The sequence below is a fragment of the Streptomyces sp. NRRL F-5630 genome, assembly GCF_000719475.1.
Taxonomy (GTDB): domain Bacteria; phylum Actinomycetota; class Actinomycetes; order Streptomycetales; family Streptomycetaceae; genus Streptomyces.
Window position 1 is genome coordinate 1 of sequence record NZ_JOGO01000018.1, and the last position, 95,623, is coordinate 95,623.

At 73.6% G+C, this 95,623-nt stretch carries 89 protein-coding genes and 1 riboswitch; of the genes, 44 read left to right on the forward strand and 45 right to left on the reverse strand.

The window, feature by feature from the left end:
- Positions 1-233: 233 nt before the first annotated feature.
- Positions 234-1,700 carry a hypothetical protein gene (locus IF99_RS0111240; protein ID WP_030996260.1) on the forward strand — a complete coding sequence of 489 codons (1,467 nt, stop codon included), beginning with the start codon at positions 234-236 and terminating at the stop codon, positions 1,698-1,700.
- 225 nt (positions 1,701-1,925) lie between these two features.
- Here the strand turns inward: IF99_RS0111240 and IF99_RS0111245 are convergent, their stop codons facing one another.
- Genes IF99_RS0111245 through IF99_RS0111260 form a run of 4 tightly spaced genes read right to left on the reverse strand, consistent with a single transcriptional unit; the run spans position 1,926 to position 7,473 of the window.
- Complete coding sequence (locus tag IF99_RS0111245) at positions 1,926-4,325, reverse strand: beta-glucosidase (protein ID WP_420705664.1); 2,400 nt, start codon at positions 4,323-4,325, stop codon at positions 1,926-1,928.
- Complete coding sequence (locus IF99_RS0111250) at positions 4,322-5,227, reverse strand: carbohydrate ABC transporter permease (RefSeq protein WP_078655057.1); 906 nt, start codon at positions 5,225-5,227, stop codon at positions 4,322-4,324. The genes IF99_RS0111245 and IF99_RS0111250 overlap by 4 nt, the downstream gene beginning before the upstream one ends.
- Positions 5,224-6,126, reverse strand: coding sequence for a carbohydrate ABC transporter permease (locus IF99_RS0111255; RefSeq protein WP_030996263.1), 903 nt, complete (start codon positions 6,124-6,126; stop codon positions 5,224-5,226). Before IF99_RS0111255 ends, IF99_RS0111250 begins: the two co-directional genes overlap by 4 nt.
- A gap of 15 nt (positions 6,127-6,141) precedes the next feature.
- On the reverse strand, positions 6,142-7,473 hold the full coding sequence (locus tag IF99_RS0111260) for an ABC transporter substrate-binding protein (RefSeq protein WP_037826769.1): 1,332 nt from the start codon (positions 7,471-7,473) through the stop codon (positions 6,142-6,144).
- A 149-nt stretch (positions 7,474-7,622) separates the two neighbouring features.
- Here IF99_RS0111260 and IF99_RS0111265 point away from each other — a divergent pair, with 149 nt between their 5' ends.
- A complete protein-coding gene (locus tag IF99_RS0111265) occupies positions 7,623-8,675 on the forward strand; it encodes a LacI family DNA-binding transcriptional regulator (RefSeq protein WP_199806485.1) in 1,053 nt (350 codons plus the stop codon).
- 316 nt (positions 8,676-8,991) lie between these two features.
- Here the strand turns inward: IF99_RS0111265 and IF99_RS0111270 are convergent, their stop codons facing one another.
- Positions 8,992-9,786 (reverse strand): SDR family NAD(P)-dependent oxidoreductase, encoded by a 795-nt coding sequence (locus IF99_RS0111270; RefSeq protein ID WP_030996266.1) that lies wholly within the window; start codon positions 9,784-9,786, stop codon positions 8,992-8,994.
- 124 nt (positions 9,787-9,910) lie between these two features.
- Here IF99_RS0111270 and IF99_RS0111275 point away from each other — a divergent pair, with 124 nt between their 5' ends.
- A complete protein-coding gene (locus IF99_RS0111275) occupies positions 9,911-10,120 on the forward strand; it encodes a CsbD family protein (RefSeq protein WP_030996267.1) in 210 nt (69 codons plus the stop codon).
- 148 nt (positions 10,121-10,268) lie between these two features.
- Here IF99_RS0111275 and IF99_RS0111280 read toward each other — a convergent pair whose 3' ends face one another.
- The 8 genes from IF99_RS0111280 to IF99_RS33945 all read right to left on the reverse strand — a co-directional run bounded on the left by IF99_RS0111280 (position 10,269) and on the right by IF99_RS33945 (position 19,421).
- Positions 10,269-11,489 carry a TerD family protein gene (locus IF99_RS0111280; RefSeq protein WP_030996268.1) on the reverse strand — a complete coding sequence of 407 codons (1,221 nt, stop codon included), beginning with the start codon at positions 11,487-11,489 and terminating at the stop codon, positions 10,269-10,271.
- A gap of 281 nt (positions 11,490-11,770) precedes the next feature.
- Positions 11,771-12,769: a zinc-dependent alcohol dehydrogenase family protein gene (locus IF99_RS0111285; RefSeq protein ID WP_030996269.1), complete on the reverse strand. Its 999-nt coding sequence runs from the start codon at positions 12,767-12,769 to the stop codon at positions 11,771-11,773.
- Positions 12,766-13,656 carry a carbohydrate ABC transporter permease gene (locus IF99_RS0111290; RefSeq protein WP_037826772.1) on the reverse strand — a complete coding sequence of 297 codons (891 nt, stop codon included), beginning with the start codon at positions 13,654-13,656 and terminating at the stop codon, positions 12,766-12,768. Before IF99_RS0111290 ends, IF99_RS0111285 begins: the two co-directional genes overlap by 4 nt.
- On the reverse strand, positions 13,653-14,603 hold the full coding sequence (locus tag IF99_RS0111295; RefSeq protein WP_030996271.1) for a carbohydrate ABC transporter permease: 951 nt from the start codon (positions 14,601-14,603) through the stop codon (positions 13,653-13,655). Before IF99_RS0111295 ends, IF99_RS0111290 begins: the two co-directional genes overlap by 4 nt.
- A complete protein-coding gene (locus tag IF99_RS0111300) occupies positions 14,600-15,985 on the reverse strand; it encodes an ABC transporter substrate-binding protein (protein ID WP_030996272.1) in 1,386 nt (461 codons plus the stop codon). The genes IF99_RS0111295 and IF99_RS0111300 overlap by 4 nt, the downstream gene beginning before the upstream one ends.
- Before the next feature lie 66 nt (positions 15,986-16,051).
- Entirely contained in the window at positions 16,052-16,948 is an 897-nt protein-coding gene (locus IF99_RS0111305; protein WP_234340669.1) for a DeoR/GlpR family DNA-binding transcription regulator, read from the reverse strand.
- 546 nt (positions 16,949-17,494) lie between these two features.
- Positions 17,495-18,958 (reverse strand): peptidoglycan D,D-transpeptidase FtsI family protein, encoded by a 1,464-nt coding sequence (locus tag IF99_RS0111310; protein ID WP_030996274.1) that lies wholly within the window; start codon positions 18,956-18,958, stop codon positions 17,495-17,497.
- A gap of 247 nt (positions 18,959-19,205) precedes the next feature.
- Complete coding sequence (locus IF99_RS33945; protein WP_158716594.1) at positions 19,206-19,421, reverse strand: hypothetical protein; 216 nt, start codon at positions 19,419-19,421, stop codon at positions 19,206-19,208.
- Between the two features lie 107 nt (positions 19,422-19,528).
- Here IF99_RS33945 and IF99_RS0111320 point away from each other — a divergent pair, with 107 nt between their 5' ends.
- The 3 genes from IF99_RS0111320 (at position 19,529) to IF99_RS0111330 (ending at position 21,780) form a co-directional block, all read left to right on the forward strand.
- Complete coding sequence (locus IF99_RS0111320; protein WP_030996275.1) at positions 19,529-19,756, forward strand: hypothetical protein; 228 nt, start codon at positions 19,529-19,531, stop codon at positions 19,754-19,756.
- Positions 19,757-19,947: 191 nt separating this feature from the next.
- Positions 19,948-20,682 carry a DsbA family oxidoreductase gene (locus IF99_RS0111325; RefSeq protein ID WP_030996276.1) on the forward strand — a complete coding sequence of 245 codons (735 nt, stop codon included), beginning with the start codon at positions 19,948-19,950 and terminating at the stop codon, positions 20,680-20,682.
- A 60-nt stretch (positions 20,683-20,742) separates the two neighbouring features.
- Positions 20,743-21,780 carry an aminotransferase class V-fold PLP-dependent enzyme gene (locus IF99_RS0111330; RefSeq protein WP_030996277.1) on the forward strand — a complete coding sequence of 346 codons (1,038 nt, stop codon included), beginning with the start codon at positions 20,743-20,745 and terminating at the stop codon, positions 21,778-21,780.
- Positions 21,781-21,885: 105 nt separating this feature from the next.
- Here IF99_RS0111330 and thpD read toward each other — a convergent pair whose 3' ends face one another.
- The 5 genes from thpD to IF99_RS0111355 form a co-directional block, all read right to left on the reverse strand.
- Complete coding sequence (gene thpD, locus IF99_RS0111335) at positions 21,886-22,785, reverse strand: ectoine hydroxylase (RefSeq protein WP_030996278.1); 900 nt, start codon at positions 22,783-22,785, stop codon at positions 21,886-21,888.
- A 5-nt stretch (positions 22,786-22,790) separates the two neighbouring features.
- Complete coding sequence (locus IF99_RS0111340) at positions 22,791-23,189, reverse strand: ectoine synthase (RefSeq protein WP_030996279.1); 399 nt, start codon at positions 23,187-23,189, stop codon at positions 22,791-22,793.
- A 115-nt stretch (positions 23,190-23,304) separates the two neighbouring features.
- A complete protein-coding gene (gene ectB / locus IF99_RS0111345) occupies positions 23,305-24,573 on the reverse strand; it encodes a diaminobutyrate--2-oxoglutarate transaminase (protein ID WP_030996280.1) in 1,269 nt (422 codons plus the stop codon).
- Between the two features lie 157 nt (positions 24,574-24,730).
- Positions 24,731-25,312 (reverse strand): diaminobutyrate acetyltransferase, encoded by a 582-nt coding sequence (gene ectA / locus IF99_RS0111350; protein ID WP_199806486.1) that lies wholly within the window; start codon positions 25,310-25,312, stop codon positions 24,731-24,733.
- A gap of 454 nt (positions 25,313-25,766) precedes the next feature.
- Positions 25,767-26,909, reverse strand: coding sequence for an aminotransferase class V-fold PLP-dependent enzyme (locus IF99_RS0111355; RefSeq protein WP_030996282.1), 1,143 nt, complete (start codon positions 26,907-26,909; stop codon positions 25,767-25,769).
- Positions 26,910-27,217: 308 nt separating this feature from the next.
- On the opposite strand from IF99_RS0111355, the gene IF99_RS0111360 reads away from it, so the two are divergent.
- Complete coding sequence (locus tag IF99_RS0111360) at positions 27,218-28,321, forward strand: amidohydrolase family protein (RefSeq protein ID WP_030996283.1); 1,104 nt, start codon at positions 27,218-27,220, stop codon at positions 28,319-28,321.
- 293 nt (positions 28,322-28,614) lie between these two features.
- A complete protein-coding gene (locus tag IF99_RS0111365; protein ID WP_030996284.1) occupies positions 28,615-29,595 on the forward strand; it encodes an SCO1860 family LAETG-anchored protein in 981 nt (326 codons plus the stop codon).
- A 97-nt stretch (positions 29,596-29,692) separates the two neighbouring features.
- Here the strand turns inward: IF99_RS0111365 and cobC are convergent, their stop codons facing one another.
- On the reverse strand, positions 29,693-31,141 hold the full coding sequence (gene cobC / locus IF99_RS0111370; protein WP_234340666.1) for an Rv2231c family pyridoxal phosphate-dependent protein CobC: 1,449 nt from the start codon (positions 31,139-31,141) through the stop codon (positions 29,693-29,695).
- A gap of 6 nt (positions 31,142-31,147) precedes the next feature.
- On the opposite strand from cobC, the gene IF99_RS0111375 reads away from it, so the two are divergent.
- Entirely contained in the window at positions 31,148-31,876 is a 729-nt protein-coding gene (locus IF99_RS0111375; RefSeq protein ID WP_030996286.1) for a ZIP family metal transporter, read from the forward strand.
- Positions 31,877-32,043: 167 nt separating this feature from the next.
- On the opposite strand, the gene IF99_RS0111380 is transcribed toward IF99_RS0111375, so the two are convergent.
- The 8 genes from IF99_RS0111380 to IF99_RS0111415 all read right to left on the reverse strand — a co-directional run bounded on the left by IF99_RS0111380 (position 32,044) and on the right by IF99_RS0111415 (position 41,919).
- Positions 32,044-33,438, reverse strand: a complete 1,395-nt coding sequence (locus tag IF99_RS0111380) for a cobyrinate a,c-diamide synthase (protein ID WP_030996287.1) — start codon at positions 33,436-33,438, stop codon at positions 32,044-32,046.
- Positions 33,439-33,613: 175 nt separating this feature from the next.
- Positions 33,614-34,213 carry a cob(I)yrinic acid a,c-diamide adenosyltransferase gene (cobO, locus tag IF99_RS0111385; RefSeq protein ID WP_030996288.1) on the reverse strand — a complete coding sequence of 200 codons (600 nt, stop codon included), beginning with the start codon at positions 34,211-34,213 and terminating at the stop codon, positions 33,614-33,616.
- Positions 34,213-36,312 carry a putative cobaltochelatase gene (locus IF99_RS0111390; protein WP_051703449.1) on the reverse strand — a complete coding sequence of 700 codons (2,100 nt, stop codon included), beginning with the start codon at positions 36,310-36,312 and terminating at the stop codon, positions 34,213-34,215. Before IF99_RS0111390 ends, cobO begins: the two co-directional genes overlap by 1 nt.
- A gap of 106 nt (positions 36,313-36,418) precedes the next feature.
- Positions 36,419-37,933 carry a cobyric acid synthase gene (locus IF99_RS0111395; protein WP_030996290.1) on the reverse strand — a complete coding sequence of 505 codons (1,515 nt, stop codon included), beginning with the start codon at positions 37,931-37,933 and terminating at the stop codon, positions 36,419-36,421.
- Positions 37,930-38,877 (reverse strand): cobalamin biosynthesis protein, encoded by a 948-nt coding sequence (locus tag IF99_RS0111400; protein ID WP_030996291.1) that lies wholly within the window; start codon positions 38,875-38,877, stop codon positions 37,930-37,932. The genes IF99_RS0111395 and IF99_RS0111400 overlap by 4 nt, the downstream gene beginning before the upstream one ends.
- A gap of 110 nt (positions 38,878-38,987) precedes the next feature.
- Positions 38,988-39,120: riboswitch (cobalamin riboswitch) on the reverse strand.
- A gap of 209 nt (positions 39,121-39,329) precedes the next feature.
- A complete protein-coding gene (locus IF99_RS0111405) occupies positions 39,330-39,605 on the reverse strand; it encodes a hypothetical protein (RefSeq protein ID WP_030996292.1) in 276 nt (91 codons plus the stop codon).
- Positions 39,606-39,616: 11 nt separating this feature from the next.
- Positions 39,617-40,909 (reverse strand): inorganic phosphate transporter, encoded by a 1,293-nt coding sequence (locus tag IF99_RS0111410; protein ID WP_030996293.1) that lies wholly within the window; start codon positions 40,907-40,909, stop codon positions 39,617-39,619.
- A 281-nt stretch (positions 40,910-41,190) separates the two neighbouring features.
- Positions 41,191-41,919 (reverse strand): lysozyme, encoded by a 729-nt coding sequence (locus IF99_RS0111415; protein ID WP_030996294.1) that lies wholly within the window; start codon positions 41,917-41,919, stop codon positions 41,191-41,193.
- A gap of 139 nt (positions 41,920-42,058) precedes the next feature.
- Between IF99_RS0111415 and IF99_RS0111420 the strand changes: the two genes are divergently transcribed.
- The 6 genes from IF99_RS0111420 to IF99_RS0111445 all read left to right on the forward strand — a co-directional run bounded on the left by IF99_RS0111420 (position 42,059) and on the right by IF99_RS0111445 (position 49,588).
- The gene (locus IF99_RS0111420; protein WP_030996295.1) at positions 42,059-42,739 is read left to right on the forward strand and encodes a class II aldolase/adducin family protein; all 681 of its coding nucleotides are present in this window, start codon (positions 42,059-42,061) and stop codon (positions 42,737-42,739) included.
- 652 nt (positions 42,740-43,391) lie between these two features.
- A complete protein-coding gene (locus tag IF99_RS0111425; RefSeq protein ID WP_030996296.1) occupies positions 43,392-44,531 on the forward strand; it encodes an alpha/beta fold hydrolase in 1,140 nt (379 codons plus the stop codon).
- 229 nt (positions 44,532-44,760) lie between these two features.
- Positions 44,761-46,182, forward strand: a complete 1,422-nt coding sequence (locus IF99_RS0111430) for a hypothetical protein (protein ID WP_030996297.1) — start codon at positions 44,761-44,763, stop codon at positions 46,180-46,182.
- Between the two features lie 216 nt (positions 46,183-46,398).
- Entirely contained in the window at positions 46,399-47,997 is a 1,599-nt protein-coding gene (locus IF99_RS0111435) for an ABC-F family ATP-binding cassette domain-containing protein (RefSeq protein ID WP_030996298.1), read from the forward strand.
- 408 nt (positions 47,998-48,405) lie between these two features.
- Entirely contained in the window at positions 48,406-48,630 is a 225-nt protein-coding gene (locus tag IF99_RS0111440) for a helix-turn-helix domain-containing protein (RefSeq protein ID WP_009064022.1), read from the forward strand.
- A gap of 139 nt (positions 48,631-48,769) precedes the next feature.
- Positions 48,770-49,588, forward strand: a complete 819-nt coding sequence (locus IF99_RS0111445; protein ID WP_030996299.1) for an enoyl-CoA hydratase/isomerase family protein — start codon at positions 48,770-48,772, stop codon at positions 49,586-49,588.
- 79 nt (positions 49,589-49,667) lie between these two features.
- Here IF99_RS0111445 and IF99_RS0111450 read toward each other — a convergent pair whose 3' ends face one another.
- Positions 49,668-50,393, reverse strand: coding sequence for a hypothetical protein (locus IF99_RS0111450; RefSeq protein ID WP_030996300.1), 726 nt, complete (start codon positions 50,391-50,393; stop codon positions 49,668-49,670).
- A gap of 103 nt (positions 50,394-50,496) precedes the next feature.
- Here IF99_RS0111450 and IF99_RS0111455 point away from each other — a divergent pair, with 103 nt between their 5' ends.
- The 5 genes from IF99_RS0111455 to amaP are packed head-to-tail and all read left to right on the forward strand — an operon-like array spanning position 50,497 to position 52,778.
- On the forward strand, positions 50,497-50,934 hold the full coding sequence (locus IF99_RS0111455; RefSeq protein ID WP_030996301.1) for an Asp23/Gls24 family envelope stress response protein: 438 nt from the start codon (positions 50,497-50,499) through the stop codon (positions 50,932-50,934).
- Positions 50,935-50,965: 31 nt separating this feature from the next.
- A complete protein-coding gene (locus tag IF99_RS0111460; protein ID WP_030996302.1) occupies positions 50,966-51,154 on the forward strand; it encodes a hypothetical protein in 189 nt (62 codons plus the stop codon).
- 6 nt (positions 51,155-51,160) lie between these two features.
- A complete protein-coding gene (locus tag IF99_RS0111465; RefSeq protein ID WP_030996303.1) occupies positions 51,161-51,556 on the forward strand; it encodes a hypothetical protein in 396 nt (131 codons plus the stop codon).
- Positions 51,553-52,191, forward strand: coding sequence for a DUF6286 domain-containing protein (locus tag IF99_RS0111470; RefSeq protein ID WP_030996304.1), 639 nt, complete (start codon positions 51,553-51,555; stop codon positions 52,189-52,191). Before IF99_RS0111465 ends, IF99_RS0111470 begins: the two co-directional genes overlap by 4 nt.
- A 5-nt stretch (positions 52,192-52,196) precedes the next feature.
- Positions 52,197-52,778: an alkaline shock response membrane anchor protein AmaP gene (gene amaP, locus IF99_RS0111475; protein WP_030996305.1), complete on the forward strand. Its 582-nt coding sequence runs from the start codon at positions 52,197-52,199 to the stop codon at positions 52,776-52,778.
- Between the two features lie 96 nt (positions 52,779-52,874).
- Here amaP and IF99_RS0111480 read toward each other — a convergent pair whose 3' ends face one another.
- The 4 genes from IF99_RS0111480 to IF99_RS0111495 form a co-directional block, all read right to left on the reverse strand.
- Positions 52,875-53,606, reverse strand: coding sequence for an SDR family oxidoreductase (locus IF99_RS0111480; RefSeq protein WP_030996306.1), 732 nt, complete (start codon positions 53,604-53,606; stop codon positions 52,875-52,877).
- 42 nt (positions 53,607-53,648) lie between these two features.
- Complete coding sequence (locus IF99_RS0111485) at positions 53,649-55,472, reverse strand: glycoside hydrolase family 15 protein (RefSeq protein WP_030996307.1); 1,824 nt, start codon at positions 55,470-55,472, stop codon at positions 53,649-53,651.
- A gap of 224 nt (positions 55,473-55,696) precedes the next feature.
- Positions 55,697-56,497 carry an SURF1 family protein gene (locus tag IF99_RS0111490; protein WP_030996308.1) on the reverse strand — a complete coding sequence of 267 codons (801 nt, stop codon included), beginning with the start codon at positions 56,495-56,497 and terminating at the stop codon, positions 55,697-55,699.
- Between the two features lie 64 nt (positions 56,498-56,561).
- Positions 56,562-57,557 (reverse strand): DEDDh family exonuclease, encoded by a 996-nt coding sequence (locus IF99_RS0111495; RefSeq protein ID WP_030996309.1) that lies wholly within the window; start codon positions 57,555-57,557, stop codon positions 56,562-56,564.
- Between the two features lie 287 nt (positions 57,558-57,844).
- Between IF99_RS0111495 and IF99_RS0111500 the strand changes: the two genes are divergently transcribed.
- From IF99_RS0111500 to IF99_RS0111520, 5 genes are all read left to right on the forward strand, one after another.
- A complete protein-coding gene (locus IF99_RS0111500) occupies positions 57,845-58,567 on the forward strand; it encodes a VIT1/CCC1 transporter family protein (RefSeq protein ID WP_030996310.1) in 723 nt (240 codons plus the stop codon).
- Positions 58,568-58,730: 163 nt separating this feature from the next.
- Entirely contained in the window at positions 58,731-59,651 is a 921-nt protein-coding gene (locus IF99_RS0111505) for a sterol desaturase family protein (RefSeq protein ID WP_030996311.1), read from the forward strand.
- Positions 59,652-59,841: 190 nt separating this feature from the next.
- Complete coding sequence (locus IF99_RS0111510; RefSeq protein ID WP_030996312.1) at positions 59,842-60,036, forward strand: hypothetical protein; 195 nt, start codon at positions 59,842-59,844, stop codon at positions 60,034-60,036.
- 104 nt (positions 60,037-60,140) lie between these two features.
- Positions 60,141-60,695 carry a hypothetical protein gene (locus IF99_RS0111515; protein ID WP_030996313.1) on the forward strand — a complete coding sequence of 185 codons (555 nt, stop codon included), beginning with the start codon at positions 60,141-60,143 and terminating at the stop codon, positions 60,693-60,695.
- A 133-nt stretch (positions 60,696-60,828) separates the two neighbouring features.
- A complete protein-coding gene (locus IF99_RS0111520) occupies positions 60,829-62,625 on the forward strand; it encodes an FG-GAP repeat domain-containing protein (RefSeq protein WP_234340667.1) in 1,797 nt (598 codons plus the stop codon).
- A gap of 143 nt (positions 62,626-62,768) precedes the next feature.
- On the opposite strand, the gene IF99_RS0111525 is transcribed toward IF99_RS0111520, so the two are convergent.
- The 3 genes from IF99_RS0111525 to IF99_RS0111535 form a co-directional block, all read right to left on the reverse strand.
- Positions 62,769-63,719, reverse strand: coding sequence for a CopD family protein (locus IF99_RS0111525; RefSeq protein ID WP_030996315.1), 951 nt, complete (start codon positions 63,717-63,719; stop codon positions 62,769-62,771).
- 329 nt (positions 63,720-64,048) lie between these two features.
- Entirely contained in the window at positions 64,049-65,431 is a 1,383-nt protein-coding gene (locus IF99_RS0111530) for a CoA transferase (protein ID WP_030996316.1), read from the reverse strand.
- A 173-nt stretch (positions 65,432-65,604) separates the two neighbouring features.
- Positions 65,605-67,125: a S8 family peptidase gene (locus IF99_RS0111535; RefSeq protein WP_030996317.1), complete on the reverse strand. Its 1,521-nt coding sequence runs from the start codon at positions 67,123-67,125 to the stop codon at positions 65,605-65,607.
- A 400-nt stretch (positions 67,126-67,525) separates the two neighbouring features.
- On the opposite strand from IF99_RS0111535, the gene IF99_RS0111540 reads away from it, so the two are divergent.
- From IF99_RS0111540 to moaA, 3 genes are all read left to right on the forward strand, one after another.
- The gene (locus tag IF99_RS0111540; protein ID WP_030996318.1) at positions 67,526-67,891 is read left to right on the forward strand and encodes a DUF485 domain-containing protein; all 366 of its coding nucleotides are present in this window, start codon (positions 67,526-67,528) and stop codon (positions 67,889-67,891) included.
- The gene (locus tag IF99_RS0111545) at positions 67,888-69,528 is read left to right on the forward strand and encodes a cation acetate symporter (RefSeq protein WP_030996319.1); all 1,641 of its coding nucleotides are present in this window, start codon (positions 67,888-67,890) and stop codon (positions 69,526-69,528) included. Before IF99_RS0111540 ends, IF99_RS0111545 begins: the two co-directional genes overlap by 4 nt.
- 195 nt (positions 69,529-69,723) lie before the next feature.
- The gene (gene moaA / locus IF99_RS0111550) at positions 69,724-70,713 is read left to right on the forward strand and encodes a GTP 3',8-cyclase MoaA (protein WP_030996320.1); all 990 of its coding nucleotides are present in this window, start codon (positions 69,724-69,726) and stop codon (positions 70,711-70,713) included.
- Positions 70,714-70,906: 193 nt separating this feature from the next.
- On the opposite strand, the gene IF99_RS0111555 is transcribed toward moaA, so the two are convergent.
- Together IF99_RS0111555 and IF99_RS0111560 are read right to left on the reverse strand one after the other, a co-directional pair.
- Complete coding sequence (locus IF99_RS0111555) at positions 70,907-71,128, reverse strand: hypothetical protein (RefSeq protein ID WP_030996321.1); 222 nt, start codon at positions 71,126-71,128, stop codon at positions 70,907-70,909.
- 252 nt (positions 71,129-71,380) lie between these two features.
- A complete protein-coding gene (locus IF99_RS0111560) occupies positions 71,381-71,731 on the reverse strand; it encodes a DUF3099 domain-containing protein (protein WP_030996322.1) in 351 nt (116 codons plus the stop codon).
- A 187-nt stretch (positions 71,732-71,918) separates the two neighbouring features.
- Between IF99_RS0111560 and IF99_RS0111565 the strand changes: the two genes are divergently transcribed.
- Entirely contained in the window at positions 71,919-72,194 is a 276-nt protein-coding gene (locus IF99_RS0111565) for a GlsB/YeaQ/YmgE family stress response membrane protein (RefSeq protein ID WP_030996323.1), read from the forward strand.
- 139 nt (positions 72,195-72,333) lie between these two features.
- Here the strand turns inward: IF99_RS0111565 and tyrS are convergent, their stop codons facing one another.
- Positions 72,334-73,602, reverse strand: coding sequence for a tyrosine--tRNA ligase (gene tyrS, locus IF99_RS0111570; protein WP_030996324.1), 1,269 nt, complete (start codon positions 73,600-73,602; stop codon positions 72,334-72,336).
- Between the two features lie 332 nt (positions 73,603-73,934).
- On the opposite strand from tyrS, the gene fabG reads away from it, so the two are divergent.
- Both fabG and fabI read left to right on the forward strand, forming a co-directional pair.
- Positions 73,935-74,639 (forward strand): 3-oxoacyl-[acyl-carrier-protein] reductase, encoded by a 705-nt coding sequence (fabG, locus tag IF99_RS0111575; protein ID WP_030996325.1) that lies wholly within the window; start codon positions 73,935-73,937, stop codon positions 74,637-74,639.
- Between the two features lie 4 nt (positions 74,640-74,643).
- Complete coding sequence (fabI, locus tag IF99_RS0111580) at positions 74,644-75,414, forward strand: enoyl-ACP reductase FabI (RefSeq protein WP_030996326.1); 771 nt, start codon at positions 74,644-74,646, stop codon at positions 75,412-75,414.
- A gap of 226 nt (positions 75,415-75,640) precedes the next feature.
- Here the strand turns inward: fabI and IF99_RS0111585 are convergent, their stop codons facing one another.
- Positions 75,641-76,363: a FadR/GntR family transcriptional regulator gene (locus IF99_RS0111585; protein WP_030996327.1), complete on the reverse strand. Its 723-nt coding sequence runs from the start codon at positions 76,361-76,363 to the stop codon at positions 75,641-75,643.
- 113 nt (positions 76,364-76,476) lie between these two features.
- Here IF99_RS0111585 and IF99_RS0111590 point away from each other — a divergent pair, with 113 nt between their 5' ends.
- The 4 genes from IF99_RS0111590 (at position 76,477) to IF99_RS0111605 (ending at position 79,823) form a co-directional block, all read left to right on the forward strand.
- Positions 76,477-77,775 (forward strand): CynX/NimT family MFS transporter, encoded by a 1,299-nt coding sequence (locus IF99_RS0111590; RefSeq protein ID WP_030996328.1) that lies wholly within the window; start codon positions 76,477-76,479, stop codon positions 77,773-77,775.
- An 80-nt stretch (positions 77,776-77,855) separates the two neighbouring features.
- Entirely contained in the window at positions 77,856-77,969 is a 114-nt protein-coding gene (locus IF99_RS35460) for an SGM_5486 family transporter-associated protein (protein ID WP_007828714.1), read from the forward strand.
- A gap of 996 nt (positions 77,970-78,965) precedes the next feature.
- Positions 78,966-79,181, forward strand: a complete 216-nt coding sequence (locus IF99_RS0111600) for a hypothetical protein (protein ID WP_030996329.1) — start codon at positions 78,966-78,968, stop codon at positions 79,179-79,181.
- A gap of 84 nt (positions 79,182-79,265) precedes the next feature.
- Complete coding sequence (locus IF99_RS0111605) at positions 79,266-79,823, forward strand: SixA phosphatase family protein (protein ID WP_037826783.1); 558 nt, start codon at positions 79,266-79,268, stop codon at positions 79,821-79,823.
- A 322-nt stretch (positions 79,824-80,145) separates the two neighbouring features.
- On the opposite strand, the gene serB is transcribed toward IF99_RS0111605, so the two are convergent.
- Positions 80,146-81,369 (reverse strand): phosphoserine phosphatase SerB, encoded by a 1,224-nt coding sequence (gene serB, locus IF99_RS0111610; RefSeq protein WP_030996331.1) that lies wholly within the window; start codon positions 81,367-81,369, stop codon positions 80,146-80,148.
- A gap of 290 nt (positions 81,370-81,659) precedes the next feature.
- Between serB and IF99_RS0111615 the strand changes: the two genes are divergently transcribed.
- A complete protein-coding gene (locus IF99_RS0111615) occupies positions 81,660-84,251 on the forward strand; it encodes an FHA domain-containing protein (protein WP_030996332.1) in 2,592 nt (863 codons plus the stop codon).
- Positions 84,252-84,581: 330 nt separating this feature from the next.
- Here IF99_RS0111615 and IF99_RS0111620 read toward each other — a convergent pair whose 3' ends face one another.
- Positions 84,582-85,424, reverse strand: a complete 843-nt coding sequence (locus IF99_RS0111620; RefSeq protein ID WP_030996333.1) for a transglycosylase SLT domain-containing protein — start codon at positions 85,422-85,424, stop codon at positions 84,582-84,584.
- Positions 85,425-85,887: 463 nt separating this feature from the next.
- Here IF99_RS0111620 and IF99_RS0111625 point away from each other — a divergent pair, with 463 nt between their 5' ends.
- From IF99_RS0111625 to IF99_RS0111640, 4 genes are all read left to right on the forward strand, one after another.
- On the forward strand, positions 85,888-87,033 hold the full coding sequence (locus IF99_RS0111625; RefSeq protein ID WP_030996334.1) for a GAF domain-containing sensor histidine kinase: 1,146 nt from the start codon (positions 85,888-85,890) through the stop codon (positions 87,031-87,033).
- 151 nt (positions 87,034-87,184) lie between these two features.
- Positions 87,185-87,814 carry a response regulator gene (locus IF99_RS0111630; protein ID WP_030996335.1) on the forward strand — a complete coding sequence of 210 codons (630 nt, stop codon included), beginning with the start codon at positions 87,185-87,187 and terminating at the stop codon, positions 87,812-87,814.
- 160 nt (positions 87,815-87,974) lie between these two features.
- Positions 87,975-88,328, forward strand: coding sequence for a chaplin (locus IF99_RS35590; RefSeq protein ID WP_030996336.1), 354 nt, complete (start codon positions 87,975-87,977; stop codon positions 88,326-88,328).
- Between the two features lie 146 nt (positions 88,329-88,474).
- Positions 88,475-88,714 carry a chaplin gene (locus IF99_RS0111640; protein WP_030996337.1) on the forward strand — a complete coding sequence of 80 codons (240 nt, stop codon included), beginning with the start codon at positions 88,475-88,477 and terminating at the stop codon, positions 88,712-88,714.
- Positions 88,715-88,837: 123 nt separating this feature from the next.
- Here IF99_RS0111640 and IF99_RS0111645 read toward each other — a convergent pair whose 3' ends face one another.
- Positions 88,838-89,623: a hypothetical protein gene (locus IF99_RS0111645; protein WP_030996338.1), complete on the reverse strand. Its 786-nt coding sequence runs from the start codon at positions 89,621-89,623 to the stop codon at positions 88,838-88,840.
- Positions 89,624-89,761: 138 nt separating this feature from the next.
- Here IF99_RS0111645 and IF99_RS0111650 point away from each other — a divergent pair, with 138 nt between their 5' ends.
- The 3 genes from IF99_RS0111650 (at position 89,762) to IF99_RS0111660 (ending at position 92,249) form a co-directional block, all read left to right on the forward strand.
- Positions 89,762-90,553 carry an ABC transporter ATP-binding protein gene (locus IF99_RS0111650; RefSeq protein WP_030996339.1) on the forward strand — a complete coding sequence of 264 codons (792 nt, stop codon included), beginning with the start codon at positions 89,762-89,764 and terminating at the stop codon, positions 90,551-90,553.
- Between the two features lie 94 nt (positions 90,554-90,647).
- Positions 90,648-91,079 (forward strand): NfeD family protein, encoded by a 432-nt coding sequence (locus tag IF99_RS0111655; RefSeq protein ID WP_030996340.1) that lies wholly within the window; start codon positions 90,648-90,650, stop codon positions 91,077-91,079.
- Positions 91,080-91,265: 186 nt separating this feature from the next.
- A complete protein-coding gene (locus IF99_RS0111660) occupies positions 91,266-92,249 on the forward strand; it encodes an SPFH domain-containing protein (RefSeq protein ID WP_030996341.1) in 984 nt (327 codons plus the stop codon).
- Positions 92,250-92,333: 84 nt separating this feature from the next.
- Here the strand turns inward: IF99_RS0111660 and IF99_RS0111665 are convergent, their stop codons facing one another.
- From IF99_RS0111665 to IF99_RS0111675, 3 genes are all read right to left on the reverse strand, one after another.
- Positions 92,334-92,843 (reverse strand): HNH endonuclease, encoded by a 510-nt coding sequence (locus tag IF99_RS0111665; RefSeq protein ID WP_030996342.1) that lies wholly within the window; start codon positions 92,841-92,843, stop codon positions 92,334-92,336.
- Between the two features lie 163 nt (positions 92,844-93,006).
- Positions 93,007-93,540, reverse strand: coding sequence for a YbhB/YbcL family Raf kinase inhibitor-like protein (locus tag IF99_RS0111670; RefSeq protein ID WP_030996343.1), 534 nt, complete (start codon positions 93,538-93,540; stop codon positions 93,007-93,009).
- Positions 93,541-93,671: 131 nt separating this feature from the next.
- Positions 93,672-94,454 carry a sporulation protein gene (locus tag IF99_RS0111675; RefSeq protein ID WP_030996344.1) on the reverse strand — a complete coding sequence of 261 codons (783 nt, stop codon included), beginning with the start codon at positions 94,452-94,454 and terminating at the stop codon, positions 93,672-93,674.
- Positions 94,455-94,652: 198 nt separating this feature from the next.
- Here IF99_RS0111675 and IF99_RS0111680 point away from each other — a divergent pair, with 198 nt between their 5' ends.
- Positions 94,653-95,324 carry a DNA-3-methyladenine glycosylase gene (locus IF99_RS0111680; protein ID WP_030996345.1) on the forward strand — a complete coding sequence of 224 codons (672 nt, stop codon included), beginning with the start codon at positions 94,653-94,655 and terminating at the stop codon, positions 95,322-95,324.
- Positions 95,325-95,623 lie beyond the last annotated feature (299 nt).

Sequence of the window (95,623 nt, forward strand, 5' to 3'; positions counted from 1 at the left end):
GTGCGGCGAGGGGGCGCGGCGAGGGCGCGAACGGGGGCGCGCGAGAGGGCGCGGCGAGGGGATGGACGGGGGCGGGCCGGGGTGTGCGGGAGCGCGGGGCGCGTGGGCGTACGCGCGGGGGGCGCGCGTGTGTGTACGGGCCCGGTGGGCCGGGTGCGCGGGGCCGCCACCCCGGGGCGCCGGGCCGTCTAGGCTGAGGGGCGCTGTTCCGTACATCCGAGGAGAAACCGCCGATGCCCGCACTTCCCCCCGCGCTGCCCCCGGCCCGCCTGGAGTCCGAGCCGCGGCTCGCCCGGGCCGCGCTGGCCGCCCCGGTCCTCGCCCGCGCGGTCCGCCTGGCCCGCTGGGCGGGCCCGGACACCCGGGTCGGCGCGGGCGGTGAACTCGTCGAGGAGCAACTGCCCGGGGCCGCCGAGGAGCTGGGCCTGTCCGGGCCCGACGCGGAGGCCGAGGCGAGCGAGGCGTGGCGGGTCGCCGTCGACACCGGTCTCGTCGAGGTCAGCGACCCGGAGGAGGATGGCGAGGAGGAGGGGAGCGCCGCACCGGGCGAGGACCTCGCCCAGCTCACCTCCGGCAGCCCCCAGGACGCGCTGGGCCTGTGGCTCGGCGCCCTGGACACACTCCTCGCCGACGCCAGCATTCCCGACATCGAGGACCTGGAGGAGCTGACCGGCGCCCTGGAGGGCGGCGGCACCGTCGACTTCGACGCGCTCGGCTGGGATCCCGAGGAGGAGGCCGAGTTCGTCGACCAGGCGCTCTTGAGCCTCTACCTCCTCACCGTCTCCGAGGGCGGCTCCACGGACACCCCCGTGCCGCTGCCCGCGCTCGCCGCCGCGATGGTCGTGCCCGACGACATGCCGGAGCCGAGCGACGCGATCCTGGAGCAGGTCTCCGAGACGATGGTCCGCCTCGACGCCAAGTTCCGGCTCCTCGAACCCTCCGGGCTGCTCGTCTACGAGCCGCTCGACGAGGCGCTGCTCGTGGAGGCCGACGCGGGGGAGCCCGTCGAGATCGAGGAGGAGGACGTCTCGCGGTACGGGCTCGTGCACTACACGCCGCTCGGCCTGTACGGCATCCGCGAGCGCCTCGTCGAGGCCGGGCTCGAAGCCCCGGTCGTCGGGGATCTCGCCGAGGCGACGGCGGAAGTGCTGCTCGCCGGGGTCGCCGAGTACCCGGCGCCCTCCGCGCGCGCCGAACTGGAGGGCTGGCTCGCGCGCCGCGAGCCCGTCGCCGCGGCGGGGGAGCTGCTGGCGGCGGCGAAGGGCGAGGACGCGGAGGGCCCGGTGCGCAGGCTGCGCGCGCAGGAGGCGCTGGAACTGATCGGCGCGGGCGCCGAACCGGCCGTCCGGGCCGTGCTCGACGACCCCGAACTCGGCGGCCTCGCCCGCGTGTGGCTCTCCGAGCGGGGGCTGCCCGACGTCCCGCCGCCCCCGGCCGACCTCGTCTTCTGGCTCACCGTCGACACGGTCGCCGCGCAACTCGCCGTCGAGGGCGAGTCCGCGGAGCTCCAGGCCCTCGTGGCGGGCCTCGCCGCCCAGCACAGCGGCTTCTTCGAGGCGGCCTGGCGCGTCAAGCACCCCGCGACGGCGGAGGTCCTGGAGGCGATGGGCCGCCTCCACCCCGACAAGCGCACGGCGAAGGAGGCCCGCAAGGCGGCCTTCAAGGCGAGGTCGGCGGCGGGCCCGGACTCCGGCGAGTGACCGGGGTCCCGTACGGGGGCGGCTGCCACGCGGTGGCGGCCCGTCCGCACCCGTAGGGGAGACCCCTCGGCCCCCCGGTCCGCGAGGCGCCCGGAGCGGTCTCGGGCGGGAGGCCCGGTGGCGCCGGGGCGGTGGACGAGGAGCGCCGGGGTGCCGAGCGGGGCACGGGGCCCCGGCCCGGCACGCGGGGAGCGGCCGCGCGTGCCGGGCCGCCGGCCTTCTCGCTCAGCCCACCGTCAGCCGCGCCCCCAGCGCCCTGTCGTACCCCACCTCCCGCACGGGCCCCGTCAGCCGGACGCCGTACCGCAGGCGGTGGTCCGTGCTCGACGCGGACAGGCGGAACTCCAGCGCGCCCGGCTCGACGACGCGGCGTCCCGCCAGACCCGTGAACGAGGCCGTGTCGGCGGGGATCTCGACGTGCACGCGGGCCGAGGCGCCGGGGGCGAGCGGGACGCGCGCCGCGCCGATCAGGCGCTGTTCGGGCTGCACGACGGAGGCGACCGGGTCGTGGAGGTAGACCTGCACGACCTCCGTCCCGGCCCGCTCGCCCGTGTTCGTGACCGTCAAAGCGAGGCGGATCGTGCCGTCCGTGGACACCTCGTCGGGGGTCTGCGCGCTCAGGTCCGTCCAGGCGAAGGACGTGTACGCGAGGCCGTGCCCGAAGGGGTAGGCGGGGCTCGGGTCGAGCGCCGAGACGTCGCTCGGGCCCGCGAGGGGGGCGCGCAAGTACGTGCCGGGCTGGCCCTCGGGGGTGCGCGGCACGCTCACGGGGAGCCGCCCCGAGGGCGCCGCCCGTCCGCTGAGCAGCGCCGCGACGGCTCGCGTGCCCTCCTGCCCGGGGAAGAACGCCTGCACGAGCGCTCCCGCCTCGTCCACCGCCCGCCCCAGCGCGTAGGGACGGCCCGCGAGCAGCACACCGACCACCGGGGTTCCCGTGTCGAGCAGCGCGTCCAGCAACTCCTGCTGCACGCCGGGGAGCCGGAGCGAAGGGGCGTCGCAGCCCTCGCCGCTCGTGCCCCGGCCGAAGAGCCCGGCGCGGTCCCCGAGCGCGGCGATCACGACATCGGCCTCGCGCGCCGCGTCGAGCGCCGCGCCGAAGCCCTCCGTCCCGCCCGTGTCGATCCCGCACCCGGCCACGGCGACGACGTCGCTGTCCGAGAACTCCGCCGCCACCGCCTCGTGGAGCGTCGGAAGTTCGATGCCGGGGGCGAGGTCCGGGTGCGCGCCGCCGACGTGGACGGGGAAGGCGTAGCAGCCGAGCACCGCGAGCGGCGCCACGGCCTGCGGCCCGATGACGGCGATGCGGCGCGGCGCGGCGAGCGGCAGCACGGGGCTTCCGTCGGGTGCCGCGTTGCGCAGCAGGACCAGGGACTCGGCGGCGAGCCGCGCGGACAGCTCCCTGTGCTCCGGCGGATCGAGGTCCACCGTGCCCCGTACGGCCTCGGGGCTCAGCTCGGCGCGCTCGCGCAGCGACGGCGGTACGGGGTCGTAGTCCGCGTCGAGCAGGCCCAGTTCGGCCTTCTGCCGCAGCACCCTGCGCACCGCTTCGTCGACCGTGGCCTCGTCCACGAGCCCCGCGTCGAGCGCGGCGAGGAGCGGGCCCCCGTAGGCGTCCACGGTGGGCAGTTCGACGTCCACCCCGGCGCGCAGCGCGAGCGCGGCGGCCTCGGCGCGGTCGGCCGCGACGTGGTGGAGCGACTGGAGGAACGCGACGCCGAAGTAGTCGGCGACGACCGTGCCCTCGAAGCCCCACGTCTCGCGCAGCAGCCCGGTGAGCAGCGCCTGGTCGGCGGCGCTCGGCACGCCGTCGGTATCGGTGTACGCGTGCATGACGGAGCGGGCGCCGCCCTCGCGCAGCGCCGCCTCGAAAGGCGGCAGGACGACATCGGCGCGCTCGCGCGGGCCCATCGACACGGGGGCGAGGTTGCGCCCCGCGCGCGAGGCCGAGTAGCCGGCGAAGTGCTTGAGCGTCGCGACGATCCCGGCCGATTCGAGCCCGCGTACGTACGCGGCGCCGATCCGTCCCACGAGGCAGGGGTCCTCGCCGATCGTCTCCTCGACCCGCCCCCACCGCAGGTCCCGCACGACGTCGAGGACGGGCGCGAGCCCCTGGTGCACCCCGACCGCGCGCAGCGAGTCGCCGATCGCGGCCCCCACGTGTTCGACGAGTTCCGGGTCGAACGAGGCGCCCCACGCGAGCGGTACGGGGAAGGTCGTGGCGCGCCAGGCGGCGAAGCCCGCCAGGCACTCCTCGTGCGCGAGCGCGGGGATGCCGAAGCGGTTGCCCGCGATGACGCGGGCCTGCGTGCGCAGGAGCGAGAGCGCGCCGAGCCCGGGGTCGACCGGGGCGGTGCCGAAGGGGCGGGTGAGCTGGCCGAGGCCGTGCGGGAGCAGCTCGTCGAGCGCGGGCGGGGCCTGCATGTCGTGCTGGTGCGGGGCGACCTCGCCGCCTTCGGGCGAGGCTCCGACCCACAGGCCGTAGAGCTGTGCGGTCTTCTCCTCACGGGTCATCGCGGCGAGGAGCGACTCGACGCGCGCGGCGCGCTCGGGGGAGAGGCGCGGGGAGGTACGGGGGCCGTTCCCGGGCGCGGGGGCGGCGGTCTCGGGGATCACGCGGGTGGTCACTTTCCTCCCATGCCCATCAGCCCCTGGATGAGGGCCCGGCGGGCGAACAGGTACACGAGCAGGACGGGCAGGGTGGAGAGGACGACGGCGGCGAGCAGCCCGGGAATGTTCACGCCGTACTGGGTCTGGAAGTTGTAGAGGCCGAGCGTGACGACCTTCGTCTCCTCGGACTGGGTGAGCACGAGCGGGAAGAGGAAGCCGTTCCACGCCTGGAGCGCCGAGAACACCACGACGGTGGAGAGCCCGCTGCGCGAGAGCGGCAGGACGAGCCGCTGGAAGACGAGCCAGGTGCTCGCGCCGTCGAGCGTCATCGCCTCGTACAGCTCGTTGCCGATCTCGCGCATCGTGCCGGTCAGGATGAGCGTGCAGATCGGCAGGCAGAACGCGGCGGTCGGCAGGATCACCCCGATGAGGTTGTCGTACAGACCGGCCTTCGAGATCACGTAGAACATCGGGATGATGACGGCCTGCGCGGGCACGGCGAGCCCGAGGAGGAAGAGCCGGAAGACGCGCAGCGTCCCGGGGCGCGCGCCGCGCACGACCGCGAAGGCGAGCGGGGGCACGAGCAGCAGCACGAGGGCGACGACGCAGACGGTGACGACGGCGGTGTTGAGGAAGTAGCGGCCGAAGCCGTTGTCGAAGACGTCGAGGTAGTTGTCGAGGGTGAGGTGACGGGGGAGGCCGAGCGGCCCGCTCTTCTGGTAGTCGGGGCGCGACTGGAGCGTGGCCGCGAGCAGCGCGTACAGCGGCAGGCCGACGAGGACGAGCCAGACGAGGGAACCCAGACCGGCGAGGACGTTGGGACGCTCTCCGGGGCGGCGGGTCCGGGCGCGGGCCTTGGTGGTGCGCGGAGGGCGCGGGGCCGGGGGCGCGGGGGCCTGCCGGGAGGCGGTGAGGCTCATATCCCCTCCTGGGTGCCGGTCATCTTGTCGTAGCCCGAGAGGCGGACGACGGCGAGCGAGATGAGGGTCGCGACGAGGACGAGGAGCAGGGCGACCGCCGAGCCCGTCCCGTAGTCGAAGCTCTTGAACGCCTTGTCGTACATGTAGTACGCGGTGATCGTCGTATCCGTGCCGGGGCCGCCCTGCGTCAGGATGAGCACCGTGTCGAAGGTCGTGAGGCCGCCGACGATCATGAGGATCACCGAGGTGATGACCGAGTTGCGCAGTTGCGGCAGCGTCACGTGGAAGAACTGCCGCCAGCGGCCCGCGCCGTCGATCGCCGCCGCCTGGTAGAGGACTTCGGGGATCGCGCGGGCCGCGCCCTGGTAGATGAGGGTGTGCAGGGGGGTGAACTGCCAGGCGGCGACGAAGACGAGCACGCCGATCGCCGTGGACTGCTTGCCGAAGAGGTTCCCGTCGCCGAAGAGCCACCCCAGCTCGGAGGGGATGCCGAAGTTCGGGTCGAGCAGCGCGCGCCACAGGACAGAGACGGCCGTCGCCGAGAGCAGCAGCGGTACGAAGAAGATGGCGGACAGGACGGCCCGGTTGCGCTGTCTGCCCGCCGCCCACACGCCGAGCGCGATGCTGAGCGGGGTCTGCACGACGACGCCGAGCAGGGTGAGCAGGACGGAGAGCCAGACGCTGTGCAGGAGCACGGGGTCGTCGAAGAGCTTGTGCCAGTTGCTGAGCCCGTTGAAGTGCGGGGTGCCGAGCCCGCTCCAGTCGGTGAAGGCCAGGACGGCCACGAGCAGGAGCGGGACGAGCGCGAAGAGCGTGAAGAAGACGACGGCGGGGAGGGTCCAGGCGACGCCCGGGCGGGCGGTGGGCCTGCGGGGCCGGAGCGCGGATGACGAGGTCACGGTGCCTGCCGCCGTTCAGGAGGTGGTGAGGGCCTGCATGGCCTTGATGAAGCCGTCCGCGTCGAGCTGCCCGTTGGTGAACTGCTGGACGGCGCGGTGGATCGGGGTGCTGTTGGCCGGCGAGTACGCCTGGTCCCACGAGAGCTGGAAGGAGGGGGCCTTGCCGACGAGGTCGAGCTGGTACTTCGCGTAGGCGGGGTCGTCGGTCGTGTCGAGGAACTTCTCGGTGTTCGTCGTGGTCGGCAGGTTGCCGATCGCGAGCTGCTGCTTCACGAAGCTGTCGGAGTACATGAGCTTCAGGAAGTCGGCGATGGCGTCCGGGTGCTGGGCCTTCTTCGTGACCGAGTAGAAGTTGTTCGTGTTCCCGACGATGGCCGCCGGGTCGCCCTTGCCGCCCGCGACGCTCGGGAAGTTGCTCCAGCCGATGTTCTCGAGCCCGTCCGGGTTGATCTCCTTGACGGTCGAGTACTCCCAGGAGCCCATCAGCTCGAAGGCCGCCTTGCCGCTCGCGAGGAGCTGCGCCGTGCCCTGGTCGGTCTGCTTCACCGAGTCGTAGTTGGTCCCGAAGGCGCCCGCGTCGACCAGCTCGCGCAGCAGGGCCAGCGCCTTCCTGCTGTCGGGGCTGTCCCACGCGCTCTTGTCCCCCGAGAGTGCCTTCTCGAAGAGCCCCGGGCCCGCGACGCGGTCGTAGAGGTACTCGAACCACATGAGCGTCGGCCACTGGTCGCCGCCGCCGAGCGCGAACGGCGTGACCTTCTTCGCCTTGAGCGCCTTCACGACGTCGAGGAGCTGGTCCCAGTTCTCCGGCGGCTTCACGCCCGCCTCGTCGAGCACCTTCTTGTTGTGGAAGAGCAGCACGGGCTGCGTGCCGCGCATCGGGATGCCGTAGTGCTTCCCGTCCACCTTCGCGGTGTTGAGGACCGAGGGCAGGAAGTTGTCCTTGAGGCCCGCGTCCTTCGCCATCATGTCGTCGAGCGGGCGGAGCAGGCCGGCCTTCACGAAGGGCTGGATGCTGCCGCCGCCCCAGTTGAAGAAGACGTCGGGCGCCTGCTTGGTGTTGATGATGGTCTGGAGCTTCTGCTGGTAGTCGGCGCCGGGGATGGTGTCGAGCACCGCCTTGACCTTCGAGGTCTTGTTGAACTCGGCGACGATCTTCCTCTCGACCTTGTTGCCCGCGTCGCCGTAGACGAGCACGTGGAACTCCTGCTTCCCGCCCGAGGAACCGCTGTCCCCGCCACAGGCGGTCAGGCCCAGGCCGAGCGCGAGCACCGCGATCCCGGCGACCGCGCGGGGGAATCTCGTCTGCTTCGTCTGCTTCGTCGCGTGCGCGTACTGCGTCACCCTCATCGACAGCCCCTTCGAAAGTGTCGGCGTCTTTGCCGAAAGTCTCTGCGGCAGGACGGTAGAAGGGTGGGGGTGGGCGGTCAATGGAGGGGTACGAGCGCGACCAAACCGTTATGCGCGGGCGAGATTCGCCGTGTTCTATCCTTCGTCCCATGCGAGCTGAGAGCCCCGAGGGCACAGAGACCGCGCGCGCCGAGGAGCGCGGAGCGGGCCGGATCACGCTGGCCCAGGTGGGAGCGCAAGCGGGCGTCTCGCTTTCGACAGTTTCGAAAGTCCTCAACGGCCGCCCCGATGTGGCGGCCCCCACCCGGCGCAAGGTCGAGGAACTCCTGGAGGAGCACGGCTACCGCCGCCCCGCGCCGGCCCCGCCCGAGGCGCCGCTCCTGGAGATCGTCTTCCACGAACTCGACAGCACGTGGGCGATGGAGCTGATCAGGGGCGTGCAGAACGTCGCCAACGCGCACGGCATGAGCGTCGTGCTCACCGAGACGGGCACCCGTCACTCGCCGGGCGCGGACTGGGTCGAGGGTGTGCTGCGCCGCCGCCCGCTCGGCGTCGTCCTCGTCTTCTCGACGCTGCCCGCCGACCTCAAGAAGAAGCTGTGGTCGCGGGCGATCCCCTTCGTCATCGTCGACCCGGCCGGGGACCCCGAGCCCGACGTCCCCTCGGTCGGCTCGGCGAACTGGGCCGGAGGGCTCGCGGCCACCCGCCACCTGATCGAACTCGGCCACCGCAGGACCGCCGTCATCACCGGGCCCGAGGACATGCTCTGCGCCCTCGCCCGCCTCGACGGCTTCCGCTCCGCGCACAACATGGCCCGCATCACGCCCGAGCCGGACCTCATCCGCTTCGGCGACTTCCACGTCTCCTCGGGCCACCGGCACGCCCTGGACCTGCTCGACCGCCCCGACCGCCCCACCGCGATCTTCGCCGGCTCGGACCTCCAGGCCCTCGGCGTCCTCGAAGCGGCCCGGGTCCTCGGCCTCCGCGTCCCGCACGACCTCTCCGTCGTCGGCTACGACAACATCCCCCTCGCCCAGTGGTCGAGCCCCGCGCTCACGACGGTCGACCAGCCCCTCGAACAGATGGCGGAGGAGGCGGCCCGCATGTTGCTGCGCCTGCGCCGCGAGGAGGAGGGCGAGACCCGCATCGAACTGGGCACCCGGCTCGTGGTGCGGGGGAGCACGGGGGCGCCGGTGGCGTAGGGGGCAGGGCGGCGGCGTGGAGGTGCGGGGCGGGGGCCCGGTTTCGGAGGTAGGGGGCGCGGGCCGGGTGGCGCGGGCGCGGGGCGGGCGCCGGCTTCGGGGTACGGGGCGGGGCTTCGGCTGCGGACGTACGAGCCGAGGGCCGGGTCGCGCGGGCGACGGTCCATGGGAGCGATCCGGCGGCGGGAGGTGCGGATCACGGCCCGGGGTGCGTGTCGCCCCCGCGTGAGCGCGCGTCCCGCGCCTGAGCGCCGCGCGGCGCGTCGGCGCGGGCTCTCGGCGGCTGCGGTTGCCTGGCGTGGTGGCGGGCGCGGGTTCACGTCCGCAGGTACGAGGCCCCGTTCAGGTCCATGACCGTCCCGGAGGCCCACGTGGCGGCGGGGGAGGCGAGCCACAGCACCGCCTCGGCGATCTCCTCGGGCTCCGCGACCCGGCCGAAGGGGCTCTGGGCGCGGATCGCCTCGCCCTCCGCGCCGCTCAGCCGGTGCGCCACGCGGTCCGTCGCGAAGAAGCCGGGAGCGACGGAGGCGACCGCGATGCCGTGCGGGGCGAGCGCGACCGCGAGCGACTGGCCGAGCGCGTGCACGGCCGCCTTCGTGGCCCCGTACGCGGGATGGGCGGGCTCGCCCCGGAAGGCGCCGCGCGAGCCGATGTTCACGATCCGGCCGCCGCGCCCGCCCGCGACCATGTGCCGGGCCGCCCGGTGGCTCAGGTGCGCGGTGCCGAGCAGGTTGACGGAGACGTGCGCCTCCCAGGCGGCGACCCACTCCTCGTACGAGGTCTCCAGCGGGGGGTGCGGGGTGTTGACGGCGGCGTTGTTGACGAGCACGTCGAGTCCGCCGAGCCGGTCAGCCGCCGTGGCCACGACCGCCGCCGCGCCCTCGGGCGTCGCGAGGTCCCCCGGCACCACGATGTGCCCTTCCCCGGGCAGTCCGGCAGCCGTCGCCCGCGCCTCGCTCGCGTGCGTACGGCAGTGCAGTGCGACCGTGTCGCCCTGCCGGGCGAAGGCGCGGGCGAGCGCCGCGCCGAGACCGCTGCCCGCGCCGGTCACGAGGACGCGGCGGCCGGAGGCGGGAAAGGGAGGGGGGGTGGTACCCGGGTGTTCGCTCATCGCCCGACCGTACCGAGTCCCGGATGCGCGCTCGGCAAGGGCCCGAACGGACAAAAAGGGCATACGGGATTAGTCTGGATGTTCGTGTCGGCGAGAGCCGTCTCTGCGAAAGGAACGAGGAGCGATGAGCGACGAAAGCGCCATGGACAAGCTGAAGGGCAAGGCCAAGGAGGCCGTCGGCAAGCTCACCGGCGACCGGCGCAAGGAGACGGAGGGAAAGACCGACCAGGCCAAGGGCGGGGCCAAGGACACGATGGACCAGGTCAAGGGCCGGGCCCAGGGCGTCAGGGACTCGCTGAAGGGGGACGAGCGGGGCGGGGACGACAAGGGCTGAGCCCCGCGCGGCGCCCCCCTCTCACCGGCGCCGCGTGACCCGCGTTCGGCGAGAGCGCCGCGCGACCCGTGCGGCCACAGTGCACTCCGCCCGCGCTCGCTCCCGTACGGAGGCTCACAAAGACCCCGTACGGGAGCGAGCGCGCCGCTCACAGCGCCTTCGCGCCCGGCTTCACCATCTCGCGGACCGTGCGGCCCTTCACGAACTCGCCGATCGCCGTCATGTCCCACTCGCCGGAGAACTGGCGCACGAGCTTGGCCATCATGACGCCCGTGCGCGCCTCGGCGTTGGTGAGGTCGAAGCGGACGAGTTCCTCGTTCGTCGTGGCGTCCACGAGCCGGCAGTACGCCTTGGCGACCTCCGTGAACTTCTGGCCCGTGAACGAGTTGACCGTGAAGACCAGGCCCGTGACCTCCTGCGGGATGCGGCCGAGGTCCACGACGATCTCCTCGTCGTCCCCCGCGCCCTCGCCCGTCAGGTTGTCCCCGGAGTGGGTGACGGCGCCGCCGAGGATCGACAGCTTGCCGAAGTAGCAGGCGTCGACGAGGTCGCGCTGCGGCCCGTAGGCGATGACCGAGGCGTCCAGGTCGATGTCCCTGCCCCGGTAGGCGGGCTCCCAGCCGAGGCCCATCTTGACCTTGGCGAGCAGCGGGGCGCCCCCCTTGACGAGCGAGACCGTCTGGTTCTTCTGGAGGCTCACCCGGCCCTTGTCCAGGTTGATCTTCCCGGTGCCGGGGGCGGGCGGGGCCGGCGGCGCGGGCGGCGCGGCGGGGGCCGAAGGGGCCGGGGCCGCCACGGGGGCGGAAGGGGCGCTCGGCGCGGAAGGGGCGCTCGGCGGGGTGGGGGCCTGCGGCGCCGCCGGGGCCGCCTGCGGCTCCTCCTCCACGCTCACGCCGAAGTCCGTCGCGATCCCGGCCAGTCCGTCGGCGTAGCCCTGGCCCACGGCGCGGGCCTTCCACACACCGTTCCTGCGGTACACCTCGACGATGACGAGGGCCGTCTCGGCGCCGAGCCGGGGCGGCGTGAAGGTCGCGAGCACCGCGCCGCTGTCCGCGTCCCGCACGGTCGCGGTGGGCTCGATGCCCTGGAAGGTCTGGCCCGCCGCGTCGGGGCTCGCGGTGACGACGATCTTCTCGATCGCGGCCGGGACGGCGGCCGTGTCCACGGTGACCGCGTCGGGCGCCGTGCCTCCGCCGGAGGTGTACGTCACACCGGGGCCCGAGGGCTGGTTGTAGAAGATGAAGTCGTCGTCGGAGCGCACTTTGCCGTCGGCGGTGAGGAGCAGGCCCGAGACGTCGAGCCGCACCGGAGCGGTCACGTCGACCGCCACACGGGCGGCGCTGAGGGGGATGTTCGAGCCAGGGGTCATTGCGGTCATGCTCCCCCCAACGAACGACCGCACTTTGCCGTTCCCTTACCCGCGAATTTCTCACCGGACGGCCCAGCCACGCGCGCCCGGCACAGCGCCCACCCCGGCCCGCGCGCCCTCTCCCGTCCCGCCCGCGCGCTCCCGTCCCGCGCGCAGGGCGCCGTACTCCCGGTCGCCGTCGTGGCGGTGACGCACCGCCGGGCGCACGCGAGGGCGGTACGAGGAGGGGCCCGGGACCGCGCGCGGCGGTCCCGGGCCCCTCGTCCGTGCTCGCGGCCCGTTCAGCCGGCCGTCGGCTCCACCACGATCTTGCGGCCCACGCCCGAGGAGAACCGTTCCAGCGCCTGCGGGTACGCGCTCAGCGGGAGGCGGTCGCTGATGAAGACCTCCGGGTCGAGGATGCCTGTCGCGAAGAGTTCCGCCGCGCGCTCGTAGCTGTGCAGGACCGCCATCGAGCCGGTGATGGTGATCTCCTGGTTGTAGATGCGGTACGGCTCGATCGTCGCCGTCGTCGCGTAGTCGGCCACCCCGAACTGGAGGAAGGTGCCCGCCTTCGCGACGCGGCCCAGGCCGTCCTGGATCGCCGCCGCGTTGCCGGTCGCGTCGATCACGAGCTCCCAGCCGCCGGGCCGCTCCAGGGCGTCGGGCGTGGTCGCCGTGGCCGAGCAGCCGAGGTGCGCGGCGGTCTTGAGGCGCTCCTCGTTGAGGTCGACGACGTCCACCGAGACGGCCCCGGTCCGCTTGGCGAGTTCCAGCATCATCAGGCCCATCGTCCCCGAGCCGTAGATCAGGACGTGCGCGCCGAGCTGGGACTTGAGGACGTCGTAGCCGCGCACCGCGCAGGACAGCGGCTCGATGAGCGCGGCGTCCTGCGTGCGGACGTGGTCGGGGAGCTTGACGCAGTTGGCGACGGGCGCGACCGCGTACTGGGCGGCGCCGCCCGCGGTGGTGACGCCGAGCGCGGCCCAGCGCTCGCACATGTTGTTGTGGCCCGTACGGCAGTAGCGGCACTCGTAGCAGTACAGGGACGGGTCGACGGCGACCCGGTCGCCCGTGCGCAGCTCCGTGACCTCGGAGCCGAGCGCCACGACCGTGCCCGCGAACTCGTGGCCCGGCACGACCGGCAGCGTCGGAGCGAACTCGCCCTGGAGGATGTGCAGATCCGTCCCGCACAGGCCGCAGGCGGCGACCTCCACGACGACCTGGCGCGGTCCGGGCGTGGGGTCGGGGACCTCCGTGACGACGGCGTTCCCGACGGACTCGATGACGGCTGCCTTCACTTGACGGCTCCAAGCGACAGGCCCTGGACGAGTTTGTCCTGGGCGGCGAACCCCGCGGCGAGCACCGGCAGGGAGATGACGAGGGACGCGGCGCACACCTTCGCCAGGAACAGGCCCTGGCTCGTGATGAAGCCGGTCAGGAAGACGGGCGCGGTCTCGGCGACGACGCCGGAGAGCACCCGTGCGAAGAGGAGTTCGTTCCAGCTGAAGATGAAGCAGATGAGCGACGTCGCCGCGATCCCGGGGAGGGCGATCGGGGCGACGACGCGGCTCAGGATCGTCGGCAGGCGCGCTCCGTCGATCTGCGCGGCCTCGATGAGCGCGGGCGGGACCTCGGCGAGGAAGGACTGCATCATCCACACCGCGATCGGCAGGTTCATCGACGTGTAGAGGAGGACGAGCAGCCAGATGTTGTCGAGGAAGCCGGTGTTCTTCGCGAAGAGGTAGATGGGGAGCAGGCCCGCCACGACGGGGAGCATCTTCGTCGACAGGAAGAAGAACAGCACGTCCGTCCACTTGCGCACGGGCCGCAGCGACAGCGCGTACGCGGCGGGCACGGCGAGGACGAGGACGAGCAGCGTCGAGGCGAGCGAGGCGACCGCCGAGTTGATCAGGGCGGGCCAGGGGCTCGCGCCGCCGCCGCTGCCGAAGAAGTCGCGGTAGGCGTCGAGGGTGAGCGAGGCGCCGAGCGCGGGCGGGTTCTTCGCCGCGTCGGGCTCGGAGTGGAAGGAGGTCAGGACCATCCAGGCGATCGGCAGGAAGGCGAGGATGCCGAGGACCCAGGCGAGCAGTCCGAGTGCGGTGCCGCGGCGGCGCGGGCCGCGCGGGGGGCGTACGGGCGCCGCGGCCGGGCGCGTACGGGGCAGGTCAGCGGTGGCGGTGCTCATGACCGGCCCACCTCCTCACGGAAGAGCGACGAGACGACCCGCAGGACGAAGGTCGCGAGGATGAGCGAACCGATGACGACGAGGACGCCGGCGGCCGAGGCGAGCCCGTTCTCGTGCGCCTGGTAGAAGGTCTGGTAGACGGTGTACGGCAGATTCGCGGTGCCGAGGCCGCCGGACGTGATCGTGAACACGGCGTCGAAGTTCTGCACGATGTAGATCGAGCCGAGCAGCGCGCCGAGTTCGAGGTAGCGGCGCAGGTGCGGCAGCGTCAGGTGCCGGAAGATCTGCCAGGCCCCCGCCCCGTCCATGCGCGCGGCCTCGATGAGTTCGGGCGAACGGCTCTGGAGCCCGGCGAGCAGGATGAGCATCATGAACGGCGTCCACTGCCACACGAGGCTCGCCTCGACGGCGAGGAGCGGCGTGTTGGAGACCCAGTCGGGCTGCGGGGCGCTGTCGCCGCCGATCCAGTGCAGCAGGCCGTTGAAGAGCCCGTACTCCGGGTTGTACAGCACGTGCTTCCACAGCAGCGCGGCGGCGACGGGCACGAGCAGGAACGGCGCGATCAGGAGCGTGCGGACGAGACCGCGCCCCGGGAACTTCCGGTCCAGCAGCAGCGCGAGGCACATCCCGAGCACGAGGCTCACGAGGACGACGGAGGCCGTCAGGAGGATCGTCGTCAGGACGGACTTGCGCAGGTCGGGATCGCTCAGCACATCGCCGTAGTTGCTGAACCACGTGAAGCTGCGGGCGTCCGGGTAGAGCGCGTTCCAGTCGAAGAGCGAGATCACGAGCGTGGCGACGAACGGGAGTTGCGTCACGACGATCATGAAGATCAGGGCGGGCAGGAGCGGGGCGCGGGTGGCCCAGGCGCGCAGGCGGGAGCTCGTGGCGGCGTCTTTGCTCCGCTCCGGCGCGACGGACGGGGGTGTCGCGGTGGCGGTCGTCATCGTCCCTCGTACTCCTTCGACACCTCGGCGGCGAGTTTCTGCGACGCGTCGAGCGCGGCGTCCACGGACTTGCGGCCCGCTATCGCGGAGCTGATCTCCTGCGAGACCTTCGTGCCGAGGTCCGTGAACTCGGGGATGCCGACGAACTGGATGCCGGGCGCGGGGCGCGGCTGGACGCCCGGGTCACGGGGCTTCGCCGCCGCGATCGCGTCGCGCGTGACGTCCGCGAAGGCGCCGGCCTCCTTGCGGTACGCGGGCAGGTCGTACGTGGACGCGCGCTTGCCCGCCGGGACGTTCGCCCAGCCGTAGGTCTTGCCGACGAGCGACTCGTACTCCTTGCCCGTCGCCCACTCCATGAACTTCCAGCCCTTTTCGGCGTTCCTCGACGCCTTCTGGAGGCCGAAGGCCCACGTGTAGAGCCAGCCCGAGGACTTCGTCTTCACGACCGGGGCGGGCGCGTAGCCGATCTTGCCCTTGACCGGGGACTTCGCGGCTTCGAGCGAGCCCGCCCCCGAGGTCGCGTCGTACCACATCGCCGTCTTGCCCTGCGTCAGGTTGTTGAGGCACTCGGCGAAACCGGACTGCGCCGCGCCCGACTCACCGTGCTCGCGCACCAGGTCGACGTAGAACTTCGTCGCCTCGCGGAACTCCTTGTCGCCGAGCCGCGCCGACCAGTCCTTCGCGAACCACGTGCCGCCGAAGGTGTTGACGACCGTCGTCAGCGGAGCGGCCAGCTCGCCCCAGCCCGGGAGCCCGCGCAGGCAGATCCCGCGCATCCCCGGCTTCGCGCCGTCGACCTTCGCCGCGATCTCCGCGACCTGCTGCCACGTCGGGTGCGCGGGCATCTTCAGGCCCTTCGCCGCGAGCACGTCCTTGCGGTACATGAGCATCGACGACTCGCCGTAGAACGGCTCGCCGTACAGCTTCCCGTCGTCGCCCGTGAGCGAGTCGCGCATCGGCGCGAGGATGTCGTCCTGGTCGTACGAGGGCGACTTCGCGACGTAGTCGTCGAGGTCGTGGAGCCAGCCGTTGCGGGCGTAGATCGGTATCTCGTAGTTGGAGAGCGTCGCGACGTCGTACTGGCCCGCCTGGTTGGCGAAGTCCTGGCTGATCTTGTCGCGTACGTCGTTCTCCGGCAGCACGGTGAAGTTCACCTTGATGCCGGTCTCCTTGGTGAAGTGCGCCTTCGTGAGCTTCTGGAGCTCGACCATCTGCGGGTTGTTGACCATGAGGACGTTGATCGCGTCCCCGCCGGAACTCGCTCCGCCCGCGCCCGCCCAGCAACCGCTGAGGAGCAGGGTGCTCGTGGCGAGGAGGGCGAGGGCGCGGCGGGGGTGTTTCCCGGGGTTACCGGGTGGCCTGCGGCGGCTCGGAAGGCGCATGGCGACTCCGTACGTGGGTGGATGGGGATCGGGGACTTCGTTCAGGGACGTGGTGTGCGGGAGGTCTCAGACGCGGAGGACCTGGGGGCCGAGCTGGGCGTAGCGGTGGGCCTCGGCGGCGGGGAGGCGGGCGCCCGTGACGATCGTGTCGAGATCGGGGATCGCGGCGAAGCGGCAGAACCCGGCGGCGCCGAACTTCGTGTGCACGCCCGCGAAGACCCGCCGCCTGGCCGCCCGTACCGCCTGTCGCTTCACCTCGGCGACGGCCGGGTCCGGCGTCGTGAGGCCGTGCTCGCGCGAGATGCCGTTGGCGCCGATGAACGCGAGGTCGAGCACGAACCCGGAGAGCATCCGGGTCGCCCAGTGCTCCACCGTCGCCAGCGTCCCCGCGCGCACCCGGCCGCCGAGGAGCAGCACGGTCATGTGCGGGTCGGCGGCGAGCGCCCCGGCGGTCGAGAGCGAGGCCGTGACGACGGTGAGGGGGCGGTCGCGGGGGAGTGCCTCGGCGATGAGCTGGGGGGTGAAGCCCTCGTCGACGAAGACCGTCTCGGCGTCGTGCAGCAGCCCGGCGGCGGCGCGGGCGATGGCGCGCTTCTCCGGGACGTGCATCGTGGTGCGGTAGGCGAGCGTCGTCTCGAACCCCGAGCTCTCCACGGGGTAGGCGCCGCCGTGCGTCCGGCGGACGAGGCCGTGGTCCTCCAGCGCCTGGAGGTCCCTGCGGACCGTCTCCTTGGCCACACCCAAGCGCGTCGCCAGCGCGTTCACCTCGACCGAGCCGCCCTCGCGGGCCGCGCGCACGATCTCGCGCTGCCGCTCGGGGGCCCCGAGCCGGCCAGGAGCCTCGGTTCCGGACCGGGGGGCGTCGGCTCGGGGAGCGTCGGGCTGCCGGGCGCCGGCTCGGGGAGTGCCGGGCCGGTGGGGGTCCGGCTGTGGGGTGTCGGCCCCTTGGTGGAGCGCCGTCATCGCCGCCTCGCCTTTCCATGGGTCACCGGCCTGACCGGGGCTCGCCGCGCTCGCGCGCCGCCGCCCGTTCGGGCCGTACGCAGAGTTGTAGTGGCCGTGCCGGTGCCCGAACAGGCACGGCACCAGGAGAATCCTGCCCGCTTGAGACCGTTCGAGACGTCCCCGCCCGCGAGGCGAGGGTGCGGGGTGACCTGGTCTTTGGCCGTCCTCCCGGCCCGAATCGGGCGCGCGCGCTTGCCCGTTCGGTGGTGGACGGGGGCCCGGATCGTGCCCGTACGGTGTGACGGGTGGGACGGATGGGGGCTCTGCGCCCGGCGGTTTCGGTGCTCGGCACGCCGTGAGGGAGGCGTCCGGGCACTCCTCAACTCCCGGGCGGTCCGGTGCCCGAGGCGGCGGTGACGGCCGCTGTGGCCGCCGGCGGGAGACCTCGACCGGCCCGGCCCCGGCGGCCCCGCCGCCACAGCGCCTCACCGCCCGTTCAGGCGGCGCTCCTCCCGGCCCTCACCGCCCGTTCAGGCGGCGCTCCTCCCGGTCCTCACCGCCCGTTCAGGCGGCGCCGGCTCCCTTCCCCAGCGCCGCCCTCATCATCGCCTTCGCGACCGGCCCCGCCAGGCCGTTGCCGCTCACCTCCGCGCGCGCCGCGTCGGAGTCCTCGACCATGACGGCGACCGCGACCTGCTTGCCGTCCGCGCCCTTCGCGTAGGAGGTGAACCAGGCGTACGGCGTCGCGCTGTTGTTCTCGCCGTGCTGGGCCGTACCGGTCTTCGCGCCGACCGTTGCGCCGGGTATCGCCGCGTTGGTGCCCGTGCCCTTCGACACGACCGTCTCCATGGCCGAGCGCAACTGCCGCGCGGTGCCCTCGCTCACGACCCGGGTCGTCTTCGTGCCACCATGGGTGCTCAGCACGTCCCCGTCACCGTTGGTCGTGCGGTCGACGAGGTACGGCTTCGCGAGCACGCCGCCGTTGGCGAGCGCGGCCGAGACCTCCGCCATCTGGAGCGGCGTCGCGGTCACGTCGAACTGCCCGATCCCCGAGAGCGCCGTCTGCGCCTTGTCCATGTCCTTCGGATACACGCTGGGATACGCCCGTACGGGCACATCCTGGTCGTCCGTGTCGAAGCCGAACTTCTCGGCCATCGCGCGGACCTTGTCCTGCCCGAGGTCGACGGCCATCTTCCCGAAGACGGTGTTGCACGAGTACTGGAGCGCCACGCGTATCGAGGCGTTCTCGCAGGGTGCGGACGCCGACTCGTTGGTGAGGTCCTTCGTCGACAGCGGCAGGCGGTACGGATCGGGACTGTCCGTGCGCGCGTCCACCGAGTCGTACAGACCGTCCTCCAGGGCCGCCGCCGCGACGACGAGCTTGAACGTCGAGCCCGGTGGCAGCGGCTGGCGCAGCGCCCGGTTCACCTGCGGCTTGTCCGGGTCGGCGAGGAGCGCCTTCCACGCCGCGCCGTCGTCACTCCCGGTGATCTTCGACGGGTCGTACGAAGGCGTCGAGACCATGCCGAGGATCTTGCCCGTCCCGGGGTCGAGCGCGAGCGCGGCGCCCTTCTTGTTCCCGAGGGCCTCGTACCCGGCCTTCTGCACGGCGGGGTCGATCGTCGTGACGACGTCGCCGGGCTTGGCCCGGCTGCGCGTGAGCGCGTCCGCGGGGTTCTCGAGGCGCGTGTCGGAGCCGTCGAGCAGGTCCTTGTAGACCCCCTCCAGCATCGTCTGCCCGTAGACCTGCGAGGTGTAGCCCGTCACCGGCGCGTACAGCGGCCCGTCCTTGTACGTGCGCTCGTAGCGCAGGTCCCCGCCGCTGGTCTCGCGCGAGCCGGTCACGGCGCTCCCGCCCACGACGATGTCGCCGAGCGGACCGGCGTAGCGCGCCATGACCGTGCGGCGGTTGTCCTCGGAGGAGGAGAGCGCGGGAGCTTCGTAGAACTGCACCCACGTCGCCCGCGCGAGGAGGGCCAGCACGAGGAGCAGCACGAAGACCGAGGTGTTCCTGATCGTCCTGTTCATCACAGAGAGAGACGAACGACCGTGCGAGCCGGGTTCCGCCCCGCGCCGATTCTCAGCCGACTCTCATTCGATCGTGTGTACGGGGCGCGCGGTGTTGACCTGCGGGGATCGCCGCGCCCGGAAGGGCACGCCGTCGCGCCCCGCCCGGACGTCCCCGCAGGCCCCGCCCGGACGCCACCCCGCGCCCCGCCCGGACACCAGCCCACGCCGCGCACCCGGACGCCACCGAGGGCGCCCGCCCGGCGGCTCACGCGTAGTCGTCGAGCGCCCCGCCGTGCTCGTCCACCCACCACGCGACGCGGCAGTCCAGGCACGTGTACCGCCAGCGCAGCACCTCGCCGCCGCCCGGCGTGCCGGTCTTGGTGAGGATGACGTGGGTGTCCGCGCACTTCACACAGCGCACCGGAAGCCGGCGTCCGGTGCTCCCGGAGCCGTACGCGTCGGACCACCCCTGTCGGCTCATGTCGGCAATTGTGCCAGCGTCCTGACGGGGCCTCGCCCGGCTTCGGCGCGCGGGCCCGGCCCGGCTGTGCTGCCATGGGACCACACCTCACAGGACAGGGAGCAGCGATGGAGCACCACATGCGCGCCGAGTACGCCGAGGGCGACACGCCCGGCGACCCCGAGGCCCCCGTGCGCAAGTGGCACATGGTGCGCGGGGCCGAGGAGCCGCGCACGCTGTGCGGCCTCCTGCTCGACCCGGCCGCGGCGACCCAGCCGGCCGACGCCTGGGGCACTTCGGCCGCCCGGCCCTTCTGCAAGACGTGCGGCGCCCTGTACCTGCGGGAGGTGCCCTGAGCCGGTCCGCAGAGGAGTGCCGGTCCGCCGGGGGCTGCCGGTCCGCCGGGGAATGAACGGCGGACCGGGCGCGTTCGGGCGTGCGAAGGGGTCCCCCGTGCCAGGGGCGGCCCGTTCTCCTGCCCGTACGCATGACACGAAGAGAGCAGAAGCCGATGGCGACACCTCTGGCGGACCCGGCCCCCTCCCCCCTGCGCGTGGAGATCTGGACGGACATCGCCTGTCCCTGGTGCTACGTCGGGAAGGCCCGCTTCGAGCGCGCGCTCGACGGGTTCGCGCACCGCGAGCAGGTCGAGGTCGTGCACCGCTCCTTCGAGCTGGACCCCTCCTTCCCGAAGGGCGAGACCGTGCAGGTCCTGTCCATGCTCGCCAAGAAGTACGGCATGAGCGAGGAGCAGGCCAGGCAGGGGGAGGCGCGGCTCAAGGAGAACGCGGACGGCGAGGGCCTCGGCTACGTGACCGAGGGCCGCGACTCCGGCAACACCTTCGACATGCACCGCCTGCTCCATCTCGCCAAGGACAGGGGCCGCCAGGACGCGCTGATCGACGGCCTCTACCGGGGCAACTTCGCCGAGGAGGAGAGTCTCTTCGGCGACGTCGAGCGCCTCGTCGCGATCGCGGTGGCCGCCGGGCTCGACGAGGCCGAGACGCGTGCCGTGCTCGCCGACCCGGAAAAGTACGCGGACGAGGTGCGCGCCGACGAGCGCGAGGCCGCCGCCCTGGGCGCCAACGGCGTGCCCTTCTTCGTCCTCGACCGCCGCTACGGCGTCTCGGGCGCCCAGCCCGTCGAGGTCTTCGCCCAGGCGCTCCAGCAGGCGTGGGACGCGCAGCCCCGGCTGACCCCCGTCGCCTCGGTGGCCGGTGCCGACGAGGCCGGGGTGTGCGGCCCCGACGGCTGCGCGGTCCCGCCGCGCGAGGCGGGCTGATCCCGCCGGGGCCCGCGTCCGGCCATGGACGCGGGCCCCGCGGCCGACCACCATGGGGCCATGGAGAATCTCGCACCCGAGGAGTACCGCCCCCGCCGTGTCCACCTGAACACCGCGAGCCACGGACTGCTCGCCCGCTCCGCGGCCGACGCGATCCGGGCCGCCGTCGAGCGCCGCGAGCACGGGGCCGGGGCCGATGTCTTCCCCGCCGTGGCCGCCGCGCGCGCCGCCTTCGCCCGCCTCGCGGGCGTCCCCGTGAGCCGTGTCGCCGCCGGCAACTCCGTCGCCACCTACGCGGGACTCGTCGCCGCCGCCCTCCCCGAGGGCGCTGAAGTCCTCACCGTCGAGGGCGAGTTCGCCTCCGTCGTCAACCCCTTCCACGTCCGCCGGGGGCTCAAGGTCCGCACCGTCCCGCTCGACGGTCTCGCCGAGGAGGTGCGCCCCGGCACGGCCCTCGTCGCTCTCTCCTCGGTGCAGTCCGCCGACGGCAGGCTCGCCGACCTGCCCGCGATCCGCGCCGCCGCGCGCGCCCACGGCGCCCGTACCTTCGTCGACGTGTCGCAGGCGGCGGGCTGGCTGCCGCTCGACGCGGCCGAGGACGACTTCACCGCGACCGTCGGCTACAAGTGGCTCGGCGCCGCGCACGGCACCGGCTTCCTCGTCGTCCCCGAGGACCTCGGCGGCCTGAGCCCGGTGCTCGGCGGCAGCCTGAGCGCCGCGGACCCGTCGGCGAGCATGTACGGCCCGGTCCGCGAACCGGCCCCCGACGCCCGCCGCTTCGACACCGCGCAACCCCTCTTCTCCTACGAGGGCGCGGCCGAGGCGATGGGGATCATCGAACGCCTCGGTGTCGCGACCGTCCACGCGCACGACCTCGCGCTCGCCGAGCGCTTCACCGCGGGGCTGCGCGCCCTGGGCCACGAGGCGCTGCCCGCGCCCGGGTCCGCGATCGTCTCCGTCCCCGGGCTCGGCGGGCGGCGGGAGGACCTCGCGCGGGCGGGCATCGAGGTCTCCGACCGCGCGGGCAACCTGCGCGCCTCCTTCCACTTCTACAACTCGGCGGCGGACGTCGACGCGCTGCTCGCGGCGCTGGGCTGAGCGGGCGGGGGATGGGCGAAGGGGCGGCCGGGCGGGGGTGAGGACCGGCACGCGAGGGCGGGGCCGCGCACCCCGTGGTGCGCGGCCCCGCCCTCGTACCGGCCCTCAGCGGATCGGCGTGAAGTCCCTGGCCCCGATGAACTCGGGCCGCCGGATCGGCGCGGCGAAGGGCTCGACCGCGGCGTTCTCGACGCTGTTGAAGACGAGGAACACGTTGCTGCGCGGGAACGGCGTGATGTTGTCGCCCGAGCCGTGCATCGCGTTGCAGTCGAACCAGGTCGCCGAGCCCGCCTTGCCGGTGAAGAGCTTGATGCCCCACTTCCCGGCCATCTCGGTGAGCGCCTCGTCCGAGGGCGTGCCCGCGTCCTGCATCTGGAGCGACTTCTTGTAGTTGTCCTTCGGCGTCTCGCCCGCACAGCCGAGGAAGGTCTTGTGCGAGCCGGGCATGATCATGAGCCCGCCGTTGGTGTCGTAGTTCTCGGTGAGCGCGATCGAGACGGAGACGGCGCGCATGTTCGGCATGCCGTCCTCGGCGTGCCACGTCTCGAAGTCCGAGTGCCAGTAGAAGCCGGAGGCGCCGAAGCCCGGCTTGACGTTGATCCGCGACTGGTGGATGTAGACGTCCGAGCCGAGGATCTGCCGGGCGCGGTCCAGCAGCCGCTCGTCGCGCACGAGGTTCGCGAAGACCTCGCTGATCTTGTGGATCTCGAAGACCGAGCGGATCTCCTGCGACCGCGGCTCCACGATGGAGCGCTCGTCGGCGCGGATCGCGGGGTCGGTGACGAGCCGGTCCAGCTCGGCGCGGTAGAGGGAGACCTCGTCCGGGGTGAGCAGCTCGGGGATCGCGTGGAAGCCGTTGTCCTCGAAGGAGGCGAGCTCACCGGCGCTGAACGGCCCCTGGGTGCCGGGCGCGGACCACACCACCGGGTCCTGGCGCGGCGTGGACACCTCGGTCTTCCCGCGGGTCGGGTAGAGGTCTGTGATCCTCTCGTGGGTGACGGTCATATCGCTCAGTCCTCCTCGGTCAGCAGCGGGTAGACCCCGTTCTCGTCGTGCTCCTCCCGCCCGGTGACGGGCGGGTTGAAGACGCAGATGCAGCGGAAGTCGGTCTTGGGCCGCATCGTGTGCAGGTCGTGGTTGTCGAGCAGGTACATCGTGCCGGGGGTGATCCAGTGCTTCTCCCCCGTGGTCTCGTCGGTCAGCTCCGCCTCGCCCTCGACACAGAGCACCGCCTCGATGTGGTTGGCGTAGTGCATCGTCGTCTCGGTGCCGGCGTACATGATCGTTTCGTGCAGCGAGAAGCCGACCTTCTCCTTGGCGAGCACGATGCGCTTGCTCTCCCAGGTGCCCGACTCGGCGACGATGTGCCGGTCGGTGCCCTCGATGTCCTTGAACGAGCGAATGAGCACGGTGTCCCTGTGCCTCTCTTTCGTGGTGCGGTGGTGTCTCTACGGGTACGGGGCGGGCCGCGTCGCTTCGGGCGGCCCGGCCCCGTACCGGTCCTCTGCCGGTCCCGCGGGGGCTCTAGGCGGTCTCGCGGACCGAGCGGGCGAGGATGCGCAGCCCCTCGTCCAGTTCCTCGGGGGTCGTGGTGAGCGCGGGCAGCAGCTTGACGACCTCGCTGCGCGGCCCCGAGGTCTCCAGGAGCAGCCCGTGCTCGAAGGCGCGGCGGCACACCTTCGTCGCCTGCCCGGGGTCCTCGAACTCCATGCCCCACACGAGACCGCGGCCCCGGTAGGAGGCGCCGAGCTGGTCGTGTTCGAGGCAGATCGCGCGCAGCGCCGCCTCGACCTGCTCGCCGCGGGCGAGGGTCTGCTTCTCCATCTGGCCGTCGGCCCAGTACGCCTCCAGGGCCGCCGCCGCCGTGACGAAGGCGGGGTTGTTGCCGCGGAAGGTGCCGTTGTGCTCGCCCGGCTCCCACACGTCCAGCTCGGGGCGGAACAGGCACAGCGACATCGGCAGCCCGTAGCCGCCGATGGACTTCGACAGCGTGACGATGTCCGGGGTGATGCCCGCTTCCTCGAAGGAGAAGAAGGCACCGGTCCGGCCGCAGCCCATCTGGATGTCGTCGACGATGAGCAGCATGTCCTGCCGCTTGCACAGCTCGGCGAGCGCGCGCAGCCACTCGGGCCGCGCGACGTTGATGCCGCCCTCGCCCTGCACGGTCTCGACGATGACCGCGGCGGGCTTGTTGAGCCCGGAGCCCTGGTCGTCGAGGAGCCGCTCGAACCAGATGAAGTCGGGGGTCTGCCCGTCGAGGTAGTTGTCGAAGGGCATCGGCGTGCCGTGCACGAGGGGGACCCCGGCGCCCGCGCGCTTGAAGGCGTTCCCCGTGACGGCGAGGGAGCCGAGCGACATGCCGTGGAAGGCGTTGGTGAAGGAGACGATCGACTCGCGGCCCTTGACCTTGCGGGCCAGCTTGAGCGCGGCCTCGACCGCGTTGGTCCCCGTCGGGCCGGGGAACATGACCTTGTAGGGCAGGTCGCGGGGGCGCAGGACGACGTTCTGGAAGGTTTCGAGGAAGGCGCGCTTGGCCGTGGTGCCCATGTCGAGGCCGTGCGTGATGCCGTCGCGCTCGATGTAGTCGATCAGTGCGCGTTTCAGGACCGGGTTGTTGTGGCCGTAGTTGAGGGCGCCGGCCCCGGCGAAGAAGTCCAGGTAGGCGTGGCCGTCCTCGTCGTAGAGGCGGCTGCCCTGGGCGCGGTCGAACACGGCGGGCCAGCTTCGGCAGTAACTGCGCACCTCCGACTCAAGGGTCTCGAAGACGCTCAGGGCGGGCGGGGCGATGGTCACAGCTGTCTCCTGGGAGGAAGAGGGTGGAGCGGAGCAGGGAGTGTGGACTGCGGTACGGGTACGGATGCGGGGCCGTGGTGCCGGTGGGCGGTACGGGCCCGGGGGTGCCGTCCGGTGTACGGGCCGCTCCCGGGTGGGGGCGGCCCGACCGCTCGGCTCAGGCCGCTTCGGCCCGGGCCGCCGCGAGGGCGAGCGGGCCGATGCGGTACAGCACTTCGGGCTCGTGTCCGGCCTCGTCGTCGGCCGGGAACAGCGTCGCGTCGAAGAGCACCTCGCGCTCAAGACCCGCGCCGTGCCGGGCGGCGAAGGAGGTGAACAGGCGCTCGGAGGGCACGTTGCCGGGCGTGATGGTGGTCTCCAGGCCGTGCAGTTCCGTGTGCGCGGCGACGCGCGCGGCGAGCCCGTCGAGCAGCGCGGCGGCCAAGCCCCTGCCCTGCTGCGAGGCGGCCACGGCGACCTGCCAGACGACGAGGACGCCGGGGCGTTCGGGCCGGATGTAGCCGGTGACGAAACCGACCGGGTCCCCTGCGGCGTCCCGCGCCACCACGGAGGTCGCGGCGAAGTCGCGACACCACAGCAGGTAGCTGTACGAGGAGTTCAGGTCGAGCTTTCCCGAGTCGCGGGCGAGGCGCCACAGCGCGGCGCCGTCCTGCACGCGTGGGCCGTCAAGACGTAGTCCCTCCGGCATTTCCCGGAACGTGGCACGGGGTGCGGTGAGGTCTGCTTGTGCGGCGGTCATGGGATTTGAACTTACCCAGCAGGCGCAGAAAATTCATCGGGTGCCTGGGTTGGGTGGAAGGGTGTTCTGTGTTATCGCGCGTAGGGGCGCTCGGGCGCGAAAGCCCTTGCGAAATGCCCGTTATGCGGTAGGCATTCCGGACGAACGGGACTCCGCTGTGGGGTCGGTCACAAAGGAGTAACATCCATGGAATCTGTCCGAATTACGGAAAATGTGCGAGGGGTAAAACTTTTTGTTTAGCCCTCGGGAAAGCGGGCAGAAGAAAATGGGAAGCTGCGCGAAAGAATGCACCGGGAATTAATCCGGAGTTTATGTCGTGCAAAATATGTGGAGAGCATTTCCGCCGTGCGGCGGAACGGGCGCCGCGCGTGGCACCGGGTGCCGGGAGTGGCACGAGCGCCACGGGGGCGGGAGCCCCCCGGCCGCCCGGCCCCGCTCCCGGCACCCGCGCGGCTCACGCCTGTCCGGCCGCCCAGGCCTCGGCCACCGCGCGGTCGGCCGCGCGCGTGTCGGCCCGCTCGCCCGTCGCCTCGGACCACGCGGTGGCGAGCGCCCGCAGGCTGTCGCGCACGACGTTCTCCGCCGCCAGCGGTCCGTAGTGGTTGACCCGGATCATCTCGGCCGCGAGCGCGCCGCCGCCCGCGGCGAGCGGGAGCGAGGGGTGCGCGGCGAGCGCCTTCGCGACGAGCGTGCCCGCGTCCGGGCCCGTCCCCGTCACGGGCACCCGGACCGTCGTCGCGACCGGCGCGGCGTCGCGTGCCTCGGTCACGTACGGGGTCAGCGGCGTCCCGAGCGCGGCGAGCCCCGCCCGGACCGCAGCCGCCGCGCGCGCGTGCCGCCCGCGCACGGCGTCGGGACCCTCGGCGGCGAACCGCTCCAGGCACGCTTCGAGCGCGAGCATCTCCAACTGGGCCGGGGCGTGCGGGAGCACCTTGCGGCCCGCGTCGATCCACCGGTGCTTCCAGTCGAGCAGCGAGAGGTACGAGCCGCGCGGGCCCGCCGGGTTCGCCTCCAGGCGCTCCCACGCGCGCGGGCTCAGCGCGGCCACCGAGACCCCGGCGGGGCCGCCGAGCGCCTTCTGCGCCCCGATCACGCACAGGTCCACGCCCCACTCGGCGGGCAGCAGCGGCTCCGCGCCCACCGAGGCGACGGCGTCCAGCATGAGCAGCGCGCCGTGCTCCCGGACCACCTCGCCGATCTCGGCGACCGGGTTCGTGTTGCCCGTCGCGGCCTCCGCGTGCACGAGCGACACGAAGTCCGTCTCCGGGTGCTCGCGCAGCGCCTCGCGCACCCGCGCCGCGCTCACCGCCGTGTCGAAGGGCACCGCGAGGTCGTGCACGGTGGCGCCGCAGTCGCGCAGCCAGTCGCCGAAGGTCTGCCCGTACGGGCCCGTCACGATGTTCAGCGCGACCGTCCCCGGACCGGCGGCGCCCCGGATGCACCCTTCGAGGGGCAGCAGCGCCTCGCCCTGCGTGACGACGAGTTCGTGCCCGCCGCTCCCGGGCGCGTCGAGCCCGAGCAGGGCGGCGACCTTGCGTTCGATCGCGGCGAAGTGGTGGGCGGTCAGGGGAGTGAGGTCAAGCAGGGGATGTGTCACGAGGTGGCTCTTTCTGCGTGTGCCGCGGGTGGTGCTCCAACGGGAGTGCGCGGCCTGCGGTGTTCCGCGGGTGGTTTCGGCGTGCGGCCGGCGTGGTGCGGGGACGGGTGGCCGTGCGCGCCGGTTGTGAGGGTACTCAGCGGGGCGCGGGGGAGCGGGCGGGGCAGGCCGCTCGCGGGGCGGTACCGCGAAGTCCCCCGCTCCCCGGGCGCGGCGCACACCCCTCCGGACGGACTCCGGGCCTGTCCGCCCCTCCCCGTCGTCGCCCGGCGGACGGGCGTTGACAGGCAGACCCTAGGGTGCCGGTCATGAGTGACGTGAGCGAAGCGAAGCCGGTGCTGCGGGTGAAGGGGGCCGTGCTCGTCGGGCCCGAGGACGTGCGCGACGAGGTGTGGGTGGTCGGCGGGCGGGTCACCTTCACCGCCCCGGCCGGGGCGCGGGACGTGCGGACCGTCACGGGGTGGGCGCTGCCCGGGCTCGTGGACGCGCACTGCCACGTCGGGCTCGACGCGCACGGCGCCGTGCCCGCCGAGGAAGCCGAGAAGCAGGCGCTCATCGAGCGGGACGCGGGCGCGCTGCTGCTCCGCGACGCGGGCTCGCCCTCCGACACGCGCTGGACGGACGCGCGCGAGGACCTGCCCCGCATCATCCGCGCCGGGCGCCACATCGCCCGTACCCGCCGCTACATCCGGAACTTCGCGCACGAGATCGAGCCCGAGGACCTCGTCGCCTTCGTGGCGCGCGAGGCACGGCGCGGCGACGGCTGGGTCAAGCTCGTCGGCGACTGGATCGACCGCGAGGAGGGCGACCTGGCGGCCTGCTGGCCGCGCGGCGCCGTCGAGGCGGCGATCGCCGAGGCGCACCGGCTCGGCGCCCGCGTCACCGCGCACTGCTTCGCCGAGGACTCGCTCGCCGACCTCGTCGAGGCGGGCATCGACTGCGTCGAGCACGCGACGGGGCTCACCGAGGACACCATCCCGCTCTTCGCCGGGCGCGGCGTCGCGATCGTCCCGACCCTCGTCAACATCGCGACGTTCCCGCGCCTCGCGGACGGCGGCGAGGCCCGGTTCCCCCGCTGGTCGGCCCACATGCGCCGCCTCCACGCCCGCCGCTACGAGACGGTGCGCGCCGCCTACGACGCGGGCGTCCCGGTCTTCACCGGCACCGACGCGGGCGGCAGCCTCCCGCACGGCCTCATCGGCGCGGAGGTGGCCGAGCTGGTCCGGGCGGGCCTGCCGCCGCTCGCGGCCCTCTCCGCCGCCGTCTGGAACGCCCGCGCCTGGCTCGGCAGGCCCGGCCTGGAGGAGGGCGCCCCGGCGGACCTCGTGGTCTACGAGAGCGACCCGCGCGCCGACGTACGGGTCCTGACGGCGCCTCGGCGCGTGGTCATGTCGGGCCGTGTGGTCGCGTAGCGGACGGCGCTCCCCGCATCTCAGGGGCGCGTGAGGAGCCGTCGAGGGCGCGCGAGGAGCGGCCGAGCGCCCCTCCTCGCGGGGGAGGCACCGCTGTGACGTGGGCGAACGCGTGCGCAGCAGAGCGATTCCTTTTTCGAACACCATGCCGGAAACCACCCTTTGGGGTGAACGTGCTGCGGTAAGCGGTTCTTTCACCCTCGTTCCGCGAGGATTCCCGCATCGAGGCCGCCGGCCCCCGTGTCCCCGGGACGCGCCGGCGGCTCCATGTCTCTTGTGGGGGTAACACCGCTGTGAACAGCACCACCTTCGGCCTGCCCGTGCGCCGTCTCGCCGCCGCCACCACGGCCGCGCTCCTCGTCGGCGCGCCCGCCGTGCTCACCGCCGCGGGCACCGCGCACGCCACCGAGGGCCACGGGGGGAAGTCCGGCGCCGTCGTCCTGCGCACCGGGCTCGACGTCTCCCTGCTGAAGAAGACCGTCGACGTGCCGCTCAACGTCTCGCTCAACGAGGTGAGCGCCCCCGGCGACGCCGACAAGACCGCGCTCACCGCCACACTCGACGGTGTGGACCAGGGCCGCCCCTTCCGCGTCCTCGACGCCCGCGTCGCCCAGGCGAAGGCCACCGCCGACGGGCACAGGGCCGAGGGCTCCACCACCCTCGTGGGCGCCCGCGTCCACGTCCCCGGGCTCCCGCTCCTCTCGCTCATCGAAGTCGAGAAGGTCACCTCGAAGGCCGTGTGCGAGGCCGGGCGGCACCCCGTGGCCGAGGCGAACGTCCTCGGCGACGTCAAGGTGCTCGGCAAGACCGTGAGCCTGTCCGCGGGCGGCACCACGCGGGTCGAGGTCCCCGGCGTCGGCGAGGTCACCCTCGACCTCTCCCGGCGCACCACCAGCGCCACCACGGCCGCCGCCGCGGCACTGGAGCTGAAGGTCTCGGTCGACCCGCTCAAGCTCGGCGTCGCCCAGGTCGAGGGCACCGTCACGCTCGCCGGAGCCACCTGCGAGACCCCGAAGACGGAGGACACCCCCGCCTCCGAGCCGCCCGCCGCGAGCCCCTCCCCGGCCGCGCACGGCGACACGGGCACGAAGAGCAACGGCGGCAAGGGCGGCGAGGTGACCACCGCCGCGGGCTCCGACGACGGCGAGAACCTCGCCGAGACCGGCGGCAGCTCGGCGACCCCCTACCTCGCGGGCGGCGCCGCCGTCCTCCTCGTGGGCGGCGCGGGCGCCGTCTGGTTCGCGCGCACCCGCCGCGCCGCACGCGGTCACTGACACCGCGCGGGAGCGGGGCGGGCCGGCCCACCGGCCCCTCCCGCTCCCGCGCCACCGCACCCGCGGGCCACCGGGGACCGGGCTCGCTCGCGGCACCTCAGCCCGCCAGAACCCCCCGCGCCGCGGCCAGGAACCGCTCGCTCGTGCCCCGGTCCCGCACCGCTACGCGCAGCCACTCGTCGCCGAGCCCGGGGAACGTGTCCCCGCGCCGCACCGCCCACCCCGCGGCCCGCAGCCGCTCCCGTACCCGTGCGGCCTCCGGCAGCCGCACCAGCAGGAACGACGCCGCCGCCGGGCCCACCACACGCGCCCCCGGCAGCTCCGCGAGTCCCGCCGCGAGGAAGTCCCTGTCGGCCGCGAGGGCCCGCGCCACCGCCTCCGCCTCCGCGAGCGCGGCGGGCGCCGAGCACGCCTCGGCCGCCACGAGCGCGGGCGTCGAGACCGGCCACAGGGGCTGCGCCCGCGCGAGCGGGGCGAGCGCCTGGGGCGCGCCGAGCACGTAGCCGATCCGCAGCCCCGCGAGTCCCCACGTCTTCGTGAGGCTCCGCAGCACGAGGAGCCCGGGGACGTCCGTGCGCGAGGCGAGCGATTCGCGCTCGCCCGGCACCGTGTCGACGAACGCCTCGTCCACGACGAGCGTCCGCCCCGGCCGCGCGAGCGAGGCGATCACGTCCGCCGGGTGCAGCACCGACGTCGGGTTCGTCGGGTTCCCGAGCACCACCAGATCGGCGTCCTCGGGCACGAGCGCCGGATCGAGCCGGAAGCCGTCCTCCTCGCGCAACACCACCCGCTCCACCACGTGCCCCGCCGCGCGCAGCGCCGCCTCCGGCTCCGTGAACTGCGGGTGCACGACGACGGGGCGCCGCACCGGAAGCGTGCGCGCCAGCAGCACGAAGGCCTCCGCCGCCCCCGCCGTGAGCAGCACCCGCTCCGGCGGCAGCCCGTGCCGGGCAGCGACCGCCGCGCGCGCCGCCCGGTCGTCCGGGTACGCGGCGAGAGAGCCGAGCGCGTCCGCGAGCCGCTCCCGCAGCCACGCGGGCGGGGTCCCCGCGCGCACGTTCACCGCGAGATCCGTGAGCCCCGCCCCGCGCACCTCCGCGTCCCCGTGGTGGCGCAGCTCGTACGGCATGACACCTTCCTCCCGTGGGTCCTCCGCCACGGCGCACGTCGCCCGCGCGGACTTCTGTTTCGCCACGAGCAGCCGCCCCCGGGCCCCCGCCTCCGCGAGCGCCGCCGCCTCGGCGACCGACGCGGTGCCGAGCGCGGCGCGCGCCGGGCCCGAGGGGCTGGGCACACGGACCGAGGCCAGCTCGTCCGGCGCGTACGCCCGTACCGGCACGCCGAGCCGCGCCGCGAGCGCCAGGACGGCGGGCTCGCCCGCGCGCCGGTCGACGGTCGCCACCGCCCGTACGCGCGCGAGCGGCAACCCGGCGGCGCCGAGCGCCCCCCGCACCAGTGCCTCGATCTCCGTGCCCGTCGCGCCCGAGGCCGCGCCGACCCCCACCACGAGCGACGAGGTGCGGCGCGGGGCCCGGTCCGCTAGCAAAGAGGCATGGTCGTGCTCGTGGCCCTCGGCTCCTTCGTGATGACGCTGGTCGGCGGCTGGGCCGCGCACCACGTCACCGACCGGCGCCACCTCGTCCTCGGCTTCGCGGGCGGGCTCATGCTCGGCGTCGTCGGGCTCGACCTGCTCCCCGAGGCCATCGAGGGCGCGGGGCGGCACGTGTGGGGCGTGCCCGCCGCGCTGCTCCTCTTCGTCGCGGGCTTCCTCACGGCGCACGTCGTCGAACGCCTCCTCGCGCTGCGCCGCGCCGCCCACGGCGCGAAGAACCCCGAGCAGGTCCCGCAGGTCGGCATCGGCGCCGCCGCGGCGATGGTCGGGCACAGCGTCGCCGACGGCATCGCGATCGGCGCCTCGTTCCAGGTCGGCGAGGCGATCGGCTTCGCCGTCGCGCTCGCGGTCGTCAGCCACGACTTCGCGGACGGCTTCAACACGTACACGCTCACGCGTGCCACGGGAAACGCCCGCCGCAAGGCGTTCGCGATGCTCGGCGCCGACGCCGTCGCCCCCGTGGCGGGCGCCGCGTCCACGCTCCTGTTCACCATTCCGGGCGAAGCCCTCGCCTGTTACCTCGGCTTCTTCGGAGGCGTCCTGCTCTACATCGCCGCCGCCGAGATCCTCCCCGAGGCCAGCCACAGCCACCCGGCCCGCTCCACCCTGCTGTGCACGGTCGCGGGCGTCGCGCTGATGTGGCTCGTCATCGGCCTGGCGGGGGAGTAGCGGGGACGACGCCGGGCCCGGGCGCGCTGGGACGGGCGCGGGGCGCTCCACGCTCCGGGGGCGCCCCTCCTCCCGTACGGGACGTCCCTCCGCGTGGACGGGATGCCCCTCCGCGCGGACGGGACGCTCGCCGGGTACCGCTCCCTCGCTCCCCGCCCGGCCCGCGCTCATCCCGCCCCCCGTCCCGCCTCCGCGGCCCGCCGCACGAACCGTGCCGCGGCCTCGGGGAGGCCCGCCGGGTGGGTGTGCAGGTAGCTCGCGTGCACCGCGTCCCGGACGAAGCCCTCCACGCGGGCGCGCGGCTGCCGCAGCCCCCACGCCGGGGCCGGGCCCGCGCCCGGCTCGATCGCCGTGCGGTGGAACTCGTGCCCCCGCGTCCGCGTCCCCGCCGCCGCCACCGCGCTGTCGCCCACCGCGACCGCCTCGCGGTAACCGAGCGTCAGACGGTCCGTCATGCGCGCGTCCGCGTCGAGTACCCCGCACATCGGTGCCCCGTCGAGCGAGCGCGCCAGATACAGCAGCCCCGCGCACTCCGCCCACACGGGGCCGCCCGCCCGCGCGAGGCCCGCGACGGCCGCGCGCAGCGGCGCGTTCGCTGCCAGCTCGGGCGCGTACACCTCGGGGAAGCCCCCGCCGACGACGAAGGCGCGCGTCCCCTCGGGCAGCTCCTCGGCCCGCAGCGGGTCGAGGGTCACGACCTCCGCGCCCGCCGCCGTCAGCGCCTCGGCCTGCTCCGCGTACGAGAACGTGAACGCGGGCCCGCCCGCGACCGCCACGACGGGCCGCCCGCCGGGCGGTACCGGGGCGGGCGGCGGCTGCCACGGCACCGCGCTCCGCGTCGCGGCGGAGTGGGCGAGGCGGAGCAGCGCGGGCAGGTCGCAACCGGCCCGTACGTGCTCCGCGAGCGCGGCGACCGCGTCGAGCGCCTCCGTACGCCGCTCGGCCGCCGGGACGAGCCCGAGGTGCCGCGAGGGCGTGGACAGCTCCTTCGCCCGGCGCAGCACGCCGAGCACCGGCACACCCGCCTCGTCGAGCGCGGCCCGCAGCAACTCCTCGTGCCGGTCCGAACCGACCTTGTTGAGGATCACCCCGCCGATCCGCACCTCCGGGTCGAAGGAGGCGAAGCCGTGCACGAGCGCCGCGACGGAGCGCGACTGCGCCGAGGCGTCCACGACGAGCACGACGGGCGCCCCGAGCACCTTCGCGACCTGCGCGGTCGACGCCAGCTCACCCTGCCCCGCGGCACCGTCGTACAGCCCCATGACGCCCTCGACCACGGCGAGGTCCGCTCCGCGCGAGCCGTGCGCGAAGAGCGGCGGGAGCGCGTCGGTGCCGCACAGGTACGCGTCGAGATTGCGGCCGGGCCGCCCCGTCGCGAGCGCGTGGTACCCCGGGTCGATGTAGTCGGGCCCCACCTTGTGCGGCGACACGGAGAGCCCGGCGGCGCGGAAGGCCGCCATGAGCCCGGTCGCGACGGTCGTCTTGCCGCTGCTGGAGGAGGGCGCGGCGACGACGAGCCGGGGCGGGAGGGGGAGCGGGGCGGAGCTGGACGGCGGGGTCATCGTGTGCTGCTTTCAAGGCCCGGTGCCTGGGGCCCGGGAGGGCGGACGGGTGGTACGGAACGGGGGCGCCTCACGGCCTTACGGCGGCGGGCGGGGGCGCGGGGGCGACGGGGCGAGGCCGGGCACCCGGCCCCTCCTCAGCCCGCGCGGCCCCCGCCCCGTCCCGGTAGGAACGTCACCACTCGATGCCCCGCTGCCCCTTCTGCCCCGCGTCCATCGGGTGCTTGACCTTCGTCATCTCGGTCACGAGGTCCGCCGCGTCGATCAGCTCCGGCGGCGCGTTGCGCCCGGTGACGACGACGTGCTGGTTGCCGGGGCGGGTCCGCAGGGTCTCGACGACCTCGGCGGTGTCGATCCAGCCCCAGTGCAGCGGGTACGCGAACTCGTCGAGCACGTACAGCTTGTACGTCTCGGCGGCGAGATCCCGTTTGACCTGCTCCCAGCCCTCGCGGGCCTTGTCCTCGTTGGAGTCCTGGCCGTCGCGCTGCACCCAGGACCAGCCTTCGCCCATCTTGTGCCAGGCGACCGTGCCGCCCTCGCCCGAGGCCCCGAGCACGCGCAGCGCGTTCTCCTCGCCGACCTTCCACTTCGCCGACTTGACGAACTGGAACACCCCGATCGGCCACCCCTGGTTCCAGGCCCGCAGCGCGAGCCCGAAGGCGGCCGTCGACTTGCCCTTGCCCGGGCCCGTGTGGACCGCGAGGAGCGGCCTGTTGCGGCGCTGCCGCGTCGTCATCCCGTCGTCCGGCACGACGGCCGGCTGTCCCTGCGGCATTACGCTGCCCTCCTGTCTCCGCGCACGTCGCGTACGCCCCGTGCCCCGTCACCGCCCCGTACGTCCTTCACGAGCCCCGCGAGCGCGTCCGCGCGCAGGGCGTCCAGCGTCACCGCGCTCCCGCCGAGCCGCCCCGCGAGATCACCCGCGAGCCCGAGCCGTACGGGCCCCGCCTCGCAGTCCACGACCACCGAGGCCGTCCCGTCCGCCGCGAGCAGCCCGGCCGCGCGCCGCGCGAGCGGCAGCGGCTCGGGGCCGCCCGTCGCCCGCCCGTCTGTCACCACGACGAGCAGCGCGCGCCGGGCCGGATCGCGCAGCCGCTCGATCCGCAGCACGTCACGCGCCTTCAGCAGGCCCGCCGCGAGCGGTGTGCGGCCCCCGGTCGGCAGGGACGCGAGCCGGGCCGCCGCCGTGTCCACGGACGAGGTCGGCGGCAGCGCGAGACGCGCCTCGCGCCCCCGGAACGTCACGAGCCCCACCTTGTCGCGCCGCTGGTAGGCGTCGAGAAGCAGCGAGAGCACCGCGCCCTTCACCGCGCCCATCCGCTGCCGCGCCGCCATCGACCCCGAGGCGTCCACGACGAACAGCACGAGGTTTCCCTCGCGCCCCTCCCTGCTCGCGAGCCGCAGGTCGTCCCCCCGCACCACGAGCCCCGCGCCCGTGCGCCCGCGCGCCTTCTGGTGCGGGGCGGCGGCGCGGACCGTCGCCGCGAGGTGCAGCGAGCCGAGCGCGCCGCCGCGCGGGCGGTACGAGCCCGTCGTCCTGCCGTGCGCGGTCCGCGCCCGCGAACGGCGCCCGGCGGCACCCTCACCGAGCCCGGGAACGGTCAGCTTCTTCGTGCGGAACGGGGCGGTGGCGGAGGCGGCGGGCTGCTCAGCGGCGCCCGCGGGACCTTTTCCCTCGGCGTCCGAGGGGGCCGCGGGGGCGGGGGACGTATCGCCCGGCCCGCCGTCCTGGTCGCCGCGGTCCTGGCCCGTCCGGTCCTCGGGGCCCCCGCCCTGGGGCGGGACACCGCCCCCGCCGCCGGGCCCGTCCGGGCCGTCACCGTCGTCGGGGGCCTCCGGCTCCTCCCCGGGCCCGGCGTTCTCGTCGAGCACCTCGTCGAGCTTGTCCTCGTCGAGGCCGGGCGCGTCGAAGGGGTTGCGGCGCCCGCGGTGCGGCAGGGCGAGGAGCGCGGCCTGCCGCACGTCCTCGGCGAGCACGCTGTCGCGCCCGGCCCAGGCGGCGAGGGCCGTCGCGGTGCGGGCCATGACGAGGTCGGCGCGCATCCCGTCGACCTCGAAGGCGGCGCACGTCGCGGCGATCTGACGCAGCGCGGTGTCCCCGAGGGCCACGCGGGGCAGCAGTTCCCTGGCCTCCGCTATCCGGGTGCGCAGGGCGGCCTCGTCCCCGGCGAAGCGCGCGGCGAAGGCGGCCGGGTCGTCCTCGTACGCCATCCGGCGCCGTACGACCTCGACGCGCTCGTCGGTCTCGCGCGAGGCGGCGACCTCGACGGTCAGGCCGAAGCGGTCCAGGAGCTGGGGGCGCAGCTCGCCCTCCTCGGGGTTCATCGTCCCGACGAGCAGGAACCGCGCGGCGTGCCGCACGGAGACGCCCTCGCGCTCGACGGAGGAGACCCCCATGGCGGCGGCGTCGAGCAGCAGGTCCACGAGATGGTCGCCGAGGAGATTGACCTCGTCGACGTAGAGGATGCCGCGGTGCGCGGCGGCGAGCAGCCCCGGCTCGAACGCCTTGACGCCCTCGGCGAGCGCCCGCTCGATGTCGAGCGCGCCGACGAGCCGGTCCTCGGAGGCCCCCACGGGCAGCTCGACCATCCGCGCGGGCCGCCGCGCCTCCGCCTGGGCCGGAGCGTGCGGGCCGTCCGGGCAGCGCGGGTCGGGAGCCGCCGGATCGCAGGAGAAGCGGCAGCCCGCCACGACATCGACCTCGGGCAGCAGCGCGGTGAGCGCCCGCACGGCGGTGGACTTGGCCGTCCCCTTCTCGCCGCGCACGAGCACTCCGCCGACGCGGGCGGACACGGCGTTGAGGAGCAGCGCGAGCCGCAGATCGTCCTGTCCGACGAGGGCGGTGAAGGGATAGGGATGGTCGAGGGTGGTCATACGGGGACTTCCTTTCGTGAGAGTGGCGACAAGGCCGGGGCGGCTTGGTCACGCCCCGCGGCCGGGGGAGGGGGCCCGGGGCGCGGCACCCGCGAGGGCATCCCCGTCACTCCGGAGCCCCGGGCGGCACGAAGGGCAGTCCCGGCGGAGCCCCCCGCTCGATCAGCCGCAGCAGCGCCCCCGTGTCGGCGTGCTCCTCGACGAGGTCGGCGAGCGCCTCCAGTTGCTCCTCCCGCAAGGCCCCGAACTCCGTGTCGGGCGCCGGTACGAACCTCCGCCCGGCCTGCGCGGCGATCCGCCGCAGGAAGGCCCGCCGGAACCCGTCGCTCTCCAGGGACCCGTGCCAGTGCGTCCCCCACACCGCGCCCACCCGGCACCCGTCGAGGAACGGCTCGTCGCCGCCCCGCACCTCCGCGACCCCGTGGTGGATCTCGTACCCGTCGACGGCCTCCCCGAGCGCGGTCCCCGAGGGCCGGGCGAGCGTCTTCTCGCGCGCGAACCGGACCCGCACCGGCAGCAGCCCGAGCCCCGGCACGGTCCCCGCCCGCGACTCCACCTCGTCCTCGATGACCTCCCCCAGCAACTGGAACCCGCCGCAGACGCCCAGCACGGGCCGCCCCTCGGCCGCCCGCAGGGCGAGCGCGTCGGCGAGCCCCCGCTCCCGCAGCCACGCGAGCGCCCGCACCGTGCCGCGCGTACCGGGCACCACGACGAGGTCCGCGTCCACGAGGTCCTGCGCCCGGTCCACGAACCGCACGACGACGCCCGGTTCGGCGGCGAGCGCGTCGACGTCGGTGAAGTTCGACAGGAGCGGCACGGCGCACACGGCGACCCGCAGCACCTCGTCCCCGTGCGGCTCCGCGAGCCGCGACTCGCGCACCGCGCCGCGCAGCGAGACGGCCATGCCGTCCTCCTCGTCGATGCCGAGCCCCGGCCGGAACGGCAGCACCCCGAAGGTGTCGCGCCCCGTCAGGTCCCGCAGCATCCGCAGGCCCGGGGCGAGCAGCGAGACGTCCCCCCGGAACTTGTTGACGAGGTACCCGGCGACGAGCGCCTGGTCCTCGGCCGAGAGCAGCGCCGTCGTCCCGAAGAACGACGCGAAGACACCGCCCCGGTCGATGTCGCCGACGACCACGACGGGCAGCCGGGCCGCCCGCGCGATCCCCATGTTGACGAGATCGGTGCGGCGCAGATTGATCTCCGCCGGACTCCCCGCCCCCTCGCAGATCACCGCGTCGTACGTGCGCCGCAGCTCGGCCAGGCAGTCCACGACCGTCCCGAACAGCTCCGCCTGCTTCCCCCCGTGGTACCCGCGCGCGCTCAGCTCGCCGAGCGGCTTCCCGAGCAGCACGACCTGGCTCGACCGCTCCCCGCCCGGCTTGAGCAGCACCGGGTTCATGAGCGCGCTCGGCTCGACGCGCGCGGCCCGCGCCTGCATCGCCTGCGCGCGGCCGATCTCGGCGCCGTCGCGCGTGACGAAGGAGTTGAGGGACATGTTCTGCCCCTTGAACGGCGCGACGCTCACCCCCCGCCGCGCGAGCCACCGGCAGATCCCGGCCGTGACGACACTCTTCCCGGCGTCGGACGTCGTCCCGGCGACGAGCAGCCCGCCCCCGGTCACCGCGCACGCCCCGGGACCGCGAGCCGCACCGCGACGCACACCCCGAGCGCCGCCCACGTCACGCGCCGCGAAAGCCGCACGGCCCGCTCCACGTCGGTCACGGCGACGGACCGCCCGCGCCGCGCGTTGAGCACGGGCCGGTGCTCGACGCGGCCCGCGTACGACAGCGTCCCGCCGAGCCGTACGCCGAGCGCGCCCGCGAAGGCCGCCTCGACCGGTCCCGCGTTGGGACTCGGGTGCCGGTGCGCGTCCTCGCGCACCGCGGCGCGCGCGCGACGGGGCGCGCCGCCCACGAGCGCGGCGAGCGCGGCGGTGAGGCGGGCGCCGGGGAAGCCCATGACGTCGTCGAGCCGCGCGGCGGACCAGCCGAACCGCAGGTAGCGCTCCGATCTGTGGCCCACCATCGCGTCGAGCGTGTTGACGGCCCGGAAGGCGACGAGCCCGGGCACCCCGCCGAGCGCGCCCCACACGAGCGCCCCGACGACCGCGTCCGAGGTGTTCTCGGCGACGGACTCGACGACGGCGCGCGCGATCCCGTCCGCGTCCAGGTGGCGCGGATCGCGCCCGCACAGGTGCGGCAGGCGCTCGCGCGCGGCGGCCACGTCGCCCGCTTCGAGCGCGGCGGCGAGCACGCGCCCCTCGCGCGCGAGCGAGGTGCCGCCCACGACGGTCCAGGTCACGAGCGCGGTGAGCGCGGCGGACGCGGCGGGGGAGCGGCGCGCGGCGGTACGGGAGACGGCGGCGGCGAGGGCGGTGGCGCCACCCGCGCACAGCAGGGTGTGGAGGGCGCCCGCGCCCCGGTGGTCGCGCCACAGCGCCTTCTCGGCGAGGCCCGCGAGGCGCCCGAACACCGCCACGGGGTGGCCACGGCGCGGGTCGCCGAAGAGGGAGTCGCCGAGCAGGCCGGCGGTGGCGCCGACCGCGAGAACACGTCCGGCGGCCATGACGTCAGTCCGCCGTCACGCCTCGCCGGGGGAGCGGGCGGGCTGGCGGGTGCGCACTGCGGCGGATGCCGGGCATGGGGGTGTCCTACTCTCAGGGTCCGCGCCCTGGTACGACGTGGTTCGGCGCCGGGAGTTCCTGACTCACGGGGATCACTCCCCGCTCACAGTGGCGGGACCGCGCCGGATTCGCACCGGTACTTCCTCCACAGCCGCCGAAATGGCCCCGGCAGTGCATCACGCTGCGAGACCGGGCGTCAACTCGCACTTGACGCAAGAGGGGCGAATCGGTCGGGCCCGGGCTCCCGGCTCCCGCGCCCCCTTCGCCCCTCCCACCTCGTACGAAGCCCGTCGCCCCCGCCGAAGCCGCACGCCGCCCACGCGCAAGCGCCCCCATGCGAAAGCCCCGCGCCGCCCCCCTCGGGGGCCTCGCGGGGCTCGTGGCGCCGGTCCGCTCAGGCCACGATCACGTAGATCCCGAACGCCACCGCGGCGAGGCACACCCCGAAGCAGGTGTACGCGCCGAGCCGGTGGAGCAGCGCCCGCCCGCTCGTCGCCGCGTCGCCGCCGGTACCGGCAGCGGTGACCGTACCGGTGCCGCCGTCCCGCGCCGTCGCGGCCGAGGCGCGCGAGAGGCCCGCGATGCCGAGGGCGAAGGCGCCGACGAGGCCCACGGTGACGAGCAGGCTCACGCCGAAGACGGAGCCGAGTGCCGCCCAGCCGATGTTCATGCCGGTTCCTTTCAGGCCGCGGTGCCGGAGCCCGCCGGGTGGCGCGGGGTCTCGGTCGCCTGCGGGGCGGGGAGTTCCGCCGTGAGCGGGGGGTGGAGCGCGTCCGGCGCCTCGGCCGCCGTCGGCTGGACCGGCACCGAGAGCGTCCCTGCGGGCGGCGGCGCGACCGAGGCGAGGGCCTGGGTGATCACCCCTGCGGGCTCGCCGGCCCCGGCCACGTCGTGGTGGCTCACCGGCTTGCGCCGCGACAGCGCGTAGATGAGCGTGGCGCCCGCGACGAGCAGCACCCCGGTGAGTACGACGCCCCAGGTGCCCTGCCGGGTGAGGAACTCGGCGCCCGCGCCCACGAGCGCGGCGGCGGGGAGGGTGAGCAGCCACGCGATCGCCATCCGCCCGGCCGTCGACCAGCGCACCGTGCCGCCCTTGCGCCCGAGGCCCGCGCCCATCACCGAGCCGGAGCACGCCTGCGTCGTGGAGAGCGAGAAGCCGAGGTGCGAGGAGGCGAGGATGACCGTCGCCGCGCCGGTCTGCGAGGCGAAGCCCTGCGGCGGCGCGAGGTCGGTGAGGCCGGTGCCCATCGTGCGGATGATGCGCCAGCCGCCGAGGTACGTGCCGAGCGCGATCGCGCACCCGGCCGAGAGGATCACCCACGCCGGCGGGTTGGACCCCGGCTTGAGCGCGTCGCCCGTGACGAGGGCGAGCGTGATGATGCCCATCGTCTTCTGCGCGTCATTGGTCCCGTGCGCGAGCGAGACGAGCCCGGCGGAGGCGATCTGCCCCACCTTGTAGCCCTTCGCCCCGGTCTTCTCGTCGACACCGCGGGTCAGCCGGTACGTCAGCCGGGTCGCGACGAAGGCCGCGAGCCCCGCGACGACGGGCGCCGCCACGGCCGGGATCACGATCTTCGTGACGATCGTGCCGCCGTTGACGCTGGAGAAGCCCGCCGACATCACGGCGGCCCCGATGAGGCCTCCGAAGAGGGCGTGCGAGGAACTGGAGGGCAGGCCGAGCAGCCAGGTGACGAGGTTCCACAGGATGGCGCCGACGAGCGCCGCGAAGATCACTTCCGTCCTGAGCCCGGATTCGTCGACGATTCCCCCCGAGATCGTCTTGGCGACCTCCACCGAGAGGAAAGCACCCACGAGGTTGAGCGCCGCGGACATCGCCACGGCTGTCTTGGGCTTGAGGGCGCCGGTGGAGATGGTGGTGGCCATCGCGTTGGCGGTGTCGTGGAAACCGTTCGTGAAGTCGAACACGAGAGCGGTGACGATCACGATCCCGAGGAGAAGCGTGATGTGTTCCATTTACCCAGGCTTCTGTTGGACGTCAATGTCACGCCGAACGTAAGCACTCCGAGTGAACGGAAGATGAACTGGGGCGGGCGCTGTGGTGACCCGAACCGGAGCGAGCCGGCCCGAGTGCCCCGCGCGGGGCGCGCACGGGGCCGGGCGGCACGCCGCGGCGGGTTCCGCTTGTGCCCGGTTTCCGCGGGCGGCGGCGCCCCGCGCCCCGTGCGCCGCCGCCCCGTCCCCGTGTCGCGCCGCCCCTGCCGGCGCCCGCCCGCGCCCCGCCCGTGACAGCCGCCTCAGCCGTCCGTGAAGCGCTCCAGATCCCCGGCCGACCCGTTGAACACGTTCTGGTCACCGGGCAGCGGCCCCTTCACCGCGTACTGCCACACCGTCCAGTACGTCCATCCCGCGGGCAGTTCACCCGGGCTGTCCGCCCAGTTCGCGAGCCACAGCGGGTGCGTGTCGGCGAAGGCCGTGCTGCGCCCGGTGCACGTGTTCCACCAGTGCGCGGTCGTGTAGATCATCGGCCGGCGCCCGGTCAGCCGCAGCGTCTCGTCGCTGAAGTCGCTGATCCAGTCGCGCATCTTCCCCTTGCTGAGCCCGTAGCACTTGTGCTGGGCGTTGTACGGGTTCGTCTCCAGGTCGAGCGCGGGCGGCAGCGTCCGCCCGTCGGGCCGCCAGTCGCCCCCGTTGCGCACGAAGAAGGCGGCCTGCTCGGTGCCCGAGGAGCGGTCGGGCAGTGCGAAGTGGTAGGCGCCGCGCAGCAGCCCCGCCTTCGCGGCCCCTTCGTACTGCTGCGAGAAGTGGGGACTGCGGTACGTCGTCGACTCGGTCGCCTTCACGTACGTGAACCGCGCGCCCCTGTCGCGCGCCTGGGCGAAGTCCACCGTCTCCTGGTGCGCGGAGACATCGTGCCCCCGCGGCCCCCCGGGCCCGGCGGGGAAGGCCGGGGTCGCGGACAGCGCCAGGGCGGCGAGTGCCACCGGGCCGAGCAGGAAGGAACGGGTGCGGCGAAGACGGCTCATGAGGCCCCCGACGGGAAGAGGACGGACGGAAATCCCGCCGAGCGTAACGGCCTATACATATGTAAAGCGGGAAATAAGTCTGCGATTCGCCGCGCTCATCCGTCCGCGCCCCCACCGGAGCGCCTGCGAGGATGCGGGCATGACACCGACCCCGGGACCCGGCACCCGCGCCGCGTGGACGGAACTGCTCGCCACGGCGCGCCGCAGCGTCGCCGACGGACTCGTCACCGGCACCTCGGGCAATGTCTCGGTACGGGTCGACGACCCGGCGCTCGGCACCCTGATCCTCGTGACGCCGACGGGCGTCCCCTACGGGGACCTCGGCGCGGACGACCTCGTGGCCGTCGATCCTTCGGGCCGGCAGGTCCTCGGCACCCTGCGCCCGACGAGCGAACTCCCGCTCCACCTGGCCGTCCACCGGGACCGCCCGGAGGCGCGGGCCGTGGTCCACACGCACGCGGTGCACGCGACGGCGGCCTCGCTCCTGGTCGACGAGATCCCGCCGGTCCACTACGTCTCCGCCCTCTTCGGCGGCCCGGTCCGCGTCGCCCCGTACGCCCTCTACGGCACCGAGGCCCTGGCCGAGGCGGTCCGCGCCGCCCTGGCCGACCGCACCGCCTGCCTCCTCGCCCACCACGGCACCCTGGCCCTCGCCCCCGATCTCCCCACGGCCTACGACCGCACCGCCCAGCTCGAATGGCTCTGCCACGTCTGGCTCACGGCCGCCGCCCTCCCGGCCCGCGCGCCCCGCGTCCTCTCTCCGGAGCAACTGGCCGAGGCCGCCCGCAAACTGAGCGGCTACGGCCAGCCGCGGGACTGACGCCTGCGCGCGCCCGGCCGACGCGGCCCCGGCTCCGGGCGTCCGGGCCCCGTTCCCCTTCTCTCCGGCGCTTGAGGAGCGGGCCCGGGGCGGAGCCCCGCGGCCTCCCCCGGTCCGGCCCTGGCGCGGTCGCCGCTGCGCCGCACGGGCGCACTGCCGGGCCGGGGCGGGAGGAGCGGCCGAGAAGGGGAAGACGCCTGGAAGGCGCTCCACATCCCGCAGGTGCCCGGAGAGGAATCGTCCCGTGCCGAAACCGAGCCGTACCGCCCTGCCCCGCATCCCCGCCCCGCACCACCTCGGCCGTCGTCTCGGCCGCCGCCTCCCCGCCCGCTTCCGCGTGCTCCTCGTCGCCCGTCGCCTCCCCGTCGTCGGCCCGGCCCTCACCGCCCGCCGCCTGCTGCGGCTCGCCCGTCTGGCGCGCCGCCACCGCCAGGGCCGCCGCCGCCCCGCCAAGGGCTGGCACCGTCCGGAGGTTCCGCGCCGCCCCGATGCCCCGCCCCGCCCCGATGCCCCGCAGCGCCCGGCGGGGACGCCCGTCGCGCGCGGCCCCCTGCCTCCCCCGGCCCCGTCCCCGGGCCTCGCTCCCGCACCGTCCTCACCCCCGCGCGGCCGTCCGGTGGCCGGGGCACGGGGGCGGGCGGAGACTGACGGGGTGCGCACCGTGAAGACAACCGCCCAAGCGACCGCGGCGGCGCTGACCGCCCTCCTCGGCGCCGGAGCCGCCGCCATCGCCGCCGGGCGCCTCGCGGGCGAGGCGGGACTGCGGCCCCGCCCGGGCCGCCCCCTCCCCACCGAGCCGAAACTCACCGTGCACACGGCGACCGCCGACCGCATCACGCTGACCCGCGCCCTCGCCTCGCTCCGCCCCGGCGTCTACGGCCTGGCGAGCGAGGACGGCAGGCACGCGGCCGTGGGGCGGGTGCTCGACGCGGAGGCGCACCGCGCGGACACGGTGGTACGCGAACTCCTGGGCGGGGCGGACGAGTTCAAACCCGGGACGCAGGCGCAGCTCACCCCGCAGGTGTACACGGGCACTCCGCGCACGGCACGGGGACTCGACTACGAGGACGTGGAGATCACGGGCCTGCCGGGCGCGCTGCCCGCGTGGTTCGTCCCGGCGGCGCGCGCGACATGGGTGATCGCCGCGCACGGACTCGGCACGACACGGGAACACGCCCTCGTGCTCATGGACTTCCTGCACCGGCAGCAGTTCCCCGTGCTCGCCCTGTCCTACCGGGGCGACCCGGGCGCCCCTGCGGCCGAGGGCGCGCTCTCGCGCTTCGGCGCGGACGAGTGGCAGGACCTCGAAGCGGCGGTGCGGTGGGCGGTGGGGCACGGGGCCCGGCGGCTCGTCCTGCTCGGCTGGTCCACCGGGGCGTCGATGGCGTTGCGCGTCGCCGCGCGCTCGGAGCACCGCGACCGCATCGCCGGTCTGGTCCTCGACTCGCCGGTCCTGAGCTGGCAGTACGCGCTCGAAGGGCTCGCCAGGGCCCGCCGCGCCCCCGGCTTCGTGCTGCCGCTCGCGGTACGGGCGGCGGAGGGGCGCGCGGGGCTGCCGAAGGAGCGGGTCGACAGGGCGGCCGACCCGCACGCCCTGCGCGTCCCGGTCTTCCTCGCCCAGAGCGAGGACGACGCCCTCGCCCCCGCCCCTCTGGCCCGCGCCTTCGCCCGCTCGCGCCCCGACCTGGTCGTCACCCACACGGTGGACAAGGCCCAGCACAGCGCCGTCTGGAACCGCGATCCGGTCTCCTACGAGGAAGCCCTCCGCCGCTTCCTGACCCCTTTGATGTAGCCCCCGCTGCCACCGCGCCCGGCCTGCCGCCTCCCCGGCGGGGGCGGCGCGGCGGCCCCGCCCCAGTGCCCGGCCCGCCCTCTCCGGCGTCCGGGGAACGGAGCCCGGGGCGGAGCCCCGAGTCCGCGCACGGCACGGGCCCTCACCGACAGGGCCCGAAGGCCCCTTTCGTACCGGTCTCGCGCATTCCGTTTGGGCTTTCGGGCCGTCAACGGGGACACTGCCTTGCGTGACGTCCCGTATCCCGCGCGACTCCAGGCTCCGACTCGTCGGCCGCGCCCCGCTCGCGGCTCCCATCCGTACGGTCGCGGAAGGGCGGCCACGCCGTCCCGCTCCCCGCCCGCCGGAGGGCACCCCGCCACCCGCCGAACTGGCTCGCGCGGCCCGCGCCGTCCTCGCGGGCGCCGCCGCGCTCGCCCGCTGGAGCGCCGAAGCCCTCCGCCCCGCCGCCACCGGCCCCCTGCGCACCGCGCCCGCGGCCCCCCGCGGCCACGAGGCCACGCTCAGCCCCGCCCAGACCGGCGAGGCCGCGGCGGCGCTCGGGCTGCGCCCCGCCGAGGTGCGCGCCCACTGGGACGCCGCCCGGCTCGCCGGTCTCGTCGAGACCCACGGCGGCCACGCCCGCCCCGGCTGGCGGTTGCGCGCCTGGGACCGCGACGACATGGCGGTCCTGCGCGGCTGGGTCGCGCTCTTCGACGCCTGGTCGCTCTTCCACCCCGCGCACGCCGAGTCCGCCACCCCCATCGACCCCACCGCCGTCGCCGAGGTCGTCGAGGCGATGCCGCAACTCCTCTCGGTGCTCCAGCTCTCGGCCGGTACGGCATCCCGCGAAGAGCTGCTCGACCTCCTCGAACAGCGGATCACCGAGCTGCGTGACGCGCGTTGCGAACTGCCCGCGCCCGGCCTCACGACGCCCTCACCGGCCCCGCTGCCCGAGTTGTTCGACTGGGCGCTCGACCGGCTCGCCGGCGTCGGCGCCCTCACGCTGCCCGAGGGGGACAGCGGGGAGATCGCGCTCACCCCGCTCGGCAGCTGGGCGGTGTGGGTCAAGCTCGAACAGATCTGCGTCGCCGCGCAGTCCCCGGCCGGGAACATCGAGCAGTCCGCCGAGGACATGCTGCGCGGCTGCGTCCGGCTGCGCCCCGGCGAGGCCCGCGCCGAGTACCGCGCCTGGATCGCGGCCCGCACCGTGGGCACCGCCGTGCAGGAACTCCTCGACGCCGCGCGCGGCGACGACGCGCTGCTGCGCCAGCTCGCTTTCGAAGCCCTGCGCGCGGTCGGCGCCCCCGCCGAGCCGGGCGTGCGCGAGGTCAGCGACGAGCTGCCGCTGCGCCCCTACGCGCTGCTCTGGCTCGCCGAGCAGGAGGGCGGCGACGCCGAGGACGCGCACGCGCTCCTCACCCGCGAGGAGTCGACCTGGCTGTGGATCGACACGGCGGCGGCCCTCAACGACCACGGCGACACCGAACTCCTCGTGCGGCACATCGAGGCCGCGCACCAGCCCACGATCCCGGCCCTGCTCGACGAGGTGCGCGCGGCGGGCCACCCGCTCACCGTCCAGGTCCTCCTGGCCCTGGCGGCGGCCCACCCCGATCCGGCGCTCGCCAAAGCGGTCCGCAGAGCGGCTTTCCAGGTCCACACAGGAGGCTGAGCGACGCGCGGTCGCCGTCCCGGAAGGCCGGTTCCCGGCCCCTCCGGCGGCCGGTGAGCGGGGCCCGGGGCGGGGCCCCGCGCGGTCGGCCGCGGCAAGGGCATGCTTCGGGCCCCGGTTAGACTGGAGGGCATGGCCCTCCTCCTTGCGCATTAGCGCGGCGGCGTTCCGCCTCACCTCGCCCGACCGCCGTCCCACACGCCCAGGAGTACGTCCATGATCACCGCCACCGGCATCGAGCTGCGCGCCGGCGCCCGCATCCTCATCGAGAACGCCAGCTTCCGCGTCGCCAAGGGCGACCGCATCGGCCTCGTCGGCCGCAACGGAGCGGGCAAGACCACGCTCACCAAGTGCCTCGCGGGCGAGGGCCAGCCCGCCGGGGGCACCATCACGAGCTCGGGCGAGGTCGGCTACCTCCCGCAGGACCCCCGCACCGGCGACCTCGACGTCCTCGCCCGCGACCGCATCCTCTCCGCGCGCGGCCTCGACGTGACGCTGCGCAAGATGCGCGAGAACGAGGAACGCATGGCGAACGGGCAGGGCGCCACGCGCGAGAAGGCGATGAAGCGGTACGAGCGCCTGGAGACCGAGTTCCTCACCAAGGGCGGGTACGCGGCCGAGGCCGAGGCCGCCACGATCGCCGCCGCGCTGAGCCTGCCCGACCGTGTGCTCGGGCAGCCGCTGCACACTCTCTCCGGTGGTCAGCGCCGCCGCATCGAACTCGCCCGCATCCTCTTCTCCGACGCGGACGTCCTCCTCCTCGACGAGCCGACCAACCACCTCGACGCCGACTCGATCGTGTGGCTCCGCGACTACCTGCGGACCTACCGCGGCGGCTTCATCGTGATCTCCCACGACGTCGAACTGGTCGAGACGGTCGTCAACAAGGTCTTCTACCTCGACGCGAACCGCTCCCAGATCGACATCTACAACATGGGCTGGAGGCTCTACCAGCAGCAGCGCGAGGCCGACGAGAAGCGCCGCAAGCGCGAGCGGCAGAACGCCGAGAAGAAGGCGTCGGCGCTCAACGCGCAGGCCGACAAGATGCGCGCCAAGGCGACCAAGACCGTCGCCGCGCAGAACATGGCCCGCCGCGCCGAACGCCTGCTCGCCGGGCTGGAGGACGTGCGCCAGTCCGACAAGGTCGCCAAGCTCCGCTTCCCCGACCCCGCGCCCTGCGGCAAGACCCCGCTCACCGCCGAGGGCCTGTCGAAGTCGTACGGGTCCCTGGAGATCTTCACGGACGTGGACCTCGCGATCGACAAGGGCTCCCGCGTCGTCATCCTCGGTCTCAACGGCGCCGGGAAGACGACGCTCCTGCGCCTCCTCGCGGGCGTCGAGAAGCCCGACACCGGCCAGGTCGTCGAGGGCCACGGCCTCAAGCTCGGCTACTACGCGCAGGAGCACGAGACGCTCGACCCCGAGCGCACGGTCCTGGAGAACATGCGCTCCTCGGCGCCCGACCTCGACCTCGTCGAGGTGCGCAAGGTGCTCGGCTCCTTCCTCTTCTCGGGCGACGACGTCGACAAGCCCGCCGCGGTCCTCTCCGGAGGCGAGAAGACCCGTCTCGCGCTCGCGACGCTCGTCGTCTCGGCCGCCAACGTCCTCCTCCTCGACGAGCCGACGAACAACCTCGACCCGGCCAGCCGCGAGGAGATCCTCGGCGCCCTGCGCACGTACAAGGGCGCCGTCGTCCTCGTGACCCACGACGAGGGCGCCGTCGAGGCGCTCTCGCCCGAGCGGATCATCATGCTCCCCGACGGCATCGAGGACCTGTGGGGCGCGGACTACCGCGACCTCGTCGCCCTCGCCTGAGCCGCCCCGCCCCGCTCCCGCCCGTCCCACCCGCGCGATTCCGTCCCCTGGGGCGCACGGGATCACTCCCGGCACGGCCGCATGATCGATAAGTGCTCGATCATTCGGCCGTGCCGGAACTCCATCATCTGGGTGAGAACACCTCGTATCGGGGAGTGTCGGCGCGTGATGCCCCCGTTCCCCCGACGCACTGCGGCCTTCTCCGCCCGCACCGCTCCCACCAGCGGTTTCCCTGGTCGGCGCGGTGCGGGTACGCGATGGCGCCCGGGCGGAACCACGCCTTCCGCCCCTGCGGAGCGCAGTGCTTTGCCCAGAGCTGCTCCGCTGGACCTTGCCGAATGGGTGGCCAGGATTGCCGACAGGGGTGATCATGAGAGTCCAGAGCGCACTTCCCACGAGGAGGCACGGGTGGCCGAGACTCTGAAGAAGGGCAGCCGGGTGACCGGCGCCGCGCGCGACACGCTCGCGGCAGACCTGAAGAAGAAGTACGACGGCGGAGCGAGTATCCGCGCACTGGCCGAGGAGACGGGCCGGAGCTACGGATTCGTCCACCGCATGCTCAAGGAATCGGGCGTGACGCTGCGCGGACGCGGCGGAGCGACCCGGGGCAAGAAGACGAGCGGCGCGAGCTGAGCAGTCGCCGCACGTCCCGACCCCTCGCGGCACCTCGCGAGGAGCGGGCCCCACGCGGTGGCCACCCGGGTGTCCGGACCCCCGGCCGGGTGGTTACTGTGCAGTCACTTACGACGGCACAGGCACCCGGAGGCCCGCGATGACCACCCCTTCCCAGGACACTGCACGCCCCGCACCCGGCGACACCGTCTTCGAGGAGGACGGCGTACGCCTCGCGGTGCGGGACGACATCGCCGCCGTCACGCTGACCAACCCGGCCAAGCGGAACGCCCAGACCCCCGCGCTGTGGCGGGCGCTCGCGCGGGCCGGACGGGAACTCCCCGGCAGCGTGCGCGTCGTGGTGCTGCGCGGCGAGGGCCAGTCCTTCTCCGCGGGACTCGACCGGCGCGCCTTCACCCCCGAGGGCTTCCCGGGCGACATCTCCTTCTTCACCCTCGCCAAGGCCCCCGAGGCCGTACTCGACGAGACGATCGCCTCCTACCAGGAGGCGTTCACCTGGTGGCGGCGCCCCGACCTCGTCTCGGTCGCCGTCGTCCAGGGCCATGCCATCGGCGCGGGCTTCCAGCTCGCGCTCGCCTGCGACCTGCGCGTCTGCGCCGAGGACGCGCGCTTCGCGATGCGCGAGACCAGCCTCGGCCTCGTCCCCGACCTCACGGGCACGAGCCCCCTCGTCGGCCTCGTCGGCTACGGGCGCGCGCTGGAGATCTGCGCCACGGGACGGTACGTCGAGGCGCCCGAGGCTGCCCGTATCGGCCTCGCCAACCTCGTCGTGCCCGCCGAAGGGCTCGACGCGGCCGTCACCGAGTTCACGGCCGCCCTCCTCGCGGCGCCCCGGAACGCGGTCAACGAGACGAAGGCGCTCCTCCAGGGCGCGGTCCACCGCTCCTTCGACGAGCAGCGTGCCGCGGAGCGCCAGGCCCAGGCCCGCCGCCTGCGCGAGCTGATGGGCGGGGAGTAGCGGCCGGACGGGGAGGAGCCGAGGCCCCTCGGGCCCCCGTGCGGCCCGCGCCCCGTACGGCCTCACCCCGTGGGGCTCCTCACCCCCGCCAGCCCGTGACCAGCACCGCCACCTCCGCGTCCGCGCCGAGCACCCCGGCCACCGCCCCGCGCACCGCGGCGACCGTCGCGGGCAGCGCGTGCGCCCCCGAAGCGGTCAGCTCGATCCGTGCCGCCCGCCTCCCGTCCGCCGCCGTCCCGAGGCGCACGGCGCGCCCGCCGGGGCCGAAGCGCCGCGCGAGCCCCGCGACACCGGGCACGGCGAGCACCGCGCGCCCCACCGCCGCCTCCTCCCCGTCCCCGCCCGGCACCTCGTCCCCGGCGTCCCCGCCGGAGGACTCCTCCTCGCGCGGCGAGGGCTCCGGCGCCTCGTCGAGCAACTCGGCGACCCGCAGGTCCACGGCCACCACATCGAGCCCGAGAACGCCGCGGGCCGCCTCCGCGAGCACCGGGCGCAGTGCCTCCGTCACCTCGCCGATCGACCCCTGGGCGTGCACCCCGCACGTCGCCGTGAGCACCAGCGGCCCCGGAGGGGGAGCGGTCGCGGGGGCGGGGAAACCCGCGCCGAGGGCAGGGCGCCCCCCCTCGGCCGCCGTGAAGGACACCTTCCCGAGCCGGGCCCCCGACACGCCCTCACCCGTCCGGCGCAATGCCGCCGAAGCGGCCGATTCCGTGAGCCAGGCCCCGCCGGCCGCCCCCGCCAGCGGCAACAGCCTGCCCAGCGCCAGCTGATCACGTACTGTCCGGTCCCATCGCCGTTCCGTCATGGGCCCAGGGTGCCGTACGGGGCGCCGCGCCCGGCGCGCGAAGCGGCGTGTGGCCGCTTAATGTGCTCGAAGGAGTGCCCCTTTCGAGGAAGGCAGGAGCCCCATGAGCGAGAACACGCAGAGCCAGAGCGGTGGCGAGGCCGCGGTGCGCGGCAAGACCACCATCGACGACGGCGTCGTCGAGAAGATCGCCGGGCTCGCGGCCCGCGACGTCTACGGTGTGCACGCGATGGGCAGCGGCGCGGCCCGCACCTTCGGCGCGATGCGCGACCGTGTCCCCGGCGCGAGCAACACGAAGTCCGTGACGCGCGGCGTCAAGGCCGAGGTCGGCGAGAAGCAGGCCGCGATCGATCTGGAGATCGTCGTCGAGTACGGCGAGCGGATCGCCGAGGTGGCGCGCAACGTCCGCGAGAACGTCGTCACGGCGGTCGAGCGGATGACGGGCCTGGAGGTCGTCGAGGTCAACATCCTCGTCAGCGACGTCAAGCTGCCCGACGAGAGCGACGACGAGGACGACAACTCCGGCTCGCGCGTCCAGTGACGCGGGGCCGGGTCGAACGGGAGAGGACACCATGAACTGGGCCGCGCTCGGACTGATCGTCGGCATGGCGCTGGGCTTCGCCGGGTATTTCGGCGGCTTCGGCGCGTTCGTGCTGGTCGCGGCGCTGGGCGCCGTCGGCTACGTCGTGGGCCGGTTCCTGGAAGGGGACCTGGAGCCCGGGGAGTTCTTCCGGCCGCGCGATCGCGGCGACCGGCGGTGAGGGGGAGTGCAGGGTCAGGACGCCGTCGAGCCCGCTGAGCGCGGCTCGACCCGTATCGCCGACCGCGTCGTCGCCAAGATCGCCGCACAGGCGGCCCGCGAGGCGATCGCTCCCCCGCCACGGGGAGCCCGTGCCCCGCGCACGGCCGTCTCCGTGAACGGCGACAGGGCCCGCGTGCGGGTCAGCGTCGAACTCGCCTACCCGGGCCACCTCGGCGCCCAGTGCGGCGCGGTCCGGCACCGCGTCGCCGCACGGGTCGGCGACCTCGCGGGGATGCGGGTCCCCGAGGTCGCCGTGCAGGTCGAACGGCTGCACCTCACCCCGCGGCCGTTCCCCGCATCCGTACCACCGGCCGGGCCCCCGCCGGAGGTTGAGACACCGTCCCCGGAGGCAGCCCCGTGAGCACCGCGGACAGCCCGCGCCCGCCGGTCCTGGAGAAGACGGGCTCCCACGCGGCGCCCCGGCCCCTGCCCGACCCGGACGCACCCCCCGTGACGCGGGCCGGGCGCTTCTGGTCGGCACGCCGCGTCCCCGCCGTACTCCTCGCCCTCGTCCTCACCGGCGCCTCGGGTCTCTTCCTCTACGACGTCGTGGCCGTGCGCGCCGGGCACTCGGCGATGAGCTGGCGCAAGGACCTCGCCCAGGGGCTCGCGGAGCACCGCCTGGACAACACCTGGGTCCTCGTCGGCGCGGGCATCGCCGCCGCGCTCGGCCTGTGGCTCCTGTTCCTCGCCCTCACCCCCGGGCGCCGCCGGCTCCTGCCGATGCGCAGGCCCTACGAAGGGGTGCGCGGCGGACTCGACCGGGAGGCCGCCGCGATGGTCGTACGGGACCGGGCCACGCAGGTCTCCGGGGTCCGCTCGGCCCATGTCAGCGTGCGCCGCCGCAAGGTCAAGGTGCGCGCGCTCGCGCACTTCCGCGATCTCGACCAGGTACGGGCCGAACTCTCCCAGGCCCTCGGCTCCACCCTCACGGAACTCGGCCTCGCCCGCACCCCGCGCCTCGTCGTGCGGGTGCGGCGCCCGGGGAAGGACTGAGCGGCATGTTGCGCACCCTCAACCGCGTTCTGCTCGCCCTCGCGGGCCTGGTCCTCATCGCGCTGGGCGGCTCCGTCCTCGCCGTGGGCTACGGCGTGCGCCCGCCGCACTGGTGGGTGCACCAGGGCGCGCACGACGTCCTGTTCACGGCGGGGGAGCGGACCCGCTGGCGCCAGGAGGGCTGGTGGTGGCCCGTCGTCATCGCCGCGCTCGCCGTGCTCCTGCTGCTCTCCCTGTGGTGGCTCGCGGCCGGGCTGCGCCGCAGGCACCTGTCCGTGCTCCCGCTCGACACCGGCGACGACGAGGACAGCGCGCAGCTGCGCGGCTCGGCACTCGAACAGGCCCTCGGCGCCCACACCGAGCGCCTCGACGGCGTCGAACGCGCCCGTGTCCGCCTCCGCGGCCGTCCGGGCTCCCCGGTCGCCCACCTCCACCTGACGCTCGCCCCCGACGCGGCCCCGCTGCTCGTCCAGCACCACGCCGTGACGGAGACGCTGAAGGCGGCGAAGGAGGCGACGGGCCAGGAGAACATGCGGGCGGAGGTCCGGATGAAAGGCGTCCCGCACGGGGCGGAACGGGTGCGGTAGCGGGCGGTGCCCTCCTCGCCCCGCGCAGTGCTCGCGGACACCGGCCGTCGTGGACCACGGTCCTCGTGGACCACGGCCCTCGCGGTCGCCGGGCCGTCAGAAGCCGTGCCGCGCCCCGCCGTCGACGGGCAGCATCACCCCGGTCACGTAGGACGCGGCCGGAGAGAGCAGGAACGCCGTCGTGCGCCCGAACTCCTCGGGTGTCCCCAGCCGCCCCAGCGGAATCCCCGACGGATCGGCGGGCCCTCCGTGCAGCTCACGGATACGAGCGGTGTCGATCTTGCCCGGCAGGACGCCGAAGACGCGGATGCCCCGGGGGCCGAGTTCGCTCGCGAGGGACTTCGCGACACCCGCGAGGGCGGGGCGCAGGCCGTTGGAGAGGGTGAGCCCGGGAATCGGCTCGTGCACCGAGGACGAGAGCACGAAGCCGATCGCGCCGCCCTCGCCCAGCTCGGCCGCCGCCGTGCGCGCGAGCCGCACCGCGCCGAGGAACACGGACTCGAAGGAGGCGCGCCACCCCTCGTCGTCCAGGTCGCCGAAGAAGCCGGGCGGCGGGCCGCCCACGCTCACGAGGACTCCGTCGAAGCGCCCGAACCGCTCCCGCGCGGTCGCGACGAGCCGGCCGGGCAGCACGGGGTCCGCGTTGTCCCCGCCGACCCCGACCGCACCGGCCCCCAGCCGCGCCGCAGCGGCGTCCGCGCTCTCCTGCTTCCTGCCCGTCACGACGACCTTCGCGCCCTCGGCGACGAGCGCCTCGGCGGTCGCGTACCCGAGACCCCGCGTCGCACCGGTGACCGCGAACACGCGGTCCTTCAGTCCAAGATCCATGGGGCCATTCTTCACCGGCCCCGCCCCCGGACCGCCCCGGGGTCAGCCCGCGGCGAGGGGGCCCGCGCTCCCGCCGTGCCCCGAGAGCCCGAGCGCCGTGCCGACGAGACCGATGTGGCTGAACGCCTGCGGGAAGTTGCCGAGCTGCCGGCCCGTGCGCACGTCGTACTCCTCCGCGAGCAGTCCCACGTCGTTCGTGTACGAGAGCAGTTGCTCGAAGAGCGCCTTCGCCTCCTCGGTGCGTCCCGCGAGATGCAGGGCGTCGGCGAGCCAGAAAGAGCACACGAGGAAGGCGCCCTCCTCGCCCGGCAGCCCGTCCACCTCGCCCTGGCCCGGGCTGTACCGCAGCAACAGGCCGCCCTCCGCGCCGAGTTCGTTCCGCACCGCCTCGATCGTGCCGAGCACGCGGGGGTCGTCGGGCGGCAGGAACCCGGCGCGCGGGATGAGGAGGAGGGCCGCGTCGAGCCCCTGCGAGCCGTACGACTGCGTGAAGGTGTTCCGCACCGGGTCGTAGCCCTTCTCGCACACCTCCGCGTGGATCGCGTCCCGCATCCGCCGCCAGCGTGCGACGTCCCCGCCGAGCTTCGGTTCGGCCTCCAACGCCCGTACGGTGCGGTCGGCGGCGACCCAGGCCATGACCTTGGAGTGCACGAACTGACGGCGCGGACCCCGTACCTCCCACAGGCCCTCGTCCGGTTCCCGCCACGCCTTCTCCAGGTACTCCATGAGTTTGAGCTGGAGCTGCCAGGCGTGGTGCTTGGCGGGCAGGCCCGCGCGATCGGCGAGGTAGAGCGAGTCGATGACCTCGCCGTAGACGTCGAGCTGGAGCTGGTGGGCGGCGTCGTTGCCGACACGCACGGGCGCGGCGCCCTGGTAGCCGCTGAGCCAGGGCACCTCGAACTCGGGGATGCGCCGCTCGCCCCCGAGCCCGTACATGATCTGCAGCGTCGAGGGATCGCCCGCGACGGCGCGCAGCAGCCAGTCGCGCCAGGCGCGCGCCTCGTCGAGGTACCCGGCGGCGATCATCGCGCCGAGCGTGAGCGTCGAGTCGCGCAGCCAGCAGTAGCGGTAGTCCCAGTTGCGCACGCCGCCCGGCGTCTCGGGCAGCGAGGTCGTGGGCGCGGCGACGATCCCGCCGGTGGGCGCGTAGATGAGGGCCTTGAGGGTGATGAGGGACCGGACCACGACCTCGCGGTAGGGGCCCTCGTAGGCGCACTGCCCGACCCACGCGCGCCAGTCGGCGAGGCTCTCCTCCAGCGCCTTGTACGGGTCGATGAGACGCGGGTGCTTCTTGTGCGAGGGGTACCAGGTGAGGACGAAGGCGACCTTCTCGCCCGCCGTGAGCGAGAACTCCGCGTGGGTGCTGAACTTCTCACCCCAGCTCGGCACTTCGGGCTCGCTGCGCAGCCACACCGCGTCGGGACCGGCGACGGCGACCCGGTGCCCGTCCACCTTGCGCATCCACGGCACGATCGAGCCGTAGTCGAAGCGCAGCCGCAGCGTCGAGTGCATCGTCACCTCGCCGTCCAGGCATTCCACGATCCGTACGACGTCGGGTGCCTTGTCGCGCTGCGGCATGAAGTCGGTGACGCGGACCGTGCCGCCGGGCGTCTCCCACACGGAGTCGAGGACGAGCGAGTCGGTCCGGTAGGAGCGGCGGGTGCAGTCGCCCTCGCCCTTCGGGGCGAGGAGCCAGTGCCCGTTCTCGTGCGAGCCGACGAGCGCGGCGAAGCAGGCCGCCGAGTCGAAGCGGGGCAGGCACAGCCAGTCCATCGAGCCGTCGCGCCCGACGAGGGCGGCGGTCTGGTGGTCGCCGATCAGGGCGTAGTTCTCGATGGGCTGGGTGCTCTCGGTACGTGTGGCCACGGGAAGCGGCTTCCCCGCCGCCCACGCGCCCAACCGAACGCACGCCCAAAAGGCCGCACCTCGCGCCGGACGTCGCGGCACGCGCCCCGGCGGGCGGGGTCCTGGGGGGCGGACCCTGGCGTGCGCGGGCCTCGGAGGTGGCGCGTCCCGGTGGGGGTGGGCCCTCGGCGGGCCGGGATCTTAGCGGCCCGGGCTCTTAGCGGGCCCGGACGCGTGGGCCGGGCTCAGACCCCGGCGGGCTCCGGCTCCGCCGCGTCCGCGTCGGCCGCCTCGCGCGCCGCCGCCTCGCGGTCGCGCCGCTCGCGCCGCACGAGGATCCACCAGCCGACGGGAACGGCCGCCGCGAACATCCACCACTGCACCGCGTACGCCATGTGCGGGCCGATACCGCTGTGGTCGGGCTCGGCGAGGAGCTGCGGCGTGTGGCCCGAGGGCTTCGGGTCGATCTGCTCGATGTAACCGCCGAGGACCTGCCGGTGCAGGCGCGCGCTCTCCTCGGCGCTGTCGATCAGCATGATCTGGCGCGGGGGCAGGTCCTTGAGGTTCTTGATCCCGCTCGCCGCGCTCGTCTCGTCCGCCTTGAGCCGCCCGGTGACGGTGACCTCCCCGGCGGGCGGCGCGGGGATCTTCGGGAACTCGGTCTGCGCGCCGTCCGCCGGGATCCAGCCCCGGTTGACGAGCAGCACCTTCCCGTCGCGGAGCTCGAGCGGGGTGAGGACGTGGAAGCCGATCGAGCCGTCGTTGTTGGTACGGCGGCGGACGACGACCTCGTGCGCGGTGTCGAAGCGGCCCGTCCCCGTGACGCGACGCCACACCTCGGGCGTCGGCACCGCGTGCCCGGGGGAGGTCAGCTCCTCGACGGGCACCGGCGGGGCCTCGACCGCCGCCGTGATCCGTTCGTTCTGCGCGACCTTGTGCTCGTGACGGTGGAGCTGCCAGAAGCCCAGCTCGATCATCACGGGGATCAGGACGAGACCGACCAGGGTGATGATCAGCCACTGCCACGACAACAGGAAGCGGTACACCCCATGACGGTACAACTCGCCCGTCCCGTCCCCGGCGGGAGGGGGTGGGTCCTGCTCCGCGCGCTCAGCCCTCCACACGCTCCGCCGGTGCCACGTCCCGCAGGAGCTGCCCGAAGGCGGCCTCGTCGATCACGGGGGTGCCGTACTGCCGGGCGCGGACCGTCTTCGACGTGCCCGAGTCGGGGTCGTTGGTGACGAGCAGGCTCGTGAGCCGCGAGATGCTGCCCGCGACGTGCAGCCCCGCCTCCGTCGCCCGGTCCTCCAGGAGCTCGCGCTCCGTCGACGTGTCGCCCGAGAAGGCGACCCGCATCCCCTGCACGAGCGGCTTCCCGTCCTGCCAGCGGCCCGGATTCGGGTACGGGCACGCGGGGCGCTTGCGCGAGGGCCGCCAGTTCCCCGCCGCCGGGCGGGACCCGTACGGGCTCCCGTACTGGCGGCCGATGACCGGCCGGGCCGGGCTGTCGGACCACTCGGTGAGCGGCCGGCACTCCAGGAGCGGCAGCCGTACGCCCCCCAGCGCGGCGGCCCGCAGGCTCGGCCGGAACGCCTCGGCGAGGACCCGCGCGTCGTCGAGCGCGTGGTGCGCGCGGCGCTGCTCCACACCGAAGTGCGCGGCGAGCGTCTCCAGCTTGTGGTTCGGCAGCGGGAGCGCCAGCTCCTTGGCGAGCGCGATCGTGCACAGCCTGCGCCGCACCGGGGCCGTGATCCCCGCCCGCGCGTACTCGCGCGCGAGCATCGACCAGTCGAAGACCGCGTTGTGCGCGACGAGGACCCTGCCGTCGAGCCGCCGGGACAGCTCCTCGGCGACCTCGGGGAAGAGCGGCGCGCCCTCCAGGACCTCGCTCGTCAGACCGTGTATCCACACCGGGCCCGGATCGCGCTCGGGATTGACCAGCGTGTACCAGTGGTCCTCGACCTCGCCGCGCGCGTCCACGCGGTACACGGCGGCGGAGACGATCCGGTCGTCGCGGGCCAGACCGGTCGTCTCCACGTCGACCACCGCGTATCCCTCGGGATAGGCGGACGGCCAGGAGGTGTCGGTCGTACGGTCTTCGAGCATGGTCACTGAGGATACGGGGCCGGTCCGACACCGCCCGCGACCGCGCCCCGGACCCGTACCGAATCAGGCGTGATGTCCTGATTGCGCGCCGCACCGCGCTGGACGCCCGTTCGCCGCGCGGTCGTAGGGGAACTGGCGTGCGGTCAGCGGGGGCGCATGCAACCGCCCCTGGGTGTGTGCGGTCGGGCGACCGCCGTCGGGGCGCGGCCGGACGGGGTCGCGCCACCGGGACACGGGGCCCCGCCGAAAAGCCCGCTGCGCGCCCCGTGGGATGTGAAGATCGCGCAATGACTGACGGAGAGCGGGAAGGGCGCCACGAGGAGAGCCACGGCGGGGCGCTCGGCACCAGGCTCAACTGGCTGCGTGCCGCCGTGCTCGGCGCCAACGACGGCGTCGTCTCCACCGCCGGGCTCGTCGTCGGCGTCGCGGGCGCCAGCGCGGGCCGGGGCACGCTCCTGACGGCGGGCCTCGCGGGGCTCCTCGCTGGGTCCATGTCGATGGCGGCGGGCGAGTACGTCTCGGTGAACACCCAGCGCGACGCCGAGAAGGCGGCACTCGCCGTCGAACGGCGCGAACTGCGCGAGGACCCGGAGGCCGAACTCGACGAACTCACCCGCCTCCTCGCCGAGCGCGGCCTGAGCCACGACGTCGCGCGCGAGGCCGCCGAACAGCTCACCGCGCGCGACGCGCTGCGCGCCCACGCCGACGTCGAACTCGGCATCGACCCGGACGCGCTCACCAACCCCTGGCACGCCGCCTGGGCCAGCTTCCTCGCCTTCACCGCCGGCGCCCTGCTCCCGCTCCTCGCCATCGTGCTGCCCCCCGCGAGCGCCCGCCTCCCCGTCACCGTCTGCTCCGTCCTCGCGGCCCTCGTCCTCACCGGCTGGGCCAGCGCCCGCCTCGGCGGCGCCCCGCCCGGCCGCGCGGTCGTGCGCAACGTGGCGGGCGGCGCGGCGGCGATGGCGATCACGTACGCGGTGGGGGTGCTGCTGGGGGCGACGGGGGCGTGAGCGGGGCAGAGCGTACGGGCGCGGAGGGCCGAGAGCGCGCGGGGTCGGGGGAGTGGATCCCCGCCTCCCTCGACTCCCCTGCGACCACGGCGACTTACCGCAAGTAATACTCGTCGGTAACGACCCCTGTCCAAGCACCGCGCGGCGGCCTTACCTTGCCCGTATGCCGAACCTGCCCGATGTCGTGCTGTGGTCCGTCCCGGCGTTCGTCCTGCTCACCGTCGTCGAGATCGTCACCGTGCGCCTCCACCCCGACGAGGACGACGCCGGGTACGAGGCGAAGGACGCGGCGACGAGCGTCACGATGGGGCTCGGGAGCCTCGTCACCGACTTCGTCTGGAAGATCCCGATCGTCGCCGTCTACTCCGCGCTCTACGCGCTGACCCCGCTGCGGATACCGGTGCTGTGGTGGACGGTCCTCCTCATGCTCCTCGCACAGGACTTCTTCTACTACTGGTCGCACCGGGGCCACCACGTCATCCGCGTCCTGTGGGCCTGCCACGTCGTGCACCACTCCAGCCGCGCCTTCAACCTCACCACCGCGCTGCGCCAGCCCTGGACGAGCCTCACCTCCTGGCCCTTCTACCTGCCGCTCATCGCGCTCGGCGTGCACCCGGCCACGCTCGCCTTCTGCTCTTCGGCGAACCTCGTCTACCAGTTCTGGATCCACACCGAGCGCGTCCACAAACTGCCCGCGCCGGTCGAGTACGTCTTCAACACGCCCTCGCACCACCGCGTCCACCACGCCTCGCAGGGCAGCTACCTCGACCGCAACTTCGGCGGCATCCTCATCGTCTGGGACCGCCTCTTCGGCTCCTTCACCCCCGAGACGGAACGCCCCGTCTACGGCCTCACGAAGAACATCACGACGTACAACCCGCTGCGCGTCGCGACCCACGAATACGTGGCGCTCGCCCGCGACCTGCGCGCGGCCCGCACATGGCGCGACCGGCTCCGGCACCTGGTGAACGGGCCGGGGTGGCGACCGGGGGAGGCGGCGGCGAACGGTACGCGCGCGGACGCGCTCCCCGCCGCGAGCCCGGCGTCGGCTCCGAGCCCGGCCGCCACCGAAGTCGCCGGGTGACGCGTCCCGCGCCGTCCCCCTCTCGACACGTCCCGCCCCCTGACACGCCGCGCTCGCCCAAGAGGCGGCGCGCGGCGACGGGTCCGAACGCGGGCATGAAGCGGTGTCACCCGGACGTCCGGGCGCCGGATCAGGAGATCTGGAGGACTCGTGGTGCCGGTGAGCGCCCTTCGGCGAGGAGCGCACCCAAGTGTCCGCGACCGCCGCGGCGGCCTGGACAGGCAGCGGCTTCGTCTCCGGTACGGAGGACAGGACCGGACTGACGCAGCTGGGGGCCCGCGCCTACGGCGGCGGTGTGGCGGCCGGGGCCTTCGGCAAGGCAGTCGGGGGCGGCACGTTTCGCGGCGCCCTGAAGGCGAGCCCCGTCACGGTCAGCATCCGATAGACGTTGGGTAACGGAGCCCTGAACTTCGGGATGTCGTGGGCCGGCTGCGGAACGGGTAGCCTCGGGAAGGCCGCATACTGTTGAGCAGGGGAAACGAGAGAAAAGTGAAGCCTCGCGCACTGCGGAGGAAGAGCCTGTGGATCCTCTCGACGCTCGGCTGCTGCGGCCTGCTGGCACTGATCCCGGTCATCTGGGTGGCCGGGGCGGATCAGGGCGACTCCACGGGTGACTCACTCATGGTGTGCTCGGTACTGCTGGGGATCTGCTGGGCCCTGATTCGCATCGGCAGGAGCCGGGTGGAGGTGCGCGAGGGCGGGCTGGTCCTGATCGACTGGTGGCGGCGCGAGTGGGTGCCGTGGGGCGCCTACACGCGGGTCGACATCCGCGAGGGATTCGTCATCGTCAGCCGCGGCGAGCGGGAACACACGCTCGCGGGCCTCGGTTCCTCCCTCGTCGAGGAGTCTTTCGAACGACGCGGCAAGGGCGTCCTCAGCAGGATGAAGCGGGAGATCCGCGAAGCGAGGGCGACGGCGTCCCCTGAAGCCCTGCGAGACCGGGACGTGCTGGTGCGGAGCTGGGAGTGCATCCCCGCCGATCTGCTCCTGGCGCAGGTGCTGGTGTGTCTGGTGCTCACGCAGACCGGCGTCGTCCCCATGTGAGGCGACCGTTCTGTGTGACACCTCAGGCGGTCTGATCCCTCCGAAGGTCCTCTTCCCTGCCCGGCAGGGAAGAGGACCTTCGTGCGCCGGGATTTCGCTCTCGCACCCGCGCGCTGCGTGCCGTCTGGGCACGGTGACCGACGCCAAGGGCTGGTCCGGCTCCTGCCCGGCCGGCAACCTCGAATTCGACGTGAAGGCCAACACCGTCAAGGCGGCCGCGGGCAAGTGGGCCACCATGACCTTGGGCCTGCGGGCGAGCGAGTCGGACACCTACGGCTGGAAGAAGTTCGACGCGAAGACGGCAGTGCTGTCCACGGAGTACAACTCGCCTCCGGCCGTGCCCTCCGGTCTCGACACCGTCCCGAGCACCAAGAACCAGGCGGGTTGCGGAAACACCGCGCCCTATGGGCTGATCGGTGACACCGACATCCAGCTCACCGCGAAGGGCAGCGACCCCGACGGCGGTGCGGTGCAGGTCAAGTTCCATCTCTGGGCCACCGGCCACCACCCCAACGACGACCCGAAGGGCGTGCTGATCGTCAACCAGACGGTGACCGTCACCTCGGGAACGGTCGCCAAGCTGACTGTCGCCAAATCCAGACTGACGCCCTATCTCGCGGTGGCCAAGGGCAACTTCTCCTGGAAGGCCCAGGCGTCCGACGGCTCCCTGACCAGCGATTGGAACCCGACCACGGGCGCCCCCGGCTGCCGTTTCGTCTTCGACCCCGAGCGTCCCAGCACCCCGCCGTCGGTCGTCTCGGCGCAGTTCCCCTCCGGTGACAGCGGCTGGCCGACGCAGACCGGCACCGTCCGCACCAAAGGCGCCTTCGTCGTCGGCCCCGGCGGCGCGGGCGACATCGACTCCTACGAGTACTGGTCCACGGTGGACCCGGCCGTGCGGAAGGCGAGCCCCGCCGCGGTCAACGGTCCGGTGACTGTGGAATTGACGCCCACGAAGGCCGGCCCGCATCACCTTTACGCCCGCAGCCTGGACAAGGCCGGCAACCGCTCCGACACCCGCGCCTACCTGTTCTACGCCAACGGCTCGCAGGTGGACGACAAGGACGGAGATCTCAACGGTGACGGTCACCCCGACCTGTGGGCTGTCGACGGCTCCGGGACGCTGAGGCGCTACTTCGGCGACGGTACCGGCAACGCCATCGGCGCCAGCGCGCCCGCCTCCGCATCCGGCTACCTGACGGACACCCTCGTCACCCGGCGCGGGGACTGGACCGGCGACGGCTACGAGGACCTCATCACCCTCGCGCGCGACCCCGCGACGGGGAGGGACCGGCTGTGGGTACGGCCCAACGACGGAGCGGGCGGGCTCGACATCGGTGACAGCCGTGAGCTGCGCGCCTGGGAGAGCGTCAACGACCACTGGCAGGGCGCGGACCAGATCCTTGCCGTCGGGGACGTCGACGGACCGCTCGACATCGACGGTGACGGCGCCATCGGCCCTGACGACCGGCCGGGTTACCCCGACCTGCTGGTCAAGAAGGGCGACGAGTTGTGGCTCTGCTTCGGCTCTGCCTCCGGCTACCTGGACGAGCACATCGACCAGCCGCCGGTCCTGCTCGGCAGCGGAGGATGGGCAGGACTCGACCTCGCCGCGCCCGGCAAGGTCAGCGAGGGCGCCGGGGGCACCGGAATCGTCGCGAGGGACCGCAGCGGCGGCCAGCTCTACCTGTACGCGCCCACCGGGCCCTCGGGCGAAGGGCTCGGCACGGAGGCCGGCCGCACGCAGATCGGCACGGGCTGGACAGCGACGGCGCGACCGCTGTACACCGTGGTGCCCGACATCCGGGGGGACGAGAAGGCCGGCGGCTGGTCCGTCGCGAGCACCGGAGAGTTGCTGACATACCCCGTCATGAGCGGACCGGGCACGCCCATCGCCACCGGCTTCGGCGCCTTCACGTCCCTGACCTGACCCGGTACCGAGCCGGACCGGTCACCGGCTCGGGCTCTGCTTCACAGGGACCCACCGCGCGAGACGCGCGCGCCTCGCGCGGTGGTGTCCTCGTTCTGGCCGTCGTACTCGTGCCGCGGCCCGGGCTCCCGGCGGCGCACCGTTCACCACCGGATCGGCAGCGGCAGCGCGGTGAGCAGCGCCGACACGAGCACGACGAGGGCGAGGAAGAGCAGCTCGGCGCGCGCGGGTGTCGCCGCGTCCCGGCCCGCGCGCAGGTGCCGCCGCGCCCGCCAGGCGAGCGCGGCGATCCCCGCGACGAGCACGGTCTTCGCGAGGAGGACCCGGCCGTAGCCGGTGCCGGTGAGCTGATCGGCGACCGTGCCGGGCGGCATCCGGCGCAGGGTGCTCGCGACGCCCGTCGCGGTGAGCGCGGCGAGCAGGTACGCGGCCGTCCGCGCGTACCGCCCGAGCAGCCGTGCCCCCTCGGGGGCGGGCAGCCGGGGCACCGTCCGCAGCACGGCGAGCAGCCCGCCCGCCCACAGGGCGGCGCAGCTCAGGTGGACGAAGGTGAGGAGGGAGCCGAGCCACGGCGTGGACGGCTCGGGGTGAGCGCGTACGGCCTCGGCGAGGACGACGAGCGCGAGCGGCACGGCGGCGAGGCGGGGCCGTCGCCCGAGCGCGCAGAGCCAGGCGGCCCCGAAGGCGTTCACTTCGAGCAGCGCGAGCCGCCCGTCCCCGCTCTGCGCGAGCGCCCCCGGATCGACCGCGCCGGGGGAGTGGGGCAGGAGGTTCCCGGCGGCGACGACGACGGCGAGCCCGGCAGCCGCGAGCGTCCCGCACAGGGCGGCGGCGGGAGCGAGGGAGCGGGGAGGAGTGGGCCCGCGCCTCAGCCACACCTCCCCGGCCTGCACGCACAGGGCCGCGAGCATGACCCCGCGCAGCCATCCCACCTCCCGGACAGCGGGCGCGGCGGCCTCCCCGGTTCCGCGCAGGGCGAGGTCCGGCCCGAGCAGGGGCACGAGGAACGCCCCGACGACGAGCAACCCGAGGAACACCCCGGCCCGCCGCACCTCCCGCACCCGCGCCCCGCCGTACGCGGCCCCCGACCCCATGTCCGCTCCCTCAGCCACGGAAAGGATCGTTCCGGGCGAAGGGGGCGCACCGCAAGCGATTCGTCCGAAGTGCGCGATACCGGGGCGGAGGCAGGGGCGGGAGGGGAGAGCGCGGACACGGGACCGAAGAGCGCCGGGCCATACGGGAGTTCAGCGTGTCGGGGGTTCAGCATGCGGGGCGGGGTGGGGCGGGTCGCGCCGTGGCGCCGCCGGGTGCCACGTCCCGGGCCGTGGCGGCCCGCCGCGTCACGCCAGGCTCGACGAGCGGACGCGGCCCCGGCGGGGGTGTGTCGAGCAACGCCCGCCCGTGCGGCGCCAACGCCCCCGCCTCACCCCCACTCCGCCCCATCCGTCCCACTCGGCACCGACGCCCGTGCCCAGTCCGCCGGGCCCCCCTCGTACGAGAACGCCGGGAGCGCGTACCGCAGGCGGCCCCACGCGCTGTCGCGCTCCGCCGTGTGCTCCTCCGGCGGGGGCGGGACGGCGGCGGGGAGCGGGGCGCGGGGACCGTCCAGGAGCCAGGCGGCGGTACGGGCCAGGCAGAGGCGGACGAGGCGGGAGCCGCCCGTGCGGGTCTGCTCCGTCAGGGCGCGCAGCACCCCGGCCGCGAGGAGGTACCCCGTACCGTGGTCGAGCGCCTGGGCGGGCAGAGCCCCCGGGCGGCCCTCGCGGTTCGCCTCGACGGCCGCGATCCCCGTCGCCACCTGCACCAGGCTGTCGAAGCCCCGCCGCTGCCCCCACGGACCCGAGCGCCCCCACGCCGAGACCTGCGCGAGCACAAGGCCGGGGCGCCGCGTGGCGAGGCCGTCCGGCGTGAGCCCGAACCGCTCCAGGGCCCCGGGCCGGTAGCCGGTCACCACGACATCGGCCTCGGGGAGCAGTTCCTCGAAGCGCCGCAGCCCCGCGCAGTCGGCGAGGTCCAGCAGCGCGCTGCGCTTGCCGAGACCCGTGTCGGCCTGCTGGTCGGCGAGTTCGGGCATCCCCGGCGGGTCGACGCGCAGGACCTCCGCGCCGAGCAGCGCGAGCGCGCGGGTCGCGACGGGGCCCGCGAGGACCCGTGTCAGGTCGAGCACCCGCACCCCGGCCAGCGGCAGCCCGCCGCTCGGCGCGGTGAAGACGCGCACGGGCGCGTCGTCGATGCGGCCCGCGCTCACGAGCGGCAGTGCCTCCAGGACCCTCGCCTGCGGCCCCGCCCGCCACTCCTCGGGCGCCCGCAGCGCCACGGCGAGGCCCCCGGCCGCGTACACCGCCTCCTCGGTCTCGCGCGCCGCGCGCCGCCGCAGGACGGCGGTGACCTCCTCGGGCCCGGCCCCCGCGCCGAGCCCGAGCGCCTTGAGCAACCGGGCCTGATGGTGCGGGTAGTTGGCGTGTGTACGGACCCAGCCGTCCGCCGTGCGCCAGAACCGCGAGAGCGGCGCGAAGCTCTCGGGCGCGCGCCCTTCGACGCGCAGGAGCCGCTCGCTCGCGAAGGCGGCGGCCACGGCCCGGTCGTCGAGCCGTACCGCGGGCACGGCGCCCCCGTCCCGAACGGAGACGAGTTCGGCGGCGGCGAGCGCGCAGGCCCCCGCGCACGCGGCGGCCAGCTCACGGACCGGGAGGCGCGCGGCGAGTACGCCGGTGTCCTCGTGACGGGTGACGCGGGCGAGCAGGGCGGGGTCGCCACTCAGTGCCGCCCAGGCGGAGGCGAGGCCGGGTGAGGCGGGAGTTTCCATGGGCGCCACTATGGCACTGAGTGCCACGCCGGGGAAGATATTCGGGGAACGCGAAGGGGCGCGAGAGCGCGAAGGGGGTGGGGGCCGCCCGCGGGAGCGTGAAGGGGCGGGGCCGCCCGCGAGAGGCCGCCCCGCCCCGAACCGGAAACCCGGAACCCCGTCCCGGAGACCGGCTACTTCACCGCGTTGAGCGCGTTCGCCACGCCCTCGCCGTAGAAGCCGTTCTTCTTCTTGCCGCCCTCGCACACCGCGTCGATCTCGCCGTCGCCGTCGATGTCGTACGGCGCCCCGCAGGCCGTCTCGTCCGCGCCCGCGTACAGGAGCGCCTTGACGAGTGCCGCCGGGGCGTGCGGGTGGCGGGACTTGATGAGCGCGGCGACACCCGCGACGTGCGGGGACGCCATCGACGTACCGGCCATGTAGCCGTAGCCGCCGCCGGGCAGGGTGCCGAGGATGAGGCCGCTCGTGGCGGGCGGCGCCGGGGTCTGGTAGACCGTCGAGTCGCCGCCGGGCGCGGCGATGTCGATCTGCCCCTTGCCGTAGTTCGAGAACGAGGACTTCAGGCCCTTCGCGCCCGTCGAGGCGACGGTGACGACACCGGGGAGCTGGGTCGGGATGTCGAAGCACTTCGAGGTGTCGACGACGCGGTCACCGGGCGTGGAGTCGTTGGGGCTCGACGGGTCGGTGATCTTCCCGCTCGCGAGGTCGTAGTTCTCGTTCCCGGCCGCCGCGACGTTGACCGTGCCCTTGAGCTCGGCGTACCGCGTCGCGCGCGTGATCGCCTCGACGAGGGCCTTCTGGTCCGGGTCGTTGGTGCAGTTGAAGTACCACGGGTCCGTGTAATAGCTGTTGTTGGTCACGTCCACGCCGTGGTCGGCCGCCCACATGAAGCCGCACACGACGGCCTCGGTGTAGAAGAAGCCCTCGGTCGTGGAGACCTTGATGCCCGCGACCTTCACGCCCGGCGCCACCCCGGTCATGCCGATGCCGTTCTTCGCGGCGGCGATCTCACCGGCCACGTGCGTACCGTGCGGGCTCTCGGCGGCGCTCGGCCGCCAGGCCCCCTCGCTCGTGTCGGGCTTGCCCTTCACGCAGTTGACGGAGGCGCTCCGGTCGAAGTTCGCCGCGAGGTCGGGGTGCGTGTCGTCCACGCCCGTGTCGATGACGCCGACCGTCACCTTGCTGCTGCCGAGGTACTTCTCGTGCGCCTTGTCCGCCTTGATCGCGGCCAGGTCCCACTGGAGCCCTTCCAGCGGGTCCTTGTCCGCGGCCTTGGCGTTGCTCTTCGCGGCGGCGGCGACGTCCGCCTCGGAGAGCTTGATGGGGCTGCCCGTGTCGGTCGTCGACTGGGCGGGGAGCGGGGCGGTCCGCGTCGCCCCCGCGCTCTGCACCCCGGGCACCTTGCGGATCGTGGGCGCGAAGCCCGTTCTGTCCGAGTGCGCGACGATCACGCCGATCTTGTCGTACGCGTGGACGACATCGCCGCCGGCTCTCTCCACCGCCTTGCGGTAGAAGGCCGAATCGGCGAGTCCCGGCAGCACGTTGACGACGTAGCTGGTCGGGGTGCCCACCTCGCTCACGGTCGGGGCTGCGGCCGAGGCGGCCGTGGCGGGCACCACGGCGAGCGCGGTGGCGAGGCCGAGCCCCACGGGTATCGCGAGGGCGCGGCGGGATCGGGCGAAGAGCACCGGCATGGGTTCTCCAGTTCGGGTACGGGACATCTGCGCTGGAAGTGGTACGGGCCGTGCGGTGTGCGAAGCGCCGTACGGGCGCGCCCTGCGGGCGTCCGGTACGGCGCGGGCCGAGCGGTGGCGCACCGGGGCGGAACGGCAACGAACCTGTCCGGCGGATGCGTTCGGACAAGCGCGTGAGCCTCGGCAAAGTGACGCTATTCCCCTCACTCGTGCTCGGCAATCTTTTCCCAAAATCAGGTGCCCCGAAAATTACGTCGCGTTGAACCGGGTCGTGAGCGCCGCCGTGCCGTTGTGCAGGGGGCGGCAGCACCAGCCCCCGCACTTCCGTTGTCCAGAGAGCAGCATGTCCAGTTCCTCACCCTTGTCCCCACCACCCGACCCCGCATCGCGAGGAGATTCCGTGGCCACCGAGACGCCCGAGCCGCACACCGGCTCGCCGCGCGGTGCCGACGCACCCTCGACGGAGCAGTTCGTGGAGGTGCAGGAGAGCGCCGAGTTCGGAGAACTCCGGCGCACGCACCGCTCCTTCGCCTTCCCGCTCACCGTCGCCTTCGTGCTCTGGTACCTGCTCTACGTCCTGCTGTCGAACTACGCCGGCGACTTCATGGGCACCAAGGTCGTCGGCAACATCAACATGGCCCTGGTCCTCGGCCTCGGCCAGTTCCTCACCACCTTCCTCATCGCCTGGTGGTACTCCCGCCACGCCGCGACCAAGCTCGACCCCCGGGCGCAGGCGATCAAGTCCCGTCTGGAGGGCCAGGAATGAGCCAGCCGCTCAGCCTCGCGAGCGGGCTGCCGCTCGCCGCCGAAGGAGCCGGCGAGCACCGCCCGCTGATCATCACGCTCTTCGCGGTCTTCGTCGTCGCGACGCTCGTCATCACCGTCTGGGCGGGCCGCCAGACCCGCGACGCCGCCGACTTCTACGCGGGCGGACGCCAGTTCACCGGCTTCCAGAACGGCCTCGCGGTCTCCGGTGACTACATGTCCGCCGCCTCCTTCCTCGGCATCGCCGGGGCGATCGCGCTCTTCGGCTACGACGGCTTCCTCTACTCCATCGGCTTCCTCGTCGCCTGGCTCGTCGCCCTCCTCCTGGTCGCCGAACCCCTGCGCAACTCCGGTCGCTACACGATGGGCGACGTCCTCGCCTACCGGATGCGCCAGCGCCCGGTCCGCACCGCCGCGGGCGCCTCCACGATCGTCGTCTCGATCTTCTACCTGCTCGCCCAGATGGCCGGGGCAGGTGTCCTCGTCTCCCTGCTCCTCGGCATCACGAGCGACGGCGGCAAGGTCGCGATCGTCGCGCTCGTCGGCGTGCTGATGATCGTCTACGTGACGATCGGCGGCATGAAGGGCACCACCTGGGTGCAGATGGTCAAGGCCGTGCTGCTCATCGTCGGCACCGTCCTCATCACCGTGCTCATCCTGTGGAAGTTCCACTTCAACGTCTCCGAACTCCTCGGCAAGGCCGCCGAGAACAGCGGCAAGGGCTCGGCCTTCCTGGAACCGGGGCTCAAGTACGGGGCGACCGCGACCTCGAAGCTCGACTTCCTCTCGCTCGGCATCGCCCTCGTCCTCGGCACCGCCGGGCTCCCGCACATCCTGATCCGGTTCTACACCGTGCCCACCGCCAAGGCCGCGCGGAAGTCCGTCAACTGGGCGATCGGCATCATCGGCGTCTTCTACCTCATGACGATCGTCCTCGGCTTCGGCGCCGCCGCGCTCCTCAAGCCGAAGGAGATCACCGACTCCAACCCGGCCGGGAACACCGCGGCCCCGCTCGCGGCGCTGGAGATCGGCGGCGGCTCGGGCTCGACGGGCGGCGCGATCCTCCTCGCCGTCATCTCCGCCGTCGCCTTCGCGACGATCCTCGCCGTCGTCGCCGGGCTCACCCTCGCCTCCTCCTCGTCCTTCGCGCACGACATCTACGCGAACGTCATCCGCAAGGGCAAGGCCACCGAGAAGGAGGAGGTCCGCGCCGCGCGCTGGGCCACCGTCGCCATCGGCATCGTCTCGATCGGCCTCGGCGCCCTCGCCCGCGACCTCAACGTCGCCGGACTCGTCGCCCTCGCCTTCGCGGTCGCCGCCTCGGCGAACCTCCCGACGATCCTCTACAGCCTCTTCTGGAAGCGCTTCACCACCCAGGGCGCCCTGTGGTCGATCTACGGCGGCCTCGCCTCCTCGGTCCTCCTCGTGCTCTTCTCGCCGGTCGTCTCCTCCAAGCCCAGCTCGATGTTCCCCGACGTCGACTTCGCCTGGTTCCCGCTGGAGAACCCGGGGCTCATCTCCATCCCGCTCGGCTTCCTGCTCGGCATCCTCGGCACGCTCTTCTCCAAGGACGAGGCGGACAAGGGCAAGTACGCGGAACTGGAGGTGCGGTCCCTCACCGGCACGGGAGCGCACTGACACCCCGTACGCACGCGCCCCGCACCACGACGCGCGCACCGGCACCCGCGCCCGGGCCGCGCCGTCCCCCGCTCGCACACGGGACGGCGCGGCCTCCGCCGTCCGCCACCGGACCACCACGCCTCACCGGCCCGCCCGCGGCCCCCGTCACGTACGCTCGAAGCCCGTCCGTCGTACGAAAGGGAGGCGGGCCGCATGCTCCTCGACACCCACGGCAGGACCGCCACCGATCTGCGGGTCTCCCTCACCGACCGGTGCAACCTGCGCTGCACGTACTGCATGCCGGAGGAAGGGCTCCAGTGGCTCGGGAAGCCCGAGCTGCTCACCGACGAGGAGATCGTCCGCCTCGTCCGCCTCGCCGTGACCCGTCTCGGCGTCACCGACGTCCGCTTCACGGGCGGTGAGCCCCTCCTGCGGCGCGGTCTCGTGGACCTCGTACAGCGCTGCGCGGCACTCGACCCGCGCCCGCGGCTCTCCCTCACGACCAACGGCATCGGCCTCGCCCGCACCGCGACCGCGCTCGCGGAAGCGGGACTCGACCGCGTCAACGTCTCGCTCGACACCCTCGACGCGGAGGTCTTCCACCGCCTGACCCGCCGCGACCGCCACCACGACGTCCTCGCCGGGCTCGCCGCAGCGCGCGACGCCGGGCTCACGCCCGTCAAGGTCAACACCGTCCTCATGCCGGGACTCAACGAGGACGAGGCCCCCGGCCTCCTCGCGTGGGCCCTCGCCGAGGGCTACGAGCTGCGCTTCATCGAGCAGATGCCGCTCGACGCGCAGCACGGCTGGAAGCGCACCGGGATGATCACCGCGGACGACATCCTCCGCTCCCTGCGCACCCGCTTCACCCTCACCCCCGAACCCGGCGCCTCCCGCGGCTCCGCGCCCGCCGAACGCTGGCTCGTGGACGGGGGGCCGGACAGCGTCGGGGTCATCGGCTCCGTCACGCGCCCCTTCTGCGCCGCGTGCGACCGCACCCGCCTCACCGCCGACGGCCAGATCCGCAACTGCCTCTTCGCGACCGAGGAGACCGACCTGCGCGCCCTGCTGCGCTCGGGCGCCGACGACGAGGCCCTGGCCGAGCGGTGGCGCGCGGCGATGTGGGGCAAGAAGGCGGGCTCGGGCCTCGACGACCCGTCCTTCCTCCAGCCCAGCAGGCCGATGTCGGCGATCGGGGGCTGAGCCGGAGGCCGACTGCTCAGCCCCTAACGGCCCCGCGGGCCGCTGAGCCGGCGGCCGACTGCGCAGCCCGGAACCGGCCCTGCGGGAGGCTGGCGGCATTCCGGCCCCGAACCGTCAGCCCTTCACGCTCCGGCGTGCGAGGAACAATGGCCGGGTCTCGTGAGCCGCGCGCCCGGCCGGGTCCCCGGCGCGTTCAGGCGTCTTCGCTCTCCTGCCACTCCGCGAGAGGGACGACGTCCTTCAGGAAGCCCCGCACGCCGAGGAACTGGCCCAGCGTCTCCCGGTGCTCCCCGCACGCGAGCCACGTCTTGCGCCGCTCCGGGGTGTGCAGCTTCGGGTTGTTCCAGGCGAGCACCCACACGGCGGGGGCGCGGCAGCCCTTGGCGGAGCAGATGAGCGTGGTGTCCTCGGGCATGGCAGGGGGGTGCTTTCGGTGCGGGGACAAGGAGGGGCGGGGCGCTGGGGGAGACCCCGGAAAAGGCGACGCCGAGCAGCCACGGGGGGAGCTGCCCGGCGTCGGTCCATCGCTCCGACGGGGGATGCGGAGCGCGCTGAAAGTATGGCACGAGCCCCTTGCCCGGGTGGAGCCGAACCCGGGGATTGGCGTGGAACACTCCCCCGGCGCGGGCCCTTCCGCACGGGCCGTTCCGGCGCCCCGCCCGGCCCCTCAGGCCCGTTGGCCGTGGGGCTCGCCCGGTTCGGCCGGAGCCGGATGGACCGTGCCCTCCAGCGCCGGGCGCTGCGGCGGCGGCACGTACGTGCCGGGCAGCGAGGGGGCGTTCTCGCGGCCCGCGTTGGCGATGACGACGGCGACATAGGGGAGGAAGGCGCCCAGGACGAGCGCCACGATCGCCACGTACCGCTCCACGTTCCACAGCAGCATCGCCGCGATGACAGACGCGGTGCGCACCAGCATCGAGATGACGTACCGGCGTTGCCGGCCGCGCACGTCGTCCTGGAGTCCCGCGCGGGCCCCGGTGATCCGGAAGACCTCTTGTTCCGACTGCTTCCGCGCCACGTTCCACCATCTTTCGACGAACCCGTCTCACGGTACGCCGCGCGGCTCGCGCCGACGAGACCGGGGCCGCCGGGCGGGGCACCCCGCGCCGTACGGACCACTCCGGCGTGCGGCGTACGGCGGCCGGACCGATGCTGGAGACCGGCATCCGCCGCCCGGCGGACGGCAGCGGTCGAGGGAGTGGCACATGGGCTGGATCTGGGCGATCATCGTCGGCTTCGTCCTTGGCTTCATCGCCAAGCTCATCCTGCCGGGCAAGCAGCACAGCCCGCTGTGGCTCGTCGTCGCGATGGGCACCATCGGCGGCCTCGTCGGCAACGGGATCGCCTCCGCGTTCGGCGTCCGCTACACCCACGGCATCGACTGGACCCGCCACCTCTTCCAGCTCATCGCCGCGATCGTCCTGGTCGCGGTGGGGGAGTCGGTGTACAAGGCGGTCAAGAGGGACAACGTCAGACGCTGAGCACCGCCCCGGCGGGGAGACGGCCGCGACGGGGCGCCCCCGAGTACGGGACGGGGGCGCGGCGCCGGTACGGGGACGGGGCCGCCCGCGACGTGTGCGCGGGCGGCCCCGTCCCCGTACTCCTGGGGCAGGGAGGGCGTCAGGCCCCCGTGACCTCCACCGCGGCCAGGTTCTTCTTGCCGCGGCGCAGCACGAGCCAGCGGCCGTGCAGCAGGTCGCCCGCAGCCGGGACGGCGTCCTCGCTCGTGACCTTCGCGTTGTTCACGTAGGCGCCGCCCTCCTTGACGGTGCGGCGCGCGGCGGACTTGCTCGCCACGAGCCCCGTCTCGACGAGCAGGTCCACGACGCTCGCGGGCTCCGCCACGCGCGCCCGGGGCAGCTCGCCCAGCGCCGCCGCGAGCGTCGCCTCGTCCAACTCCGCCAGCTCGCCCTGCCCGAAGAGCGCGCGCGAGGCCGCCACGACGGCCCGGGTCTGCGCCTCGCCGTGCACGAGCGTCGTCAGCTCCTCCGCCAGCGCCCGCTGCGCGGTCCGCGCCTGCGGACGCTCGGCCGTCACGGCCTCCAGCTCCTCCAGTTCGGCACGCGTACGGAAACTGAGGATGCGCGTGTACCGGCTGATGTCGCGGTCGTCGACGTTGAGCCAGAACTGGTAGAAGGCGTACGGCGTCGTCATCGTCGGGTCGAGCCACACGGCGCCGCTCTCGGACTTGCCGAACTTCGTGCCGTCCGCCTTCGTCATGAGCGGCGTCGCGAGCGCGTGCACCTGGGCGCCGGGCTCCACGCGGTGGATGAGGTCCACGCCCGCCGTGAGGTTGCCCCACTGGTCGCTGCCGCCCTGCTGGAGCACGCAGCCGTGCCGCCTGTACAGCTCCAGGAAGTCCATAGCCTGGAGCAACTGGTAGCTGAACTCCGTGTAGGAGATGCCCTGTTCGGACTCCAGGCGGCGGGCCACGGACTCCTTCGTGAGCATCTTGTTGACCCGGAAGTGCTTGCCGACGTCACGCAGGAACGCGATCGCGCTGAGCCCGGAGGTCCAGTCGAGGTTGTTCACCACGCGCGCCGCGCTCGGCCCCTCGAAGTCGAGGAAGGGCTCGATCTGCGCGCGCAGCCGGCTCACCCACTCCGCGATCGTCGCCGGGTCGTTGAGGGTGCGCTCCGCGGTCGGGCGCGGGTCGCCGATCTGCCCGGTGGCGCCGCCGACGAGGGCGAGCGGGCGGTGCCCCGCCTGCTGGAGGCGCCGCACCGTGAGGACCTGCACGAGGTGCCCGACGTGCAATGAGGCCGCGGTCGGGTCGAAGCCGCAATAGAAGGTGACGGGACCGTTCGCGAGCGCCTTGCGCAGGGCTTCCTCGTCGGTGGACTGGGCGAAGAGCCCGCGCCACTTGAGGTCGTCGACGATGTCCGTCACGGTCGTGCACTCCTCGGCTTGGATCGCGCACGGACGGTGAGGGCCGGGCGCGGGATGGTGCGTCCAGTGTATGGGGGACCCGTACACGCCCCGCACCGGTTTTCCCCGTCCGGACGCGCGCCGCCCTTGCCCCCGCCGCGCCCGGGACTGTGGGAACCCCACCAAACGTCGTCGCACGTGCTGTCGGGGGCCGATTCGGTGGGTGCGCCCCGCTACCGATAGTTTCGAGCAGGACAAGTGCGGGACGAGACGGTCCCGGGGCCGCCGCCGCGCGGCGGGGCCGGTCCGCGTCCGTCTTGTCCGTACCAGACCATCGTCGAAAGGGTGATCCGTTGAGCCGCTCGGTTCTCGTCACTGGAGGCAACCGGGGCATCGGCCTCGCCATCGCCCAGGCCTTCGCCGACGCCGGTGACCAGGTCGCCGTCACCTACCGTTCCGGGGAGCCGCCCGCCGGCTTCCTCGGCGTGAAGTGCGACATCACCGACGCCGAGCAGGTCGACCTGGCCTTCAAGGAGGTCGAGGAGAAGCAGGGCCCCGTGGAGGTGCTGGTGTGCAACGCCGGCATCACCAAGGACCAGCTCCTCATGCGCATGTCCGAGGACGACTTCGGCTCGGTCATCGACACGAACCTGACGGGCGCCTTCCGCGTCGTCAAGCGCGCCAACCGCGCGATGCTGCGGGCCCGCAAGGGCAGGGTCGTCCTCCTCTCCTCCGTCGTCGGGCTCCTCGGCTCCGCCGGACAGGCCAACTACGCCGCGTCCAAGGCCGGGCTCGTCGGCTTCGCGCGTTCGCTCGCCCGGGAGCTGGGCTCGCGCAACATCACCTTCAACGTCGTGGCACCCGGTTTCGTCGACACCGACATGACCAAGGTGCTCAGCGAGGAGCAGCGCGCGGGGATCGTCGCGCAGGTGCCGCTCGGCCGCTACGCGGAGCCGAAGGAGATCGCCGCGACCGTGCGTTTCCTCGCCTCCGACGACGCCTCGTACATCACTGGAGCCGTCATCCCGGTTGACGGCGGATTGGGCATGGGTCACTGATCACATGAGCGGAATCCTCGCGGGCAAGCGCGTACTCGTCACGGGCGTCCTCACGGAGGGCTCGATCGCCTTCCACGCGGCCAAGGTCGCGCAGGAGGAGGGCGCGGAAGTCGTCCTCACCGGCTTCGGCCGCCTGAGCCTCGTCGAGCGCATCGCGAAGCGCCTGCCCAAGCCCGCCCCCGTCATCGAGTTGGACGTCACCAACAAGGAGCACCTGGACGCCCTCCCGGGCCGTATCCAGGAGCACTTCGGCGACGACGGCCACATCGACGGCATCGTGCACTCGATCGCCTTCGGCCCGCAGCCGGTCTTCAACTTCCTCGAGGCGGAGTGGGAGGACGTCGCCACGGCCGTCCACGTCTCCGCGTACTCGCTCAAGGCGCTCACGATGGCCTGCATGCCGCTCATGCCGCGCGGCGGCTCGGTCGTCGGCCTCACCTTCGACGCCACGATCGCCTGGCCCAAGTACGACTGGATGGGCGTCGCCAAGGCCGCCCTGGAGTCGACGAACCGCTACCTCGCCCGCGACCTCGGCGCGAAGAACGTGCGGTGCAACCTCATCTCCGCGGGTCCGATCAAGTCGATGGCCGCGAAGTCCATCCCGGGCTTCGAGGAGCTGTCCGACGTGTGGAACACGCGCGCCCCGATCGGCTGGGAGATGTCCGACCCGGAGCCCGCGGGACGTGGCATCGTCGCGCTGCTCTCGGACTTCTTCCCGCGCACGACGGGCGAGATCGTCCACGTGGACGGCGGCGTCCACATGATGGGGGCCTGAGCCCAGCCGCCGCGGCCGAAGGGCGCCCTTCTCCCTGTACGGGATCTCCCGTACGGGGAGGGGCGCCCTTCGCGCGCGTTGCGGAGCCGTTCCGCGGACGTACTGAGCCTTTTCGTGCTCCGTGCGCCGGAGGTGCCTTTCCGTGGGTGTACGGGGCTCCTGCGCGTGCGTACGAGATGCGCCGCCTTGACCCGCGGCCTCGGCCGACGCGGAGCGCGTCGCCGTCTCAGCCCCGCTCCGCCGCCGCGCGTGCCTCGCGCTCCCCGCGGTCGCCCTCGCCCAGGAGCGCCGGGCGGCACATGTAGGGGATGCCGCCCGCCTCGGTCGCGGCCTTCTCGCCGTCCTGGTCCGCGATGGCCCGCAGCAGCGCGCGGTGGTCCAGGTCGTGCTCGGGGGTCATCTCGCCGATGTCCTCGCGCAGCCAGTCCCGCAGCACCTCGCCGAGATCCGCGTACACCTCGGTGATCACGGAGTTGTGCGAGGCCGCGACGACCGCGAGGTGGAAGGTCGCGTCCGCGACGACGAAGTCCTCCGCGTCGCCCGCCTTCCACGCGGCGTCCCTGCGCCGCAGCGCGTTCTCCAGGAGCTTCATGTCCTTCGCGGTACGGCGCTGGGCCGCGAGCCGCGCGGCCGTCGACTCCAGCGCGACCCGCAGCTCGGCGAAGTCGCGCGGGTCGGCCGCGGCGAAGCGGCGCTGCATGACCCCGGCCAGCTCGCTCGTCGCCACGACGTAGGTGCCCGAGCCCTGCCGGATGTCGAGCAGGCCGTTGTGCGCGAGCGCCCGGACCGCCTCACGGACCGTGTTGCGCGCCACACCCAGCTGCTCGACCAGCTCGGACTCGGTCGGGATGCGGGAGCCGATCGGCCACTCGCCCGAGGAGATCGGGGCCCGCAGGGCGGCGATGACCTGCTCGGACAGGGCCGAGCGGCGCGGGGAAGACAGGGGCATGAGCGTCCTAGGAGTCGCGGGCGGGCGGCTGGGGACCGTGCGGGCGGGAGATGACCAGTATGGGAGGCCGGACGACTGGACGCGCAAACATCCCATGATTCTATGATGGGTGCATGGCACCCGAGGAATCAACGTCCCTGCGGTCAGAAACCGCCTCGTCCCCCACTCCCGCACCGAGCGGACCCGCCCCGGGACCCGCCCGCGCCAAGGGCCTGCTCGCGGTCCTCATGCCGGTCGGGATCGTCCTCGCCGCGCTCAACCTGCGCCCCGCCATCACGAGCCTCGGCTCGCTCCTGGAGGAGGTGCGCGACGGGCTCGGCATGAACGGGACCCTCGCCGGGCTGCTCACCTCCGTACCTCCTCTCTGCTTCGCCGTCTTCGGCTCGCTCGCCCCCCGCCTGTCCAGGCGCTTCGGCGCGGGCACCGTGGTCTGCGGCGGCATGGTCGCGATCACCGCCGGGCTCGTCGTCCGGCCCTTCACCGGGTCCACGGCCGGCTTCCTCGCCGCGACCGCGCTCACCCTCGCGGGCATCGCGGTGAGCAACGTGCTCATGCCGGTCGTCGTCAAGAACTGGTTCCCCGACCGCGTCGGCTCGATGACCGGGCTCTACTCGATGGCCCTCGCCATCGGCACCTCGCTCGCCGCCGCCGTCACCGTGCCGCTCAACGACGCGCTCGGCGGCTGGCAGGGCGGCCTCGCGATCTGGGCGGCGCTCGGCGCCGTCGCCGTGGTGCCGTGGGCCGTGCTGAGCCGCCAGGGCCGCGCGGCCGAACGCGAGAGCGCCGCCCACCCCGCCCCGGCGGGACCCGGGGACGCACTGCGCGTCACGCGCAGCCGCACCGCGTGGTCGCTCGCCTGCTTCTTCGGGCTCCAGGCCACCGCCGCGTACATCACCATGGGCTGGATGCCGCAGATCTTCCGCGACGCGGGCATCTCGGCGGGGACCGCCGGCGTCCTCCTCGCGGTGACCATGGCGCTCGGCATCCCGCTCGCCTTCGTCATCCCGCGCGTCGCGATCCGGCTGCCCCAGCAGGGCCCTGTCGTGATCGCCCTCGGCCTGTGCGGGCTCGGCGGCTACCTCGGCCTCGCGCTCGCGCCCGCCGGGGGCGCGTGGATCTGGGCCCTCCTCCTCGGCGTCAGCAACTGCGCCTTCCCGCTCGCCCTCACGATGGTCGGCCTGCGCGCCCGCACCGGGCCCGGCGTCGTCAAGCTCTCCGCCTTCGCGCAGAGCACCGGCTACCTCATCTCCATCCCGGGCCCGCTCCTCGTCGGCGTCCTCAACGACGCGACGGGCGGCTGGGGCGTCCCGATCCTCTTCATGGCCTGCCTCATGGTCCCGCAGATCATCGTCGGCACCCTGGCGGGCCGGAACCGCACGATCGAGGACGAACACCTCGCCAAGGCGGCCTGACCGCCCCGTCCCGCCCGGGACCCGGCCACCTCACCGGGCCCCGGGCGGGACCTCGCCGAGAAGCCCCATAAACTACGCACATGCCCGTGCTCGAACCCAATCCCCAAGGCGGCCAGAAGAAGCTCCTCCTGGTCTTCGGCGCGATGATCGGCATCACGGTGGTGATCGGCATCCTCGCCAGCTTCCTCGCCTGACCCAAAGCCGCGCCCCGCCTGGCAGGGACCACCGGCGACGCCCACCACGCCACGTGGCGAAAGCCGCTGACCGGGGCATCGCACGCTGTCGGGGCTGTTGCCGGGCTGTGGCGGGGAGCCTGCTGCTGCCGGTGCCTGGCCCCGGGAGGCCGCTGCCGGTGCCGCTGCCTGCTGCCGGGACCGGTGCAGGGGACCTGCTGCGGGGAGCCGTTGCCGGGAGCCCCTGCGGCGACCGGCTTCCTCCCCTGCCGCCCGCCCGGAGCGGAGCCGGTGTCGTGGGCCCCGCCCTCGGGAAGTCCGCGCCGCCTTTTGGGATGCTCGTGGTCCGTTGGAGTCTCCGCCTCACCTCCCGGAAGCCCGGTGGCCTCCGGCCTCGCAGTACGTACCCCCGGGGGCCTGCCGGAGGTTCTCGTGGCGCACACGGGCCCTGGCCCGCCGCCTTGCGGAACTCTCGGTGACCGTCTGGAACGCCGCGCCGTGCGCGCCACGCCGCAACTCCAGGCGCCGCGAAGCTTCGCGTCGCCCCCGTGCCTTGGGCTGCCTTCGCGCCTGGGGCCGCCGCCGCAGCTCCTGGCTCCCGCCCAGGTCCGCGTCGTCTTCGCGCCTGCGCCGCCCTCGTGCCTTGGGCCGCCGTCGCAGTTCCGCGCTGTCCGCGCTGTCCGCGCTGTCCGCGCTGTCCGCGCTGTCCGCGCTTTGCGCCACCCCTCGCTTTGGCCTCCCCTCCGACCCTGGGTCACCTTCTCGCAACTCTGCGTTGCCGCCCGGGAACTCCGCCGCCCCGCCATCCGTTCAAGGCCCGCAGGGGGCCCGCCCATCCCCTAGGGAATCCGTTCGAGCGGCCTCAGGGTTCTCTCCGGGACATCCCCTAAGGGTTCGGGCCGGAAAAGATCAGGGTCGAGTGGGGGGAAAACCCGATAGGCGCGGGCGCTTCGGGGCCGTAGCGTCGTAGGTGAGGCGCCGGGCGTTCCGGCGTGCACCGCGACCGGGGGAGACGGCATGACCACGCAGGTTGACAGCAGGGGCGAGCCGCCCGCGTCCGCACCCGTACAGTCCCGGCTGCCCTGGTGGGCGCTCGCCCTGCCCACCCTCGCCTTCCTCGTCCTGCTCGCCCTTGTCGCGCAGCCGGGCGAGGCACACGCGGCGGTCTCCTCACCAGGTCTCACTGATCTCCTGGACCGGCTCGGCGCCTTCCTCGGCGGCCTCATCGGCTGAGCCGCGTCGCCCCCTGGTCACTCCTGCGGGGGGAGTGCGCAACTCCCGCCGCCAGGCAGCCCCTTTCGTGCGAAGCTGGGACGTATGAGCGCCGCTGTGTCCTCCGGGGGGATGTCCGCCCCCGCTCCCGCCACCACCCGTAAGCTCGTGCTGCTGCGTCACGCGAAGGCCGACTGGCCCGAGGGCTCCGACCACGACCGACCGCTCGCCGAGCGGGGCCGCAAGGACGCCCCCGCCGCCGGGCGCAGGCTCGCGGACCTCGGCATCGCCGCCGACCTCGCGCTGTGCTCCACCGCCCGCCGCACGCGTGAGACATGGAAGCTCGCCGTCTCCGAACTCCCCGAGCGCCCGCGCACGGTCTACGAGGAGCGCATCTACGAGGCCGCCCCCGGCGCCCTCATCGAGCTGCTCAACGAGGTGGACGACGAGGCCGCCACCGTGCTCCTCATCGGCCACAACCCCGGCGTCCAGGCCCTCACCGGGATTCTCGCGGGCAGCGTCGTCGGCGAACGTGCGGCCCGCCTCAGCGGCCGCGACTTCCCCACGGCGGCCTTCTCCGTGCTGGAGTTCACGGGACCGTGGAAGTCCCTGGAACCGGGAGTCGCGACCCTCACCGACTACTGGGCGCCGCACGAGGCCTGAGCGCGTAAGGCTGCGGCCCCGCTCCCGTACGCGGGGGAGCGGGGCCGCGCGGCCCCGAAGCCGCACGCCGGGAAGCCGCCCAGCTCCGAGGAGCCAGGACCCGGTGGGCCGAGCCGGCCCGTCGCCCACCACTCAGGGAGCCCCGGCCCGGCGGCCGAACCGTCCCCCCGCCCAGCCCTCACGGAGCCCCGGCCCCGGCCCGGCCGCCCACCGGACTGCGTGCCGACCCGCCGCTGATCCCGGGGGCCCCGCCCCGGCAGGCCCCTCCGCCCCGCCGTCGCTGAACCCCGCCGCCGCTCAGCCACTTCGAGCGCTGGCCCCCTCAGTCCTCCACCGCTCCGTCCGCCGCCTCGACCTCTTCCCGGGTGATCCCGAGGAGGTAGAGCACGGTGTCGAGGAAGGGCACGTTCACCGAGGTGTGCGCCGCTTCCCGCACCACCGGCTTCGCGTTGAAGGCGACGCCGAGCCCCGCCGTGTTGAGCATGTCGAGGTCATTGGCCCCGTCGCCGATCGCGACGGTCTGCGCCAGCGGCACCCCCGCCTGCTCGGCGAAGCGCCGCAGCAGCCGCGCCTTGCCCGCCCGGTCCACGATCTCGCCCGTCACCCGCCCGGTGAGCCTGCCGTCCACTATCTCCAGCGTGTTGGCGGCGGCGAAGTCCAGCCCGAGGCGTTCCCGCAGCTCGTCGGTGACCTGCGTGAAGCCGCCCGAGACCACGCCCACCTGGTAGCCGAGCCGCTTCAGGGTGCGGATCAGCGTGCGCGCTCCCGGCGTGAGCCGCACCTCCGCACGCACCTTCTCCACGACCGAGGCGTCGAGCCCGGCGAGCAGCGCGACCCGCGCGTGCAGGGACTGCGCGAAGTCCAGTTCGCCGCGCATCGCCGACTCCGTGACCCGCGCCACCTCCGCCTCGCAGCCCGCGTGCGCGGCGAACAGCTCGATCACCTCGTCCTGGATCAGCGTCGAGTCGACGTCCATGACGACGAGCCGCTGCGCGCGCCGCTGGAGCCCGGCGGCGACCACGGCGATATCCACGCCGAACTCCCCGGCACGCGGCGCGAGCGCCGAGCGGAGGGTGTCGGCGGGCACGCCGGAGACGGCGAACTCCACTGCGGTCACGGGGTACTTGGCGAGCCGGAAGACGCGGTCGATATTCCCCCCGGCCCCCGTGATGCGCGAGGCGATCGCGGCGGTCGACTCGGCGGTCAGCGGGTTCCCGAGGACAGTGACGTGCGAGCGACCCGTACCGCGCGGCCTGTTGTCGCCCGTACCGGAGATGATCTCGGCCGAGAGCCCCCAGGACTCCGCCCAGCTGTGGACGGTCGCCCGCAACTCGCCCTCGTGGACCCCGGGCGGCGCGGTCACGAGGGCGCACAGCACGATGCGGCCCCGCGTGACGACCTGCTCGATGTCCACGACGTCCACGCCGTACCCGGCGAGCGTGTCGAAGAGGCCGGCGGTGAGGCCGGGGCGGTCCTTGCCGAAGATCTTGACGAGAAGAGTCGGCAGGTCCTCGGACGCCGACGCCGCAGACAGTGATGCGCTCATGGTGCCCCTACCGTATCGGCCGCCGCCGCGCACAAGAACGCCGTCCCGCAGGCCGGACACCTGGCCCCCGCCCCGGCCGCCCCCCTTCTCCCCGCCTCCCGCCTCCCGGCCCGCGCCTCCCGGCCCGCGCCTCCGGTACCCGGCTCCCGCCGCCGTTACCGGGACGGAATCTCGTCCCGGCTTCCACCCCGGCGCCTCCGCCTGGAATAGTGCTGCCGCACGCAGAGCAGATCTTCCCCGGACGCGGAAAGTGACAATCCCGTCGACGGGGCCATGGGGGACACAGGCATATGGGGCTCGCGGTACCGGCATACGTACTGGAACTCAACGGCAGGACCTGGACGCTCGATCCGGGCAGGACATACACGGTGGGACGTGATCCGCAGGCGGACATCGTGGCCGAGGACGCCAGGGTCTCCTGGCGCCACGCCACCCTCGGCTGGACCGCGTCGGGCTGGACGATCGACGACGGCGGCAGCACCAACGGCACCTTCGTGGAGGGCCGCAGGGTCACCCGCGCGGTCCTCGGCCCCGGCACCGTGATCCACCTCGGCAACGCGAGCGACGGCCCACGCCTCACCGCCCGCCCCGCCGAGCAGCCCGCCGCCGGACCGGCGGCCGGTTCCGTGCCGCGACAGCAGGACGCGGCGCAGAGCCCGGCGCGGCAGCCGGCCGCACGCCAGCCCGCCCAGCCATCGGCCGCACGGCAGCCCGTACGAGAGCAGCCCGCCTCGCTCCCGGAGCAGCCCGCCCCGCCCGCACGGAACCACCCGCCGTCCCCCGACCCGCGCCCGGGACCCGGCCCCGTCGCGGACGCGCGCCCCGCCACCGACCCCCGCCCCCACCAGGGCCGCCCCTCTGCCGGCGACCGCAGCCCCACGACCTTCCACCAGATGGCCGTGGGCCGCCGGATGAGCATCGGGCGTGCCCTGGAGAACGACCTCGTCGTCTCCGACCTCCAGGTCTCGCGGCACCATGCCGAGTTCCACGCGACGCCCGAGGGCCGCTTCGAGATACGCGACCTCGGCTCGCACAACGGCACGTACGTCAACGGGCAGCCGCTGCCCAAGTCCGGGAGCGCCCGGCTCGGCCCGCAGGACACCGTGGGCGTCGGCCACTCCACCTTCCGGCTCGTCGAGGGGCGCCTGGAGGAGTTCGTCGACTCCGGTGAGGTCTCCTTCGCGGCCCGCCACCTCACCGTCGAGGTCGACGGCGGCAAGCAGATCCTCAAGGACGTCTCCTTCGGCGTCCCGGAGAAGTCCCTCGTCGCGGTGATCGGCCCCTCGGGTTCGGGCAAGTCCACACTGCTCAAGGCCCTCACCGGCTACCGCCCCGCCGACCAGGGCACGGTCCTGTACGACCACCGCGACCTGTACAAGCAGTTCGCCGAGCTGCGCCAGCGCATCGGGCTCGTCCCGCAGGACGACATCCTGCACAAGGAACTCACCGTGCGCCGCGCCCTGCGCTACGCGGCCAAGCTCCGCTTCCCCGCCGACACGAGCGAGCAGGAGCGCCAGGACCGCATCACCGAGGTGCTGCGCGAGCTGAAGCTCGACATCCACCAGGACAAGAAGGTCACCTCGCTCTCCGGCGGCCAGCGCAAACGCGTCTCGGTCGCCCTCGAACTGCTCACGAAGCCCTCGCTGATCTTCCTCGACGAGCCGACCTCGGGCCTCGACCCGGGCATGGACCGCGATGTGATGCAGCTCCTGCGCGGTCTCGCCGACGACGGCCGCACGGTCCTCGTCGTGACGCACTCGGTCGCCGAGCTGTCACTGTGCGACAAGCTGCTCGTCATGGCGCCCGGCGGCTCCGTCGCCTACTTCGGGCCACCGGCCGAGGCGCTCACCTTCTTCGGCTACACGAGCTGGGCGGACGTCTTCTCGGCCTTCGAGGAGTACCGGGACTACGACTGGGCGGGCCGCTGGAAGGGCTCGCAGCACTACCAGCTGTACGCGGCCGAAGCGGACGTCGCCGCCTCGCAGCCCGTGCCCGTGCTCGGCCAGAGCCCGGCGACGCTGCGGCCGACGAAGCCGCAGGGCTGGTTCGCACAGCTGCGGACCCTCACCGTGCGCTACCTCGCGGTGCTCGCGTCCGACCGCTTCTTCATGGCGCTCATGGTCGTCCTGCCCGTGGTGCTCGGCGTCGTCTCGGTGATCATCCCGGCGAAGTTCGGCCTCGCCCCGCCGACCCCGCCCTCGCGCTTCAACAGCGCGGCCGGGATGATCCTCATGATCCTCGTCGTGGGCATCTGCCTCGCGGGAGCGGCCAACTCCGTCCGCGAACTGATCAAGGAACGGGTCATCTACGAACGGGAACGGGCCACCGGGCTCTCCCGCTCCGCGTACCTCATGTCGAAGGTCCTCGTCCTCGGCGTGGTCACGGCGCTCCAGGGCGTCATCATGACCCTCATCGGCACGAGCAGCCGCGCGCTGCCCGCCGAGGGCCTCGTCCTGCCGCCCGCCGCCGAGATCGGTGTCGCCGTCATCGCGATGGGGCTCACGTCCATGGTCGTCGGCCTGGTGATCTCCGCGCTCGTGCGCACGAGCGAGATGACGATGCCGCTCCTCGTGATGTTCGCGATCGTCCAGCTCGTCTTCACCGGCACGCTCTTCCAGATCTTCGACAGCCCCGGCCTCGAACAGCTCGCCTGGCTCATGCCCTCGCGCTGGGCGGTCGCGGCGGCGGGCGCCACGACCGACCTGGCGCACCTCATGCCGCCGTGGGACGAGAAGCGCCCCGGGAACCTCGATCCGCTCTGGGAGCACACGAGCGCCCAGTGGGGCGTGAACATCGCCGTCCTGCTCGGTATCGCCGTCGTCCTGCTCCTCGTCGTCTCACGCCTCCTGCGACGGCACGAGCCGGAGGTCATGCGGAAGTAAGGGGAGACCCGCACGCAGCGCGGCTCCCGCGCCCGCACGCAGCGGCTCCCGCGCCCGCACGCAACGTGGCCTCCGCGCCGATACGCAGCGCGGCCCCCGCGTACGCAGCCCGCCCCCGCCCGCCTCCGGTTCCCCCCGCCCGCTCCCGTACGCGGGCATGCCGCGAGGGCGGCACCCGGATCCGGGTGCCGCCCTCGCGGCTGGTCAATAGGGGGCCATGGGCACGACCCCGTCTCTCCCGCTCAGCACTCCCCGTACGCCGGGTCGGCGCGTGGTGGAGTCTCTGCCGGGGCTCCGCCGGGCTCAGCCCGCGCGGTCTCGGGGGAATGCTCAGTAGGCCGAGTTGACGTTGTCCATCGAGCCGTAACGCTCGGCGGCGTAGTTGGCGGCGGCGGTGATGTTCGCGACCGGGTCGTAGATGTCGTGCGAGGTGCCCTCGACGTGCCAGTGGTCGAAGGTCGGCTGGATCACCTGGAGCAGACCCTTGGAGGGGATGCCGTTCTGGGCGTTGATGTCCCAGAGGTTGATCGCCCGGGTGTTGCCGGAGGACTCGCGCATGATGTTGCGGTGCAGACCCTCGTACGAGCCGGGGATGCCCTTCGCCTTCATGATGTCGAGCGACTCGCGGATCCAGCCGTCCAGGTTGTTCGGGTAGCTCTTGACGGCCTTGCGCTCGGCGTTGCGGCTCGCGGCCTGCTTCGTGGCGCGGTCCTTCGTGGCCTTCGTCTTCGCCTCGGCGGCCTTGATCTTCGCCTCGGCGGCCTTCGCCTGCTCGGAGGCACCGGCCTGCTGGTTGGTGATGCTGGCGTGCAGCTCCTTGGCCTGCGCGTTGCCGCCGGTCAGGCTGCTGTACGCGGCCGGCTCGGAAGCGGTGACGCTCTGCGAGGCGGAGGAGGAACCGCTCGTCGCGGGGATCGCGATGCCACAGGCGAGGACGGCGGCCGAGACGCTGCCTATACCCGCGAGCTGGAGCTTCTGGGTGCGGCTGAGGTTGCCGCCGCGCAGTGCGGCCGGAACGGCGCCCGCGACCTTGGCCTGGGCGGTGCCGACCTGCTCGCCGAACTTGCTGGAGGAGACGCGCTGCTGGATCGAGCCGAGCTGGCTGGTGACCTGACGACGACCGTCGTTGATTCGCTTCTGGGCGTTGCGGATGCGAGTGGAGATGTCAGACATGGCAGATGTGACCTCTTCGTGTAAGCGGGGAGGTCGCTCTCGGCCGCGGGGGACGAATGTTTTTCCCGGCCTGGCGCCGGGTAGAGACCGACGCCGAGCGACGGGTGCCATTGTTAGCGGTCGCAAAAATCCGTGGCAAAGATGTGACGTACGATGCGGCTTAGTTATATAGGGTCCGTTTTGGGCCCTATGGGGCCGCAAAACCCCCGCTCGTATCGGACATACGGCATGTACTACGCAAGTTCGTACGTGACGCGCGCCCTATGCCCGTCCTCACAAGCCGCTCATCCGAATCTCACGAACCGTTGCTTGAGCAAAGCGGAGGGTGTGCGGAATCCGGCCCCCGGGAGGCCCTCCAGGAACCCCGCCCCCCGGTTTCCGCCCCGGGACCTACGCCCGGCGGCGCTACCCACCCGGCCGCTGGGCCGATGCCCGCCGCGAGGCGCCCGGCTACGGTGAGCCCATGCCCCCCGCCACACCCACGGGCCTCCGCGCGGTGAGCGCCGCACTGCTCGCGATGAGCAGGCCGCTGGAGGTCCAGGACGTCCTGCACACGATCGTCGCCTCGGCCCGCGAGCTGCTCGACGCCGAGTACGCGGCCCTCGGCGTCCCCGACGACCACGGCGGCTTCGCCCAGTTCGTCGTCGACGGCGTGAGCGAGGAGCAGTGGAAGGCCATCGGCCCCCTCCCGCGCCGCCACGGCATCCTCGCGGCACTGCTCGAAGAGGGCCGTACCGAGCGCCTCGCCGACGTCCGCCGCGACCCCCGCTTCAAGCGCTGGCCCGCCGCCCACCCCGACATGAGCGACTTCATCGGCCTCCCGGTCCGCCACGGCGACGAGACCATCGCCGCCCTCTTCCTCGCCAACAAGCGCTGCCCCCACCCCGAGAACACCTGCGGCTTCACCGAGGAGGACGAGGAACTCCTCGGGATGCTCGCCCAGCACGCCGCGATCGCCCTCACCAACGCCCGCCTCTACGAGCGCAGCCGCGAGCTGACCATCGCCGAGGAGCGCTCCCGCCTCGCCCACGAGCTGCACGACGCCGTGAGCCAGAAGCTCTTCTCCCTCCGCCTCACCGCCCAGGCCGCCACCGCCCTCGTCGACCGCGACCCGGCCCGCGCCAAGGAGGAGCTGCACCAGGTCGCCGCGCTCGCGGCCGAGGCCGCCGACGAGCTGCGCGCCGCGGTGGTCGAGCTGCGGCCCGCCGCGCTCGACGAGGACGGCCTCGTCGCGACCCTGCGCACCCAGATCCGCGTACTCGACCGCGCCCACGCCGCGCACGTCACCTTCCGCGGAGAAGGGGTACGCGCCCTGCCCGCCGCCCAGGAGGAGGCGCTGCTGCGCGTGGCACAGGAGGCGCTGCACAACGCCCTCCGGCACTCCGGCGCCGCCCACGTCGGCGTCGTCCTGCGGCGCGCGGGCCGCGGCGCCGTGCTGCGCGTCACGGACGACGGCGGCGGCTTCGACGCGAGAGGGGTGCGCCGGGCGGGCCGGCACCTCGGCCTCGTCTCCATGCGTGACCGCGCGGCGGGCGTCGGAGGCTCACTCACGGTGGACTCGGCGCCCGGCAAGGGCACCACGATCGAGATGGAGGTACCCGGTGGCTGATACAGGGGAGTGGGTGGCCCGTCCGGAGACGGGGCGCGCGGAGACGGCCCGCCCGGCCGCACGTACGGACACGGCCCGGGACACCGCCTCCGCGGGCACGGCCCGTACGGAAGAGGAGAAGGCGAGCGGCGCGCCCGGCGCCCCCCGCCCGATCCGTGTGCTCCTCGTCGACGACCACCAGGTCGTCCGCCGGGGCCTGCGCACCTTCCTGGAGATCCAGGACGACATCGAGGTCGTCGGCGAGGCCGCGGACGGCGACGAGGGCGTCGCGCGGGCGGGCGAGCTGCGCCCCGACGTGATCCTCATGGACGTGAAGATGCCCGGCACCGACGGCGTCGAGGCACTGCGCACCCTGCGGGCCCTCGGCAACGAGGTACGGGTCCTGATCGTGACGAGCTTCACCGAGCAGCGCACTGTGGTGCCCGCGCTGCGCGCCGGAGCGGCAGGCTACGTCTACAAGGACATCGACCCCGAGGCCCTCGCCGGGGCGATCCGCTCCGTGCACGCCGGACACGTCCTGCTCCAGCCGGAGGTCGCGGGGATGCTCCTCGCCCAGGAGGAGCAGGCCCCGCAGCCGCCGCGCGGCGGCTCCCTCACGGAACGCGAACGCGAAGTGCTCGGCCTCATCGCGGACGGCCGCTCCAACCGCGAGATCGCCCGCGCGCTCGTGCTCTCCGAGAAGACGGTGAAGACGCACGTGTCGAACATCCTGATGAAACTCGACCTCGCCGACCGCACCCAGGCCGCCCTGTGGGCCGTACGGCACGGCTACAGCGACTGAAGCGCCTGCTGGCACGCGGTGTGCTCGGATGGTTGCACGAAAGGATGAGATTCATACCGACGAGTGCACCTCACCCGGACGGCGGAACGTACGGAGCGGACGCGCGTTCTCCAGTGCACCCCGGGGCGATGGGCCCCTGGGTACTCAGGAGGACGAGAAAGTGATCAACTTCAAGAAGGCCGCGACCGTGACCCTGGTGGCCGGGGGGCTGCTCGCCGCGGGTACCGGTATGGCCTCCGCCACCGACTGCCCGCCCGCCCACGGGGGCGGCCACGGCGGCCACCACGCCCCGGGCCACGGCGGCGGTCACCACGGCGGCGGCTCCCACGCCGGCGGCGGCTCCCACGCCGGTGGCGGCTCGCACGCGATCGGCGCCGCGACCCGTTCGCCGGGCATCCTCTCCGGCAACCTCGTGCAGATCCCGGTGAACATCCCGGTCAATGTGAGCGGCAACACGATCAACGTGATCGGCCTCCTCAACCCGGCCTTCGGCAACAGCGCCGTCAACCGCTGACGTCGTCGCTGTCCTTCCTCACCCGAACGGTGGGTGAAGAAGGACAGCCCGGCGCTATCCCGTGACCCCACGCGCCCCCGGCGCGTTTCCCAGCGTGCGGCCCCCAGCCAGGGGCCGTGTCACGCACCTGTGGAGGAGTAACACCCATGAGCATCGCCAAGAAGGCCGTCCTGACCCTCGCCGCCGCCGGCCTCGCCGCCGCCGTTCCGGCCGGCGCCGCCTTCGCCGACTCCGGTGCCGAGGGCGCCGCCGTCGGTTCCCCCGGCGTCGTCTCCGGCAACGCGGTCCAGGTCCCCGTGCACGTGCCGGTCAACCTCTCCGGCAACAGCATCAACGTGATCGGCCTGCTGAACCCGGCCTTCGGCAACGCCGCGGTCAACAGCTGATCCGGGCAACACCCCGACGGGCCCGGCACGCCGCCCAGGCGTGCCGGGCCCCGTCCCGTTCCCCGCCGGGACGGCGCCGCCCCGCACCGGAACGCCGTCCTCGCCCCGTACCCCCTCAGCGGCTCACCTCTCGCGCTCCTCCACCATCCCGTTGTACGCGGCGACGAGCGCCCGCCGGGCCGTCCGCTCCACGGGGCGCAGGGCCTCCGCCCGCGCCGCCATCTCCCCGGCACTCACCGCGGCCCCGTGCCCGCTCTCGTACGCGAGCGACACCAGCAACCCGACCCGCCGCCCCAGTTCCACGACCCGCACCGCCCGCGGCGGATACCCCGGCGCGAGCACCTCCGTCGCCCCGGCCCCGTGCACCCGCGCCCGGTACGCCTCGATCGCCGCCTCCGCGACAGGACCGGAGGCCGCGACATCGAGCCGCGACAGCACCGCCGTCGCCTCCCGCATCGCCTCCGCGAGCTCCCGCTCCGCCTCGCCCAGCGAGGGCACGTCCGCGGGCGGCGCCTCCCGCACCGCCATGCACCGCCACTCCACCTCCACGTGCGCATCGCCCGCAGGCCCCGCCTCAAAGACCTCCGGCACGAGCCCGTACGGAGCCCCCACCGCCACCACGGCCTCCTCCGCGTCCAGCGCCGCCGCGTTGAACTCCGGCGGACCCGAGAGCCCCAGCGGATGCCCGGGCGCCGGAAGCGCGAGCCGCAGCCCGCGCGCCCCGAGCGCCCGCAGCCGGCCGAGCGCCAGCGTCAGCCCGACCGGGCCCCGCTCACCCGGCAACCCCGTGACCCGGTGCACGGCGTCCTCGCCGACGATCGCGCTCGCGGCGTCGTCCGGTGGCACAAGACCGGCGAAAAGTGCATTCCCCCAGGCGGTCAGCCGCCCGGAGCGTGGTTCAACGCGCATCCCCCCAGCCTAAGGACAGGACAGGCCACGGCTTCCGCCGACCGGTGGCGTAGGTTTTCTCCAGGGGACATCCCTGGGGGGCGGCGTCCGATCGACGCCGGCGACAAGCCGCGAGAGACAATGGGAGACACGGCGCTCATGAGCGATGTACTGGAACTGGTGGACGTATCGGTGGTCCGCGAGGGCCGGGCTCTGATCGAGCAGGTCTCCTGGTCCGTCAAGGAGGGGGAGCGCTGGGTCATCCTCGGCCCCAACGGCGCCGGCAAGACCACCCTCCTCAACGTGGCCTCCAGCTACCTCTTCCCCACCACCGGCACCGCCAGCATCCTCGGCGACCGCCTCGGCCGCGTCGACGTCTTCGAACTGCGCCCCCGGATCGGCATCGCGGGAGTCGGCATGGCCGAGAAGCTCCCCCGCCGCCAGACCGTCCTCCAGACCGTCCTCACCGCCGCCTACGGCATGACGGCGACGTGGCAGGAGTCGTACGAGGACGTCGACGAGCAGCGCGCCCGCGCCTTCCTCGACCGCCTCGGCATGACCGAGCACCTCGACCGCCGCTTCGGCACCCTCTCCGAGGGCGAGCGCAAGCGCACCCTCATCGCCCGCGCCCTCATGACGGACCCCGAGCTGCTCCTCCTCGACGAGCCCGCCGCCGGTCTCGACCTCGGCGGTCGCGAGGACCTCGTCCGCCGCCTCGGCCGCCTCGCCCGCGACCCCATCGCCCCCTCGATGATCATGGTGACCCACCACGTCGAGGAGATCGCCCCCGGCTTCACGCACGTCCTCATGATCCGTCAGGGCAAGGTGCTCGCCGCGGGCCCGCTCGAACTCGAACTCACCTCGCGCAACCTCTCCCGCTGCTTCGGCCTCCCGCTCGTCGTCGAGCAGCAGGGCGAACGCTGGACCGCCCGCGGCCTGCCCCTCGGCTGAGACCGGTACCCGTCCGGGGCCGGACCCGTATCGCTGCCTGTACGCCACCAACGCCCCCTGTCCGCAGGGGGCGTTGCGCGCCTACCATGTCCCCGTGGACATCGACGCGTGGGTGTGGTGGCTGATCGGCGCGGTGGCACTGGGGATTCCCCTCGTGGTGACCGCCATGCCGGAGTTCGGCATGTTCGCGGCGGGCGCCGTCGCGGGCGCGATCGCGGCCGCGCTCGGCGGCGGCATCGTGATCCAGGTACTGGTCTTCGTCCTCGTCTCCGTCGCGGGCATCGCCGTCGTACGCCCCCTCGCCGCCCGCCAGCGCGCCCAACGCCCCCACCTCGCCAGCGGCATCGACGCCCTCAAGGGCAGACAGGCCGTCGTCGTCGCACGCGTCGACGCGAGCGGTGAGGGCCGCGTCAAACTCGCGGGCGAGATCTGGTCGGCACGCTCCCTCGACGCCGGGCAGACCTTCGAGCCCGGCCAGTCCGTCGACGTCATCGACATCGACGGCGCCACGGCGGTGGTCATGTGAGCCCCCGCCATCTCCGGCCACGCCACCGCCCGCCACGATCCGGCCGAATCCCGGCGCTTTACCGCCCCGCGGGACCTGGCCTGCGCCAAACGGCCCCGAGGGCCCCGACGTTCTGACAGACTCGCCCTCAAGATCCACCGCACGCACGCTTGTCAGGCACCACGGCACGAAGGGCACGGCTACACGATGGCACCGATCATCATCGTCCTCATCATCCTGGTGGTGCTCGTCTTCATCGCCCTGATCAAGACGATCCAGGTGATCCCCCAGGCGAGCGCCGCCATCGTGGAGCGCTTCGGCCGCTACACCCGCACCCTCAACGCGGGCCTCAACATCGTCGTCCCCTTCATCGACACCATCCGCAACCGCATCGACCTGCGCGAACAGGTCGTCCCCTTCCCGCCCCAGCCGGTGATCACCCAGGACAACCTGGTCGTCAACATCGACACGGTCATCTACTACCAGGTCACCGACGCCCGCGCCGCGACGTACGAGGTCGCCAGCTACATCCAGGCGATCGAACAGCTCACCGTCACGACGCTCCGCAACATCATCGGCGGCATGGACCTGGAGCGGACCCTCACCTCGCGCGAGGAGATCAACGCGGCCCTGCGCGGCGTACTCGACGAGGCCACGGGCAAGTGGGGCATCCGCGTCAACCGCGTCGAACTGAAGGCGATCGAGCCGCCCACCTCCATCCAGGACTCGATGGAGAAGCAGATGCGCGCCGACCGCGACAAGCGCGCCGCGATCCTCCAGGCCGAAGGCGTCCGGCAGTCCGAGATCCTGCGCGCCGAGGGCGAGAAGCAGTCCGCGATCCTGCGCGCCGAGGGTGAGGCCAAGGCCGCCGCACTGCGCGCCGAGGGCGAGGCCCAGGCGATCCGCACGGTCTTCGAGTCGATCCACGCGGGCGACCCCGACCAGAAGCTCCTCTCCTACCAGTACCTCCAGATGCTCCCGAAGATCGCCGAGGGCGACGCCAACAAGCTCTGGATCGTGCCCAGCGAGATCGGCGACGCCCTCAAGGGCCTCAGCGGCGCGGTCGGCAACTTCGGCGGCCTCGGCAACCTCGGCGGAGGCGGAGGCGGCAGCGACGCCAAGGCGGCCCCCGCCGCACCCGGCACCGGGGGCAAGTCCTTCCCCCGCGAACAGCGCCCGCCCATCGACTGAGCGCCCTCCCGTACGACGAAGGGGCGGCCCCCGCCGGACCAGCGTCCGGCGGGGGCCGCCCCCGCTCCGTGACCGGCGGCCGACTCAGGCCACCACCCCGTGCCCCAGCCACGCCGGGAGACTCAGCAAGTCGTCCTGCCCCAGCGCGAGAAGCATCGCGTCCGCCGGGCTCGGCTCGAACGGCTGCCGCAGCAGCGGCATTCCGGCCTGCTCGGGCGTCCGGTCCGCCTTGCGGTGGTTGTCCTCCGCGCAGGAGGCCACCGTATTGAGCCAGGAATCCGCCCCGCCCCGGGACTTGGGCACCACGTGGTCCACCGTCGTCGCCCGCCGCCCGCAGTACGCGCACCGGTGCCGGTCCCGCACCAGGACACCCCGTCGCGACCACGGCGCTTGTCTTCGGAACGGCACCCGCACGTACCGGCAGAGCCTGATCACCTGGGGCACCGGCAGGTCCAGCGTCGCGGCCCGCATCCGCAGCCCCGGGTGGGCGCGCTCGACGACCGCCTTGTCGGTGAGGACCAGCACCACCGCGCGGTGCAAGGTCACCGTCGACAGCGGCTCGAAGCTCGCGTTCAGCACCAGCGTGTCCCGCATCTCGCCCACCTCCCCGCTCACCGGCCGCCCCCTGGCGGTCGGGATCAACTCTGGCCGGGCACAACGAGATGGACAACGCAATAAAAAGTGCCCTCCCCTGATCAATTCCATGACCGGGGGAGGGCAAACACGCGGGGCGGCCCCCGGTGCGCGCGGCGCCTCTTCAGCTCGCCGGGATCTCGTACGTACCGATGAGCTGCGCGCGGCCCACGGTGTGGAAGTGGAGGTTGAAGCCGACGACGGCGGGCGTCGCCGAGGCGTCGGGACCGAGCTTCTCCTGATCCACCGCGTGCACCGTGAACACGTACCGGTGCGCCGGGTCACCGGGGGGCGGCGCCGCCCCGCCGAAGCCCTCCTCGCCGTAGTCGTTGCGCGCCTGCACGGCACCGGCGGGCAGGGCCGCGAAGGAGCCCGTACCGGCCCCGGCGGGCAGCTCGGTGACCGTCGCGGGGATGTCGAAGACCACCCAGTGCCAGAAGCCGCTGCCGGTCGGCGCGTCCGGGTCGTAACACGTCACCGCGTAGCTCTTCGTCCCCTCCGGGGCGCCCTCCCAGCGCAGGTGCGGCGAGGTGTTCCCGCCGTCCTGCGCCTGGGCCTCGCCGAGCGGCGCGCCCTCGGACACGTCGTCGCTGACCACGGTGAAGGCGGGCACCTGCGGCAACAGCTCGTAGGGGAGCGGTGGCCTCTTCTCACTCACGTCGCGAATCCTCCAGTACGTGTGGAGCCGGGGGCCGGTCGTGACAGCGGCCCACGGCGGTGGTGGCCAGCCTAGATCCGCCGGCCACCCACGCCGGTACCCCGCCCCGGCCGCCACTCGACCCGCCGCGCTCAGAACCAGCTGCGGCGGCTGCCGACCTCCGAGATCCACTGGTGCAGGTACGCGTCCCAGTCGGTGTCCGCGAAGTCGTGCAGCCCGACCCGGAAGGCGCGGAAGGAATCGCTGCCCTCGGTGAAGAGCCCGTCCTTCTTGTCCATCTCCAGGACGACGTCCATCTCGCGGTCGTCCGAGACGAAGCTCAGCTCGACCTGGTTGAGCCCCCGGTACTGCTGCGGCGGGTAGAACTCGATCTCCTGGTAGAAGGGGAGCCGCTGCCGCGTCCCGCGGATCGAGCCGCGCTCCAGGTCCGCGCTCTTGAACCGGAAACCGAGCCGCCCGAACGCGTCGAGGATCGCCTCCTGCGCCGGCAACGGGTGCACGGCGACGGGGTCGAGGTCGCTGGAGTCCACCGCCCGCGCGATCTGCAGCTCGGTGGTCACCCCGACGCTCATCCCCCGCAGGTGCTGCCCCGCGAAGGTCGTGATCGGGGTCTCCCACGGAATCTCCAGGCCGAAGGGCACGACGTGCGTCGCCCCTTCGTGCAGCAGGAAGGCCCCGCCGAGGCTCACCCGGTGGAACTCGATGTCCTGTTTGTACTCGTGGTCGCCGCTCTCGACCTCGACCCGCGCCTGGAGCCCCACCGAGAGCCCCTCGATCTGCTGGTCCACGGCCCCGCCCTGGATACGGACCTCGCCCTGCACCACACCGCCGGGAACCACGTTCTCCTCGGACAGCACCGTCTCGACCTCGGCCCCACCGGAACCGAGACTCGCCAGCAGTTTCCTGAACCCCATGTGTCCGCCTCTTCCCTCGTCGACTTTCCGTGGAGATGTGCCCGTACTTCCGTCCGGGCATCCTGTGCCCGGCACAGGGGTGCGCCGCAGGACTCGCTCCTACGAACGCGACTTCGACCCTCCCGGTTCCAGCACCCGCGAACCGGCCCTCCCGTACCCTCGGGGGTCATGCCTTCAGAACGTGTGCCCCCGGAGGACATGAACGCGGCCCATGACCGTAAGCCTCTGCCCCGCTCCTTCTTCGACCGCCCGGTCCTGGAGGCGGCCCCCGCCCTCCTGGGACGGCTCCTCGTCCGCGAGCTTCCCGAGGGACCCGTCGTCCTGCGGCTCACCGAGGTCGAGGCGTACGCGGGCGAGGCGGACCCCGGCTCGCACGCCTTCCGCGGCCCCACCGCGCGCAACGCCGTCATGTTCGGCCCGCCGGGGCACGCCTACGTCTACTTCACCTACGGCATGTGGCACTGCCTGAACGTCGTGTGCGGCCCCGAGGGCGTCGCCTCCGGGATACTGCTGCGCGCCGGCGAGGTCGTCGAGGGCGCCGACATCGCCCGGCTGCGCCGCCCCACCGCCCGCCGCGACCACGAACTGGCCAAGGGGCCCGCCCGGTTGGCGACGGCTCTCGGCGTGGACCGCGCGCTGGACGGCACGGACCTGTGCGGAGCCGAGGGCGAACCGCTCCGTCTCCTCGCGGGCACCCCGGCCCCGGCGGCCCTCCTGCGCAACGGCCCGCGCACCGGCGTCTCGGGCGAGGGCGGAGTGCACCCCTGGCGCTACTGGATCGACGGCGAACAGAGCGTCAGCCCCTACCGGGCCGCCACCCCCCGCCGCCGTTCGGGCACCGCGCGAGGGACGACGACCAAGGACTCTTGACTCCCGCCGCCGCAACCCCTAACGTAGGACGAGCCGCTTGTGCCGGTAACGCTCAACGCGATGACCGACAGCGGCACCTCTACTACGCAACGACTCAGGCCCGCAGGGGTCTGTTTTTCGGCGTGCCTTTATCGGTGCTTCCCGAAAACGAGCGGAAGCCCGATTAGGAGCTTCACGGGAAGTCGGTTAACGTAGTGGACACGCCGAAAGGGAAACGGAAAGGCCGGAAGGCCGGAACGGGAACCGGAAAGGCGCCGAGGAAATCGGGCCCGAGAGAGTCTGATAGAGTCGGGAACACG

Coding starts and splice junctions, on each gene's coding strand:
- IF99_RS0111380 (WP_030996287.1), bottom strand. CDS start 33,438: ATGACCCCGCCGTCCAGCTCCGCCCCGCTCCCCCTCCCGCCCCGGCTC.
- IF99_RS0111260 (WP_037826769.1), bottom strand. CDS start 7,473: ATGAGGGTGACGCAGTACGCGCACGCGACGAAGCAGACGAAGCAGACG.
- moaA (WP_030996320.1), top strand. CDS start 69,724: ATGCTCCTCGACACCCACGGCAGGACCGCCACCGATCTGCGGGTCTCC.
- IF99_RS0111295 (WP_030996271.1), bottom strand. CDS start 14,603: ATGACGACCGCCACCGCGACACCCCCGTCCGTCGCGCCGGAGCGGAGC.
- IF99_RS0111565 (WP_030996323.1), top strand. CDS start 71,919: ATGGGCTGGATCTGGGCGATCATCGTCGGCTTCGTCCTTGGCTTCATC.
- ectA (WP_199806486.1), bottom strand. CDS start 25,312: ATGACCGCCGCACAAGCAGACCTCACCGCACCCCGTGCCACGTTCCGG.
- IF99_RS0111290 (WP_037826772.1), bottom strand. CDS start 13,656: ATGAGCACCGCCACCGCTGACCTGCCCCGTACGCGCCCGGCCGCGGCG.
- IF99_RS0111660 (WP_030996341.1), top strand. CDS start 91,266: ATGGCACCGATCATCATCGTCCTCATCATCCTGGTGGTGCTCGTCTTC.
- IF99_RS0111360 (WP_030996283.1), top strand. CDS start 27,218: ATGAGTGACGTGAGCGAAGCGAAGCCGGTGCTGCGGGTGAAGGGGGCC.
- IF99_RS0111455 (WP_030996301.1), top strand. CDS start 50,497: ATGAGCGAGAACACGCAGAGCCAGAGCGGTGGCGAGGCCGCGGTGCGC.
- IF99_RS0111435 (WP_030996298.1), top strand. CDS start 46,399: ATGATCACCGCCACCGGCATCGAGCTGCGCGCCGGCGCCCGCATCCTC.
- IF99_RS0111680 (WP_030996345.1), top strand. CDS start 94,653: ATGAACGCGGCCCATGACCGTAAGCCTCTGCCCCGCTCCTTCTTCGAC.
- IF99_RS0111265 (WP_199806485.1), top strand. CDS start 7,623: ATGCGAGCTGAGAGCCCCGAGGGCACAGAGACCGCGCGCGCCGAGGAG.
- IF99_RS0111500 (WP_030996310.1), top strand. CDS start 57,845: ATGACTGACGGAGAGCGGGAAGGGCGCCACGAGGAGAGCCACGGCGGG.
- IF99_RS0111405 (WP_030996292.1), bottom strand. CDS start 39,605: ATGAACATCGGCTGGGCGGCACTCGGCTCCGTCTTCGGCGTGAGCCTG.
- IF99_RS0111240 (WP_030996260.1), top strand. CDS start 234: ATGCCCGCACTTCCCCCCGCGCTGCCCCCGGCCCGCCTGGAGTCCGAG.
- IF99_RS0111675 (WP_030996344.1), bottom strand. CDS start 94,454: ATGGGGTTCAGGAAACTGCTGGCGAGTCTCGGTTCCGGTGGGGCCGAG.
- IF99_RS0111590 (WP_030996328.1), top strand. CDS start 76,477: ATGGCACCCGAGGAATCAACGTCCCTGCGGTCAGAAACCGCCTCGTCC.
- IF99_RS35460 (WP_007828714.1), top strand. CDS start 77,856: ATGCCCGTGCTCGAACCCAATCCCCAAGGCGGCCAGAAGAAGCTCCTC.
- IF99_RS0111495 (WP_030996309.1), bottom strand. CDS start 57,557: ATGCTCGAAGACCGTACGACCGACACCTCCTGGCCGTCCGCCTATCCC.
- IF99_RS0111645 (WP_030996338.1), bottom strand. CDS start 89,623: ATGCGCGTTGAACCACGCTCCGGGCGGCTGACCGCCTGGGGGAATGCA.
- IF99_RS0111460 (WP_030996302.1), top strand. CDS start 50,966: ATGAACTGGGCCGCGCTCGGACTGATCGTCGGCATGGCGCTGGGCTTC.
- IF99_RS0111535 (WP_030996317.1), bottom strand. CDS start 67,125: ATGCCGGTGCTCTTCGCCCGATCCCGCCGCGCCCTCGCGATACCCGTG.
- IF99_RS0111545 (WP_030996319.1), top strand. CDS start 67,888: ATGAGCCAGCCGCTCAGCCTCGCGAGCGGGCTGCCGCTCGCCGCCGAA.
- IF99_RS0111585 (WP_030996327.1), bottom strand. CDS start 76,363: ATGCCCCTGTCTTCCCCGCGCCGCTCGGCCCTGTCCGAGCAGGTCATC.
- IF99_RS0111650 (WP_030996339.1), top strand. CDS start 89,762: ATGAGCGATGTACTGGAACTGGTGGACGTATCGGTGGTCCGCGAGGGC.
- IF99_RS0111605 (WP_037826783.1), top strand. CDS start 79,266: ATGAGCGCCGCTGTGTCCTCCGGGGGGATGTCCGCCCCCGCTCCCGCC.
- IF99_RS33945 (WP_158716594.1), bottom strand. CDS start 19,421: ATGAGCCGACAGGGGTGGTCCGACGCGTACGGCTCCGGGAGCACCGGA.
- IF99_RS0111400 (WP_030996291.1), bottom strand. CDS start 38,877: ATGGCCGCCGGACGTGTTCTCGCGGTCGGCGCCACCGCCGGCCTGCTC.
- fabI (WP_030996326.1), top strand. CDS start 74,644: ATGAGCGGAATCCTCGCGGGCAAGCGCGTACTCGTCACGGGCGTCCTC.
- IF99_RS0111450 (WP_030996300.1), bottom strand. CDS start 50,393: ATGACGGAACGGCGATGGGACCGGACAGTACGTGATCAGCTGGCGCTG.
- IF99_RS0111420 (WP_030996295.1), top strand. CDS start 42,059: ATGACACCGACCCCGGGACCCGGCACCCGCGCCGCGTGGACGGAACTG.
- IF99_RS0111330 (WP_030996277.1), top strand. CDS start 20,743: ATGGAGAATCTCGCACCCGAGGAGTACCGCCCCCGCCGTGTCCACCTG.
- serB (WP_030996331.1), bottom strand. CDS start 81,369: ATGAGCGCATCACTGTCTGCGGCGTCGGCGTCCGAGGACCTGCCGACT.
- IF99_RS0111270 (WP_030996266.1), bottom strand. CDS start 9,786: ATGAGCGAACACCCGGGTACCACCCCCCCTCCCTTTCCCGCCTCCGGC.
- IF99_RS0111305 (WP_234340669.1), bottom strand. CDS start 16,948: ATGACGGCGCTCCACCAAGGGGCCGACACCCCACAGCCGGACCCCCAC.
- IF99_RS0111445 (WP_030996299.1), top strand. CDS start 48,770: ATGACCACCCCTTCCCAGGACACTGCACGCCCCGCACCCGGCGACACC.
- IF99_RS0111480 (WP_030996306.1), bottom strand. CDS start 53,606: ATGGATCTTGGACTGAAGGACCGCGTGTTCGCGGTCACCGGTGCGACG.
- IF99_RS0111275 (WP_030996267.1), top strand. CDS start 9,911: ATGAGCGACGAAAGCGCCATGGACAAGCTGAAGGGCAAGGCCAAGGAG.
- IF99_RS0111530 (WP_030996316.1), bottom strand. CDS start 65,431: ATGGAAACTCCCGCCTCACCCGGCCTCGCCTCCGCCTGGGCGGCACTG.
- IF99_RS0111620 (WP_030996333.1), bottom strand. CDS start 85,424: ATGTCTGACATCTCCACTCGCATCCGCAACGCCCAGAAGCGAATCAAC.
- IF99_RS0111415 (WP_030996294.1), bottom strand. CDS start 41,919: ATGAGCCGTCTTCGCCGCACCCGTTCCTTCCTGCTCGGCCCGGTGGCA.
- thpD (WP_030996278.1), bottom strand. CDS start 22,785: ATGACCGTCACCCACGAGAGGATCACAGACCTCTACCCGACCCGCGGG.
- IF99_RS0111300 (WP_030996272.1), bottom strand. CDS start 15,985: ATGCGCCTTCCGAGCCGCCGCAGGCCACCCGGTAACCCCGGGAAACAC.
- IF99_RS0111390 (WP_051703449.1), bottom strand. CDS start 36,312: ATGACCACCCTCGACCATCCCTATCCCTTCACCGCCCTCGTCGGACAG.
- IF99_RS0111250 (WP_078655057.1), bottom strand. CDS start 5,227: ATGAGCCTCACCGCCTCCCGGCAGGCCCCCGCGCCCCCGGCCCCGCGC.
- IF99_RS0111375 (WP_030996286.1), top strand. CDS start 31,148: ATGGTCGTGCTCGTGGCCCTCGGCTCCTTCGTGATGACGCTGGTCGGC.
- IF99_RS0111310 (WP_030996274.1), bottom strand. CDS start 18,958: ATGAACAGGACGATCAGGAACACCTCGGTCTTCGTGCTGCTCCTCGTG.
- IF99_RS0111615 (WP_030996332.1), top strand. CDS start 81,660: ATGGGGCTCGCGGTACCGGCATACGTACTGGAACTCAACGGCAGGACC.
- IF99_RS0111525 (WP_030996315.1), bottom strand. CDS start 63,719: ATGGGGTCGGGGGCCGCGTACGGCGGGGCGCGGGTGCGGGAGGTGCGG.
- IF99_RS0111555 (WP_030996321.1), bottom strand. CDS start 71,128: ATGCCCGAGGACACCACGCTCATCTGCTCCGCCAAGGGCTGCCGCGCC.
- IF99_RS0111600 (WP_030996329.1), top strand. CDS start 78,966: ATGACCACGCAGGTTGACAGCAGGGGCGAGCCGCCCGCGTCCGCACCC.
- IF99_RS0111410 (WP_030996293.1), bottom strand. CDS start 40,909: ATGGAACACATCACGCTTCTCCTCGGGATCGTGATCGTCACCGCTCTC.
- IF99_RS0111625 (WP_030996334.1), top strand. CDS start 85,888: ATGCCCCCCGCCACACCCACGGGCCTCCGCGCGGTGAGCGCCGCACTG.
- IF99_RS0111665 (WP_030996342.1), bottom strand. CDS start 92,843: ATGCGGGACACGCTGGTGCTGAACGCGAGCTTCGAGCCGCTGTCGACG.
- cobO (WP_030996288.1), bottom strand. CDS start 34,213: ATGCCGCAGGGACAGCCGGCCGTCGTGCCGGACGACGGGATGACGACG.
- amaP (WP_030996305.1), top strand. CDS start 52,197: ATGTTGCGCACCCTCAACCGCGTTCTGCTCGCCCTCGCGGGCCTGGTC.
- IF99_RS0111320 (WP_030996275.1), top strand. CDS start 19,529: ATGGAGCACCACATGCGCGCCGAGTACGCCGAGGGCGACACGCCCGGC.
- IF99_RS0111640 (WP_030996337.1), top strand. CDS start 88,475: ATGAGCATCGCCAAGAAGGCCGTCCTGACCCTCGCCGCCGCCGGCCTC.
- IF99_RS0111280 (WP_030996268.1), bottom strand. CDS start 11,489: ATGACCCCTGGCTCGAACATCCCCCTCAGCGCCGCCCGTGTGGCGGTC.
- IF99_RS0111505 (WP_030996311.1), top strand. CDS start 58,731: ATGCCGAACCTGCCCGATGTCGTGCTGTGGTCCGTCCCGGCGTTCGTC.